Raw genomic sequence first — 115,343 nt, 5'->3', positions numbered from 1 at the left:
CGACCGGCGTTCATCGCCTGTAGGGTGATCAGGTCGCTGGCCGCGACATCAAGGGTAATCAATGCGGTGTCGAAGCTGAATTCGGCGGCTTGTTTCTCGCCCATCAGCAACGCACGAAGATCTTCAGCAGAGGCGGTTTTCAGCTGTTCGGCAACGGAGTCATCGCTCAGAACGTGGGTCAGCTGACGCAGCAGCGCCAGATGCTCATCAGACTTCGCGGCAATGCCGATGGCGACATAGGCGGTCTGATCGTCACCCCAGGCAATGCCCTGCGGGAACTGAAACACCTGAACGCCGGTTTTCAGCACCAGATCGCGGGTGTCTGTGGTGCCATGAGGGATAGCGATGCCGTTACCGAGAAAGGTGGAGGTTTGCTGTTCGCGCGCCAGCATGCCGTTGACATACCCTTCAGTCACATTGCCCGCCGCGGTTAACGCGGCAGCGACCTGACGAATGGCCTCTTCTTTATTCTGGGCGCTGGCTCCGGTATGGATAGCCTGCAATTCGAGCTGGAACATAATTCTCCTCGCTTGCTGAGATTGAATCGTTTCAGCCGGTGGGGAGATTTTTGCGTCGCACTGTCAGGGACAGGTTGCCGGACCACCGCTGAAACGTTTCAGGGATTGTGGTACAGCGCGATTCTGCAGGCAAGAAAATGCGCAAACGGCGTAGCAGATTTTTGATGTTACGCACATTTCATGACGGTTGTGAGGCAGAAAGGCCGATCCGGCTGAAGCTGTTGCTGTAAGGCAACCACGCCGTCAGAAAAACGTCAGCTGCGTCAGCGCCTCAGGGGGCCGTATCCGCTTCCAGCTGCAGCAACCAGGTCATCGCCTGCTCGCGCGAGTCGCCGCACATGCTCGCTTGCGGCTGCAGCCCGGAACAGACGGCGGGACGCAGGGGCGAACCAAAGAGTTTGCAGCGCAGCAGCGCATCAAGCTGAATGCAGGGGGTATTGGCGGGCTTGCCGTCGGGCATACCGGGGATGGGGGATGAGATAGAGGGTGCCGTGCAACAGGCACCGCACTGGCTACGGCATTGCATGCTGAGCTCCGGCAAAGAAAGTCGCGGCGACAATAGCAGTCCGGCGCGACAATTACCATGAATGCGGCGGCCTGACGCAAAATTTCGCACCCGCGATATTGCCAGTTTTCACCGGCGCGAGTAACGTTGCGCGCACTTCACTCTCAAGATAGCGAGAACAGCAATGCCAAAAGCCAACGAAATCAAAAAAGGGATGGCCGTCACGCACAACGGTAAACTGCTGCTGGTTAAGGACATTGATGTCCAGAGCCCCAGCGCACGCGGTGCCGCCACCCTCTATAAGATGCGCTTTACCGATGTCCGCACCGGTTTAAAAGTTGAAGAGCGCTTTAAGGGCGACGAGATTATTGATGCGATTTCGCTCAGCCGTCGCAGCGTGACCTTCTCTTATATAGATGGTGACGAATATATCTTTATGGATGACGAAGACTACACCCCCTACACCTTCAAACGCGATCAGATCGAAGAAGAGCTGCTGTTTATTCCGGAAGGAGGCATTCCGGGTATCCATGTGCTGACGATGGAAGGCCAGGTGCTGGCACTGGAACTGCCCCAGACGGTCGATATGGAGATCGTTGAAACCTCGCCGGGTATCAAAGGTGCTTCTGCCAGCGCCCGCACCAAACCCGCCGGAATGAGCACCGGCCTCTCGATTCAGGTGCCGGAATATCTGAGCAACGGTGACCGCATCCGCATCCATATTGCCGAACGTCGCTATATGGGGCGCGCTGAGTAAGCGAGGGCGGGAAACCGAACGTGATAATGTTATAGTATTACATTATCACGCTATCCCGGCAGGAGCCTTTCCCATGACGCGCGTTAATCTCATCACCGGTTTTTTAGGCAGCGGAAAAACCACCCTGCTCTGCCATCTGCTGGCCGCCAGGCCCGCAGGCGAACAGTGGGCCGTGCTGGTCAATGAATTTGGCGAAATCGGCATCGATGGCGCGCTGCTGGCGGATCGCGGCGCGACGCTGAAAGAGATCCCTGGCGGCTGTCTCTGCTGCGTCAATGGCCTGCCCATGCAGGTCGGGCTGAATATGCTGCTGAAGAGCAGGCCCGATCGTTTGCTGATAGAGCCGACCGGCCTGGGGCATCCGCGCCAGGTGCTGGAGATGCTCAGCGCACCGGTCTATCAGTCGTGGCTGCAACTCAATGCCACCCTGACGCTACTCGATGCGCGCCAGCTTGCCGACCCGCGCGTGGTCGCCGATGAGAACTTCCGCGACCAGCTGGCCGCCGCCGACATCATTATCGCCAACAAGCGCGACTGCTGGGAGGACGAAGATCGTCAGCGTATGACTGACTGGCAGCAGCAGATGCAGCCGCCACGTCCGGTGATAGCGACCGAGTTTGGCCGGATTCCCTCCGGCCTGCTTGATACGCCGCGCCAGCCACGTGAACTCCCCCTGCCACACCACCATCACCCTCACACGACGAAACCGGCGAGCGGACTGGCCGCCTTACAGCTGGAAGGAGCGGCGCGCTGGCGGCGGGCGCTGAACCACGGACAGGGCTATAGCGCCTGCGGCTGGCTGTTTGATGGTGACACGTTATTTGACGCCGCTGCGCTGCTGGAGTGGGTCCGGCAGGCGCCGGTGGATCGGATCAAAGGCGTGATGCGCATCCGCGAAGGCACAATGCGTATTAACCGTCAGGCAAAAGAGTTGCAGAGTGAGACACTCGCCGCCGCGCCATCTGACAGCCGCATCGAGATTATTCATTCTGAGCAGGCTGACTGGAATCGGCTACAATCGGCGTTGTTGAAGTGCCGTTTACGCTAACAGAGGTATTGTCGGCGGTTATTTTTTTAATTGAGCTTACTTATGCGCGCAATTCGTCTTATTACTATCCTGCTGCTGAATGCCCTGGGCGTCGTGCTCTTTCTTTCGTGGTATCTGCCGCCTCAGCATGGTTTCTGGTTCGGCATCGATAAATCCATTTTTTATGGCTTCAATAATCAGATGGTGACCCATCCACTGTTTGCGCTGATCGTCGCCATCACCAACTTCCGTGGCTTTGATGTGGTGTCACTGCTGGCGATGGGCCTGCTGTATCTGTCGATCTGGCGACATGAAGCGCCTCAGGCACGTCGCCGGATGCTGGCTATCGGTATCACCATGCTGCTGACTGCCGTGGTGCTGAATCAGTTGGGGCATCTGCTGCCGGTGAAACATTCCAGCCCGACCCTCTTCTTCGAAAACGTGCATCGCGTCAGTGAGCTGACCGGCATTCCCGCTAAAGATGCGTCGAAAGACAGCTTCCCTGGCGACCACGGCATGATGCTGATTATTTTCGCCTGCTTTATCTGGCGTTATTTTGGTTTGAGCCGTTTTTTAATCGCGCTGGCAATTGTGGTGCTATTTTCTCTGCCGCGCGTCATGGCCGGGGCGCACTGGTTTACCGATATTGCCGTGGGATCGCTGTCCGTGGTTCTGGTGGGTCTGAGCTGGTGGCTTTTAACCCCTGCCAGTGACGCGCTGGTTAACTGGTTTTATCGCAAATTACCGGGAAAATATAAGCCCGTGAGGTAAATGTTAAGCGCGGTCGGTTTATTTGACAGGATGTTAACTGCCCGCGCTAATAAAAAACAGCTCATCATTATTAGTCTGCTAATTAAAATAGCGAGAGGAAAAGGTTATGACCCCGCCAGGTGGTTAAATAGTCGTCACCCGCCGCTGTCAATAAAGAAAATTCCAGAATCCGTTTCTATGCGCCGAATTGGCGCCCCTTTTACCGCTTGTTATCGCCATCATTTCCCCATAATTGTTGCTAAATTAGTCAGCGTGTTACGGTTTGATTTCACATCAAAAAAACCTATATAAAATTGATTAAAAGCACTCGCCACGGCGTGTGTAATCAGTTAACCTCAGTCCCTGTGAGGCATTAGCGGCAGAAAATTCGGATTTTTACCGTGAAAAAATGTGTCCATTAACACATTTTAGTCATTAAGGATTTGTCTTAGTCTGTCTCGCTTATTAATCTCCCTGTTTTGTTATCTGGCTGGCGACAATTCTGTCGTAAGGACATCGAAGGAAAACCCGAATAATGGTCAAGTCTCAACCAATACTGAGATATATTTTGCGGATTGTGCCCGCACTGGCGCTGGCAACCCTCCTCTCAGCTTGTAGCAGTACCCATAGCAATCAGAACGCGAATAACGAGAATCATGAAGTTAACAACCAGAATGGTTTTTTACTTCAGGCGTCTCAGGATGAGTTTGAAGAAATGGTGCGTAATGTCGACGTTAAGTCGCGCATCATGGAACAATACGCCGTCTGGAAAGGTGTGCGCTATCGTCTCGGTGGCGATACCAAACGCGGAATCGACTGTTCCGCCTTTGTACAACGTACCTTCCGCGATCAGTTTGGCTTAGAATTACCCCGCTCCACCTCTGAGCAGCAGGACACCGGCAGAGAGATTACCCGCAGTAAACTGCGTCCGGGCGATCTGGTGATGTTCCGCGCAGGTTCAACCGGTCGTCATGTCGGGATCTATCTGGGCAACGATAACTTCGTTCATGCCTCAACCAGCAGTGGCGTCATGATCTCCAGTCTGAATGATGACTACTGGAAAAAGCGTTACCGTGAAGGGCGCCGGGTACTGAGTCGTAACCCGTCCTGATCCTCAGATTCGATTTTCTCTCAGCCAGAGAACATGAAACGCTGCTTACGCAGCGTTTTTTTTCGTCTTTTATTTTATCCGCCTTCGCCATAGCAGATAAAAGCATTGTATTTCAGATTAATAACGAGACATCTCCGGCATTCTCGTTATATTCTCGGTCGCTTAAACCGAAGCAGTCGTGTGCATTAACATAATAATAATTTGATCAGGGGAAGCTCCTCATGCCACTGTCGGGGGCGCTACAGCGCCATGCCACCTATCCTCACCGAATCGCATGGCGTAGCGCGATGGTCGGCGGCCTATTCTTTCTCCTGTTCACGCTGCTGGCGATTCATCACACCTGGCATAAGCGCGAGCGGCAACATCAGCGCCTGCTGGAGCACAGCCGGTCGGCACTACAGCAAACGCTCGCCAGCCTGTATAACAGCACCCTCAGTCCCCTGCTCCCGTTTACCCATAATGCCTGCCACACCATCAATCGTGAACTGACCTCACGCGCCGCCTTTGCCGGGAATCTTCGTGCCATCCTGCTGGTGAATAATGGCAATGCCTTTTGCTCCTCAGCCACCGGCAGTTTCAGTCTGCCGATCAATGTGATTTCGCCCCAGAGTGATATCTCGCGCGATACCGATCTGCAGCTGATGCCGGGCACGCCGTTGCAGCCGGATAAACCGGCCCTGGCCCTGTGGGTGAAGAATCCCGGCAATCTGCAGACCGGCGTTTTCGCGACACTCAACATCAGCCTGGCCCCCTATCAGCTGATGGCCTCCTGGCATCCGGAGATTACCGGTATGGCTCTGGTGGCACAGCACAGTGCCCTGACCAGCTGGCAGCATGGCGTAACGGAGAATGAGAACCTGCCGACACCGCTGCTTCAGCGGTCGCTGGAAGGCTATCCGCTGCAGTTTGTTCTCTACGGTTCCACCCTCGCCTTCAGCGATTATCAGAACATTCTGCTGAGTGGTCTGCTGCTGTCACTGCTGGTTTCAGGTGGCTGCTGGCTGCTGCTCGCCCACTATCAGCGTCCGGGCAGAGAGCTGATTCGGGGCATGAAGCGGGGCGAGTTTCACGTGGAGTATCAGCCGCTGGTTACCTCTCACGATAGTCAGCCTTATGGCATGGAGGCACTGCTGCGCTGGACGCACCCGACGGAAGGCCCGATTCCGCCCGATGTCTTTATTCAGTATGCCGAGTCGCAAAACCTGATTGTTCCACTGACCCGCCATCTGTTTCAGCTGGTTTCCCGCGATGCGCACCTGCTCTGTCACACCGTTCCCCGTTATGCCAGTCTCAGCCTCAACATTTCGCCTCTGCACCTGGCCGACCGCAGCTTCCGTCAGGATGTCCTGAACTGGCTTGAGAGCATGCCGGCCGGCCACTTTAATTATGTGTTCGAGATTACCGAACGCGTCATGGTGCGCGACGAAAATGTCGGCGAGCTGTTTGACTGGCTGCATCAGCAGCAGATCCGCATCGCCATTGATGACTTCGGCACCGGACACAGCGCACTGATCTATCTGGAGCGCTACGCCTTTGATTACCTGAAAATCGATCGCGGCTTTGTGCAGAGTATCGGCACCGAGACGCTGACCTCGCCGGTGCTGGATACCGTGCTGCAGCTGGCAAAAAAGCTGAACCTGAAAAGCGTGGCCGAGGGCGTGGAAACGGGCGAACAGGCGGCGTGGCTGATCAATCGCGGCGTGACTCACCTGCAGGGTTATATCTTTAGTCGCCCGCTGCGGCCGGAAACGCTGATAGACTATTTTCAGCGTCATCGCGCCTGACCGGTCTGGCCCGGCCGGAGCCGAACACTTACTGGAGAGGGCATTCGCTATGCTGCTTCGCGCTGGACTTCTGCTGACAGGTGCCCTACTCAGCGCCCCGCTGCTGGCCGCCTCCGTTCTGCAAAGTTACGCTTTTACTCAGGCCGGGGAAGCGAAATATCCGCCCGGCTTCAGCCACTATGAGTATGCCGATCCCGATGCGCCCAAAGGCGGCAGCATCACCCTGGCGGTTATTGGCACCTACGACAACTTCAACCGCTACGCCTCGCGCGGCAATCCGGGTATCAATACCGGTGCGCTTTATGATGGGCTCTACACCAGTTCAGACGACGAGCCGGGTAGCTACTACCCGCTGATCGCCCTGTCGGCGCGCTACGCCAGCGATTTTTCGTGGACTGAGATTCACCTGAATCCCCGCGCCCGCTTTCACGATGGCTCACCGATTACGGCCCGCGATGTGGCTTTCAGCTTTCAGAAGTTTATGACCGAAGGCGTGCCTCAGTTCCGTGTGGCCTATCGCGGCGTGACGGTGACCGCGCTGAACGATCTTACGGTGCGCATCGACGCCACCAAACCGGACAGAGATCTGTTGATGGGCTTGCTGACGCTGCCGGTCATCCCGGCGTCATTCTGGAAAGATAAGCAGTTTAATGAGCCGCTGAGCGCCCCGCCGCTCTCCAGCGGGCCCTATCGCATCAGCCGCTGGAAGCTGGGTCAGTTTATTGAGTTCAGCCGGGTCAAAGATTACTGGGCCGCCGATCTGCCGGTGAATCGCGGGCGCTTCAATTTTGATCGGATGCGCTACGACTACTATCTGGATGACAACGTGGCGTTCGAAGCCTTTAAAGCGGGGGCTTACGACTGGCGTGAGGAGGTCTCAGCGAAGAAATGGGCCACCCAGTATCGCGGCCGCGCCTTCGACGAGGGCGATATAGTGAAGCAGACCACGCCCAACGAGGCCGCTACTGATACCCGCTGGCTGGCGTTTAACAATGAGAAACCGCTGTTCCATGACCGTCGCGTGCGCCAGGCTTTTTCACTGATGTTCGATTTTAACTGGATGAATAAGGCGCTCTATTACGGTGCCTGGCAGCGCGCCAGCAGCTACTTCCAGAACACAGAGTATGCTGCTCAGGGTGCGCCTGATGCGGAACAGCGGGCCCTGCTGGCACCGTGGCGCGCGCAGTTGCCCGCCGGACTGTTCACTCAGCCTTACCAGCCTCCGGTGAGCGATGGCAGTGGCTACGACCGCGCCAGCCTGTTAAAAGCATACGCGCTGCTGAAAGAGGCGGGCTGGCAGATTAAGGATCAGCGTCTGGTCAATGACAAAACCGGTCAGCCGTTCACCGTTGAGCTGCTGCTGCGCGGCGGCACCAGCACGGAGTGGGCACTGCCGTTCCAGCACGCGCTCTCGCGGCTCGGCATCACCCTGAACCTGCGGCAGATCGACAGCTCGCAATATCTGCGGCGCTGGCGTGAAGGCGACTATGACATGATCGCCACCCTCTATCAGGCGATGCCGATCCCCACCTCCAGCCTGCAGATCCTGTGGCAGTCGGACTACATCAGCTCCTCCTGGAATACCGCGCGGGTGAAAGATCCTGTGGTTGACCACTTCGTGCAGCAGATCGTGGCGCACCAGGGCGATCCCGCTGCGCTGCGACCGCTGGCGCAGTCACTGGATCGGGTACTGCTGTGGAATGCGTATATGATCCCGATGTGGTACAACGCAGAGCAGCGGCTGGCTTACTGGGATAAGTTTTCCCATCCCGCCCGCAAGCCTGCCTACAGTACCGGTCTGGATAGCTGGTGGTACGACGCACACAAAGCCGGACGCCTGCCGGCCAGTAAACGCTAAGGAGACACCGTTGGCCGCTTACTTTCTGCGCAGACTCCTGCTGATCGTTCCGACGCTGTGGGCGATCATCACGCTGAACTTCTTTATCGTGCAAATCGCCCCCGGCGGACCGGTCGATCAGGCGCTGGCTAATATTGAGTTTGGTCAGACAACCGGCCTGCCCGGCAGCGGCGCCGACAGCGCCGGTTCACATGCCACGCGCAGTCATCTCAACCCTGCCGACAATCAGTACCGGGGCGCACGCGGGCTGGACCCGGAGGTAATTGCAGAGATCAAACAGCGCTATGGATTCGATAAACCCCTGTGGCAGCGCTACGGCGAGATGCTGTGGAACTATCTGCGCTTCGATTTTGGCGACAGCCTGTTTCGCAGCGCCTCGGTAGTGGGGCTGATCAAAGAGAGCCTGCCGGTTTCCATCAGCCTGGGGTTATGGAGCACCCTGATTATCTATCTGGTCTCGATCCCGCTGGGTATCCGCAAAGCGGTGCGCAACGGCTCTGCGTTTGATATCTGGAGCAGTGCCCTGATTATTGTGGGCTACTCCGTTCCGGCTTTCCTGTTCGGCATCATGCTGATCGTGCTGTTTGCCGGGGGCAGCTATCTGGACTGGTTTCCGCTGCGCGGGCTCACCTCTGCGCAGCATGATACGCTGCCCTGGTATGGTCAGGTGCTGGATTACTTCTGGCACATCGCACTGCCGGTGCTGGCAACGGTGATCGGCGGCTTCGCCACGCTGACGATGCTGACGAAAAACGCGTTTCTGGATGAGATCCGCAAACTCTATGTGGTGACCGCGCGCGCCAAAGGGGTGCCGGAGCGGCGTATTCTCTATCATCATGTGTTTCGCAACGCGATGCTGCTGGTCATCGCCAGCTTTCCTGCCACCTTTATCAGCATGTTCTTTACCAGTTCCGTGCTGATCGAGGTAATGTTTTCCCTGAACGGGCTGGGGCTGCTCGGCTATGACGCCACCCTGCAACGCGACTATCCGGTCATGTTTGGCACGCTCTATATTTTTACCCTGATCGGGTTACTGATGAACATTCTCAGCGATCTGACCTATACGCTGGTCGATCCGCGCATCGATTTCAGGAGCCATTGATGCCGCTTTCTCCCCTCACTCAGCAGCGCTGGCAGCGCTTTCGCCATAACCGGCGCGGCTACTGGTCGCTGTGGATCTTTCTGGTCCTTTTTCTGCTGTCGCTGGGTGCCGAGCTGATTGCCAATGAAAAGCCGCTGCTGGTGCATTACCAGCAGCGCTGGATGCTGCCACTGCTGTTTGACTACAGCGAAACGGACTATGGCGGCGTGCTGCCGACCGCCGCCGATTATCAGGACCCGTGGCTGCAGCAGCGCATTGCCCGGCAGGGCTGGGCCCTGTGGGCGCCGATTCGCTTCAGCGACAGCACCCTCAATTTTGCGACCCAGGTGCCCTTCCCCTCCCCGCCGTCGGCGCAGAACTGGCTTGGCACCGACGCCAACGGGGGCGACGTGCTGGCGCGGCTGCTTTACGGCACGCGTATCTCGCTGCTGTTCGGTCTGCTGCTGACGCTCTTCTCCAGCGTAATTGGCATTGTGGTCGGCGCGGTGCAGGGCTATTTCGGCGGCAGAATCGATCTGATCGGGCAGCGGCTGGTTGAAGTCTGGTCCGGCATGCCCGCGCTGTTTCTGCTGATTTTACTCTCCAGCGTGATCCAGCCCGGCTTCTGGTGGCTGCTGCTGGTCACCGTCGCCTTCGGCTGGATGAGTCTGGTCAGCGTGGTACGTGCCGAGTTTCTGCGCACCCGTAACTTCGATTACATTCGCGCGGCGCAGGCCCTTGGCGTCAGCGACGGCCGGATTATGCTGCGCCATATGCTGCCTAACGCCATGGTGGCGACCCTGACCTTTCTGCCGTTTATTTTGTGTGGGTCGATCACCACGCTCACCTCACTCGACTTTCTCGGCTTTGGCCTGCCGCTGGGCTCGCCTTCGCTGGGGGAGCTGCTGCTGCAGGGCAAAAACAACCTGCAGGCGCCATGGTTAGGGCTGGCAGGCTTTTTCACGCTCGCGATCCTGCTTTCGCTGCTGATTTTTATTGGCGAAGCGGTGCGCGATGCCTTCGATCCAGGCAAAGGAGCCTGAATGACGACACCCTTACTGGCCATCAACGATCTTTCGATTGCCTTTCGTCAGGGCGATGCGCTTCGCCCGGTGGTGGAGGATCTCTCCCTGCGCATCGATGCAGGCGAAACCCTGGCGCTGGTGGGCGAGTCAGGCTCCGGCAAGAGCGTGACGGCGCTGTCGGTGATGCGACTGCTGCATGAGGCGTCGGTGGTTTATCCCCGGGGCGAGATCCTGTTTCAGGGTGAAGATCTGCTGCGTGCCCCGGAGGCGCGGCTGCGTGCCCTTCGCGGCAATCAGATGGCGATGATTTTTCAGGAGCCGATGGTGTCGCTCAACCCGCTGCACACCGTGGAGAAGCAGCTGTATGAAGTGCTCTCGCTGCATCGCGGACTGCGTCGTCCGGCGGCCCGCGGAGAGATACTCAGCGTGCTCGATCGGGTCGGCATCCGGCAGCCTGCCGCCCGGCTCAACGATTTCCCGCACCAGCTCTCCGGTGGCGAACGCCAGCGCGTGATGATCGCCATGGCCCTGCTGACCGAACCCCAGCTGCTGATCGCCGATGAGCCGACCACCGCGCTGGATGTGACGGTGCAGGCGCAGATCCTGAAGCTGCTCCGCGAACTGCAGCGGGAGATGAACATGGGCATGCTGTTTATCACCCATAACCTGAATATTGTGCGCCAGCTGGCGGATAGCGTCAGCGTGATGCGTCAGGGTCGCATCGTGGAACAGAACCGCGGTCAGGTTCTGCTGGACCAGCCGCAGCATCCCTACAGCCAGCAGTTACTGGCCGCGGAACCGGAAGGAACCGCGCTGCCGCTGCCTGCGGACGCCGCGGTGATACTTCGGGTCGAACAGCTTCAGGTCAGTTTTCCGCTGCGGCGCGGACTGTTCCGGCGGCAGGCGACCGAAAAGCTCATACTCGCCGGGCTGAGTTTTACCCTGCGGCGCGGCGAAAGCCTGGGCCTGGTCGGCGAGTCCGGTTCGGGCAAAAGCACCACCGGGCTGGCGCTGCTGCGGCTGATTCGCTCGCGCGGGCAAGTCTGGTTTGATGGTCAGCCGCTGCATCAGCTGACGCGCCGGCAACTGCTGCCGCTGCGCCAGCGCATTCAGGTGGTGTTTCAGGACCCCAACTCCTCCCTGAATCCGCGGATGACGGTGCAGCAGATTATTGCCGAAGGCGTGGCGGTACATCTGCCCGCTATCGGCCGGGCAGAACAGGAGCAGCGCGTCATCGCGGTGATGGAAGAAGTGGGACTCGATCCGGAAAGCCGTCACCGCTATCCGGCCGAATTTTCGGGGGGGCAGCGACAGCGTATCGCCATCGCGCGGGCGCTGATTCTGGAACCGGAGCTGCTGGTGCTGGACGAACCGACCTCCTCGCTGGACCGCACGGTGCAGAAACAGATCCTGACGCTGCTACGTCGTCTGCAGCAGCAGCGCCAGCTCAGCTATTTGTTTATCAGTCACGATCTCGATGTGGTTCGATCCCTGTGTCACCAGCTTATCGTGCTGCGTCAGGGGGAAGTGGCAGAACAGGGAGAGTGTGAAAAGTTGTTTGCTTCACCTGAGAACGACTACACCCGCGAGCTGCTGCAGTCGTCCCGGCTCAGCCTGCGTTAAAGGTTTCGGCAATCGCCACGCCCTGATTTTTCAGGCAGCAGTTAGTGGCACTCTCGTCACGGCGCTGTATGAACAGGCAGGGCTGCCCTTCACATTCGGCCACTTTACAGTCGACCTGAATCTCTGCCAGCACCTCTTTTAACTGCTGCAGGATTTCCCACGCCGGAATGCCATCGTGGCTGATCAGACGCAGCGCCACGAACTCCTGGTCATCCAGGGCTTCATCAGGCTCAATAGCACTGTGGCGATCGCTGGCCCAGCGGAAACGCTGCGGCAGGCGATGCACAATTGAAAGTTGCAGCATCGTTTACTCTCCCCGAATGAGTTTATGTCGCAACACACAGCAACCGACGCTAAAAGCTGACCGACAACCGCTGAGTCCGGACGAGTCTTAATCGTCTGCCCGCGCGCATTTTTTGCGACTCGCATCGCACTTCTGGCTATATGTACCGCGTTCACACGCCGTTAACAATCATTTTAGACGCAATGTGATTACTTTTTTAGCTAAAGATTTTCACAATAAAGAAACATAACCAGAAAGGCCGCCAATAGAGCCAGCGGTAACGGGGAAAAACTCCTGCGCCCGGCTAGCGGGACGCAGTATGGGGACGTGACGCGTAGAAAAAGAGCAGCAGGGAAATCGTCGCGCACAGCGCGATGGTGCCCACCATCGGCCAGGCGCTGTTGAAACTCATCAGCGACAGCAGCGCCCCCACAAAAGCCCCGACGCCAAAACGCAGGGTGCCCGCCAGTGAGGAAGCCGTGCCCGCCATATGCGGGAACGCATCCAGGATCACCGCCATCGCATTGGATGAGACGATCGACACACAGCCGATAAACAGTGCGACACCCAGCACCAGCGGCAAAAAGCCCAGGTCAAAGGCGCTGACCAGCAGCAGCCAGATCCCCATAGAGAACTGGATCAGCAACCCCAGCCGGAACATCGCGACCGGGCCAAAGCGACGCACGGCCCTGCTGTTAATCAGGGTCAGCACGAAGAGAAACACCACGTTAAGGCCAAAGTAGTAGCCGAAGTTTTGCGGCGAAACGTGATTCAGTTCGATATAAACAAAGGGACCGGCGTTAAGAAAGGTGAAGAGTCCGGCAAAGGAGAAGCCGCTCGCCAGCATATAACTGAAGGCCCGTTTGTGACGAAACAGCGTGACGAAATTACCCAGCGTGGTGCGCAGATGGAACCGCTGGCGCTGCTCCGGCTTCAGGGTTTCACGGATCTGCGTGGTCACCAGCAGTGTGGTGACTAATGCCGCGCCCGACAGCGCCCAGAAGATGGCGTGCCAGCTCCAGAGCACCAGCAGCCAGCCGCCGATAATCGGCGCCAGCAGCGGCGCAATGGTGGTGATCAGCATCACGAAGGACATCATGCGCGAAAAGTCCTCTTTCGAGTAACTGTCGCGCATCAGGGCGTTGATCACCACGCTGGCGGCCGCAGCCGACAGCCCATGCAGAAAGCGCATGGTAATCAACTGATCAATGCTTTGTGACAACGCACAGGCCGCGGCGGCGCAGGCAAAGATCAGCGTGCCAAGTGCAATCACCGGCTTGCGGCCGTAGCTGTCCGCCAGCGGCCCATAGATGAGCTGCCCGATCGCGAACCCCAGAATGTAGAGATTCAGCGACATCTGCACGCTACCCGCCGACACGCCAAACTCACGCGCAATCTGCGGCATGGCAGGCAGATACATGTCAATCGACAACGGCATCAGCATGGCTAACAGACCGAGGATGACGACCAGACCTGTTGGCGAATTCTTTTCCTTACGCACACCTTCTCCTGCCCTGTGGGACTGGCACGGGCTGCTGGCAGCCCGTCCGCTTATTTAGCCTGTAACTCTTTTGGCAGACCAATACTGGCGATCTCTTCTTCCGTCAGCGGCCGGTATTCGCCCGGTTCCAGATCGGCGTCCAGCACGATGTCGCCTATGCGCTCACGATGCAGCTCCACCACCCGATTGCCCACCGCCGCAAACATCCGTTTCACCTGGTGATAACGCCCTTCGCTCAGGGTCAGCAGCACTTCGGTCGGCGTGATCACCTCCAGCTGTGCCGGTTTGGTCAGGCTCTTCTCATTGTGCAGCTGTACGCCCGCCGTAAACTGCGCGGCCGTATCGTCACTGACCGGCGATTCCAGTGTGACGCGATAGGTTTTCTCGCAGTGATGACGCGGCGAGGTAATCCGGTGTGACCACTGACCATCATCCGTCATCAGCACCAGTCCGGTCGTGTCGATATCGAGACGCCCTGCTGCGTGCAGTTTGAAAGACATCGGCTCTTCGAGGAAATAGAGGATGGTGGGATGATCGGGATCGTCGGTTGAGCAGACGTAACCCTGTGGTTTGTTCAGCATAAAGTAGCGTGGACCGGTGAGCATCTGCAGCACGTTGCCGTCATAGGCGACTTCGTGGTCGGGCAGCAGTTTGAACGCGGTATCGCGCACGATCTCCCCGTTCACGGTGACACGCTGGCCGCGGATTTCGCGATGGGCGATGGCGCGGCTGATTTCCAGTTGCTGAGAGATGAATTTGTCGAGTCGCATGAATTCGTTTTGCCTGTTACTGCGGAGGGAATCTGAAACGGCCTGGTTAACCGTTGAAAATGTGCGGGAAGTATAACGTGATCTGCGTCCGCCTGACAGCGCGTTTACCGGACTTTCATGGCATAATTGCCGCCAGTTTTGCAAAAGTGAGCGCCATGTCTTTTACCTTACGCCCCTATCAGCAGGATGCGGTGAATGCCACCGTTGCGCATTTCCGTCGTCATCAGGAACCTGCAGTGATCGTACTGCCCACCGGCGCCGGGAAGAGCCTGGTGATCGCCGAGCTGGCACGGCTGGCACGTGGCCGGGTGCTGGTGCTGGCGCACGTCAAAGAGCTGGTGGCACAGAACCACAGCAAATATGAAGCGTACGGGCTGGAGGCGGATATCTTTGCCGCCGGACTGCAGCGTAAAGAGAGCCAGCGCAAAGTGGTGTTTGGCAGCGTGCAGTCCATCGCGCGTAACCTCGAACAGTTCGACAGCGCCTTTTCACTGGTGATTGTCGACGAGTGCCATCGCATCGGCGATGACAAAGAGAGCCAGTATCAGCAGATCTTCAGTCATCTGCGCCAGCACAATCCTCAGCTCCGTTTACTTGGCCTGACTGCCACGCCGTTCCGGCTGGGCAAAGGCTGGATCTATCAGTTTCACTATCACGGCATGGTGCGGGGCGACGAGAAATCGCTGTTCCGCGACTGCATCTATGAACTGCCGCTGCGTTACATGATCAAGCATCAGTTCCTGGTGCCGCCGGAGCGGCTGGATATGCCGGTGGTACAATATGACTTCAGTCGTCTCACGGCGCAGTCGAACGGCCTGTTCAGCGAAGCCGATCTGAATCGCGAACTGAAACAGCAGCAGCGCGTAACGCCCCATATCATTCGTCAGATTGTGGAGTTCGCTGAGGATCGGCTGGGGGTGATGATTTTCGCTTCCACCGTGGATCATGCGCGTGAAATCCTGCAGCTGCTGCCCGAAAACAGCGCGCTGGTCTCCGCCGAAACGCCCGCCCGCGAGCGTGATGCCCTGATCCTGGCGTTTAAAGCGCAGCAGCTGAAATTCCTGGTGAACGTAGCGGTACTGACTACCGGCTTTGATGCGCCGCACGTTGACCTGATTGCGATACTGCGCCCGACCGAGTCGGTCAGCCTCTATCAGCAAATCGTCGGCCGCGGCCTGCGGCTCTCGCCCGGTAAGCGCGACTGCCTGATCCTGGATTATGCCGGTAATCCCCACGACCTCTTCACGCCGGAAGTCGGCGCGCCGAAAGGGGCCAGCGACAATCAGCCGGTGCAGGTTTTCTGCCCCGCCTGCGGCTTTGCTAACACCTTCTGGGGCAAGGCGACCGAAGATGGCATGGTCATCGAACATTTTGGCCGGCGCTGCCAGGGGGTGCTGGAAGATGATGAGGGAGAACGCGAACAGTGCGACTATCGTTTCCGCTTTAAAAGCTGTCCCGACTGCGGCGCGGAAAATGATATCGCCGCCCGACGCTGTCACGAGTGCGATAAAGTGCTGGTCGATCCCGACGATATGCTCAAAGCGGCGCTGAAACTCAAGGATGCACTGGTGCTGCGCTGTGGCGGCATGACGCTGGAACAGGGATCGGATGCCAAAGGTGAGTGGCTCAAAGCGACCTACCATGATGAGGATGGCACCAGCGTCAGCGAACGTTTCCGGCTGCAGACGCCCGCGCAGCGGAAAGCGTTTGAGCAGCTCTTTATGCGTCCGCATCAGCGCGCACCCGGCGTACCGCTTGGCTGGCAGACCGCCGCCGACGTGCTGGCGCTGCAGCCGCTGTTGCGCCATCCCGATTTTGTGGTGGCCAGGGCCAAAGGCCAGTTCTGGCAGATCCGTGAAAAGATGTTTGATTATCAGGGCCGCTACCGCCGCGCGAATGAGCTGCGCTGACGCGGATGCGCCGCTGGCAGGCGGCTATATCGTTTGCTCCCGGCAGGGATAACCGCTATACTGCCGCCCGCTTTTGCATGTGCATCAGCGGAATTGAATAACCTGCCTGTTACTGGGTCGCCTGTAGCAGGAATTAAATAAAGAGACGTATTAATGTTCACTATCAATGCAGTAGAACGTAAAGAGCAGGGTAAGGGTGCGAGCCGCCGCCTGCGTACAGCAAACCGTTTCCCGGCCATCATCTACGGTGGTTCTGAAGCGGCTGTTGCCATCGACCTGGATCACGACTCCGTAATGAACCTGCAGGTAAAACCAGGTTTCTACGAAGAAGTGCTGACCCTGGTTGTTGACGGTAAAGAAACCAAAGTGAAAGTTCAGGCTGTTCAGCGTCACCCGTTCAAGCCAAAACTGTTTCACATCGACTTCGTTCGCGCGTAATCGCGAGCCTTGTTGAACGTAGAAGGGCCGGTTGCGAAACCGGCCCTTTTATTTTGTCTGTCGCTGCCAAAGGTTATCACCGCGCAGCGTCAAAAAAGCCGGGCTGAGCCCGGCTTTTTTATTTGCTGCTGGTGCGGCGCTGTAGCTGGTCACGCAGATTGGGTGGCGTGCCTTTGATTGTCAGGGTGTCCGTTGCCGGGTCCCAGAAAATACGCTCGCCCAGTAACATGGCGTCGAAGTTCAGGGTCAGTCCCCCGCCGCTGCCGGCAAACTTCGTCAGCTGGCGCAGCGTGCTGCGATCTGCCGGGAAGCTCTCCTCAAGTTCGTAGCCCTGCTCCTGGGTAAAGGCCTGAAAGGTTTTTTCACCCACCGGTGGCAGTTCGCCTGACAGATCTTCCAGCGCAATCTCTTCGCCCGCCTGCAGCTGCTCGTTGCAGTAGCTGTAGACCTGCTGGCGATAGTTCTGCCGCTCCTGCTTATCCAGCCCGGATTCGTTGCAGTAGTCATCCACCGCCTGCAACAGTCCCCGGTTCTGCGCCTTGGTGTCTAATCCCACTTCGGCACCGAGGAAGTCCATGAAGAAGTCAGCCACTTTACGTCCGACGCGGCCGCGCAGGAAGGTCAGATAGCGGGTCGATTCCGGGTTGGTTTCCCATTCGGTTAAATCGATGCGCGCGACGATATCCGCATGGTTGATGTCGAGATAGTGGGTGCTGCTGATATCCATCTGCTCGTTGACGCGCATGCTGGACTGGCTGTTCAGCACGGCGATCAGCAGATAGTCTACGGCCAGATAGCGGTAGTGAATAAACAGCACCACGCCGCTTTCGGCGAACGGATATTTCGCCAGTTCGTCACGCAGACGGCCGGTGGCGGCACGGCTAAAGGCGAGAAAATCATCGTTGCCCTTACGACAATTACGCAGCGCTTCTGCCAGTTCACTTTCTGCATTAAACAGGCCGTAGGCTTTGCTTTTTGCGCTGTAAACCCGGTGTAACTCCTCCACCATCGCGTTAACCGTGTTGGTGGCAGGCAGCAGCGAATCGCGCAGCGCCAGCTCAAGCTGGTTTTCATCGCGTTTGATCAACTGATGCAGGGCAATCTGGTCGATATCCAGACTCATGGTAGACTCTCCTTTTAGCTCAGGCGCGTATTCAAACACCGCCGGCATCGGCTTTCAACTCCATACGTAAAGCGGACGCGGTACTTTCGATAAAATTGCGGAAAAAATTACGCTGTTCCGGTACTATATCGCCTTTTGAAATGAGCTCAGACGACCTTATGCCACAATCATCCCGTTACAGCGACGAACGCGTGGAACAACTCCTCGCGGAAATGGCCCAAATCCTGCAGAAGGATAAGGCCCCCACCGACCTCTCCCTGATGGTCCTGGGCAATATGGTGACCAACCTGATTAACAGCGATGTTGCCCCGGCGCAGCGTCGCTCTCTGGCCCGATCTTTCGCCGATGCCCTGCAGGCGTCAGTGCGTGACGACAACGCTCACTAATTGGCTGATTTGATTTCATAATATGGTAACCAACCGGCAGCGCTACCGCGAAAAAGTCTCCCAGATGATTAGCTGGGGGCACTGGTTTGCTCTGTTTAATATCTTATTCGCGCTGATTTTAGGCAGTCGCTACCTGTTGGTCGCCGACTGGCCTTCTTCACTGGCGGGGCGTATCTACGCCTATACCAGCTGGGTTGGCCACTTCAGTTTTATCGTTTTTGCCGCCTATCTGCTGATCATCTTCCCGCTGACGTTTGTGGTGATGTCGCAACGGCTGATGCGGGTAGTGTCCGCGGTGGTCGCCACCGCAGGTCTGACGCTGGTCATGGTCGACAGCGCGGTGTTCAGCCGCTTCCACCTTCACCTGAACCCGGTGGTGTGGGAGCTGGTGATTAACCCCGATCAGAGCGAGATGGCGCGCGACTGGCAGCTGATGTTTATCAGCGTGCCGCTGATTTTTCTGGTCGAGATGCTCTTTGCGACCTGGAGCTGGCAGAAACTGCGCAGTTTGAATCGCCGTTCATTTGGTAAGCCGCTCGCGGCCCTGTTTATCAGCGCCTTCTTTGCCAGCCACCTGATGTATATCTGGGCTGATGCCAACTTCTATCGCCCGATAACTATGCAGCGCGCTAACCTGCCGCTCTCCTATCCGATGACCGCCCGCCGTTTCCTGGAGCGTCACGGTCTGCTGGATGCGCAGGAGTATCAGCGTCGCCTGGTTCAGCAGGGCGACCCGGAAGCGCTGGCGGTGGAATATCCGCTGAGCGACATTACCTTCCGCGATGGCGGTACACGCAATAACCTGCTGGTGCTGACCGTGGATGGCCTGAATAACGCCACCATGGCCAGTGCGCTGCCGCAACTCAATCAGTTTGCCAGCGAAAACGTGCGTTTTACGCAGCACTACAGCGCCGGAGATACCCCGGAGAAAGGGTTGTTTGGCCTCTTCTACGGCATCTCCTCCAGCTACATGAACGGTATTCTGGCATCCCGTACGCCGTCTGCCCTGCTGGGCGCGCTGAGCACGCAGGGTTATCAGTTTGGCCTGTTCTCCTCTGAGGGCTTTAATCCGCCGCTCTACCGACAGGCGCTGCTGACCGACTATTCACTGCCGGCGATGACCAGCCAGCCGAACGCCAGCACCGTGGCGCAATGGCAGAACTGGCTGGAGAAGCAGACAGGTTCCCAGGCGCCCTGGTTCTCCTGGATCGCGCTGAACGGCCCTGACGTCACCGGCGACAGCGCCAAAGCCCGTCAGCGCAGTTATCTGCGTCAGGCACCCGCCGTCGATCAGCAGATTCATGCCGTTCTGAGCAGCCTGCAGGCGCGTGATTTGCTGAAGAATACAGTGGTGGTGATCACCGCGCAGCGCGGTCTGGCGCTGGAGGGTAACCCTGACAGCGCAGGCAATCGCCAGACATTGCAGGTGCCATTAGTGATTCACTGGCCTGATACGCCCGCGCAGATCGTTGATCGTCTCTCTGATCATCAGGATGTGATGACGACGCTGATGCAGCGCCTGCTGCATGTGCGAACCAATCCGGTGAACTATTCGCAGGGTGAAGATCTGTTTGCCGCACGTCGTCGCCATGACTGGGTCGCCAGCAGCGAAGAGAACAAACTGGTGATCACTACGCCGCAGGTGACGCTGGTGCTCAACAACAACGGCAGCTATCGCGCTTATGATGCCGCGGGCAATGCGCTGAAAGATCACAAGCCGGAACTGACGTTGCTGTTGCAGGTATTAACTGAGGAGAAGCGATTTATCGCTAACTGATTAATTATCAGGCAAATAGTCAGCTGGTGTCTTGCATTCATGCCGATAACCAGTAGACTAATCCTCCAGTGTTCGGCACGTAGCGCAGCCTGGTAGCGCACGGTCATGGGGTGTCCGGGGTCGGAGGTTCAAATCCTCTCGTGCCGACCAAATACATATTCTGTCAGTATCAGTTACTGACGGAAACCCGATAAAAAACCCGCATTCTCTCTGAGTTTGCGGGTTTTTTATTGTCTGTAGTTAGCAGAATTGAACAATTAAAGATAAGACACAAGTAAACGTACAATTTTAAGGTTTAAAAATTGTCCCGAATTCCGGTTTATAACCATTAATTCCCCAATAAGGCGCGAGGGAATCCGGAGATACCTGACAGCGAATCACGCCGCAAGGATAATCAGCCGGAATGCTGATATGCACTGAATCCGGCCGCCGGTCATCTGAGGCAGTCAGGATAAAAGAAACGCAGCAATGCTTTATCAGTTCTGACTCAATAGCCCGTTTTGTCTCATTCAACACATACTGAACCGGACTGAAAACTGCATCACACCCCGCCCTGAAATAATAAATTCATCGTTCCTGTCATGAACCTCCCCCGTCTGCCTCCGCCGACTTCTTGATTAAGATCAGCACGCCGCTGCGTCAGATCGCCTAGTTAATCAGGCGTGAAAATATTTTTTTCACGTTCATCATTCCGCCTGGATTGGCTGCGGCATGAAACGGAAAACCACTCCGGCTTATAAAAGGATTTTAAAATGACGCTTCAGTTTACCAACGAACTTACTCCGGCCCTTCTGGCCGCAATGGATCAGTCCCCCTTTACGGCAGAGCAGCTGGCTGAGATGAGCAGTGAAGCACGGGCGCTGGTGGCTGAGCAGGCAGCTTTTTGTCGTCAGCATCCGGTTAACGCCATTTACCGGCTGGCGGTGGCGGGCTGTCTGACCCGGCGCGGTGGTACAGGCGTTGAGTTTAATGCTGCCCCTAATCAGGGATACAAGTATCGCCTCAGTAATGGCCAGCGGGTCAGCGTACTGACTGAAGGCTGTACGGTAAGCTATCCGGACGGGAATACAGCACGGATTATCAGCAGTGCCGGGAGCAGGCATACTTATAAAGAACGGGGGGTTGCGCTGGTTGGCAGTGAGCTGGATAACGGTGACGTCATCATCAGTACGCCGCAGTCAGAGGGAATGCTGGTGGGCCGCAAAGGTGTACCGGTGCCCGAAGACTTTCTGACAGCCGGTCAGAAATAAAGATGGGTGGCTACCGGACTGACTGTTACGGGCGCGGGCTGGCACTCCACGGCGACAGAACAACAACGGGCGCAACCATTTTATCCACCCTGCCGAACTGTACTGAGCACGGTCGCGCCGTTGTCCGGGTGGGCGACCCGACGACGGCCTGTCCGAAGTGCGGTGAACATGGGGTAATTGTTGACGGTGAATCGCACTCTGTCTGGCACGGCGTCGCGGCGGCGGTTGATCGCTCTGTCGTGCGGTGTGGCTGCCCGCCAGGCAGTAACCGGATTATTGCCCCGAAAGATCAATGGCTGGGTTCCGGCCCCTCTCCTGAGCAGATAGCACAGGAAAAACATGTGGCGATGCTGGCTGCTCTGAAGGCTGAGCAGGAAGCCGCAGCGCAGCGACGGGCAGATGAGCGGGAGCGTAACCGGGTATTTGCGAAATCCTGCCTCCGGGGTGACGGCTGCAACGATGCCGGAGAGCAGAGCGAACCCCACACCAACTTTACTGACATGTGCTTTTTCCGGGCGCTGCCACCGGCGGAAACTGATGCTCCGCAGCACGCCCAGACGGCGAAGAAGAAGCCCGCAGGACCACAGGATATCCCGAAGCCGAAAAAGCGCAGCGCACTCTGGAAGTGGTGGAACGGCAATTACGAAGAAATGGACTATCAGGCGGCGGTAGCGACGGCCGCCGCCGCATCGCGGGCACAGGCAGCGACAGCCGGAGCGGGTGTGCTGGAGCAGCTTGCCGGGCGTTCCCTGACTTACGGAACCTGGGCCATTCGCGGCGCTGAGATTGCCACCGCCGGTGCCGGTGCCTCAGTCGCCGGGGTATTGCTGGGGATGATGCCCGGAAGGCTCAACGACGGTGAGCAGGATTACCTTGACCGGCGGAGAATGGAATCGCTGAGCGAAGCCCCGAGCCGCGTGCGTTATACCTGGGAAAATGACAGCAGTGGCAACCCGGTGCCGCACGGCTGGCACACGCCACCGGGCAGGGATAAAGTGCGGGTGCGCAAAATGTCGTGGGACAGCCGCTATCAGGCTTACTCGTTCACGACCACGGAAGAGCCGCGAATCACCATCATCTGGACGCCGGATAATGCCGGTGTAAACACGCCGTCACACACCGGCAACCAGAAGCGGCCGGTGCTGCCGAACCCGGTAATCGTTGACCCGCTGCCGGAGAGTACCGGCATTACGTCCACCACGTCACCGGCCCCGGAAAAGAAGAGCTTCGCGGATTACATCCTTATCCTTCCGCATCCGGATATTCCGCCGATTTATATCTATCTGAGTAAACCACCGGTAGAATTTCTGGAGGTTGAGCTATACAGTGATTTTACACGGCGGTCACGGCAGGGGAAATATGAGGCAGACCATATGCCATCGGCGGCAGCAGTTCGTGAGTATCTAAAGGCTAATGCGCCTGAAATGCTACCAGACGATATTGATGTGGCTGTTCAAAATGTGGCTGCAATTATTATTCCCAAAGATATTCATCAGAAACTTAGTGAAACTTATGGTGGACGTAACACACGTAACGATGCGGCGCAGATTAAAAGGGATGTTTTAGATTTGCGGGCAGCAGTGGATCGTAATCTGGAAGCCATTAAACCCGCGTTAATAAATCAGGGTGCTACCGAGGCTCAGATAGAGACTGCAAGAACAAAAATACACAAGTTAAACAGCGATATGGGATTGTACAAATGACTGTGAACGTAGAAGCGTTGATACATAGCCTTGGAAAATCATATAATGATTTGCTTGCCGCAAATCTTGTTCCCTATAAAACCCCGCCGACTGGCTTTTCAGGTGACTCCGAAATCAGTTTAGATATGGCTAAAGAGGGAGTTTATTTATCTTTCAAGCGAGATGGGCGGATTTTACAGACCGTTGTCTTAAGGATTCAGCATGACAAAGTAAGTAATTGGGTTTTCCCAAATGAACTGCCGTCACCATTACAGAAAAACATGTCCCGGCAGTGGGTGCATGAAAATCTTGGCGTTCCATTAAGAAGCGCACCACCAAAAGTCATTATGAAAAGAGCCTTTGGATGGACTGATCTTTACGAAGGAGAAGGATATACTTTACCCATCAGTATGCAGATCAGCTATGATGTTATGGATAACGTCAGATCTGTCGCCTTCATTCCAACGTCAGAGCTACGCTGGTAAATTATAAAACTACAATTAACTGCCAAAAACATGTGATAAGCGGCGGTTTTTTTTTCAAATAATCAGGTTCACTTTCTGAACTGAAAAGTGCAACTTTATATTGGCTGATTACATAGGCCAGCAGGAAAAAAAAGGACCATTTACAGCCAATTAATATGCGAGAGTAAAAAGAAAAGCGTGGAACTTGATAAATTATTGCGATAAACCAAGCACAGTTACTTTAGTGAACATCATCAGGCGCATTTACGAGCATACCTGATGATAAATCCTGAGTAGAAAAAAATCATTGCCATTTATTAATATCCTATCAATGATGGTTTTTGCATCATCAGTACGAATATATGGCTCATCCATATTTTTACCTGATAGAAACTACTCACTGATTTCATAGCTGGAAAAATTTTTCATTCTGATAACTTAATCCGGCAGATTTCCGGAGGAAAAATATGAACAAGCTGAACCCTGGTCCACCAGCTTACTTATGCTGGTCGATCAGGATATTTGGGTATGACTCCAGAAGGTATAGAGGCAGCATAGTTACAATGCTGATTTAAACCCTCCCGTGGCAAGACTGGCCCTTTTTCTTTATGGCCCTTACTGTGCAAGTCCAATTGATACCCCTCCTCTCTGAATCATGCGCCACATTCTTACTCGTCTAAGCGAACAATTGCACCTCCTCTGCCTCCCACTGCGATACACTTACCGCGGGACATATCTATGTAATATCTCACTGGATTAGGCATATTTTCCATCATTCAGGGAAGTTCTTCAGAATATGTTAAGTCTGAGGTGGAAACAACGCAGACAGATTGACCGTCTAAAAAAGCGTTTTCAACCTCGTGAAAACGGTCATCCCATCCGGAGCCTGTTTCCAGCGCATATTCTTTCGCTATTTCAATTGCCTGATTTTCCGTTAGCATTTCTGAGCTCCATACCAGACGTTATACATTACTCCTTCCACAACAACCGGGCCTGGCCTGAGAGGAAACCTGCCGCTTCATGCCGCCGACTTGATCAAATCCCCCTTTCCTCGCGTCCCCGCCAATCCGATCTATACTTAACAGCCTGTGGGTAACAAGAGGAGAGTTTATGACCTTTATTGAAAAAGACGATCCAACAGAAGCACCTGAGTCAGGCGATAAGCAACCTTCCCCGCCAGACCAGAAGTAACCCACCAGGGCCGCGCGTGACGCGGCCTTTTTCTGACAGCGTAGTTCCTGTTCGTATATTCAGATTAATCCTGCCAGCCGTTAACATTATCTCTGCAATCAGTCAGTTATGGCTCGTAGCAGAGGTGGATCCGCTTCACAGAAATCACCTCCCGCTACGCTTTTTCATCAAACTGAAACAAAAATGTCACAGAAACGCCTTACCCTGAATTTCCCTGAAACTGACGGATAATGTGTATGGCGATTAAAGCAAAGAGCCTGAAAGATGCAGAAACGTTATTGCACTCAGGCATCAGCAAAGTGGAACTGGCGTATGACATCGACAGCGACGATTTCTTTCGCCTGGCAAGCCACTGGTGCGACCGCGGCGCGCGTATCAGCAAAGGTCATCACCATTTTGTTGTTTCTCTGAAGAGTTTTGCCATCCCGCCCAACGACTGATCCCGGCAGGCTGCTTGCCCTGTTTGCATGCACCTGATTTAATGCCGTTTTGGCATCCATCATGGTTCCGCATGCGCTATCCCGACCTGCCGCTGCCGCCTGTTGCAGGCGGCTTTATTCTCTCCTCGCACCTGAGCCACAGCGATCCGCTGCTGGCGGTGAGTCACTTTAATCCGCACGCTTACGATGAGGCACTGGCTGCTGCCTGGGGCATCACGCTGCCTGCCCGCCTGCAACAGGCCGTCAGCAAACGTCGTGCCGAATACCTGGCCAGCCGGATGCTGGTAAGGTCGGTCATGGCAGAACTGGGCATCCCTGATTTTATCCTGAACAATGCCCCCGATCGCTCTCCCTGCTGGCCAGCGGGTATCCAGGCGTCGCTGTCACACAGCGCGGGTGTTGTGGTCGTCGCGGCAACGCGTCAGTCCTGCGCTGTCGGGGTCGATGTTGAACAGATCATGCCGGAGATGACGGCGAACGACATGGCCGGGCTGCTGATGAATGCGGGGGAGCAGCAACTGCTGCGGTCGCTGCCGGTCAGCTTCAGTGCCGCCGCGACCCTGCTGTTCTCCCTGAAAGAGAGTGTTTACAAGGCACTCTGGCCCCAACTGCATCAGCCGATGGACTTTCTTCAGGCGGCGCTAATGTCGGTGGATTGTGCCCGACAGCGCGCCACGCTGCGGCTGACTCAGCACTTCAGCGAGCAATTTCCGGCGAGCACATTATTACAGGCGACATTTTTGTGGCGAGAGAATCTGGTGATAACGCAGGTGGTGCATCCGGTTTAAAAAACCGGCTAAACAACGCAGCTTAGCCGGGGGTAAACACAGACGAAAGAAGAAGTTTCAGGATCGCAGAAACCGCTGTTTCTGCTGTCCGCTACAGTAACCGCTTTCAGGCGCGGCCTGCCAATACGCTTTTTTGCTAAGTTTTGCCATCTGCCGCTAAAGGCCGGTGTCGGTGCGTTTTACCGAGTCGAGCGTGGCGAGGTCGCGCTCATTACCGGTCAGCTCCGTTAACTGCCCTTCGCGCATCTCCAGCAGCCGGTCAGCGTGAATGAAATAGTGATCGTCATGGCTGATAGCAAATACCGTTTTGCCCGCCTCCTGCAGCCACGGCAGCAGCTCACGATAAAAGATGCGACGGAAATGGGGGTCCTGATCGGCCGCCCACTCATCCAGCAGCAGCACATCCCGCTCCTCTGCCACCGCCAGCAGCAGTGCCAGGCGCTTGCTCTGTCCTTTGGACAGCCGGAGGTTCAGCACCTTATTGCCGGCAAGTTTCAGCTTATCCTGCATTTTCAGCCTCTCCAGCCACTGCTGAACCAGCGCCGGATTGGCCGGAACCCCTTCCCGCCCGATGAGCCGATCAAACAGGTGCAGATCGGTAAAGACCGCCGAGAACTGACTGCGCCAGCGATCAAGTTCATCTGCCGTGATCGGCTGGCCATCCAGCAGCAGCGTGCCGGACTGTGGCTGATAAAGCCCGGTCAGCAGCATCGCCAGCGTCGATTTCCCGCTGCCGTTACCGCCAATCAGAAAGACCAGCTCTCCCCGGCGCAGCGTCAGGTTGATCGGCCCGACCTTAAAGCCGTTGTCACCGTAGTGGAAGGAGACATCACGTAACTCCAGCGTCTGCCACGCCGCGGTAGCGGCTGGCGCGTGGAAGCCGGCCTGATAGGGAGCGAGATCGAAAGCGTTAAGCTTACGGAACGCCACCTGCGCGCTGAGCAGCGTAGGCAGCGCGCCGACCGCCGAGAGCAGCGGCGTGCGCAGAAACAGCAGCGTCAGAGAGAAGGTCGCGGCGACGGCCGTGTCAGCCCAGCCCAGGCTGTTGGCCATAAAAAAGACGATGCCGATAGCGCCTAAGGTCATGATGTTCGACCAGTTAACCGCACTGAGATGATAGGTGTCGGCCCGCACAATATGATGACGCCAGGCGCGGGCATCTTCCTGATAAACCGTGTCGTAGACCTGCTGAGCGCGCGACCGGTTAAGCTGCAGCTCTTTACGCCCCTCTATTACCGTCTGGTAATCGCGATAGAGGCTATCTTCGATGTCCCGCAGCTTCGCCATATGCTGATAGACCCGCGAGACCAGCAGCCAGCCGCCCACCAGCGTGACGGCCATCCAGAGACTGGTCACCAGTAACATCTCCGGAGAGAGCCAGGCGAGATAGATCGCCGAACCGAGAGTAATGATGACGCCCTGAAACAGCTCCGGCAGCCGCACAAAGGCCAGCGTAATGGCGCGCACATCGCTGGTCAGCCCGGCCAGCAGCTGGGCACTGCCGAGTTGCTCAATGCGCTCGACCCGGGTGTCGAGAATACGTTTGATAAATTCACCGCGCAGCCGCCAGACAAACTGATGGCCGAGCGTCGTCAGCGCCAGCTGCGAGGCGAGCGTGACCGCCATCAGCACCACCAGCTGCAACAGGAACTGCGGCAGTACCGCAAAAGAGGTGTTAATGGCGACAATCATTTCGCGGTTGATGAAGGCGATCATCCCGATGCCCAGCACTGCGCTTAACAGCGTCAGGGCAATCACCCCAATGAAAGGCCAGCGGAACTGGCGAAAAACAACGTGTAGCAACGTCATGCAGGCAATCCAGCAGTCAAAAAACAGCCTGCAGTGTAATGGGATGCGGAATGATAGCAATAGTTATTCTCACCACGCCGTCCCGCGCTCTAGGGCTCAGAAGGCGCGGCGGAACGTGAGGTTATAACGCCAGGCGCCCACCAGCGGATGCACGCCGGGCTTGAGCGGCAGGATACCGTGATAACGCAGGCGTGACGGCCCGCCCCACACCACAATGTCGCCATGTTCCAGCAGCACCCGCTGAGTAGCGTCGCCCCGCTCAAAGCCGCCAAACTGAAACACGGCCGGTAGCCCCAGCGACACGGAGACAATGGGCTGGCGCATATCTTTTTCATCTTTGTCCTGATGCAGCGTCAGCTTTGCGCCCGGTTCATAGCGATTAAGTAAACAGGCATCCGGATTGAAGCCGGGAAAGCCCGCTTCAAGGGCGGCCTGTTGCGCCAGGGTGCGAAACAGGGGCGGCATCGGGGGCCAGCGGCGGCCATTAAGATTGTCCTGCTGCTCATACTGATAGCCGCGCGAATCCACCGACCAGCCAAAGTCGCCGCAGTTGGTCATCGCGACCGACATGCGGTGCCCGCCGGGCGTAATGCGATGGGCAAACGGATTCTGTTCTGCAATCGCCATCACCTGCTGATAGAGCGTTTCCGCATCCTCACGCGCGCGGCGGCGCAGGATCACGGCGCCTTCTGCCAGCGGCTCCTGCCAGGGTTGCTCTTCACTAAAGAGATCTAACATCAGGGTTCTCCGGTCGTTTCAGCGGGGATCAGGAAAGCAGCAAACTGCGGCGACATCCAGCTGACAAATTTATCGCCCTGTTTGCTGATCAGATAGACCGCCAGATGCTGTTCGAGTGCCAGCGCTTTGGCTTTCTCCGTGCCGAGTACCATCAGGCCCGTATCCCAGCCATCCGCTTCCAGCGCCGTAGTGGCAATCACCGTGGCGGAAACCAGCTTATGCTCAATAGGCCGTCCGGTAACGGGATCGATGACATGAGAAATCCGTTTGCCGTCCAGTTCATAATAGTTGCGATAGCTGCCGGAGGTGCTGATGCCGTGCCCCTGCAGATCAACGCGCGCCTGAACGGCATTCTCGCGGTCGGTAGGTTTCTGGATCGCCACCCGCCAGGGCTGCTGCTGCGCATTCAGCCCGCGGCTCAGCACCGCGCCGCCCACCGACACCAGATAGTTGTTGATGCCGAGCTGCTCCATCAGTCGCGCCAGATGATCGGTCGCAAAGCCCTCGCCGACGGTTGAGAGGTCAACATAGAGCCCCGGCAGATCTTTCTGCAGCCACTGTCCCCCGGCGCCCTGCACCACCCGCAGATGCTGCAGACCGGTCTCCGCCCGGGCGGCCACGATCTGTGCAGCATCGGGCGTGTGGACGGGCTGTTTCGTCGGGCCGAAGCCCCACAGATTGACCAGCGGGCCGACGGTGATATCCATCGCGCCACCGGTTTTACGGCCAATCCGCAGTGCGGTGGTGACAATATCTGCCATGTTTTCACTCACCGGCTGCGGTGTGAGATCGCGGCTTTGGTTAAAGCGTGACAGCGCGGAGTCCGGCTTCCACGTCGAGAGTTCCGCATCGTCAGCATCCAGCCGCTGCTGAATACGCTGCTGCAGTTCCGCCTTGCGCGCCTGATCGACACCCGCAAGGCTCACCCGCCAGACGGTTCCCATCGTTTTCCCTTCCAGCACCAGCGCCGGTTCAGCCGCAGGTTTATCGCAGGCCACTAATGACAGTGCCAGCACTGCTGTAAGCAGCAGATTAGTCTGATAACGCATCCTTCCTCACTTGTAACACTTTATTCCGACCTGCTACAAAGCATAAACTTCTGGTAAAGACGCTTAAAGAGAGTTGAATCTCTCTGTTAAGCCCCTCAAACTTGACCCGTCATCTACCCTCTGCCCGCCTTTAATCAGGCGATCGACATTCATTTAATAAAGGAGCAGCAGATGATCTATCTGATTCTCGCCATTGCCCTGGGGCTGTTTGTTTTCAGCACCTATAAAGTTCTGCATCAGCGTCGTCATCGTCACATGCTCCCTTCCCGGCCGCGCCATTAACAGGCTGCACTGCACCGGCGTGGGGCAACCTGCTCCCGTCGGGCGCAGCAAGTGTATCAAAGCAGGCGTAAAGTCTGTGGCTGTGAGAGCGGTTAAGCTGGCATGAATTCTGCACTGTTGAAACAGTGTTTATCTCTGATGAGAGGTGCAGAATGAAAAATTCCGGATGGCAGGCAGCCTGGCAGCACTGGCTGAGCTTTTCAGCTTTCACCCTGGCGGGTGTAGCCTTTGAAGGTGCGCGATTTGGCAGCGTGGTATCGCCAGAAACCACGGTGGCGGAATCGGCAAAATGGCGCAAGGCTAACGCGGTCAGCCCGCAGGGTCACGCAGGAGCGCAGCGGTAACTGCGCTCCCTGTTGACTCAGAACTGGTAAACCAGACCCAGTGCCACCACGTCGTCGGTGTTGATACCGGCTGCGTCGGTGAAGTCGTTGTCGTCCAGCAGGTTGATCTGGTAATCAACGTAAGTGGACATGTTTTTGTTGAAGTAGTACGTCGCACCGACATCAACATATTTTTTCAGGTTCTGTTTGCCCCAGTTCTGCACATCGGTGCCGCGTGAGGTCACGTAGGCCAGAGAAGGACGCAGGCCAAAGTCGAACTGATACTGGGCAACCAGCTCCCAGTTGTCCGCTTTATCGGCATAACCGTAGGCTGAAGAGCTGTTACTGCTGTCGCCGAAGCGGGTGGCGTTGTAAGAGCGTGAGTACATGGCCGCCAGGTAGACGTTGTTGGCATCATATTTCAGACCACCGGTGTAAACTTCCGCCTTATCACCCCGTCCCAGGATACCCTCTGATCCGCCATTCTGGCGGTTCGTGCGATCGGACTGGAATGCGGCTGCACCGATACCGAAACCTGAGCCCAGATCATAGGTGGTGCTCAGACCCCAGCCGTCACCATTCTCACCCAGCACGTCGCGGCCACCAGCCGACTCGGTGTTGTTATCATTTTTGCCCTGATACTGAACCGCAAAGTTCCAGCCATCCACCAGACCAAAGAAGTTATTGTTACGGTAGGTCGCCATGCCATTGCCGCGCTGGAACATGAAGTTATCAGCGCCATAGGTATCCCCGCCGAACTCTGGCAGCACGTCGGTCCATGCGCCGATATCGTAGGCGACACCGTAGTTACGGCCGTAGTCGAATGAACCGGCATCACCGAACTTCAGTCCGGCAAAGCCCACGCGGGTATAGCTGTCGGCGGTGCCTTCATCCTCGGAGTTGTTCAGCGCAGCCTGATATTCCCACTGACCATAACCGGTCAGCTCGTTGCTGATCTCCGTTTCACCTTTGAAGCCAAAACGAACGTATGACTTGTCACCGTCAGAGCCGTCGTTGTCAGAGAAGTAGTGCAGACCGTCAACCTTACCGAACAGATCCAGTTTGTTGCCGTCTTTGTTATAAATTTCAGCTGCGTTTGCTGATCCTGCTGCTGCCAGCAATGCAGGGATCACCAGGGAGAGAACGCGACGTTTCATTTTATTACCCTCTGTTATGTGCCTTTATAATTTGCCACTGCTAACTGAATGTTTAAAATTCAGCCGGCAGGCCATTGTTCTTTTATAACGGGTAATAATCCACCTGGAAAATGCTACTAAATTTCCAAAAGTGTTACACAAGTCGAAACAGTTATTTCATAATGTAAATTTCGGGGAACTAATAACCAGCACAGATCGATAAAAATTGCCGCACGAATCGCTAAACCCATTCAGATTCATTGTTTATCAATAAGTTATTTCAGATCATTCCGAAGCACTGAATGATAAAACTTATGACTCATCTGGGAATAGAATAGTCCCCGCTATCATCATTTATTCCATTATTACCTTCATTCTCCCCGAATGAGATGTACAACTTATTATTTCCCGCCGGACAATTTGTCCGGCTTTTTTTTGCCTGCGATTTACCGTTTCGCTATATCTGCGTAAACTTTCTTAAGTGGGTTAAATTAACATCCGGCGGTTACCGCACAGAGTGGTAAATTTCGCCCCCTTTTCCCGCCTGAATGCTGAAATAACCGCCATGTTAATTTATCACCGTAATTAAGCAGGCGGTCAGAGTGGCTTCAGAAAAGTCTCAGCGCTCCCGCAGCGATTCTTTGACTTTATTCAGGGGCTTAATCAGATAATCCATCACCGATTTCTGACCGGTTTTGATCTCCACGTTGGCCACCATACCGGGCACAATCGGGAATTTTCGCCCGGCCCTGTTGGTCAGCTCCGCTTTCCGGGTGCGCACGTAGACCCGGTAGTAATATTGATCGCGTTTTACCTCATCCTGCAGGGTGTCCGGTGAGACCGTCTCGACTTCACCCGGCAGGTCGCCATAGATAGAGGAGTCGTAGGCTGTCACCTTGACGATGGCTGCCAGGCCAGGCCGGATCCAGGCGATATCGCGCGGGTTGATGCGCGTTTCAATCAGCAGCTGATCCTCCAGCGGAACGATCTCCATCAGTTTGCCACCCGGCTCCAGTACGCCCCCCACCGTCGTAACCTGAATATCTTTGACGATGCCGCGCACCGGCGAGTAGAGCGTGGCGCGGGTCAGCTGATCCTCTTTGCCAGCGGCCACCTGCAGTTGCGCATCCAGTTCCGCATTGTTTTTCACCTGCTCTTCGTGCGCACGAACCAGATAGTCATTGCGCGCCTCATCGATTTTGCCGCGCAGATCGCTGACCTGACGGCGCAGACGAATCACCTCCACCTGGCCGGCCGCGCCTTTGGCTACCAGCGGCTCCGTCAGCCGCAGCTCATCCTGCACCAGCCGCAGCGACTGCTGCAGATTGCTGATCGTTTCGGTGAGGTTGCGACGTCGCGACTCATAGAGCTGACGTTCCCGCGTCACCAGCTGCGGCTCTTTAAGGGTCTCTGCGCTGAAGGTCAGCGGCGTGCCGGAGAGCTCCGCCTCCAGCCGCTCGGCAGAGGCGCGCAGCGTGCGCACCTTCGCCTGCGCCTCGCCGAAGTTCGACTGAAAGCGCGTAGGATCGAGCGTTGCCAGCACCTGCCCTTTCTCAACGATGTCACCCTCATGAACGTTAAGCTGCTTGACGATGCCCCCATCCAGGCTGTCGATCACCTGTGCGCGGCTGGAGGGGGTGACTTTGCCGGTGCCGACCGTGACCTCATCCAGAATGGCGAAGTGCGCCCAGATGAGAAAAAGGGCCAGCGCGGCGGTGCAGAGCCAGATAATCGCCGATGTGCGGCGCTCATGGCGGGCAAGATCTTTATCAACAATCACCAGACTCATGCGGCACCTCCTTTACCGGGCGACGGCGGCGTCGCGCGGCGCAGAATGTCGTCGCGCGGGCCATCGGCCACAATCCGGCCGTTATCCATAACGACAATACGATCGACCATTTTCAGCAGCGCCGGACGGTGAGTCACCAGCACCAGCGTTCGCCCGCTGATCCAGCCCTGCAGCTGCCGGATCACCTGCTCCTCCAGCTGTTCATCCATCGCCGCGGTGGGCTCATCCAGCAACACCACCTGCGGCTGACGCAGGATCATCCGGCTCAGCATCACCATCTGTCTCTGTCCGCCCGACAGTCCGCGTCCCCCCTCATTGATAATGCGATCCAGGCTGGCGGCATCCTGCTGCACCAGCGACAGCGCGCCGCTGATGCGCAGCGCCTGCAGCATCTCCTGCTCACTGGCGTGGGGATTGCCCAGCATCAGGTTCTGCCGCAGCGTGCCAAAGAAGAGGCGGGAGTCGTGTGACAGCCAGCCGAGCTGACGGCGCAGGTCGACGGGATCGATGCGTTCGATGTCGACGCCATCGACAATCACCTTGCCCTGGGTCGCCAGTGCCTGACCCGCCAGGATCTTCAGCAGCGTCGACTTTCCGGCCCCCACCTTGCCGAGGATCGCCACCTTCTCGCCCGGCTTGATCTGCAGCTGCTGCACGCTGAGCACCGTTTTTTCATTCTCTTCGTCATAGCTGTAGTGCACGTTGCGCAGATCGTAATGGCCGGTCAGCGTCGGACAGTGCGCCAGCGTGCTGGCTTCCGGTTGATCCAGCGGCTTCTTCAGCAGCTCATCCAGCCCTTTCATCGCCATTTTGGCGTGCTGCCAGCGTGAGAAGACCATCGTCAGCTGCATCAGCGGGGCGATGGTCCGTGAGGAGAGCAGACTACAGGCGACCAGGGTCCCGGTGGTAATTTGCGAATCGAGCACCAGGTAGACGCCAAAGACCAGCATGCCCGCGTAGGTGAGCTGCTGCACGGTCGCCGCCCAGCCGGTCAGACGCGCGCCCCAGAGGCGCTGCTGATTGCTGATTGAAGCGCTGACTTCATGCGTCTGTTCCCACTGGCGCTGAAAATAGGGCTCGGCCTGCAGAGCCTTGATATCCTCAATGCCTTCGATGGTCTCCACCAGCACCGCATTGCGCAGCGCCCCCTCACGCAGCCCCTCTTTCGCCAGCCGCGCCATCGGGATCTGCACCAGCAGACCGGGGATCACGATCAGCGGAATGGCCGCTAGCGGAATCAGAACCAGCCAGCCGCCGACAAACGACATGATAAACAGGAAGAGAATAACAAAGGGGAGATCGGCAGCCGCCCCCACGGTGGTGGAGGTCAGCAGCTCGCGCACCTGGTCAATCTCACGCAGCTGCGAGATAAACGAGCCGGTCGATTTTGGCCGCGCCTCATTGCGGATGCTCATCGCCCGGGCAAACAGCATGGCGGAGACTTTCAGGTCGATCCGTTTGCCCATCAGGTCCGACACCTGGGTGCGCATCAGCCGGATCAGATACTCGATAGCCGCCGCAATCAGCACGCCGACAAACAGCACCCAGAGCGTCGACTGCGACTGCGCCGGGATCACCCGATCGTAGACCTGCATCGAAAAGAGGATGCCGGCCAGCGCCAGAACATTGCTGACCACCGAGGCCAGCGAGATCTCCGTGATGCGGCGTCCCATGCCACGAAAATTTTTCCAGAACCAGTGCGACTCATAGGGCTGGATAAACTCATCTATGCGTGCATCCCGGCCCCGCGCCGCGACGCCCGTGACCCCCACATCCCCCTGCGCACGCGCCAGCAGTTCAGTTAACGGGCTTTCCCGCACCACGTCGCCGCCTTCACTCAGCCAGTAGCGCGCGCTGCCCTCTTTATCGATGCTCTCCAGCACCGCCACGCTGGCATTTTCCAGCACCAGCACCACAGGGGTGATCTCCTGACGCCAGCGCAGTTTATTCTGGGGCACCATTGTCAGATGAAGTCCCAGCAGACCGGAAAGCCGCTCCAGCTGCTGGGACACCGGCAGATGTTCAAACCAGCGCATCTGCTGTCGCAGGGTTTTGCCATCGGCCGGTTTACCGAATCGCGCGGCCACGCGCAGCATGGCGGCAATCCAGTTTTCAGTGTTCAGGGTGGCTGTACTCATTATTACTGCCTTATCGCTATTGCAGCGAAGGAAGAAGATCGCCGCTGCTCTGCTGGCGATCGATACCCATGATATCCAGCAGATTGTCGACTGCGGCGGCGTAGCGGACGGTGGCATCCCAGCCATCATAAAGCGCGGTGATCCGCGAACTGTCGGCCTGGAATACATCCTGCTCCACACTCAGGAGATCGTTCAGGCTGCGCTTGCTGAGGCGATATTCGTCGGCGTAGACGGCGCGGGTATGATCGGCACTGGCCAGCTGTACTTCTCCGGCAGCCTGCCGCTGCTGCGCGCCGATCATATCCGCATAGGCCGTTGAGGCGTTCTGATTGATGGCGAGTTTGGCCTGCTGCACGGCCGCCTGCGCCGCCTCACGATCGCCCTCGGCTGAGGCCGTTTTCGCATTCACCATGCCCCCCTGGTAGAGGGGCGCTTCCACCTGAAGCTGCACTTCGTCATCCCAGTACGACTGGCGATCGTTTTCATAACGGGTCCGGCCCGCCTGCACTTTGATCGTCGGCCAGTGACCCGACTGCGCCTGACGCACCCGTTCACGGGCTGCTTCCTGTTTAGACTGGGCGCTGCGAACCGCAGCGCTGCTTTCATAGGCGATTTTGTCGAGGGTGATCTGCTGTTTCAGCAGCGCCTGCGGCAGCTCCGGCAGCGTGGCGGGCACCACGCCGGTCAGCACGGTCAGCTGGGCCGTGGCAGAGCGCAGCTGGGCGCGATACTGCTCCAGCGTGGCCTGCATGGCGGCGATGCGGGTTTCCGCCTGCAGCACATCGGATCGGGAGTTGAGTCCGGCGTCGGCGCGCAGTCCGGCAATATCCCGCACCCGCTGCAGTGAGGCGATATTGGTGTGCGCCGTTTCAGCCAGCGCCTGATAGCGTTTGACTTCGAGGTAGGCCTGCAGCGTATCTTCCGCCACGGTGGTCATTGCGTCGAACAGGCCGTAACGATAGGCATCTGACAGGGCATGCTGCTCGTCGATGGCACTGCCGGTACGACCAAAGTCGTAGAGCAGCTGACTGAGCGTGACGCCGCCGGAGCCATTATTGTTCAGGCTGCCTGCGGAGTCGGTCTGATGCGAACGCCCCGCCGCGCCCTGCAGTGAGATTTGCGGATACCAGGCACTGCGGGCGGCGTCGAGATCGCCCTCACCGACATGGATTTGTGCCGCGGCTTCCGAGATTTTTGGATTACGGGCGAAGGCCCGGAGGATGGCGTCGCGCAGCGTTAAGCTGGCAATCTGCTCTTCGCTGGGCGCGGCACGCCAGTTAAACTCAGCCTTCGGTAACGGTGCGGCCCAGGCCGCCGGGAGTGCCACGCCACTCAGGGCGCATATCAGAAAAGTTAATCGTGCTTTGTTCATTATCCATACCAACAGGCGTTCTTATGATCATGGTTTTTTTCCTGGTGAACAAAGCAGACAGAAAAGGCGTTACGGCGCACTTAAAGGTTTTATTGCGTTATTTTATTTATGTTTTACAAGCCAGAGTCTGAATAACCCTTAACATTATTAGATCATATTCTGCACCGAGTCCTGTTAAAAACTGATGAAATCTTTCATCTTTCTGCCGATTGCATAAAAAAACGCCATCTTAACAGCCTGAGCCACTCCAGACAGACTGAACAGACCTGTCCGGAAGGCCCTGCCTTTTTTAATGTTTCCGCATCAGGCCAGGGGATGCGCTGCCGGATGCTGTAACAGGTGATCGGCCAGGGTATAGGGCATGCCAGAGACGATCACCCCTTCGGACGCGGACGACACCTGCGCCTCCAGCGCGTGCTCCGCCGTCACGCTGAAACTGTCGAGCAGCCGATCCACCGTCTGCGCAGGCAATGTGCCGGCGCTTTCCGTATGGGAGGCCACGCGCACGCTCTGACTGGCCGTGGCCAGATTCCCGGCGCTGTCCTGGCCGCTGACCGTCATCGTGTAGTCACCCTCCTCCAGCGGAGCCAGCTGTCCGGCCAGAATGGTCAGCGCCCAGCCGCCATCGGCCTTCACACTGGCGCTGTAGTGCTGGTCACCGAGCGTCAGCTGTACCAGGCTGCCCGGCTGCAGATGGCTGGAACTGCCCTGAATCAGATGCCAGCTGTTCACATCGGCGGCATCAATGACGTTATCGCCAAAGGCGGTCTCCAGCGTCAGCGTCGGCCGCTGATGCACAGCGACGGTAAAGAGCGCATCCTGGGTCTGGCTGTCGCTGTTGCCATACTGATCCCAGCGATGAAACGTGGCGGCAACCGGGCCATCCGCCAGCGCCATCAGCTCGGCGGAAGTCAGCGTCACCATTCCCCCGCTATCGGGCTGGTAAGTTATGCCGTTGATCTCAACGGTGTTGCATCCCTCAACGTAGAAGCTCAGATCGTGCTGCGCCTCCTGATAGTTAAGCGTCATGTCACCGCCGATATTCATCTCGGTGTAAACCGGAATAAACCCGGTGTGGATATTCAGCACATGCGTGACGTCGGTGTAGTTGCTGGCCCCGTCGACCGACCAGGCGCGGATCTCACCCACGTTGATGAAAGCGTTCACTTCTGCTGCCGGGATCACCACCTGCCAGTGCCCGCTTTCGTCCAGTGTGGCAGCGTAATCTTTCTGATTCGCACCGGTGATCACCAGCCGATGACCCGGCATAACCGTCGAGAGGGTGCCGCTGAGCAGCAGGTCCTGCTGGGTTTCCGCCAGATTGATCACATCATCCGGCGTCACGTTGTCGAACGTAATGAGTGGCAGGCTGCTCAGGTGCGTGATCAGCGTCAGATCGTGATAGTCGGTTGCGGTTTTCCCGTTGGGATCGGTCGCGGTCACTTTCAGGCTGTAGACGCCATCCTGCAGCGCCTGCATATCGCTTTCAGAAAATGTGCCAGACCACCTGCCATCCCTTCCCATGGTGGCGGTGGTCGTTTGCGTGCCCAGGGTTAATTTGAGCACGGACCCCACCGGCAGGTGGGTTGCGCTGCCGCTGATCTCAACACCGTAGATGCTTTCAGCGATATTCACCGCATTGTCACCGCTGACCGTGTCGATGGTCAGGGTCGGACTGAGGGTGCGGTCAGTATAGAGACCAAACCCCACCTCAGTCGTGGTGCTGTGGCCTGCTTTATTGGTCAGGGTCAGCGTCAGCGTGTGATTGCCATCCGGCACCCCTTTCAGCGCCTCCGCCGGCATTGAGGCGTTCCAGTAGCCCCACTTGTTGACGGTGCTGTACCAGCTCTGGTCGTTGAAGGTGAGTGTGACGGTCGAACCCGCTTCGCCTTCAGCCCGGCCGCGCAGATGCACCCGCTTTTGCGCTTCCCAGCCAGCGATCACGCCATCGGCAGCGACAGGTTCGTAGGGCCGAAGGGCTGCGGGTGGCGCACTCTCAACCGCACTGACGGTGCGGGCGCTGTCGGCGGTCGCCAGGGTAGGGGCTGTTTCGGCGGGCAGCGGGTTTATGGGCAGGTTCAGGCGCGGCGTGGCCACGGACGGCACAGCGGGCACGGCGCTGTCGGCGACGGCAAAGTCGCTGACTGCCGCCTGGAAAATGGCGTCGAGCCGGGTGGTACGAAACGTATCGCGTGTTGACATCGGTCACCTCAGTTCATAACAGATCAGAAACGCAGAGCAAAACCGTCGGATAGCCCGAGAGTTGACTCTGACAACGTGGTAGTGAGTCAGCCGAAGCTGCCCGTTTCCGCTGGTCTGAACCGGTTACCCGCAGGTAACAGGGCGTGATGAACAGGACGCGAATAACGCGTCAAATAAGATCAGAAGCGTGATTGACGGCGTGGCGCCGTTTGCTGCGCCTACCCTAAGCTTTCATTCCGCTAATGAATAGTGGCGAAAATCTGGAAAGTGAAATTATCACGGGGCTGACGCAAAAAAAGCGGGTGCTTTCGCACCCGCGCCTCATAACCGCCGGACAGACAACGTCGTGGCTACATCACATGGACCTGCAGGTTCTGCTGTACCAGCACATCCCCCAGGGTGTTATCACTGGTCAGCGCCGAGTTGTGGTAGATCTCAAAGACTCTGCCATCCACCGTCCGTTCGCCGGTCACTTCCCAGATACCGCCATTGCTGTTAGCCAGAGTCACCTGACTGCCGTCCGCGCCTTTGATCAGCAAATCGTCACTCTGTTTATCCGTCAGATTGAGTGCCTCATTGAGATCGAGTTTCACCGAGTTGGTGCCGGTTTTACCCAAATCGAGCACTTCAATGTGTTCGACTTTCAGGCCCAGCGCGGTGAGATCCAGAGTGAGGTTCTCACCGTTCAGCACCAGGGTATCGGTGCCTGCGCCGCCATCAATATGGGTAAAGCTGAGGTCACTGACCGTCACGGTATCCGCGCCGCTGCTGCCGGTAACCGAGGCTCCCTGCGCCGTGCTGCCATCCGCCAGCGTAATGACTACCCCGCCAATGGTGTAACCCGCCTCTTCAGCCGGGGCAGATGCCACCGCGGTGTCACTGACCACGGCACTCTGGCTGCTGGTGACCGGCGTCGCAACATCCGCGTCGGTCACCAGCGTAGAGGCCACGGCCACATGGGCGCTGCCGTCATCGCTGCTGGTGCTGCTGTTGTGCTGCGTCTCCGTGCTGGCCACCGTGGCGCTGTCATCCACCACCGAGAACAGGGCCACGGACTCGGTAGCGGCCAGGGTGACCGGCAGGACAGAACCCAGCAGCAGGGTGTTGGTGGTGGTGTAGCTGTTACCCGCCACGTCGGTGATCGACACTTTTGCCAGCGTGTTGAGCGACAGCAGCAGGCCACCCACCGACAGCAGTGACGGTGAGAAGTTGACGGCATAACGCCCCAGCGCGTCGGTGGTGGTATTCAGCGTTGGGCCGTTGCTGCCGTTGGCGAGGAGCAGCGTCACGCTGACTCTTGATCCCTGCGCCGCATTGAGCGATCCGCCCTGCACCACCAGACCGGTGAGCAGCGAACCGACGAGGCTGAGCACCGGATCGACCCCCACGACCGGCTGATTATGCGACAGCGCGATAAAGCTGCTGGTGCTGGTGGCGGTGTTACCGCCAATATCCGTCACCGTCACCGTCAGAGGACGGCTGCCATCGGGGATGCTTTGCAGCGTCGCTGACGGCACGCTGACGCTCCATGCGCCATTGGCACCAATGGTGGTCGTGAGAATGTTACCCGCCACGTTTACCGTCACCGTGCCGCCCGCCGCGTTGGTGCTGGTGCCTCTGATGGTTTCCGCCGCACTGGCTTCCGCGATATTGAGGTAGCCATCGCCGCCAAAGAAGCTGCTTACGCTGACCGTTGGCGTGGTGTGGCTGACGACACCCAGCGACGCGGAGATGGTGCCGCTGCTGCCCGCGCCGTTGGTGACGCTGGCCGTCACGGTCTGCAGACCATCCGCGATGGCGGCGAGGCTGGCCGCCGGAACCGACAGGCTCCAGTTACCGTTGCTGCTCACCGTGGTGCTGTAGGTCTGGCCGCCCAGCGTGACCCGCACCACCGATCCCTCGGCGTTACTCGCGGTGCCACTGATGGTCTGTGCCGTTTTCACATCCGCCGCGCTGAGCGCGCCGTCGCCAAACAGCGAGGTAATCGCCACCACCGGCGTCGACTGGCTGATGACGTTCAGCGAGCCGCTGGCGTTCGCCACGTTGCCGTAGGCATCCGTACCGGTTACCGTCACGGTTTTGCTGCCGTCCGTCAGCGCAGCCAGATCCGCTTTCGGCACGCTGATGCTCCAGTTACCGCCGCTGGCCACCTTGGTGGTGTAGGTAATGCCATTCAGCGTGGCGCTGACGGTTGACCCCGCAGAGAGGCTGGAACTGCCGCTCAGCGTCTGGTTTGAGGCCAGATCGGCCGCGCTCAGCACGCCATCGCCGAATACCGTGTTAACCGAGAGGGTCGGCTGAACCAGTCCCAGCGAAACGCCTGCACTGGTGCTGCTGACGTTGCCGACCAAATCGGTGACCGAGGCGCTGACGGTGAAGTTACCGTTCAGCAGCGTCGAGAGCACGGCCGGTGAGACGGTGGTTGAGAAGGTGCCGTCGGCGTTGACCAGCGCGGTCGCGGTGGTGTTACCAATCGCCAGCCTGACGCTGCTGCCCGCGGCCACGCCGGAGACGGTGCCGCTGATGGTCTGCGTGACCAGCGACTCGGCCAGGTTAAGCACCCCGTCACCAAACAGCGGATTGAGCGTCACTTTCGGCACGTTGTGAATGCCGACCAGTGCCGCCGCCGTGGCGCTGCTGGTGTTACCGGCGCTGTCGGTGACGCTCACGCCCACCGTGAGATTGCCGTCCGCAATGCCCTGCAGCAGCGTCGGCGTCAGCGAGACGTTAAAATTACCGTTCGCATCGGTCGCCGTCACAAACTGCTGGGCGCCTACGGAGACCACCACGCGCGAGCCCGCTTCCGCGCCGCCCACCACGCCGCCGATCACCTGGGTGACCAGCGCATCCGCCACGTTCAGCAGACCGTCACCAAACAGCGGATTGACGGTGATGGTCGGCAGCAGCGTGTCGACGCGGATGCCGGCGCTGGTGCTGGCGGTGTTACCCGCCGCATCGGTCACCGATGCCCCTACCGTCAGGTTCCCCTGCGCCAGGGTGCCCAGGATATCCGGTGTGACCGTGGCGCTGAAGGCCCCGCCCGCGCCGACGGTAGCCGTCAGCTGGCTGTTCCCCACCGAGAGTGTGACGACACTGCCCTGGGCGACGTTATTTACCACCCCGCTGATCACCTGCCCGGTCGCGATATCCGCCAGATTGAGCACCCCATCCCCGAACAGCGAAGTCAGCGAGATGGATGGCGTCTGGGTGAAGATGCCGACCGAGGCACTGCTGGAAGCGACGTTACCCGCCACATCCCGGACGCTGACGCCCAGCGTCAGGTTGCCATCCAGCAGCGAGGTGAGATCGCTGGCCGGCAGGTTAACGCTCCAGGTACCGCCCGCCTGCACGGTAGTGCTGTAACTTCTGCTGCCCAGGGTCACGGTGACCTGTGAACCCACCGCGGCATTTTCGATGACGCCACCCACCACCTGTCCGGCAGCGGCTTCCGCGATGTTCAGCAGGTTATCACCGCCAAACAGTCCGGTGAGCGCGCCGACGACCGGCACCGCATCAACAATCGCGGTGACGGTTTCACCCACGGTACGGGTGTTGCCTGCCGCATCCGTCAGCGTGACGTCAACGTCCAGCTGACCATCGCTTAACAGACCCAGCACCGACGGCGGCACCACGATAGCCCATTTACCATCCTGCCCCACGGCGGCCGAGAGCGTCGTACCGCCCAGCACCACGGAGACCGTCGCACCGACGCCCGCCGAGGTCGCCACCCCGGAGATGGTCTGCGCCACCGTGGTATCCAGCGCGCTGAGTGTGCCGTCGCCGAAGACCGAATCGACGACCAGCGTCAGCGCACTGTTGACCACTTTGTTAACCGTCAGCGTGGCATCCGTCTGGTTCCCTGCGGTGTCACTGACCCGCACGCCAAAGACCAGCGCGCCCTCAGCGAGGTTCGTCAGCACCTCCGGCGTCAGATCGATACTCCAGCGGCCGTCGGCTCCGACAATGGCGGTGGCAATCGGCGCGCCATCGCCCAGGTAGAGGCCGATGGTCTGGCCTTCTGCACCCTGCGCACTGCCGGTGAGCACCTGCGTGCTCACCAGGTCCGTGGCATTGAGGACGTTATCGCCCGCCAGGGCATCCACCTGCAACAGAGGTGCCCCGGTATCCACGGTGACCGTCTGTGTCGCCGTAGTCACGTTGCCCGCCACATCCGCCAGCTGCGCGGTGATCTGCAGCGAACTGCCACTGGTGAGCGCCTGCATATCGCTGGCGGGCACCGTAGCCGACCAGCTGCCATCCCCCTGCACCACCGCGTTGTAGGTTTTGTTGTTAAAGGTCACCAGCACCGTGCGACCGGCTTCGCTGACATCGGCGGTGCCGCTGATGGTCTGACTGGTGGCACTTTCACTGCCGTTGACCTGATTGTCGCCTGCAAAATTATCCAGGTTCAGCGTCGGTGGCGTCAGGTCAATCGCGATGTTATTGCTGACGCTGACGGTATCCGTGCCGTTCGTCGCATTCACCGTGACGGTCGCGCTGCCATCTGTTTCGCCAAACGCGCTGACCGGCAGGGTCGCCGTTGACCAGTTGCCTGACGCATCCAGCGTGGTGGGGTAGCTCGTGCCATTGATCACCACCGTCACCGTGCCACCGGTGCCGAGATTGGCCGAGGTGCCACTCACCACCACGCCCCCCGCGACATCCTGGGTGCTGATGATGTTATCGCCCGACACGGTGCCCAGTGTCACCAGCGGGCCTGGCGGTGGGGTCAGATCGACCGTCAGCGGAACGGAGCCGGTGGCGAGGTTGCCTGCCAGATCGGTCACCGCCAAGGCCAGCGTGGTGGAAGGCCCGAAGGTGGCCATCTGCTCTGGCGTCAGCGTCAGACTCCAGTTGCCGTTGGCCGCCACTATCGCCGTGCCAAGCGGGGTATCATTCAGCGAGACGGTGACCACTGCGCCCGTCCCTGCTCCCGTTGCGGTGCCGCTGAGGGTCTGTGGCTGAATGCTCTCCGCGTAGTTCAGCACGTTGTCGCCGGTGAACTGCGAGGCAGTGAGCACGGGTGGGGTTTTGTCCAGCACAAAGGCGCTGTTAAGCGTCGTGCTGTTACCCGCCGCGTCCGTGGCCGTGATGAGGACCGGATAGGTGCCATCCGCCAGCGCGGAAAGCTGCGCCGTCGTCAGCGGCACCGACCAGTTGCCGTTCTCATCCGCAGTCGCGGTATAGACTGTGCCTGCCAGCGTGAGCTGCACCGTCTCATTGACACCCGTGGTGCCGCCCAGGGTAATGCCGCCTGCCACATCAGCCGCATTAACATAGCCCCCGAAGTAGTCCGGATTGAGCACAGGCTGAGGTGCGCTGAGATCGGCGGTGAACGGCAGCTGCGCCGAGGCGCTGTTACCTGCCGCATCCACCACGTTCACCGTCAGCGTCTGCGCGCCATCATCCAGGGCACTCAGCGCGTTAGCAGGGATCGTGACGCGCCAGTTCCCGTTACTGTCAACGACACCCGAATAACGGCTGCCATTGAAATCAACGGTAATGCTGGCCGCCTGGTTTGCCCCGACGCTGCCGGTGGTGCCGGTCAGGGTCACGCCAGCCGCCGCTTCACTGATGTTGAGCAGGCCGTCGCCGCCAAAGGCATCCGGGCTGAAGGTCGGCACCGGCACCGCCACTTCCGTTACCACACTCAGCGCCGTCGTGTCGCTGTTACCGGCGACATCGGTGGCGGTCACGGTGATGGTGTGCGCCCCGCTGGTGAAGGTGCTTAACTGCGCAGGCGACAGCGCCAGAGACCAGCTGCCATCGTCCTGCACTGTGGCCGTCAGCGGCGCATCGCCGTTAAAGCCTGAAATCAGTACCGAGACCGTCTGCCCGGCACCGGTAATGCCGGTGGTGCCACTGAGCGTCTGTTCACTGAGCGCTTCTTCAGCATTCAGCGCACCATCCCCGAACGGCAGGTTCAGCGTGACGTCCGGCAGCGCGTTAACGGCGACCAGCAGGCTGCCGCTGGTGCTGGCAATGTTGCCGACCTCATCGGTGACGGTCACCGTCACCGGCCAGCTGCCATCCGGCAGAGACTGCAACAGCGCCGGTGACAGCGCCAGCGACCAGCGCGTCCCATCCTCGCTGAGCTGGGCGGCGTAGACGGAGCCATTCACATTTACCGTCACCAACGCCGCGTTATCAATGCTGACCGCGCCGCTCAGTGAACCCCCTGCGGCCGCCTCATCCGCATTGAGCCTTCCATCGGTAAAGGGCGTGTCCAGCGTGGGCGCCGCAATCGGCGTAATCGCCGAGACAAATGTCTGGGTCGTGACGCTGGTATTGCCTGCCCGATCGGTGGTGGTGAGGGTCAGCGTCTGTTCACCCGCCCCCAGGCTGGCGATCACCTCTGGCGTCAGGCTGGCCGTCCAGTTGCCACTGGCATCCACCGTCACGGACAGCGGGATGTTCTGATCGCCCACCGTCACGCTCAGGGTCTGGCCCGGGAGAGGGTCAGATGTCCCGGTGACAAGCTGAACGACACCCGCTTCACTGATGTTAATGATGTTGTCGCCGAACAACGTGCTGTCAAAGGTGGCGTTATCCGGCGCAGCCTGCAGGATCTCAACCCCGGCGGTCACCTGGGCCGGATTGCCTGCTTCATCGGTGGCAGTCACCACCACGTCGGTCACGCCATCGTCCAGCCCTGACAGCGCGCCCGCGGCCAGATTCAGCGTCCAGTTGCCGCTGGCATTGGTCGTGGTGCTGAAGTCCAGCCCGCCAATGGTGATGCTAATCAGGCTGCCCTCCGGCAGATTGGTGCTGTCGCCGCTCAGCGTGAGCGCGCCCGCAGCGTCCGCAGCACTGACCAGCGCATCGCCAAACGGCGTATCCAGCGTCAGCGCAGGCAGCGTGTTAAACGCCACGTTTAGCGAGGTGGCGGTATCCGTGGTGGTATTGCCCGCCGCGTCGGTGACGGAAACCGCGATCGCGTTAGCACCATCTGCAAGCTGCTGCAGATCGGCTGACGGGATGGTGACGGACCAGTTACCGTCGGCATCGGCCGTGGTGGTGTAGCTGACATTATTCAGCGTCACCGTCACCGGCAGGGCCCCCGTGGTGGAACCGCTGACGCTGATATCCTCCAGCGACTCCGCAAAGTTCAGAGTGTCACCCGTACTGACGGTGATCGCCGTCAGTGCTGGCGGTGTGGTGCTGAACGTCACCGTCTGGCTGGCGGTGGCCGGATTCCCGGCAATGTCGCTGGCGGTCACGGTAAGGGTCTCCGTGCTGCCCGCCGTCACGCCGGCAAAGGCGGTGGAGGGAAGAGTCACCGTCCAGTTGCCGTCAGCGTCCAGCGTCGTCTCATAGTCCGTGCCGTTAAACGACACGGTCACCGGGGTGCCCGCGGCCAGCTGGGTGCTGCTACCGCTGACCACCACATCCGCGGCGGCCTCGCTGGCATTGATCACATCATCCCCAGCCACCACGTCCAGAGTCAGCGTCGGCTGCGCCTGGGCGCTGGCCAGCACCACCAGTGAGGCGCTGCTGCTGGCCGGGTTGCCGGCGGCATCCGCAGAGACCACCACCAGCAGCTGATCGCCATCCGGCAGCGCGCCCAGATCGGCGGCCGGCACGGTCACCGTCCAGCTGCCATCCTGTGTCACCGTGCCGCTGTACTGAACGTTGTTCAGCGTCACCGTGACCAGCTGGCCCTCGGCCAGATTGGTGCTGCTGCCGCTGATGCTCAGATCCTGCAGCGACTCAGCCTGATTCAGGAAATTGTCGCCGCTGATCGGCCCGATCGTCAGGGTCGGCAGGCCGGCACTGTCTGCATCACGCGTCAGGGTGGTGGTCGCGCTGCTGCTGTTGCCCGCCGCGTCCGTCAGCGTCACGCTGACCGGGTAGCCGCCATCGGTCAGCCCCTGCATCACACTGGCCGGCAGCGTCACCTGCCAGCTGCCATCAGAGAGCACCAGGGTGGTGTAATTACTGTTCTGGAAAGTGACGGTGACCGTCTGTCCGGCATCCTCCGCTGACGCACTGCCGCTGATGGTGACGGCTTCCAGCACTTCCAGAGCGTTAACAATATTATCGCCACTGATCGGGTCCAGGCTCAGCGCAGGCGGCGTCCGATCCACCGTGACCGCACTGGTCAGCGAACCGCTGTTTCCGGCCCCATCGCTGGCATTCACCACCAGGGTATTCACCCCTTCATCCAGCGTCTGCACCGCCTCCGGCGTCAGGGTCAGCGTCCAGTTGCCCTGTGCATCCACCGTGGCGTTGTAGTCTTCGCCACCCAGGGAGACGGTGACCGTCTGGCCCTCACCGGTGACGCCGGTGCTGCCACTCAGGGTCTGACTGACCCCGGTCTCACTCTGGTTCAGATAACCGTTGCCGAACGGGGTATCAATCGTCACCGACAGCGCGCCGGTCGCCAGCGTAATGTCGCGGGTTTCCGTAACCGGATTACCCGCCGCATCACTGACTGTTACCGTCAGGGTATAGGCCCCGGCCGGGATACCGGCCAGCGCACCGGCTGGCAGCGTCAGGCTCCAGTCGCCATCCTGAGTCACGGTGGTGGTATAGCGCTGGTTGTTGAGGGTGATGGAGACCGTCTGTCCGGCTTCGGCGCTGGTCGTCCCGCTGAGCACGATCGGTCCGGTGCTCTCTGCGATATTCACGATGTCATCATCCGCGACGGCCGCCAGCGTCAGCGTCGGTGGCGTCAGATCCACCGTGACGCTGCCCTGGGTGCTGCCTGTGTTACCGGCGGCATCCTGCACCGTGACGGTGTAGCTGAGAGTCTCTTCCGGCAGATCAGCCAGCGCCGTCGCGGGAACGGTCACCAGCCAGTTGCCATTGCCGTCGACGGTGCCGGTGTAGGTCACGCCATTCAGCAGCACGCTGACGCTCTGTCCGTCGCCCGTTACGCCGGTGGTGCCGCTCAGGCTCTGTGCCGCGGTAACGTCGCTGCTGTTAAGCGCACCATCACCAAACGCCGAGACGATGAGCGGTTCCGGCAGGCCGGTCGCCAGCACGCTGAGCGTGGCTTCGCTGCTGAGGGTTGCCCCGCCGCTGTCGGTCGCGGTAACCGTCAGCGTGTAAGGTCCATCGGCGAGCGCCGTCAGTGCCTCCGCCGGAACGATAACGCTCCAGCGCCCGCTGGCCGAAACCTGGGCGGTGTAAGCAGTGTCGTTGAACAGCAGCGTGACGGTACTGCCCTCCGGCACGTTTACCGCGGTGCCGGTGACAATCAGCGGCTGACTCAGCTCCTGGGCATTGAGGTAGTTATCTTCGCTGATGGCATCCAGCGCCAGACCAGACGCGTTGCTGTTGACGTCAAAAGCGAGGTTGCTGGTGGTGGTGTTACCCGCCACGTCGCTGACCGCCACGGTAAATGTGGCGCTGCCATCGGCAAGCGCAGCCAGCGCGCCGGCTGGCACAATCAGACTCCAGGCCCCGCTGGCCTGTACGGCGGCGCTGTAGACCGTTCCGTCAAGCGTGACGGTCACCAGCTGGCCCGCCTCGACATTGGTTGTCGTGCCGCTCAGCCGCTGATCGGTGAGGCGTTCCGCGCCATCGACCACATTGTTGCCGGCAAAGGCATCCAGGGTCAGCGTCGGCAGCGTGCCCGCCTCCACTTTCAGCGCCAGATCGCGGCTGGTGGTGGTGGCGTTGCCGGCCGCATCGCTGGCGGTAACCGTCAGTGGATAGCTGCCGTTAACCAGCCCGCTATAGACGGTGGCGGGCAGCGTCAGCGACCAGTTGCCGCTGGCGTCAGCGGTGGTGCTCAGGCTGGTGCCGTTGAAGCTGGCCACAATCAGGGCATTGGCTTCGCTGCTGCCGTTCAGCGTCAGCGGCTGCTGACTTTCAGCGGCGTTGATGATGCCGTCGGACGGCGTGACAACGGTCAGCACCGGCGGCAGCGTATCGACCCGCAGCGTGCCTGTCGCCTGGCTGCTGTTGCCCGCCACATCACTGACCACGACGTTGTATGCCGTGTCGCCCTGCGGCAGCGCAGCGAGTGCGCCAGCCGGAACCGTGACCTGCCAGTTACCCGCAGCATCGACCGTGCCGCTGTAGCTGACGCCATCCAGCGTAATGGTGACCGTCTGACCGTCACCCGTTACGCCGGTGTTACCGGTGATAGCCCCCCCGGTTGCGGCTTCGCCGCTATTCACAATGCCATCATCAAAGGCCACGCCCGGTGTCGCGACCGGCAGCGCGCTGGCCACGACCGTCAGGGTGGTGTCAGTGGTCGCCAGCGGCTGGCCGTTTGCATCGCTGACGGTGGCGGTCAGGGTCTGCGGCCCATCCGCCACGCCGCTGAAGGTGCCTGCCGGTAATGTCAGGCTCCAGCTGCCATCAGCGTTAAGCGTGGTGGTGAACGGCGTCCCGTTGGCGTCAACGGTGACCAGGCTTCCCGCAGGCAGACCGCTGCTGCTGCCGCTGACGACGACGGGGCCGTTCAGCTCGCCTGCATTCAGATAGTTATCGTCGCTGACGGGTGCCAGCGCAATGGCGGGCAGTGTGTTGTCCACACTGAAGTTAAGCGGCGCGCTGGCGCTGTTTCCGACGGCATTGTTCACGCTGACAATCAGCGTCTGACTGCCCTCGCCCAGATCCGCCAGCGCGCCCGCCGGCAGAATGATGCTCCAGTTGCCACTCGCCTCAACCACCCCGCTGTAATCGGTGCCGTTCAGTGAAACCGTGACCTGCTGACCCGGCTCGACGTTGAGGCTGCTGCCGCGCAGGGTAATCGGCTGTAACTGCTCCGCGGCGGTGACGATACCGTCACCGGCAAAGGTGCTGCTGTCGACGCTCAGTTGCGGCTGCACCGCTGGCGAGGTGGCTACATTGAGATCCACCACCTGGCTGCTCTGATTTCCGCTGGCGTCCGTTTCGGTCACCGTGACGGGATTCGGGCCGGACGGCAGCGCCGCCAGATCGCCAGACGCGATCTCCAGCGTCCACTGACCGTTCACCCCGACGGTGGTGCTGTAAGTCTGACCATTAAGCTGAACCGTCACGAGGTCGCCGTTCTGTCCGCTGCCGCTGACCACCAGCGGCTCTGCCAGTTCGCCGACGCTCAGCGCGTTATCCTCGCTGATTGGCGCAACCACCAGCGGAGGCGGCGTCGTGTCGACGGTCAGCGAACTGTTCTGGCTGCTGCTGTTACCGGCTGCATCGGTCACCGTCACCGCAACCGGATAGCTGCTGCCGTTGGCCAGACCGGCCAGTGCCGCAGGCGGCACGGCCAGAGTCCAGAGACCGTCTGCGCCGACGGTGCCGGTGTAGGTCACGCCATTCAGGGTCAGGCTGACCTGGTCGCCCTCACTGCCTGCACCACTGAAACTGAACCCGGCCGCCTGTTCAGCAAGGTTCAGCACACCATCACCCGCTGGCGGATTGATGCTGAAGTCCGGCACGCTGGTGTCGACGGTAACCGGCACTGGCGTGGTGGCGACGTTGCCGCCCACGGTAGTTACGGTGACGCTGAGATCGTAACGGCCATCCGCCAGCTGACTCAGATCGTCGGTGGGCAGCGTTGCACTCCAGCTGCCATCGGCGGCCACGACGGCGTTATAGGTTTCGCCGCCCAGCAGAAGGCTGACGCTGCTGCCCGGCGCAGCGGTACCGCTGACGATCAGGTCGATGGAGGCTTCCGCCGCGTTAATGACGCCATCGGTGGCAATCGGGTTCACGGTCAGCGCCGGTGTGCCGGTATCCACCGTCAGCGGTTCACTGATGCTGGTGCTGTTACCCGCGCTATCGCTCACCGTTACGGTAATCGGGTTGCTGCCCTGAGCAAGGGCCTGCAGCGCTTCCGGCGGCAGCGTGACGCTCCAGGTGTTATCCGCCGCGACCGTTGCCGGATAGCTGACGCCGCCCAGAGTGACGCTGACGGCCTGGCCTTCCGTGACGGAACCGGTCAGGGTCTGCGGCGCGGTGACCTCGTTATTGCTGAGGATGCCGTCAGTGAAGGGGGTATCAATCTGCGGGGCTGCCAGCGGTGTGGTTGCCAACAGCAGCGTCTGGCTGCTCTGCACGTCGCCGGAATTAACGGTCACCGTGGTGTCACCCTGCGACAGGTTCGCCAGATCGGCGGCGGGCACGGTAACCGTCCAGTTACCGTCCGGATCGATGGTGGTGCTGTAAACGGTCCCGCCCGGCACCAGCGTCACGCTGACCGGGCTGCCTTCAGGCAGGCTGGCGGAACTGCCGCTGAGGATCAGATCGCTCTGCGCTTCCAGTGCATTCAGCGCGTTATCTTCACTTATCGGCGCAATCGACAGCAGCGGCGTGTCGCTGGTGACCACGGTGATCAGCCCCTGCGCGGGCTGCGCCGGGTTGCCAGCCACATCGGTGATCGCCACGGTAAAGGGCTTGTCGCCCGCGCCTCCCAGCGATCCGGCAGGCAGCGTCACGCTCCAGCTTCCGTTTGCCTGCACCACGCCCTCATAAGACTGGTTGTTGATGGTTACCACAACCGGCTGGCCTGCCGGTACGCCGGTCACACTGCCGGTAATGAGTGTGTCAACGCGCTGTTCCGCGCTGTCGATCTGGTTGTCGCCGGTCACAGGATCCAGGGTCAGCACCGGCGATGCGGCCGCCAGTACCGTCACGCTGGAGGCGACGCTGCTGCTGTTGCCATACGCGTCGCTGAGCACCACCTCCACCGGATAGCGGGCATCGCCCAGCTGGCTGACGACCGCCGCAGGCACCGTAACCTGCCACGCGCCGCTGGTATCCACGGTGGCAGTGTAGGTTTCGCCATTGAAACTCACCGAAACCGTGTCGCCCTGCACGCCTCCGCGCCCGTCAATCGTCAGATCCTGGCTATGTTCCGCGATATTGATGTAACCATCACTGCCCGGTGTGGAGACGGTCAGCTGCGGCGGCGTGGTCGCAAAGATTGGGGCACTGTTGATCAACGTGGTATTCCCGTCACCATCCGTCGCCACCACTGCCAGCGGCTGTGTTCCGTCAGGAACAGCGGCCAGGTCGGATGCCGGAATGGTGACGCTCCAGCGGCCCCCCTCCACCACGACGACGGTGTAGGTCTGGTTATTCAGCGTCACGCTGATCGTATCGCCCGCGTCGCCGCTTCCGCTGACGATCAGCGGCTGCTGTGCATCGATGACGTTGATGACGCCATCGTCGCTGATCGCATCCAGCGTCAGCGCAGGCACTGCGGTGGCAACCCGCAGTGACGTGTTCTCTACGCTGCTGTTGCCCGCCGGATCGGTCACGGTGACCGTCACCGGATAGGTCTGACTGGTCAGCGTGCCCAGATCGGCCACCGGCACCTGCGCACTCCAGTTGCCATTTTCGTCAACCAGCGCGCTGTAGGTTTTGTCGTTTAACTCAACCGTGACCTGATCGCCCGGGGTGCCGGTTCCACTGATCAGCAGCGGCTGGGTCAGTTCATTACTGGTCAGCACACCGTCACCGCCCGGCGCGTTAACTGAGACATCCGGCGACAGGGTGCTGACGGCCAGCGTATGCGACTGGCTGACCGTATTGCCGCTGGCATCCGTCAGGGTGACCACCAGCGTATAACTGCTGCCCTCAGCCAGCGCCTGCAGATCCTCCGCGGGCAGATCCACCGTCCAGTTGCCCTGTGCATCTGCCGTGGCGCTGTAGATCAGGTTATTCAGCGTGACCGAGACGACATCGCCCGGCGCGGCACCCGAACCGCTGACCGGCACGCCCGCCGCCACTTCAGCGCCGTTAAGAATGCCATCTCCGCCTGCCACCGCCGCCACAATCAGATTCGGTGGCAGGGTATCGACGCTGAAGTCCAGCGTCTGGTCGACACGGTTACCCGCCTCATCAATCGCGGTCAGTGTCAGCGTGTTAGCGCCCTGCGGCAGTAAGGCGAGATCGGCGGCGGGCAGCGTCAGGTTCCAGCTGCCGTCCTCATTCACCGTGGTGCTGTAGGTTTTCCCGTTGAGTTCCAGGGTGACCTGCTGGCCCGGCACGGCTTTACCGGTGTTTCCGCCGATCGTCAGGTCGCTGCCCGCTTCCGCCTGATTCAGAATGCCATCGCTGATCGCACTCTCATCCAGGGTGATTTGCGGCAGCGTGTTCACCACCACATTGAGCTGGGCGGCGTCGGTCAGCAGCGCTCCGCTGGCATCGGTGGCCGTCGCGGAGATCAGTTTTGTCCCGTCGGTGATGCCGGTGAGATCGCTGGTCGGAACGGTGACGCTCCAGAAGCCGTTGCTGTTTACCACCGCGCTGTAGGTGTTGTCGTTGAAGGCCACCAGCACCGTCTGGCCGGGGTTAACGCCCACAGCCGAGCCGCTGATGATCAGATCGCTGGCGGCCTCCTGCTGGTTAAGGAAACCGTCGAGACTGAGTGGCTCAGCGATGGTGAGCACGCCCGGTTCGCCTGCGGCAGGGGCGACGTTGATATCCCGGCTGCCGCTGGCTGAAACGCCCGCCGCCGTGGTTACGCTGGCGACCAGGGTTGTGGTGCCCGCCGCCAGTGCGCTCAGCGCAGCGGACGGGATCGGCAGACTCCAGCTGCCATCCGCCTGAACGGTGGTGCTGTAGGTCTGCCCGTTCAGCGTGAGGGTGACCGTCTGGCCCGCCTCTACGTTGCTGGTGCTGCCTGACAGCGTCTGATCCAGCGCTTTTTCGCTGTTGTCGAGCAGGTCGTCGCCGGCAAAAACAGCGATCGTCAGCGTTGGTGCGCCCGGCTCCGGTGAGGCTTCCACCACAATGACCCGATCTTCACTGGCGACCACACCCGCCTGGGTGGTTACGCTGGCGCTGAAGGTCGCGTTGCCCGCCGCCAGGGCGGCCAGGGCGCTGGAGGGGATGGTCAGGCTCCAGCTGCCATCGGCCCCGACGGTGGCGCTGTAACTCTGGTCGCCCAGCGTCACCGTCACCACCTGACCCGCCTCGACATTGCTGGTGCTGCCGCTCAGCAGCTGGTCGCTGGCTTTCTCGTCGTTGCTCAGCACATCATCACCGGCGAACTGATTGAGTGTGATGACCGGCTGGCCCGGTTCGGTCACCGGGGCTTCAACGACGATACCCAGCGTGTCGCTGACAGAGGTACCGGCCGCATTACTGACCGTCACCACCAGTGAGGCCGGGCCTGCTGCCAGTGCGCCCAGCGCATCGGCCGGAATCGCAATATTCCAGCTGCCGTCAGCGCTGACCGTTCCGCTGTAACTCTGTCCACCCAGCGTAACCGTCACAATCTGGCCCGCCTCGACGTTGGTGGTGCTGCCGGAGATGGCCTGCGCCTCCAGCTTCTCCTCGTTGCTTAACACGTTGTCTTCCGCAAAGGCATTCAGGGTCAGTGTCGGGTTGCCTGGTGCGGTGCCCGCTGACTCTACCAGGAAGTCACGCGTTTCGCTGACCGGGTTCCCCGCCTGATCCGTTACCGTGGCGCTCAGGGTGGCGCTGCCTGCCGCCAGTGCTGCCAGCGAACTGGCCGGCACCGTGAGGCTCCAGCTGCCATCCGCGCCGACCGTGACGGTAAAGGTTTCCCCGTTCAGGGTGACGGTAACCTGCTGGCCCTCTGCGATATTAGTGGTCGTACCGGTCAGCAGCTGGTCGCTGGCTTTTTCGCTGTTGCTGAGGATGTCATCCCCGGCAAAGGCGTCGAGGGTCAGTGTGGCGGCTCCCGGCTGCGTCGCCGGGGCGTCTACCGTGATCGGCTGCGTTGCGGTCACGCTGTCACCCGCCGCATTGCTGACGGCAACCGTCAGCGTGGTTGTGCCCGCTGCCAGCGCGGAGAGCGCCGTGGCGGGCACCGTGACGCTCCAGCTGCCATCCGCCTGCACGGTGGTGCTGTAGGTCTGGCCGCCCAGTGTGACCGTGACCACCTGCCCGGCTTCGATATTGGTGGTGGTACCACTGACCGCCTGATCGACCGTCTTCTCGTCGTTGCTCAGCAGGTTATCGCCGGCAAAATCATTCAGGATCAGCCCCGGCACGCCAGGTTCAGTAGCGGGCGCTTCCACCGCAATATCGCGGGTTTCACTGCCGGTTGCCCCCGCGAGGTTGCTGACCGTAACGCTGATGGCATTGCTGCCCGCAGGCAGGCTGCTCAGGGCAGCGGCCGGGATAATCACACTCCAGTTTCCGCTGCCATCCACGGTGCCGAGGTAAGTCTGTCCCCCCAGGGTAACGGTTACCGTCTGCCCCGCTTCGACATTGGTGGTGCTGCCTGAGAGAGTCTGCGCCGTGCCTTTTTCGTCGTTGCTCAGGATGTCATCCCCGGCGAACTGATCGATAGTCAGGGTAACGTCGCCCGGCTGTGTCACCGGGGCCTCTACCGTAATCGGCAGGCTACTGGTCACGGTGTTACCGGCTGCATCGCTGACTGACACCGTCAGCGTGGTTTCACCAGCCGCCAGGGCGCTCAGGGCCGCCTGGGGCAGCGTGACACTCCAGTTGCCCTGCGCATCCACGCTGCCGCTGTAGGTCTGACCGCCCAGCGTGACGGTAACAATCTGTCCGGCTTCAATATTGCTGGTGCTGCCGGTCACGGTCTGATCGCTGGTTTTTTCTGCGTTAGTCAGCTGATTGTCGCCGGTAAAATCATCCAGCGTGAGGGCGGGCGCGCCCGGGACGGCGGGCGTATCGACGCTGATCGCGCGGTTTTCACTGGCCTCAACGCCCGCCTGGGTGGTGACTACTGCGGAGATCGTGACCGTTCCGGCGGCCAGGGCATTCAGCGCGGCGGGCGGCAGCGTAATGCTCCAGTTGCCCTGGGCATCGACCACAGCGCTGTAGGTCTGGTCACCCAGCGTCAGCGTGACAACCTGTCCCGCTTCCACATTGGTGGTGGAACCGCTCAGCGTCTGGGCGCTGTTTTTCTCCGGATTACTGAGAATGTCATCGCCGGCAAACTGATCGATGGTAATGACCGGCGTCCCCGGCTGGGTCAGAGGGGCTGCAACACTGACGCTCAGGCTGCCGCTGGCGGAGGCACCCGCCTGATTCGCGACCGTGGCCGTCACCGTGGTGGTGCCTGATGCCAGCGCTGCGAGCGCATCAGCAGGCACGGTCACGCTCCAGCTGCCATCACCGGCAACGGTGCCGCTGTAGGTCTGACCGCCGAGCGTGACGGTAACAATCTGTCCGGCTTCGACATTGCTGGTGCTGCCGGATAAGGCCTGCGGCGTGGTTTTTTCCGTGTTATCCAGCACGTTATCGCCGGCGAAAGGATTCAGGCTGATGGCGGGCGTCGCAGGGGTGCCCGGATCGGCAGCAGCCACGGTAATGGGCAGCGACCCGCTGGCGGCGGTGCCTGCTGCGTTTGTCACGCTGACCGCGATCGTGGCAGAGCCGGCGGCCAGGGCCGCCAGCGCGGCAGCAGGCACGGTCACGCTCCAGCTGCCGTCAGCGCCCACCGTCGTGTTGTAGGTCTGGCCGCCCAGGGTCACTGTGACAACCTGTCCCGCTTCGACATTGCTGGTGGAACCGCTCAGCAGCTGATCGGTGGTTTTTTCGGCATTATCCAGCACATTATCGCCGGCAAAGGTGTTGAGCGTGATGGCGGGGCTGCCTGGCGTACCTGGCGTGCCGGGGTCAGTGCCAGGGTCGGTACCGGGATCCGTGCCGGGATTCGTACCGGGATCGCTGCCGCCGTCATTTCCGCCGCCACCGCCTCCGCCGCCACCCCCCAGACCCACGGCCAGCCCGGCTAAGCCAAGTACGCCGAGACCGCCCGCGGTGATCACACCCATCGAGGCGTTGGTGTTATCGGCCAGCAGCAGTGGCTCGACGCTCTCCAGTGATTCGTAGGTTGGTGTGACGGAACCGGAGGCCAGTTCAGTGCCTTCTGCGGTCTGCGGGAACAGGGCATGTTCCGGTGGATTGACCCCATCATCGAACACCAGCTCACTGTGATTACCCTCGGCATCATCAACAAAAAATCTCTGATAGCGGACGGTGCTGCCGTCACGCATGTGCAGAACCAGATCATTTCCCTGGCGCTCATATTGCGTGACCAGTTCGCGGGTGCCATTGATGCGCACGACGCTGGGCTCGGTGAGGTTAATGGATTGTGATGAACCGGGAGTGGCCTGCGAGATGAGCGTGCCGTTTTCGCGCGAGATGATGTCTACACGGCCTTGCGTGAGTTCTGCCATTTGTAACCTCTACTCCACCAGATTAGCTAATATACTGAATCCGTAAACATAAATTTATTTTACGTTTACGATATTCACACTTAGTTCCACCCACTGAAAAACAGCGGGCGCGTTAACCTGGTGTATGTAGTAAGGGCAAAGCCAAGCGGCGCCGCAGATCCTGGTCCGGGCAGAAAACAACGCTTTTATTGTTAGATTAAGTTGTACAGACGGACGCGAAACGCAGCGGTTCTGACAAAATAACTTTTATCCTAAACGTGCTGAAAATCAACACCAATGTACAGATTTAATTATGATTTAATCTTTATTACATAAGTCAGTCTTGCTATAAAACGTTCATGAAATAACGCTTTGCCCTTGATTTTTCATGTCAATTTGTGGCGGGATGTTTCCATAAATGTCACAAAACGGCTAAAATATCGCCATTCTGAGAACTTCAGGGCGCTGAAAATATTTTTTTAGTTATGCGATTCAGCCAGCATTTCCCACCGAGACGACAGCTTCGTTTAAGCAGACAACCCGTTGAAAACGGCACTGAAATTTGAGTTAAGTCGACCTGCGCGGCGTCCCGTCCTGCCAGGAAAGTTCTGGAAAAAATCCGCAGCGCATTAAAAATCGGTAAACTCCCGGTTTTGTCATATTGATGAGGGTGCTGCACCCCTGCTGATAAGAGGCGCGACGGCCACAGATTGCCGGCCGGTGCTACACTTTTTCGCTTTATCACTGATGAATCTGACCTATGACCGCACTGGACGCTGCACAACAACATCAACAGCAGAGCCGCCTGAACTGGGGCACCCGCACCATCTTTCTGATCAACGGGTTAGGCATGTCAGCCTGGGCACCGCTGGTGCCGTTTGCCCGTGATCGTCTGCAGCTGAGCGGCGCCTCACTGGGTGCGTTGCTGCTCTGTCTCGGCATCGGTTCACTGGCGGCGATGCCGGTCACCGGCACGCTGGTTGCGCGGTTTGGCTGCCGTCGGGTGATGTGCTTCTCCACTCTGTTAGTGCTGGTCATGATGCCGCTGCTGGCCACGGCGGACTCGCATCTGCTGATGGCGGCCGCGCTGATGCTGTTTGGTGCCGGGCTGGGCATGCTGGATGTCGCCATGAATTATCAGGCGGTTCAGGTTGAACAGGCGGCGGGTAAACCGATGATGTCCGGCTTTCATGGCTTCTTCAGCCTTGGCGGCATTCTGGGTGCGGGGACGGTCAGCCTGCTGCTGAGCCAGTCATTCTCTCCGCTGTCCGCCACGCTGGTGGTGATGGCCGTGATGCTGCTGCTGTTGTTATGGCGCATCCCGGTATTAATGAATGAGCGTCTCCATCAGCCCGACCAGCCCTGGCTGGTGATCCCCCGTGGCTGGGTCGCGTTTCTCGGCCTGCTCTGCTTTATTCTCTTTCTGGCAGAGGGTGCGGTGCTCGACTGGGGCGCGCTGCTGCTGCTGCAGAACCCGGCGATGTCAACGGCCTATGCCGGCCTCGGCTATGCCACCTTCTCCGTGGCAATGACGCTGGGGCGGTTCAGTGGCGATAAAATCATTCAGCGCTTTGGTCGCTATCCGGTGATGATAACCGGGGCGCTGACCGCCGCAGCGGGCATGACGCTGGCGGTGTGGCTGCCGTGGCCGGAGATCGCCCTGCTGGCTTTCCTGCTGGTCGGCTTTGGTTTATCCAATACGGTGCCGATGTTGTTCAATGCTGCCGGGAATCAACAGGATATGCCCGCGAACCTGGCGATTTCTGCCATGACAACGCTGGGATATGCGGGTATTCTCTCAGGTCCGGCTTTAATCGGATTCATTTCGCAATGGATCAGCCTCAGCGGCGCGTTTTTAGTGATCGCCCTGCTGCTGTTAGTGGTAGCCGCCAGTGCGCGAAGAGTTGCGCGATAATTCAGGTACCTGACACGCTATGTTGTATAAGTTTCCACTGACATCCGGCAATGTCACCCGCTTTTTTGTGGTTTTCAATCTGGTGCTGCTGCTGGCGCTGGGCTTTATGGTGCAGAACTCCGTGAATGCCTGGCTCACCGGAAAACGCTATGCCATGGACGATCTGGCCCGCGACGTTCAGAAGCGTATCGACGCCTATCGATTTGCCACCTGGCAGATCTATGAAAACCTCTCCACCAGTGCGGCAGGAACGCCTCCGGGCAGCAGCCTGCAGGAGACGCGCCTGCGTCCTGACGTCTACTATCTGGAAAAAACCCGCCGCAAGACCGAAGCGCTGATCTTCGGATCGCATGACAGCAGCACGCTGGATATGACCATGCGGATGTCCAACTATCTGGATACGCTCTGGGGCGCGGAAAACCCGACCTGGTCGATGTACTTTTTAAATGGTCAGGACAATAGCCTGATCATGATCTCCACGCTGCCGCTGAAGGATATGGCGACGCGCTACAAAGAGAGCGCCATCAGTTCAATGGTGGATAGCCGTCGCGCAGAAATGCTGCAGCAGGCGAACGCGCTGGACGAGCGTGAGAGCTTCTCGCCCCTGCGTCACCTCGCCTTCCAGAACGATCACTACTTCACGCTGCGCACCACCTTTAATCAGCCGGGCCACCTGGCCACCGTGGTCGCCTTTGATCTGCCGGTGAACGATCTGGTGCCGCAGAATATGCCGCTGGAGAATTTCCAGCTGCGCCAGGACAGCTCACTGCCCTCTGCCAGCAGTGAACAGCAGGAGGTGGAAAATACGCACATCTCGCTGGTTAACCCGAACGTCGAGATTGCTGCCACGCTGCCCAGCACCCCGCTGCAGCTGGTCTATCAGGTGCCGATTACCCGCCTGATCGTCGACACGCTGCACAACCTGCTCTGGCCGCTGCTGATCAACCTGCTGCTGTTCCTGCTGTCGCTGGGCGGTGTGATGCTGCTGCGTCAGCAGTCCCTGCGCCCCAGTGAGAACCAGAGCGCGGAACTCGACTCGCTTCGGGTACTGAATGAAGAGATTGTGGGCAGCCTACCGGTGGGCCTGCTGGTCTATGACTTTGCCAGCAACCGCACCCTGCTGAGCAACAAAATTGCAGAGCATCTTCTGCCGCACCTCAATCTGCAGAAGATTATTAATATGTCCGACCAGCATCAGGGCGTTCTGCAGGCTACCATCAATAACGAAGTGTATGAGATCCGCCACGCCCGCAGCGTGCTCTCACCCCATACCCAGCTGTTTATGATGCGTGACCAGGATCGCGAACTGCTGGTGAACAAGAAGTTGCAGAAAGCGCAGCAGGTTCTGGATCGCAACCATCAGATGCGGCAGCAGCTGCTGCACAATCTTGGCCATGCGCTGAATCAGCCGCTGGAGAAGATCGTGGCGCAGCTGGTGCAGCTCAGCCAGCGGGATGCCGATGAATCCGTGCTCGACCTGCTTGATGAGAGCCAGGGGCTGGCGCGGCTGGTGGATGATATTGTGCTGCTGAACCGGCTGGAGGCGCACGACTGGTCACCGGATGCCACCATCTTCAACCTGCAGGAACTGCTGGATGAGATCGCACTGGAAAGCCTGCCGCTGATGCGTCGCAAAGGGTTGTCACTGGTGGTCAATAACCATCTGCCCAATGATGAGATGCGCTTTGGCGACCGTCGCGCCCTGCGTAAGGTGCTGACCACCCTGATGCACTATGCGCTGACCACCACCCGCTGGGGAAAAATTACCCTGGAAGTTAAGGTTGCGAATAAACAGGCCGATAGACTCATCATCGAACTGGTTGATACCGGCGCGGGCCTGACCGTGGATGAGCTGGCGAATGTCGATTTCCCGTTCCTGGGCGACACCAGCCAGGATCGATACGGTCAGGCGTCAGGCATGGCCTTCTTCCTCTGTAAACAGCTCTGCAAGCAAATGGGGGGCAGTCTGGATATCGTCGCGAAAGCGGATATCGGCACCCGCTATAATATGCAGCTGCCGATGGCACTGGAGCAGAAGCAGGAAGAAGAAGAGGAAAAAATTCTGGATGGGGTCACCGCCCTGGTGGAGATCACCGTGGAGGATGTCCATAAAATCGTCTGCCGCCATCTGGAAAACTGGGGAGCGCGCTGTCTCACCCCGGACGAGCGTATTTCCGGACAGGATCACGACGTGCTGGTAACCGACGATCCGTCGAAGCTGAGCGGCTGGGCACTGCTGCTGGCGGAAGATGAGCTCGGTCATCATGCACTGAACGACCAGCAGTATCGGGTCAATTTCAATCTTAGTAATGCGCTGCTGGATGCATTGCTGGCCCTGATTGAGAAGCAACTGTCGCATGATGTGATGGATAATGACAGGGAAGACGACACAGCCACGCCACTGATGAGCGGCGGCTATTTCCAGCTGTTTACCGAGACAGTACCGGTTGATGTGAAGAGACTGTATACTGAGTCAGCAGAAAAGGACTACGACTCGCTTGCTCAGACAGCGCATCGCCTGAAGGGCGTGTTTGCCATGCTCAACCTGTCTCCCGGCAAACAGCTTTGTGAAGAGTTAGAACACCACATTAAAGCGTGTGACGATTCAAACATTACAAATACCACCAGTGATATTGACGCTTACGTCAATCAACTGCTGCAGCAAGGTAACCAATAAGATGAATAACTTAAATGTAATTATTGCCGATGACCATCCAATTGTCCTTTTCGGTATCCGAAAGTCTCTGGAACAAATTGAATGGGTCAACGTTGTAGGTGAGTTCGAAGACTCAACAGCACTGATCAACAATCTGTCCAAGCTGGATGCTAACGTCCTGATCACCGACCTCTCTATGCCTGGTGAAAAGTATGGCGACGGCATCACGCTGATTAAATACATCAAACGCCACTATCCGGATCTCTCCATTATTGTTCTGACGATGAACAATAACCCGGCGATCCTGAGCTCTGTGCTTGATCTCGACATCGAAGGCATCGTGCTGAAACAGGGCGCGCCAACCGACCTGCCAAAAGCGCTGGCAGCCCTGCAGAAAGGCAAGAAATATACGCCGGAAAGCGTGGCGAAACTGCTGGAGAAAATCAGCGCGGGCGGTTACGGCGACAAGCGCCTGTCACCGAAAGAGAGCGAAGTGCTGCGTCTGTTCGCAGAAGGTTTCCTGGTGACAGAAATTGCCAAGAAACTGAACCGTAGTATTAAAACCATCAGCAGCCAGAAGAAATCAGCGATGATGAAACTGGGCGTGGATAACGATATTGCCCTGCTGAACTACCTCTCCTCTGTCAGCCAGACCCAGGTCGAAAGAGACTAATCGATCGCTGAGGCGGTGCAGCCTGCACCGCCTCCCCTCTGCCCTACTTCATGCGCGTTTTACGCACCCGCTCAGCATAGATTGCCAGCGTGCTTTTCAGCACATCTAACGTCACCGGTTTAGACAGGCAGTTATCCATGCCCGCGTCCATACAACGCTGCTTCTCTTCGGCCAGCGCATTTGCCGTGACGCCGATGACCGGGAAGAGATGCCCCAGCTGACGCAACCGCTGCGTCAGGCGATACCCATCCATGTTCGGCATGTTCACGTCGGTCAGTACGATGTCGATCTCATTGCGGCTCAGCACGTTAAGCGCATCGACGCCATCCTGGGCGGTTTTCACCTGATACCCCAGCGTACCGAGCTGTTCTGAAAGCAGCATACGGTTAATCGGATGGTCATCGACGATCAGAACCATGATGTCATCATTATGAATCTTCTCTTCCACCGGGCCAGCCAGCAGCAGCGCATCCGCCGCGTCGTGGCCGAGCGAGATGCGATAGATACGCGCCAGCAGCGCCGGCACCTCATGCAGTGTGGCAGTCGAGTGAACCCAGCGTCCTGGCTGACGTTCACGCGGCATATCCACATGTGATCCATCAAATGTGACCAGCGCCCGCAGCGGTAGATCGATCTCCAGCTCGTAATCGGTCATCACCACATCGTCGGGGCCCGGTCTGCCGTTATAATCCGCAACCTGAATCCCCTGCTGCTGCATCTGACGCGTGATAAACGCCGCCAGGTAATCATTGCGCATCGCCAGCCAGATTTTCTTCTCCTGCAAATCCTCCAGCAGCATCAGCGACGGCTTCTGCCCTTTGTAGACGGGAATACGCACAATGAACTGACTGCCCATGCCCGGCTCTGAGTCGACCTCAATGTCGCCGTCCATCATATTGATCAGCTTTTCACAGATCGCCAGTCCCAGCCCGGTGCCCTGGAAATTACGCTGCACGCCATTCCCGACCTGGAAGAAGGGATCAAACAGGCGCGGCAGCTCTTTCGCCGGAATCCCGACCCCGGTATCGCGCACCCGGAAGGCCAGATAGCCCTGCGAGACGTAGGCGTGCAGGATAATACAGCCGGTGTGGGTGAACTTAATGGCGTTGTTCAGCAGGTTGGAGATCACCTGTTGCAGACGCAGCGGATCGCCATCCAGCACCTGCGGAACGTCATGTTCGATAAAGCAGTAGAGCGTCAGTCGCTTCTTCACCACCAGCGACAGATAGTTGCCGACGATGTGGGTCACGATTTCACGCGGTGCAAACGGACGCGGCTCGATCTTCAGCTGCTCTGACTCGATTTTAGAGAAGTCGAGGATATCGCTGATGATTTTCAGCAGCAGGCTGGAGGAGTTGTTCATCGCCGTCACCAGCGAGTCGATCCCGCTGGGCAGTTGTCGGGTCTGCAGCAGATCGAGGTTACCGATAATCCCATAGAGCGGCGTGCGCAGCTCATGGCTGACGGTGGCAAGGAACATCGACTTCGACTGGCTCGCCTGCTCTGCCGCATGGGCCATCTCCTGCAGCGACTGCTCCATGCGAACACGGGCCGACACGTCCACCAGTACACAAATCGCCACGTTTTCATTGCGATAGCGCGAATGGACAAAGCTGATTTGCAGGTTGGTGTTGCTGCCGGTGAGCACATCGACGAAATTAACCTGCTGGCCGCCGATAATCTCATTCAGCCGCAGGCGATCTTCCTGGGTCAGCAGGGTCAGGTAATTGTGCGCCAGCTCGTTACTCAGAATATTGGTGCCGTCGCTGGTGCGTAAAATACAGATCCCCACCGGCGCCGAGGCCACAATCTTACGGTTGAACTGCTCATGCTCCTCCAGCCGGTGCGCATTCTCCTCGGCGGGCAGGAACATCCGGCGCTCAAACAGCCAGGCGAGCGTAAACAGAATAATGGCGCTGAACACATTGAGCAGCAGCGCATTAATGATCATCAGCTTCAGCTGATCCATCATCACGTCGGTGGGTATCGACCACACCACGTTGAGATCGGAAGGCGGCAGCGGTTTTTTCAGCACCAGCTGACGGTAACCATTCAGATAACCGAACCAGGTTTTGTCATCGGGCAGACTGTCGAGCGAGAAGCCCAGCCCGCCACGGCGCGAATTGAGCAGTGGACGATAATTTTCGTCGGTAATCGAGGCGATGATTGGCAGACTGCCCGGCTGAATAAATTCATCCAGGCGAATATTCTGTTCGACGCCCAACAGCGCCTGCAACTTATTGGCCACGTAGACCGGCACCACCATATAGAAGGTGCCGACACCCGGCTGAGCACTGCTGTTGATCCAGTACATCGGGTTGCGGCGCTCTTCTTCGTTGCTGTTACGGTAGCGCAGCACATTCTCACGCAGCGATTTCAGGCTGCGCTCCCGATCGGCGGTGCTGCTGCCAATCGTAAAGTCAGCCAGACACTGGCTTTCCCCTCCGATAAAGAACACCCGGTTCAGCTCATACGAGGAGGCGAAGTTACTTTTCCAGTAGTTGATGTAATAACTGAGGGAGTCGAGCGAGTTGCGCCAGGTGTTGCTCATGGCGGTGCAGTCGCCATCTGAAAATAGCGGCGTAAACTGCGGCTGGGTCGTTTTACCCGGGATCATGCCGGTCAGCGCATCCATGCCGTTGCTGGCATTCGTCAGCCGGTTCTCCGTGATATATTTCAGCTCCCGCATCATGTCGGCGGAGTGCCGCACATACCACTGTATCGTGCCGTAATTGCTGGCAAACTCCTGACGAACCTGCGTCTCTTTATTGTGCAGCACGCTGATGATGTAAAACGCGGTAAGAACAGCGCCCAGCGTCCAGATTAGCAGCGCCAGCGCGCGGAAAAGATAGCGCGAGATGCGAAGCGTAGTGCGGAAAGAGACAGGATATTTCAAAGGGAACTCGCAGTTGGCAAGGTTAGTCGCATCATCAATTTTTATTGCCCATACACTAGCTTCATCGGGCGAAAAAAGCCAGCCAGCGGAAGGCCCGGCAGGCAGTTTGGGACGCTTTTCGGATAGCTTTTGCCGTCACGCCTGACGTCCCCCATCCCCCGCCTGAAGCGAAACCGTTTTCCAGCCAGAAAGAGCTGAAGCGACACCACATCCCGGCGAGAAAAAGCTGAAGCAACACCCTATCCCGGCGAGAAAGACCTTTCGATCGCAGCGGCCTCACCGCCACACCCACAAGAATCCGCATCCTCCAGTCCGCGCACTCACCCGCCTGAAGCGACACCTTATCCCGGCGAGAAAGGCCTGCCATGCCCGAAGAGCAAAGCGTCCACGCCAGGGATGGCGTGGCCGATCCGCAGGGATGCGGTAATCCTTTGCGGTCGGGCGTGGCGGGCCTTTCGATTGCAACGGCCTGAAGCGACACCACACCCCGCCGAGAAAAGCCTTTCGATCGCAGCGGCCTCTCCGCCACACCCACAAGAATCCGCATCCTCCCGCCCGCGCACTCACCCGCCTGAAGCGACACCCTATCCCGGCGAGAAAGGCTAGCCATGCCCGAAGATCAAAGCGTCCACGCCAGGGATAGCGTGGCCGATCCGCAGGGATGCGGGAATCCTTTGCGGTCGGGCATGGCGGGCCTTTCGATCGCAGCGGTCTCGCCGCCACACCCACAAGAATCCGCATCCTCCCGCCCGCGCACTCACCCGCCTGAAGCGACACCCTATCCGGCGAGAAAGGCCTGCCATGCCCGAAGAGCAAAGCGTCCACGCCAGGGATGGCGTGGCCGATCCGCAGGGATGCGGGAATCCTTTGCGGTCGGGCATGGCGGGTCTTTCGATCGCAGCGGCCTCACCGCCACACCCATCTGCGGCCGAACGCCCCTGCAAAAAAAACGGCAGGCCGGGTTTCCCCTGACCTGCCGTTTCTGCAACGAACCTCAGCTTATGCCAGACAACTTACTCGTCGTCTTCAGCCGCGTCGTCTTCGTCTTCCGCTTCCGGTGCAATCTCTTCATCGTCAGAATCCGCTTCAGGCGCGATATCATCCTCGCCTTCCGCCACGCTGCCGTCGATTGAATCCAGCTCTTCCTCTTCAACCGGCTCGGCGACACGCTGCAATCCGACCACATTCTCATCCTCTGCGGTGCGGATCAGAATCACACCCTGGGTGTTACGACCCACGACGCTGACTTCTGAAACGCGGGTACGCACCAGCGTACCGGCATCGGTGATCATCATAATCTGATCGCTATCCACCACCTGAACAGCGCCAATCACCGGACCGTTACGATCGGTCACCTTGATTGAAATCACACCCTGCGTCGCACGCGACTTGGTCGGGTATTCGCTGTTGGCGGTACGCTTGCCGTAACCATTCTGCGTCACGGTAAGAATCGCACCCTCTTCACGCGGCACAATCAGAGAAACCACGCGATCGCCTTCGGCCAGCTTGATACCGCGCACACCTGACGCGGTGCGGCCCATAGCACGTACAGCGCTCTCGGCGAAGCGCACCACTTTACCGGCGGCGGAGAACAGCATCGCTTCGTCATTACCGTTGGTCAGCGCCACACCGATCAGCTCATCGTCGTCACGCAGATTCACGGCAATAATGCCGGCGCTGCGCGGACGGCTGAACTCTTTCAGCGCGGTCTTCTTCACGGTGCCCAGCGCGGTCGCCATAAAGATATTGAAGCCTTCGGTATACTCGCGAACCGGCAGAATCGCCGTAATACGCTCGTTCGCTTCCAGCGGCAGCAGGTTGACGATTGGACGTCCACGCGCACCACGGCTCGCTTCCGGCAGCTGATAAACCTTCATCCAGTAGAGACGGCCACGGCTGGAGAAGCAGAGAATCGTATCGTGGGTATTGGCAACCAGCAGACGATCAATGAAGTCCTCTTCCTTGATGCGTGCCGCTGACTTGCCTTTACCACCACGACGCTGCGCTTCGTAGTCACTCAGCGGCTGATACTTCACATAGCCCTGATGCGACAACGTCACCACCACGTCTTCCTGATTGATCAGGTCTTCGATGTTGATGTCCGCGCTGTTCGCGGTAATCTCGGTGCGACGATCGTCACCAAACTGATCGCGCATCAGCTCCAGCTCTTCGCGGATCACTTCCATCAGACGCTCAGCGCTCGACAGAATCAGCAGCAACCCGGCGATCTGATCCAGCAGCGCTTTATACTCATCCAGCAGCTTCTCGTGCTCAAGGCCGGTCAGTTTCTGCAGACGCAGATCCAGAATCGCCTGAGCCTGCTGCTCGGTCAGGTAGTACTGACCGTCGCGGATGCCAAACTGCGGCTCCAGCCACTCCGGACGGGCGGCGTCATCACCGGCACGCTCCAGCATCGCTGACACGTTACCGAGATCCCACGCCTGCGAAATCAGACCCGCTTTTGCTTCTGCCGGCGTTGGCGCACGGCGGATCAGCTCGATGATCGGATCGATATTCGCCAGCGCAATCGCCAGACCTTCAAGGATATGCGCACGGTCACGTGCTTTACGCAGTTCAAAAATGGTACGGCGCGTCACCACTTCACGACGATGGCGAACAAAGGCTTCCAGAATCTCCTTCAGCGCCATAATCTTCGGCTGACCCTGATGCAGGGCAACCATGTTGATACCAAACGAAGTCTGCAGCTGAGTCAGTGAATAGAGATTATTCAGCACCACTTCGCCGACCGCATCACGCTTAATCTCGATCACGATGCGCATGCCATCTTTGTCAGACTCATCGCGCAGCGCGCTGATGCCTTCGACACGCTTCTCTTTCACCAGCTCTGCAATCTTCTCGATCAGGCGGGCTTTGTTGACCTGATAAGGCAGCTCGTGAATGACGATGGTCTCGCGGCCCGTTTTGGCATCCGCTTCCACTTCGCCACGCGCACGAATATAAATCTTACCGCGTCCGGTGCGGTACGCTTCTTCAATGCCACGGCGGCCGTTGATGATGGCGGCGGTCGGGAAGTCAGGTCCCGGAATGTGCTCCATCAGCCCTTCAATGCTGATGTTCTCATCTTCAATGTAGGCCAGGCAGCCGTTAATCACTTCGCGCAGGTTATGCGGCGGAATATTGGTTGCCATCCCCACGGCGATACCGGAGGAACCGTTAACCAGCAGGTTAGGGATTTTGGTCGGCAGAACTTCAGGGATCTGCTCTGTGCCGTCATAGTTCGGCACAAAATCGACGGTCTCTTTTTCCAGGTCAGCTAACAGATCGTGGGCGATTTTTGACATGCGGACTTCGGTATAACGCATCGCCGCGGCAGAGTCGCCATCGATGGAGCCGAAGTTGCCTTGTCCGTCCACCAGCATGTAACGCAGGGAGAAAGGCTGGGCCATACGTACAATGGTGTCGTAAACGGCGGAATCACCATGCGGGTGATATTTACCGATAACGTCACCGACGACGCGGGCAGATTTTTTATAGGGTTTGTTCCAGTCGTTACCCAGTTCGCTCATCGCAAAGAGTACGCGACGATGCACCGGCTTCAGGCCGTCACGCACATCGGGTAAAGCTCGGCCAACGATGACCGACATGGCGTAATCGAGGTAAGAAGTCTTTAATTCTTCTTCGATATTGACCGGTGTAATTTCTCTCGCAAGGTCGCTCATGGAGCCGCTATCCCTCTACTTAATCCCGGATTTTAAAGGTGCGAAAGTATATCACACTGCAATGCTCTGGTGAACGTTAACCACCGATTTCACCCGCTTTTCCTTGTGCCTGAAAGGTGTGCCATCGGCGGTTAAGCGTTTATACTGTGGGGACATTTTGTCAGGAGTTACGATTCAATGAATGCACAACCGCAGAATCATCAGCAGAACGTCGATGCACAGGAAATTGCCAAGTTTGAGGCCGTTGCCTCGCGCTGGTGGGATCTGGAGGGTGAATTTAAACCGTTGCACCGCATTAACCCGCTTCGCCTGGGCTATATCGCGGAGCACAGCAACGGTTTGTTTGGTAAAACCGTGCTCGACGTCGGCTGCGGCGGCGGCATTTTAGCCGAGAGCATGGCGCGCGAAGGTGCGGTAGTGACCGGACTGGACATGGGAGCGGAACCTCTGGCGGTCGCACGTCTGCATGCCCTTGAGAGCGGCGTCACGCTGGACTACGTGCAGCAGACCGTAGAAGCGCATGCGGAAGAGAACGCCGGAAAATATGATGTGGTGACCTGTATGGAGATGCTGGAGCACGTTCCGGACCCGCGCTCGGTGGTGCACGCCTGTGCGCAGCTGGTTAAGCCGGGCGGCGAGGTCTTCTTCTCCACGCTGAATCGCAATCCCAAAGCCTGGCTGCTGGCGGTGTTCGGCGCAGAATATGTGCTGCGCATGGTGCCACGCGGCACCCATGACGTGAAAAAGTTTATCCGTCCCTCTGAGCTGCTCGGCTGGGTCGATGAGACCACCCTGCGTGAACGTCACATCATTGGCCTGCACTACAACCCGGTGACCAACCGCTTCAAACTGGCACCCGGCACCGACGTCAATTATATGGTGCACACGCACCGCGCCCGCTAAGTCTCTGGCCCGCCTCTTTTTCCGGCGGGCCTTCTCCCCGCTCAGACCGCCCCGCCATTCTCATATCTGCCAGTCACTTAGCTCAGGCTGGCCCTGACAGATTTCACCTGCCCGCCCGCCTTTACTGCCAGCGCCGCTGAGCGCTAGCGGCTTTTGCGCAATTTTCATCCCTTTTTCTGCGCACATCTGAGGATTGAATAAGAAATACGCGTCCGATCAAATTAACAAAAAAAAGTGTGATCGGGTTGACAGGGTGTCAGGCCTTATAAGGCGTGGGCTAAGAATTTTCGCCAGAATTACAACCCCTCCCGTCATCATTTTTTGCTCTTGTTAACCCGCCGCAAAATACTAAAATATGCCTCCATGTAGTTGCAGGTTTTCCCATCACCCCCTAGATGTTGTGTTTATCCACATATTATTCACAATGAATATGCTGTGTATAAACCGGGATTTCTTTTAATTTTTGGATACTCACGCAAAGGTAAAAACGCGACATGAACCAGAGTCTGCTCGTTACTAAACGCGATGGCCGCCAGGAGCGCATTGATCTCGACAAAATTCACCGTGTGCTGGACTGGGCAGCTGAAGGGCTGAACAACGTCTCAGTGTCACAGGTGGAGCTGCGTTCCCATATTCAGTTCTATGATGGCATCAGGACCTCTGACATTCATGAGACCATCATCAAGGCCGCAGCAGACCTCATCTCTCGCGATGCCCCTGACTATCAGTACCTGGCTGCCCGCCTGGCAATCTTCCACCTGCGCAAAAAGGCGTATGGTCAGTTTGAGCCACCGAAGCTCTATGACCAGGTCGTAAAAATGGTGGACCTCGGCAAATATGACCGCCACCTGCTGGAAGATTACAGCCCGGAAGAGTTTGCACAGATGGACGAGTTCCTCGACCACTGGCGCGACATGAACTTCTCCTATGCTGCCGTGAAGCAGCTGGAAGGCAAATATCTGGTGCAGAACCGCGTCTCCGGTGAAATCTACGAGAGCGCGCAGTTCCTCTACATCCTGGTCGCCGCCTGCCTCTTCTCTGGCTATCCGCGCGACACCCGCATGGATTACATCAGACGTTTCTATGATGCGGTTTCGACCTTTAAAATCTCCCTGCCGACACCCATCATGTCGGGCGTGCGTACCCCGACGCGTCAGTTCAGCTCCTGTGTCCTGATCGAGTGCGGCGACAGCCTGGACTCAATCAACGCCACCTCCAGCGCGATCGTGAAATATGTCTCTCAGCGTGCCGGTATCGGCATCAACGCCGGTCGCATCCGTGCGCTGGGCAGCCCGATCCGCGGCGGTGAAGCGTTCCACACCGGCTGTATCCCGTTCTACAAACATTTCCAGACTGCGGTGAAGTCCTGTTCTCAGGGCGGCGTTCGCGGCGGTGCCGCCACGCTGTTCTACCCGATGTGGCATCTGGAAATCGAAAGTCTGCTGGTGCTGAAAAACAACCGTGGTGTTGAAGGCAACCGCGTGCGCCACATGGACTATGGCGTGCAGCTCAACAAACTGATGTACCAGCGCCTGCTGAAAGGGGAAGAGATTACCCTGTTCAGCCCGTCTGATGTCCCGGGTCTGTATGACGCCTTCTTCGCCGATCAGGATGAGTTTGAGCGCCTTTACACCAAATATGAGCAGGATCAGAGCATCCGCAAACAGCGTGTCAAAGCGGTCGATCTCTTCTCTCTGATGATGCAGGAACGCGCATCAACCGGCCGTATCTACATTCAGAACGTCGATCACTGCAACACGCACAGCCCGTTTGATGCCAGCATCGCGCCGGTTCGCCAGTCTAACCTCTGCCTGGAGATCGCGCTGCCGACCAAGCCGCTGGAAGATGTGAACGACGAAAACGGTGAGATCGCCCTGTGTACGCTCTCTGCGTTCAACCTGGGTGCCATTGACAGCCTCGACGATCTGGAAGAGCTCGCGACCCTGGCGGTGCGTGCGCTTGACGCCCTGCTCGACTATCAGGATTACCCCATCCCGGCGGCGAAGCGTGGCGCGATGGGTCGTCGTACCCTGGGTATCGGCGTGATCAACTACGCTTACTACCTGGCGAAGCACGGTGTGCGCTACTCCGACGGCAGCGCCAATGGCCTGACGCACAAGACCTTTGAAGCCATTCAGTATTACCTGCTGAAAGCCTCAAACGCGCTGGCGAAAGAGCAAGGTGCGTGCCCGTGGTTCAACGAAACCACCTATGCGCAGGGCATCCTGCCTATCGACACCTACAAGAAAGATCTGGACGCGATCAGCAACGAACCGCTGCATCTCGACTGGGAAAGCCTGCGTGAAGAGATCAAAACTCACGGCCTGCGCAACTCGACGCTGTCAGCGCTGATGCCGTCTGAGACATCGTCGCAGATCTCCAATGCCACCAACGGCATTGAGCCGCCACGCGGTCACATCAGCATCAAAGCGTCGAAAGATGGCATCCTGCGTCAGGTGGTGCCGGAGTATGAGCGCCTGAAAGATCAGTATGAGCTGCTGTGGGAAATGCCGAACAACGATGGCTATCTGCAGCTGGTGGGTCTGATGCAGAAATTCATCGACCAGGCGATTTCGTCTAACACCAACTACGATCCATCCCGCTTTGCCAACGGTAAGGTGCCGATGAAGCAACTGCTGAAAGATCTGCTGACGGCGTACAAGTTCGGCGTGAAAACGCTCTACTATCAGAACACCCGTGACGGTGCGGAAGATGCTCAGGATGACCTGGCACCTTCTATCCAGGATGATGGCTGCGAGAGCGGCGCCTGTAAAATCTAATGGCCAGGCGGGAGATTCTCCCGCCTCATTCATTTCACGAGGCCACTTCGCTTCCTCTTTTTTTGGACAACTTTTATGGCTTACTCCACCTTCTCACAGAACAAAAATGATCAGCTGAAAGAGCCGATGTTTTTCGGTCAGTCGGTCAACGTGGCGCGCTTCGACCAGCAGAAATATGACATTTTTGAAAAGCTGATCGAAAAGCAGCTCTCTTTCTTCTGGCGTCCGGAAGAGGTCGACGTGTCCCGCGACCGTATCGACTATCAGGCGCTGCCGGAACATGAAAAGCATATCTTCATCAGCAACCTGAAGTATCAGACGCTGCTGGATTCGATTCAGGGCCGCAGCCCGAACGTCGCGCTGCTGCCACTGATCTCGATCCCTGAGCTGGAAACCTGGATCGAAACCTGGGCCTTCTCCGAGACGATTCACTCCCGTTCTTACACCCACATTATCCGTAATATCGTGAACGATCCGGCGCTGGTGTTTGACGATATCGTCACCAACGAGCAGATTCTGGCGCGCGCTCAGGATATCTCACGCTATTACGACGACCTGATTGAGATGACCAACTACTGGCATCAGCTGGGCGAAGGCACGCATCAGGTCAACGGCAAAACAGTTGTCGTCAGCCTGCGCGCCCTGAAGAAGCAGCTTTATATCTGTCTGATGAGCGTCAATGCGCTGGAAGCCATCCGCTTCTATGTCAGCTTCGCCTGTTCATTCGCCTTCGCAGAGCGTGAACTGATGGAAGGCAACGCCAAAATCATCAAGCTGATCGCCCGCGATGAAGCGCTGCACCTGACCGGCACCCAGCATATGCTGAACCTGCTGCGCAGCGGTGAAGACGATCCGGAGATGAAAGAGATTGCGGCAGAGTGCCGTGATGAGTGTTTCGAGCTGTTTAAGAAAGCCGCCGAGCAGGAGAAAGAGTGGGCAGACTATCTGTTCAGCGGTGGCTCAATGATCGGCCTGAACAAAGATATTCTCTGCCAGTACATTGAGTACATCACCAATATCCGTATGCAGGCGGTGGGCCTTGATTTGCCGTTCCAGACGCGGTCAAACCCGATTCCGTGGATCAACTCCTGGCTGGTGTCTGACAACGTTCAGGTTGCGCCGCAGGAAGTGGAAGTGAGCTCCTATCTGGTGGGTCAGATTGACTCTGAAGTGGGCGCTAACGACTTCGACGACTTCCAGCTGTAATCATGAGCCGCGACGTTGTTATTCTGCGCAGTTCCGGCACCCGGCTGGAATGCACGGACGAGCACACGAATCTGCTGACGCTGCTGGAAGCCAATAATCTCTGCGTGGAGTTTCAGTGCCGCGAAGGTTACTGCGGCTCCTGCCGGATGCGGCTGCTAAAGGGTGAAGTGCACTACCCGCAGAAGCCGCTGGCCTTTGTGCAGCAGGATGAGATCCTGCCCTGCTGCTGTAAAGCCAAAGGCGAGATTGAGCTTGAATTGTAACTGAGGTAGCTATCTCTCTGACTGCGACGCTGCCTGAATGCGGGTGAAACTCACCGCAATGGCTAAGTAAAAGCGCAGGGAACCCGGTCAGAAAAGGAAAGCGTCCCGCGCCATGGACGGCGCGGGCCGAGCTGTCAGGGATGACGCTGTTTGCGTCTTTCCGATCTGACCGGGTTCCCTGCGCAGGCTCGATCTGGCAGCCATCAGGGCTAATCTGGCCAGCAGTCAGAATAAAACGGGCGCCTCAGGCGCCCGTTTTATTTTCCCTGTTCTCACTGTCTGATAGTTTCAACCACATCAATCCAGCCGTGACCGGTGCTGACTTCGCTGCCGTGCAACCAGCGGCGCAGCATGTTCATCGCCATCATTGCCACCACCTTCTGCCGCGTCTCCAGGTTATGACGGCCGGTGCTGAATTTCACCCGCTGTCCGACACTGCCTTCCGGAGTATGCAGGGCAATCGCTATCTCTTCCTGATCCAGACTGCCGACAGAGAGCGCCAGCGCCGCCTGCTGCTGCGCGGCGAGCTGGCCGGTGCGGGTAACCTGCTGCTCAAGCGTCTCAGGGCAGGAAGGCAGAATGTCTGCACCGCGCAACGGCACACTGGCAGCAGCCAGTTGCCAGTAAAGCAGCCCGGCGGTGTACTGCTCACTGATCGCCAGCGCTGCACCGCGCTGCGTCAGTTCACGGGCCAGCAGCGCCGGTAACCCTTCGGTGCCTTCAAAAATGGTGCATTCCGCCAGCAGCAGCCGAACCTGCTGCCACGCCTGCTCCATCGCCACACGCTGACTTGCCGGGCCGGTGAGTTTGATCTCGATAATCGGCATGGAGGAGCGATAACCCATCACCACACCCTCGGGCAGCGGCAGCGACTCCAGTTCGGCGGCGATATCACTTTCGCCGCGACCAAAGGTTGTAAGTCGCAGACAGACCGGCGGCTCGGGCGGCGTAAACTTCGCCTTCAGGCGCGGAATGATCTGCTGCTCCACCATGACTTTAAACTCAGAGGGAACGCCGGGCGTGAAAAACATCCAGCAGCGATTGAGCTGCAGGGCAAAGCCACAGGCGGTGCCGACCGGATTATCAATCAGTTCTGCATTGGCCGGGATCTCGGCCTGCTTGCGATTACTCGCCGCCATCACCCGTCCCCGGCTGGCAAACCAGGCTTCCATCTGCTCCAGCCACCCCTGCTGCATCTCCAGTTCCACGCCACAGGCCTGAGCCGCCGCCAGCGCACTGAGATCGTCACTGGTCGGCCCCAGCCCGCCATTCACGATCAGCACATCCGCCTCGTGACTGCGCGCCTGCAGCGTCGCGATCAGCGAATCGAGAGAATCCCCGACCGTGGTGCGGCTGGTCATCGGCAGGCCGTGCTGAAATAGCACATCCGCCAGCCAGGCCGCGTTGGTATCGACGATTTGGCCATGCAGCACCTCATCCCCGGTTGACAGCATCTCTACTCTGATCACGTCGCATTCTCCTTTTTAACGTTTGCTTTACTTTAGAAACTCCATCGGAGAAACACAATGCGCATTCCCCCACTGAGAGCACAGGGCGCTTCAGGCCGAAAAGAGAAAAATGAGGGTTTGCGGAGGCGGGCCGTGCGTTCAGGAAAAACAAAAACGGCGGGTGAGACCCGCCGTTTGATGACTGTCAGGACGTCGCGATTAACGACGCGCCAGCAGCAGCCCCAGGATCAGACCGGCGGTAGCGCCGATGCCAACACCCTGCCAGGGTTTTTCGTGCACGTAATCGTCGGCACGGTAAGCGGCCTGTTTTGCACGATAGTAGTAGCTATCGGACGCCTGGCTGACACGGGATTTCACATCGTGCAGCGCCTGTTCGGCTTTGCTTTTAAGCTCAATGTACTTCTGGTCAGCCGGATCACCGGATGCCTTCAGTACTTCTTCCAGCGTTTCCGTCAGTAACGCAATATCGTCATCGAGGCCCGTTTCGAATTGATTTGTCTGGTTTACCATCGTTTCCTCCGTGTGAATTGCAAAGCAGTCCATTAACTATAGCCACAATCTGACGCTCTGCCGATTTCCTGCGCCAGGAATCACCTGATTTTTCATTTGTTAACCGGGGCAGCGTCAGGCAGCGCGCCCTTCCCTGTGCAAAGATGCGTAAGACGCAGCGGCAGAGACGCAATTTCGCTTCGCTTCTTTGATTAATCTGATAAATTTTAACGGAACTGAATTTTCCAGTTACCCTGCTGTCGTACCCCTCTGTTGCCTGTGATTATCGGGCCATGAAAGTGCATTTTGCACGACAGTCACGACACCCTCGAACAGCTAAGGAATGATCTCTGGCATGAATCGAAGAATGTTTATGAAAGCGTCAATGGCCTTCTCCGCCGTCAGCGGCATGACCGGCCTGTCAACGCTGTTTGCGCAATCCGCCTGGGCAGAAGATGGCATTGCTGACGGAACCGCAGTACGCTTCGATTTCGACGTATTGAAGAAAAAAGCGGCCGCGCTGGCGAAGCAACCCTGGGGCGGCGCGCCAGGCGCACTGCCGGAGACACTGGCAACGCTGACGCCGCAGGCATACAACGAAATTCAGTATGACGCGAACCACTCGCTCTGGAACAACCTGCCCGACCGTCAGCTGGACGTACAGTTCTTCCACGTCGGCATGGGCTTCAAGCGCCGCATCCGCATGTTCTCGGTTGACAGTGCCAGCCGCGAGGCGCGCGAAATTCACTTCCGTCCTGAACTGTTTAACTATAACGATGCGAAGGTCGATACAAAGCAGCTGGAGGGTAAAACCGACCTGGGCTTTGCCGGTTTCCGCGCCTTTAAGAAACCGGAACTGGCTCGCCGGGATATCGTCTCCTTCCTCGGCGCAAGCTACTTCCGTGCGGTTGACGATACCTACCAGTACGGCCTCTCGGCACGTGGCGTCGCGATCAACACCTTCAGCAACGGTCAGGAAGAGTTCCCCGATTTCACGGCCTTCTGGTTTGAAACGCCAAAAGCGGAAGATACCACCTTTACCTGCTATGCCCTGCTGGATGGCGCGAGCGTCACCGGTGCCTACAAGTTCATCATCCATTGCGAAGAGAAACGCGTGGTGATGGAGGTGGAAAACCACCTGTTTGCCCGCAAAGAGATCCGCCAGATTGGCATCTCGCCCATGACCAGCATGTTCAGCTGCGGCACGAATGAACGCCGCATGTGCAACACCTACCATCCGCAAATCCATGACTCCGATCGCCTGGCGATGTGGACCGGTAAAGGGGAATGGATTGCCCGTCCGCTGAACAATCCGCAGCGACTGCAGTTCAACGCCTATGAAGATGAGAATCCGCGTGGCTTTGGCCTGCTCCAGCTTAATCACGACTTTAAAGATTATCAGGATGTGATTGGCTGGTATGACAAGCGTCCGAGCCTGTGGGTGGAGCCGGTCGGCAAATGGGGCAAAGGTGCGATTAACCTGATGGAGATCCCGACGACCGGCGAAACGCTGGATAACGTGGTCTGCTTCTGGCAACCCGCAGAACCGGTCAAAGCGGGTAGTGAGCTGAACTTCTCCTACAAACTCTACTGGAGTGGTCTGCCGCCGGTGCGCAGCGGTCTGGCGCGCGTTGACGCCACCCGCACCGGTATCGGCGGTTTCCCGGAAGGCTGGGCGCCTGGCGAACACTTCCCGGAAACCTGGTGCCGCCGCTTCGCCATTGATTTCATCGGGGGTGATTTGCAGGCTGCCGCGCCGAAAGGCATCGAGCCGGTCATTACCGTGTCATCCGGTAGCGTGAAACAGGTCGAGATTCTGTATGTCGATCCGCTGAAGGGTTATCGCATTCTGTTTGACTGGTATCCGAACAGCGACTCGACCGCGCCGGTCGAGATGCGCCTCTTCCTGCGCACCAAAGAGGAGACGCTGAGCGAAACCTGGCTCTATCAATACTTCCCGCCTGCGCCGGATCAGCGGAAATATGTCGATGACCGTCAGATGACGGTCGGCTGATGTCAACAGGCGAGGCTCCGGCCTCGCCTTTTTTATGGCGCGACCTTCAGCATATCGACGTGGGGGATCCCATCTTCCAGATAGACCTCCCCTGTGGCCACAAAACCATGCTGCCCGTAGAAGTTCTCCAGATGGGCCTGCGCAGAGAGAAACAGGTCGCGGCCCGGCCAGTGCTGCTGACAACGGCTGACCGCCTGCTCCATCAGACGACGTCCCAGCTGCGCACCGCGCACCCGATCGGACACGATCACCCGACCGATTTTTACCGGGCCAGAGGCCTCCTCCGGAGACAGCAGGCGCGCATAGGCCACCAGCTGGTCACCGGCCATCCCCAGCAGATGGCGGTTTTCTGCCTGTAAATCTCTGCCATCCACATCCAGATAGGCGCACTGCTGCTCCACCACAAAGATCTGACTGCGCAGCGCCAGCAGCGCATAGAGTTCGGCGGGCGTGAGTTCACGATGGTGTTTATCGAGCCAGCAAATATCCATGATTTCTCCTGAGAAGGCCGGATGGGTTATAGCGACGAGGTCATAACGTCGCGGTTTACAGATGACAGGTCAATGGCAGACAAAAAAAATCAGGCCCGGAGGCCTGATTCGTCAGAGTGTCAATCCGCTTACATCAGCGGCTGAGCCATCATCACCAGTCTGATCAGGGGCTGCGGGTAAACCCCTAACAGCAGCACCAGAATGGCGGAGATCAGCACGACTACACCACCGGCGGTAAACGCCCAGTTAGCTGGCGTATCACGGGTGTGCAGCTCCGGCGGGCTGAGGTAAAGACTGACCGTGACGCGCAGATAGTAGTAAAGACCAATCGCACTGCCCGCCACCACGGCACCGCTCAGCCACCACAGGTGGGCACTGACGCCGGAAGCGATGACGTAGAATTTACCGATAAAGCCCAGCGTCATCGGGATACCCGCCAGCGACAGCATCATCACCGTCATGACCGCAGAGAGAATCGGACGATGCCAGAACAGGCCACGGTAGGAGTAGAGCGAGTCCGCATCCGGGCCACGATATGGGCTGGACATCAGACTGACCACACCAAACGCGCCCAGGCTGCTGAACAGGTAACCGGCCAGATAAACCCCGGACGTTTCCATCGACAGCTCATGATCTTTCACCGCAATCAGCGCCACCAGCAGATAACCCAGGTGGGCGATGGAAGAGTAACCCAGCAGACGCTTGATGTTGCTCTGCGAAATCGCCATCAGGTTACCGAACAGGATCGATACGAAGGCGATCAGACCCAGTACCGTGCGAACGGCCTCGCTGTCGGTCACCGGCGCATACATGAAGAGACGCATGATGACACCGAAGATGGCGATCTTGCTGGCGGTCGCCAGGAAGGTCGACACCGGCGCCGGCGCACCCTGATAGACATCAGGCGTCCAGAGGTGGAACGGAACCAGCGAAAGTTTGAAGCCCAGACCGATGATCATCATGCCCAGCCCAACAAGCAGCAGGGGCTCCTGAATCATGCTATCGGTCAGACTCTGACCCAGCGCAACGAAGCTCAGGTTGCCAGAGTCGGCGTAGATCAGCGCGATACCAAACAGCAGGAACGAGGAGGCCGCCGCGGAAAGAATGGTATATTTCAGCGCTGCTTCCAGCGAACGTTTCTGGCGGAACGCATAGCCGATCAGACCAAACAGCGGCAGCGACAGCAGCTCAATCCCGATGAACAGCGCCGCCAGATGGTTGGCACTGGCCAGCACGATGCCACCCAGGGCCGCAATCAGCACCAGCAGGTAGAACTCATCTTTGTTGTCCGGGAAACCGGCCAGCCACGGATAGGCAAAGGTGCAGGTCGCCAGACTCGCCAGCATCACCAGCGCGGTGTAGAACATCGAATAGCCATCGACACGCAGCAGCGGCGTGACATCCATTGCGCCGACCTGACCGACAAAATAGAGCGACAGCAGCGCCAGGTTCAGGCCAACGACCGTTAGCGTGGCGTTAACGAAGTGGTTGCGTCGCCAGGCAATGGACAGCATCACAACCACCACCGTCAATCCGACGATTAACAGCGGCAGCAACGCAATCAATTGGTGAGGAGTTATTGTCATGGCGAATTACGGCCTTGTAGTTGAAATTGAAGCGGTAAACCACTGCTGAATATTGCTCATGGCAGCGTGCGAAGTATCCAGAATCGGCTGTGGATAGACGCCCAGCAGCACCAGCAGGACCACCAGAACCCCGATGGTCATGAACTCACGCGGTGACATGCCTGGCAGCGGATCTTTTGATTTCGCTTCGCCGTAGTAGGCGCGCTGCATCATGACCAGCGAGTAAACGGAGGCGAACACCAGACCAAAGGTGGAGATGATGATAATCGTCGGCACCACCTGGAAACTGCCCGTCAGGATCATGAATTCGCCGACGAAGTTACCGGTACCCGGCATCCCCAGGTTGGCGACAGCAAAGAACAGCGACAGGCCCGGAATCCATTTGATGCGTGACCAGAGTCCGCCCATCTGGCGCATATCACGGGTATGCAGACGCTCATACAGCTGACCACACAGGATGAAGAGCGCGGCAGCCGAGAGACCGTGTGCAATCATCTGGATCACCGCACCCTGCAGCGCCAGCTGGCTGCCGGTGTAGATAGCAATCAGCACAAAGCCCATGTGCGAAATAGAGGTGTAGGCAATCAGACGCTTGATATCGGTCTGCGAAAACGCCATCCAGGCACCGTAGAAGATCCCGATGATACCCAGCCACATGGCAACAGGCGCAAACTCCGCCGAGGCGTTCGGGAACAGCGGCAGGCTGAAACGCAGTAAGCCATACGCTGCGGTTTTCAGCAGGATACCCGCCAGGTCAACAGAACCCGCCGTCGGCGCCTGACTGTGTGCGTCCGGCAGCCAGCCGTGCAGCGGCACCACCGGCATTTTCACCGCGAAAGCGATAAAGAAGCCCAGCATCAGCAGATATTCAACACCGTGTGTCATCGGCGTCTGCAGCAGCTGCTCATAGTTGAACGTCCAGACGCCGGTTGCGTTGAAGTGGACAAACACCAGTCCCAGAATCGCAATCAGCATCACCAGACCTGACGCCTGGGTATAGATGAAGAACTTGGTTGCAGCGGTAATACGGGTTTTGCCGTCGGAGGCTTTATGACCCCAGAGCGCGATGAGGAAGTACATCGGCACCAGCATCATTTCCCAGAAGAAGAAGAACAGGAACATATCGATGGAGAGGAACACACCGATGACGCCGCCCAGGATCCACATCAGGTTGAGGTGGAAGAAGCCCTGATACTTTTCAATCTCATTCCAGGAACAGAGCACCGCCATCAGACCGAGCAGGCCGGTCAGCACCACCATCAGCAGCGACAGACCGTCGATAGCTAAATGGAAGCTGATGCCGAAGCGTGGGATCCACGGAACGGAGAAACTTGACTGCCACTGCGGAATGCCCGCTGCCTGCGTCAGTGAATAGCCTCCCTGCAACCAGAGTTGCAGTGAAAGCGCCAACGTCAGCCCCATGGTGATCAGCGCGATCCAGCGTGGCACCTTCGCGCCGAGGCGCTCGGTCAGCCAGCAGATCAGACCGCCGACGAAGGGTATGATAATTAGCCAAGGTAATAACACGGCACACTTCCCTTTTCTTTGTCTTAGTTCGGGCTATCTTACTGGCCACTTTGCTTCCCGGCAGTGCTCGCAATCCTCACATACTTCAGTATGCTGCGGTTGCTGCGCGCTGGCGGAAACCAAACTGGCTGTGACGATAACGCCCTTGCTCAGGACAATTTTTGACATTCTCAATGGGCAGATTAACTAACCTGCCCCGCTCATCAATCTTTACATCACCAGCAGCAGAGCCAGCACCAGCACGGCACCCACGCTCATTGACGCAACGTACCAGCGCAGGTAGCCATTCTCACTGACGACCAGGCCTTTGTTGGCAATACGTGACAGCAGTGCAGGCAGGTTCATCAGGCCATTCAGTGGGTCGCGCTTCAGCAGCCACGCAATACCCAGGTAAGGTTTGACGAACACTTTATCGTAGAGCCAGTCGAAGCCCCAGGCGGCAAACCACCAGGAGCCGAAGAAACGGCCAGGTGCACTGTTTGCAATCCGGGTGACCAGTTCACGTTTGCCCAGCCACAGCGCGGCAGCGATCAGAATGCCGACAATCGCGACAACGCCTGAGGTGATTTCCAGTCCCACTTTGCCCGCTTCGCCGAACTCACTGGCTGGCAGGACACCCGCCAGCGGTGGCGTGATCAGCGCACCAATAAAGGTGGAGAGCAGCAGCAGCACAATCAGCGGCAGATGATGGGTAATCCCCTTACCGGCATGCGCATGAATTTTCTCTTCGCCGTGGAACACGATAAAGATCATGCGGAAGGTATAGATTGAGGTCAGGAATGCCCCGACCAGTCCGGCCACCATCAGATTGATGTGACCGTTAGCCAGTGCGCCAAACAGGATCTCATCTTTACTGTAGAAGCCCGCGGTGACCAGCGGCAGGGCCGCCAGGGCCGCGCCACCCACCAGGAAGCAGGTGTAGACCAGCGGAATACTTTTACGCAGGCCGCCCATTTTGAAGATGTTCTGCTCATGATGGCAGGCCAGAATGACCGAACCAGAGGAGAGGAACAGTAACGCTTTAAAGAAGGCGTGCGTCATCAGATGGAAAATCGCCGCATCCCACGCCTGAACACCGAGTGCCAGGAACATGTAGCCAATCTGGCTCATGGTGGAGTAAGCGAGCACGCGTTTGATATCGGTCTGTACCAGCGCAGCAAAGCCCGCCAGCACCAGGGTTATCGCCCCGACAATGCCCACCAGATGCAGCACTTCCGGCGTCAGCAGGAAAAGACCGTGGCTACGGGCAATCAGGTAGACGCCCGCGGTGACCATGGTCGCGGCGTGGATCAGTGCTGAAACCGGTGTCGGACCGGCCATGGCGTCTGCCAGCCAGGTCTGCAACGGCAGCTGAGCCGATTTACCGACCGCGCCACCCAGCAGCATCAGCGTTGCCCACTGCAGCATATGGTTGTCTGCGGCAAAGTGCGCCGGTGCCAGCGCCATCATCTCACGGAAGTTCAGCGTGCCCAGCTCGTTGTAGAGAATGAACAGACCGAATGCCAGGAAGACGTCGCCCACGCGGGTGATGATGAACGCTTTCATCGCCGCTTTGCCATTTTCCGGATTGCTGTAGTAGAAACCGATCAGCAGATAGGAGCAGAGCCCTACCCCTTCCCAGCCCAGATACATCAGCATCAGGTTATCGGCCAGCACCAGAACCACCATGCTGGCGATAAACAGGTTGGTGTAGGCGAAGAAGCGGGAGTAGCCCTCTTCACCCCGCATGTACCAGGAGGCGAACATGTGAATGAAGAAACCCACACCGGTTACTACAGACAGCATCGTCAGCGACAGGCCATCCAGCGCCAGGTTCACCTTCATGTCGAAGTTGCCGACATGCATCCAGGTCCAGAGCGACTGGGTATAAGCCTGCTGACCGTTGGCGAAGAAGTCGAAACCGATCATCGCTGTGGTCAGGGCCGCCAGGCCTACCGATCCCATACCAATCGTGGCCGACAGGTTCTCTGACCAGCGACCGCGGGAAAACGCTAACAGCAGAAAGCCGATTAGCGGAAACAAGACAGTTAAATAGAGAAGATTCATCCGCGCATCTCGCTCACAGTATCAATGTTCAGCGTCTGACGACGACGATAGAGCTGAAGCAGCAGCGCCAGACCAATACTGGCTTCCGCTGCCGCCAGGCTGATGGCCAGGATATACATCACCTGTCCGTCGGCCTGACCCCAATAGCTCCCGGCAACCACCAGGGCTAACGCGGCGGCGTTGATCATGATTTCCAGGCCGATCAGCATAAACAGCAGATTGCGGCGGATAACCAGCGACGTGAGTCCAAGGACAAACAGCACGGCAGCCAGAATCAATCCATGTTGTAACGGGATCATGCGCTCTCCTTTTTCGCCTGTGCGGCGTCAGCAGGACGGTTGCTCAGGACTTCACCCTGGCGCTCTTCACGACCGATATGGAAGGCCACGACCAGACCGGCCAGCAGCAGCATCGACGCCAGCTCTACCGCGAGGACGTACGGACCAAACAGGCTGATACCGACCGCTTTAGCGTCGATGATCGTGCCGTCAATACCCTGGTCATTGGCGGTCAGGATGGCGTAGACCATCACCACCAGCAGCAGCAGCGACACCAGGCCCGGACCGATCCAGAGTGAGGGGCTGAGCCACTCGCGCTCCTGTTTCTGCGTCTGTTTGCCCAGGTTCAGCATCATCACGACGAAGACGAACAGCACCATGATCGCGCCGGCATAGACGATGATCTCCAGCGCACCCGCAAAATAGGCTCCCATTGAGAAGAAGACGCCGGCGATCGATAACAGCGAAACGATCAGGTACAGCAACGCATGTACCGGATTGGTGTGGGTAATGACGCGCAACGTCGTCAGCACCGCCACCAGTCCGCAAAGATAAAACGCAAATTCCATGCCTTGCTCCTTAAGGTAATAAGCCTTTGACGTCGATTGGCTTCGCTTCGTTTTCCGCTTCGCCTTTATCTTTACCGTCAATCGCCATACCTGCCATGCGGTAGAAGTTGTACTCCGGATATTTACCCGGTCCCGAAATCAGCAGATCGTCCTTCTCATACACCAGATCCTGACGCTTAAACTCGCCCAGTTCAAAATCGGGCGTCAGCTGAATCGCGGTAGTCGGACAGGCTTCTTCACACATGCCGCAGAAGATGCAGCGTGAGAAGTTGATGCGGAAGAACTCCGGATACCAGCGGCCATCTTTGGTTTCCGCTTTCTGCAGCGAAATACAGCCCACCGGACAGGCAACCGCACACAGGTTACAGGCCACGCAACGCTCTGCCCCATCCGGATCGCGCGTTAACACGATACGGCCGCGATAGCGAGGTGGCAGATAAACCGGCTCTTCCGGGTACATCTGCGTTTCACGTTTGGCAAAGGCGTGCAGCCCTATCAGCCAGATACTGCGAACTGTCGTGCCAAAACCGACGACAATATCTTTCAAAGTCATTTGTTAACCCCTTACGACGCTGTGTAGAGAATCACTGCGGCAGTCGCCAGCAGGTTCAGCAGCGTCAACGGCAGACACACTTTCCAGCCGAATGACAGCACCTGGTCGTAGCGTGGACGCGGAAGCGCGGCGCGGATCAGGATGAACATCATCATAAAGAACGCCGTTTTCAGGGCGAACCAGATGAACGGCGGCAGGAAGGGTCCATGCCAGCCACCAAAGAACAGCGTAACGATCAGGGCGGAGACCGTGGTAATCGCCACATATTCGCCGACGAAGAACAGGCCGAACTTCATCCCGGCGTATTCAATGTGATAACCGTCAGCCAGTTCCTGTTCCGCTTCTGGCTGGTCAAAGGGATGACGGTGACACACCGCCACACCTGCAATACAGAAGGTCACAAAACCGAAGAACTGCGGGATGATATTCCAGAGATGCGTCTGGCTGTTGACGATGTCGTTCATATTGAACGAGCCCGCCTGCGCCACTACGCCCATCAGCGACAGCCCCAGAAACACTTCATAGCTCAGGGTCTGCGCCGAGGCGCGCATCGCACCCAGCAGCGAGTATTTGTTGTTACTCGACCAGCCGGCAAACAGCACCGCATAGACCGCCAGACCTGCCATCATCAGGAAGAAGAGCAGACCGATGTTCAGGTCGGTCACCATCCAGGTCGGTGAAACCGGCACGATAGCAAAGGCCAGCAGCAGCGAAACAAAGGCGATAACCGGTGCCAGAGTAAAGATAAAGCGGTCGGTAAACGGCGGGACCCAGTCCTCTTTAAAGAACATTTTGATCATGTCCGCTACCAGCTGCAGTGACCCGCCCCAGCCTACGCGGTTCGGTCCGTAACGGTTCTGGAACAGGCCGAGCAGACGACGCTCGGCGAAGCTCATGAACGCGCCGCAGGCCACGACCACCAGCAGAATGACGATGGCTTTAACAATGGCCAGCAGAATGTCGATAACGTCCGGTGTTAACCAGCTCATTGCGCCGCCTCCTGCAGAGTGTCGATTTTACCGTTCGCCAGGAATGGCGGAACGCCTGGCATGCCCAGCGGCAGACCAATCTGTCCCGCCTGCAGTGACGCCGAGAAACGCACCGGCAGACGCACGGTCTCACCGGCACAGCTGAACTCGACGGCTGCGCCATCGTTGACGCCCAGCTTCGCCGCATCGTCCGGGTTGATCACCAGAGCAGGCTGCGCCATACGCTGCTGGAAAACCGGGGAACGCTGCGACATCTCCTCACTACCAAACAGCTGGTAGCACGGCGCCACCCGCCACTGCCCTTCACTGACAAAGGCCTGAGGGACACGGGTAAACCAGGGTAACTGACCGGCGCTGGCTTCAAACAGGCGCACGCCCGGATCGCCATGACGCAGTTTGCCGCCCACTTCGGCCTGGAATTTGTTCCACGCCTGAGGGGAGTTCCAGCCCGGTGCCCAGGCAAACGGGATCTGAGAACGCGGTGCCGACGGCTGGTTGTTCCCTTCCATCGAGAAGGCAAACATCGTGTCCTGATCCTGCGGCTGACGCGGTTCGTGGACGCTGATGTTGGCGCGTGCGGCGGTACGACCACTCGCACGGATCGGCGAACGTGACAGTTTCTGGCCCCGGATACGGAAGCTGGCGTCAGGCGCCGCCTCTTTGATGCCGGCCAGCTGCGGCAGACGGGTAACCACGGCATCGATAACATGATCGAGCTGGGTCCAGTCCACGTGACGGCTTTCCAGGGTGCTGTGCAGCGAGTGCAGCCAGCGCCAGCTCTCCAGCATCACGACGCTGTTGTCGTAATAAGCGGGATCGTAAACCTGGAAGAAACGCTGCGCGCGGCCTTCATGGTTAACAGAGGTGCCATCGCTTTCGGCGAAGCTCGCGGTCGATAAGACCAGACCCGCCTTCTCCACGGTCGCGGTGCGCTGATGATCCACCACGATCACGTTCGTGGTCTGAGCCAGCGCCGCATCCACCAGCGCTTTTGGCGCATGGCGATAGAGATCGTTTTCCAGCACCACCAGCGCGTCGGCTTCACCGCCTGACAGCTGCTCCAGCGCGTGCTCCAGTGGATTACCGCCGATCAGGCCAAGCCCGACACTGTTGGCGTGGCCGGCCAGCAAGGTAATGCCGACATCGGCGCCACGTGCCTTCAGGGCTTTGGCGACGTTTGCGGCGGCTTCAATCATGGCGCTGCTGCCGGAATGGGTACCGGAGATGATTAATGGCTTTTTCGCACCCGCCAGTGCCTGAACCACCACATCCATTCTGGCGCTGAGTGCGCTGTCAAAATCGGTCACCGCAGGCGCGGATTCATCCAGCGCACTGGCGATGGCGAAACCGAGACGCGCCTGATCGTCAACCGGCGCACGATAGCTCCATGCGGCGATATCATCCAGACGGGTTTCATCAACGTGGGTGACAAACAGCGGATGTTTCGCATGCTGACCGATGTTCAGGATCGCGGCGATCTGCCAGTCTGCCACCTTCTGTGCCGCGGCCATATCACGCGCTTTGCCTTTCACCGCCTGACGGACGGAGAGCGCCACACGTGCGCCGACCTGGGTCAGATCTTCACCCAGCACCAGCACCGCATCGTAGCTTTCAATCTCACGCAGCGAAGGGGTGTAAATCCCCCCCTCACGCAGCACTTTCAGCATCAGTTCAAGGCGGGCCTGCTCAGCTGCCGGTATACCGGTTGAGAAGTTCTCCGCCCCGACCAGTTCACGCAGGGCAAAGTTACTTTCAACGCTGGCGCGCGGTGAGCCGATACCGATCACTTTCTTCGCCTGGCGCAGCAAATCAGCCCCGGCGTTGACCGCCTGCTCGGCGTTCAGCGTCACCCAGTCGTTGCCACGCAGCAGCATCGGCTGACGCGGACGATCTTTACGGTTCACATAGCCATAGCCAAAGCGGCCACGGTCACAGAGGAAGTAGTGGTTAACGGTGCCGTTGTAACGGTTTTCGATACGGCGCAACTCACCATAACGTTCACCCGGGCTGGTGTTACAGCCCACGCTGCACTGCTGGCAGATGCTCGGCGCGAACTGCATATCCCATTTACGGTTATAGCGTTCGGAGTGTGTTTTGTCGGTGAACACGCCGGTCGGGCAGATTTCGACCAGGTTACCGGAGAATTCGCTTTCCAGCGTGCCATCTTCCGGGCGACCGAAGTAGACGTTGTCATGTGCGCCGTAGACGCCCAGATCTTTGCCATCGGCATAATCTTTGTAGTAACGCACGCAGCGATAGCAGGCGATACAGCGGTTCATCTCGTGGGAGATGAAGGGGCCGAGATCCTGATTACGGTGGGTGCGCTTGGTGAAGCGATAGCGGCGGAAGCTGTGGCCGGTCATCACTGTCATATCCTGCAGGTGACAGTTACCGCCCTCTTCACACACCGGACAGTCGTGTGGGTGGTTGGTCATCAGCCACTCCACCACGCTTTCGCGGAACTCTTTCGCTTCGCCATCGTCGATGGAGATAAATGTGCCGTCAGAGGCCGGCGTCATGCAGGACATGACGAGACGACCACGGGTATCTTCGGCATTCTGGAATTGCTTTACCGCACACTGGCGGCAGGCCCCGACGCTTCCCAGCGCCGGATGCCAGCAAAAGTAAGGAATATCAAGGCCCAGAGAGAGACACGCCTGTAGCAGGTTGTCCGCTCCGTTCACATCATACTCTTTACCGTCTACATGAATTGTAGCCATAGTGACATGCTTCCGTAAGGCTCGTCAGAGACGAGCGTTAATCATATTCTTGCCCCGACGCACGACATTGTCGGGGCGGCGGCACCAGGCCTGTTCCGTGTGCGGCGGCGAATTACCAGCGCGCTTTCAGCAGGTTTGGCTGGATCCCGCCAATAGAGCGGGTATTGCCAAAGACCTGCGGCGCCATGCCGGCTTCAAACTCTTCACGGAAATATTTAATCGCACTCTGCAGCGGCTCGACCGCGCCCGGGGCATGCGCACAGAAGGTTTTACCCGGACCGAGCTGACGGCAGAGTTGCAGCAGGGTTTCGATATCCCCTGGCTGCCCCTGCTTCTGCTCCAGCGCGCGCAGAATTTTTACGCTCCACGGCAGACCGTCACGGCACGGCGTACACCAGCCGCACGACTCACGGGCAAAGAACTCTTCCAGGTTACGAACCAGCGAGACCATATTGATTTCGTGGTCGACGGCCATCGCCAGGGCGGTGCCCAGTCGGCTGCCTGCTTTACCGATGCTGGCAAATTCCATCGGCAGATCCAGATGCTGGTCTGTCAGGAAGTCGGTGCCTGCGCCACCGGGCTGCCAGGCTTTGAACTTCAGTCCGTCGCGCATGCCGCCCGCGTAATCTTCAAGGATTTCACGCGCGGTAATGCCAAATGGCAGTTCCCAGACGCCAGGATTTTTAACCCGCCCGGAGAAGCCCATCATTTTGGTACCGGCATCTTCACTTTTTGAGATGTTCTTGTACCACTCCACGCCGTTGGCCAGGATCGCCGGGACGTTAGAGAGGGTTTCCACGTTGTTCACGCAGGTCGGCTTGCCCCACGCACCGGCACTCGCCGGGAAGGGCGGTTTGGAACGCGGGTTAGCACGGCGACCTTCCAGGGAGTTAATCAGCGCCGTCTCTTCGCCGCAGATATAACGTCCTGCGCCGGTGTGGACGATCAACTCAAAGTCGAAGCCGGTGCCAAGAATATTTTTGCCGAGAAAGCCCGCTTCGGTCGCTTCGGCAATCGCGCGGCGCAGATGCACCGCTGCTTCAATATATTCACCACGCAGGAAGATATAGCCACGGTAAGCCTTGAGAGCGAAGGCGCTGATCAGCATCCCCTCGACCAGCTGGTGCGGCATCTGCTCCATCAGCAGGCGGTCTTTATAGGTGCCCGGCTCCATCTCATCGGCGTTACACAGCAGGTAACGGATGTTCATCGACTCATCTTTCGGCATCAGGCTCCACTTCAGCCCGGTCGAGAAGCCTGCACCGCCGCGCCCTTTCAGGCCGGAATCTTTGACTGCCGCGACGATCTCATCCTGCGACATGGTTTTCAGCGCTTTTTCCGCACCGGCATAGCCGTTTTTACTGCGGTATTCGTCCAGCCAGACCGGCTGCTTGTCGTCGCGCATCCGCCAGGTCAGCGGGTGAGTTTCAGCAGTACGAATGATCTGTTTGATTGTCATTGATACTGCTCCAGCAAAGAGGGAATGCCTTCCGGCGTCAGATGAACATGGGTATCTTCATCCACCATCATGGTCGGCCCTTTATCGCAGTTCCCCAGGCAGCAGGTCGGCAGCAGCGTAAAGCGGCCATCAGCCGTGGTCTGGCCCGGTTTGATATTCAGCTGCTGCTCCAGTGCGGCCTGGATGCCCTGATAGCCGGTGATGTGACAGACCACGCTGTCGCAGTAACGGATCACATGACGCCCCACCGGCTGACGGAAGATCTGGCTGTAGAATGTCGCCACACCCTCAACATCACTCGCCGGAATCCCGAGGACGTCGGCGATCGCGTTGATGGCACCATCCGGTACCCAGCCACGCTGTTTCTGCACGATCTTCAGCGCTTCAATGGAGGCTGCACGCGCATCTTCATAGTGGTGTTTTTCGTGCTCAATGGCGTGATGCTCTTCCGCGCTCAGCACGAAGACCTCATCAGGGTCGATCGTTTTAATGGCAATGTGTTGATCGTGCATAATTAGCGGTCCACGTCTGACATAACAAAATCGATACTGCCCAGGTAAACGATCAGGTCGGATACCAGGCTGCCACGGATTACCGAAGGAATCTGCTGCAGATGCGGGAAGCTCGGCGTACGCACACGGGTGCGGTAGCTCATGGTGCTGCCGTCGCTGGTCAGGTAGTAGCTGTTGATCCCTTTCGTCGCTTCAATCATCTGGAAAGATTCATTGGCTGGCATCACCGGCCCCCACGACACCTGCAGGAAGTGTGTGATCAGCGTTTCGATGTGCTGCAGCGTGCGCTCTTTCGGTGGCGGCGTGGTCAGCGGGTGATCCGCTTTGAACGGTCCCTCTGGCATGTTGTTGAGGCACTGCTCAAGGATGCGCAGCGACTGCCACATCTCTTCCATCTTCAGCTGGACACGGCTGTAAGCATCGCTGACGCCGGAGCCGACCGGGATCTCAAAATCGAAGTTTTCGTAGCCAGAGTAAGGACGCCATTTGCGCACATCAAAGTCGAGACCGGTGGCACGCAGACCGGCACCGGTGGTGCCCCACGCCAGCGCCTCTTCCATGTTGTAAGCGGCCACGCCTTTGGAACGGCCAACCAGCACGCTGTTGCGCAGTGCGGCTTTGTCATACTCCTTCAGGCGCTTCGGCATCCAGTCCAGGAAGTCACGCAGCAGACGTTCCCAGCCGCGCGGCAGATCGTGGGCAACCCCGCCGATGCGGAACCAGGCCGGGTGCATACGGAAGCCGGTAATGGCTTCAACCACGTCATAAATTTTCTGGCGATCGGTAAAGGCGAAGAACACCGGTGTCATTGCACCGACGTCCTGAATAAAGGTCGAGATATAGAGAAGATGACTGTTGATGCGGAACAGCTCAGAGAGCATCACGCGGATCACGTTTACGCGATCGGGCACCACGATCCCGGCCAGTTTCTCAACGGCCAGCACATACGGCATTTCATTGACGCAGCCGCCCAGGTATTCGATACGGTCAGTGTAGGGAATGTAGCTGTGCCAGGACTGACGCTCGCCCATCTTTTCGGCACCACGATGGTGATAGCCGATGTCCGGTACGCAGTCGACAATCTCCTCGCCATCCAGCTGCAGGATGATGCGGAACGCACCGTGCGCTGACGGGTGGTTAGGCCCGAGGTTGAGGAACATAAAATCTTCGTTGGTGGTGCTGCGCTTCATGCCCCAGTCTTCAGGCTTAAAGGTCAGCGCCTCCATCTCTAAATCTTCTTTCTGCTTCGTCAGCGTGAAAGGATCGAACTCCGTGGCACGCGCCGGATAATCTTTGCGCAGCGGATGGCCTTCCCACGTGGGTGGCATCATGATGCGCGTCAGATGCGGGTGCCCATCAAAGGTGACGCCAAACATCTCCCAGGTTTCACGCTCATACCAGTTGGCATTCGGGAAAAGCCGGGTAAGCGTCGGCAGATGCATATCGTTTTCAGATAAGGCCACCTTGAGCATGATGTCACGATTGCGTTCAATCGACAGCAGGTGGTAGAAAACGGAGAAATCCGCAGCAGGCAGGCCTGCACGGTGGGTACGTAAACGCTCATCCACACCATGCAGGTCATACAGCATGACGTAAGGCTTCGGCAATTTACGCAGGAACTCGGTAATTTCCAGTATCTGTTCACGCTTTACCCAGACAACCGGAATACCGGTACGGGTAGGCTGAACAGTGAAGGCGTCCGGCCCAAAACGGTTACGCAACTCGCCGATCACCGGATCGTCCAGGTGATCACGGGTTTGCCATAGCGGCTGAGCGAGATCTTGCGTGGTCAAATCTGTCATACGTTACTCACCATTCCGGCCTGATCTCAGGCACTCAAATGAAGGCGTCAGGATGGGGCCATGCATTAAATTGTGATGTTCTGCTGCAGGCGCGATTTTCCATCCGTACGGTTTTAGACTTCGTCCGGGCTGCGCAGGTTAGTGACGGCGATGCGCTCGCCGCGCTTTCTTTCCCGCTCGGATTGCATGTTGGCGCGATAAACGCCCTGATCGCCGACAACCCATGAGAGAGGACGGCGCTCTTTACCGATCGACTCCTGCAACAGCAGCAGTGCCTGCATATAGGCTTCAGGACGAGGCGGGCAGCCAGGAATGTACACATCAACCGGCAGGAACTTATCCACGCCCTGCACGACGGAATAGATGTCATACATGCCGCCGGAGTTGGCGCAGGCACCCATCGAAATGACCCATTTTGGCTCCAGCATTTGATCGTACAAACGCTGAATGACCGGGGCCATTTTGGTGAAGGGGGTACCGGCAATGACCATAAAGTCAGCCTGACGTGGCGAGGCACGCATAACCTCCGCGCCGAAACGGGCCACGTCGTGCACGGCCGTGAACGACGTTGTCATCTCTACATAACAGCAGGAGAGACCAAAGTTGTAGGGCCAGAGGGAGTTTTTACGTCCCCAGTTCACCATGTCATGCAGGGCATTTTCGAGTTTGCCCATGTAGACGCTGCGATGAACGTGCTGCTCCAGCGGATCGCTGACGATTTCCTGCTTTTGCAGAGGATAACGGTCGTTCTCACCACCGTTCGGGTCTATGCGGGTGAGCGTATAGTCCATCTTATTGCCTCTCTTTTACTGCTTGTGAGGTTTGGTGTGGCTGACCGTAGTGGTTTTCACCACTACGCGACGGCGGGCAGGCGCCCAGTCCAGCGCGCCGATGCGCACCAGATAGACCAGCCCCGCCAGGAGCACCAAAATGAAAATTGCGGCTTCCGCAAAGCCGATCCATCCGCTTTCACGGATTGAGGTCGCCCATGCGTATAAAAAGAGGGCTTCGACGTCGAAAATGACGAAAAACATCGCAACCAGATAAAATTTCGCCGAGAGGCGGATATGGGTATCACCAACGGATTCGATGCCCGATTCGAATGGCGTGTCTTTGTAGCGGGCGCGTGCTTTGCCGCCGAGCAGCCATCCTCCGGTCAGCATGAAAGCACACAGGCCAAAGGCAATAACGATAAATACGATAAACGCCCAGTGCTGAGCGATGATTTCGGTGGTAGTTGACATACTCATTGCTTACTCATCAAAAGTGGCGCTGGCATCCTGCACGCGTTTCCCGCAGCAAACTGACCACATCGATTCAAGGGAAGGGTAAAAACCTTTCAAACGTCGCTGTTATTTGTCAATAAGCAGCAATTTTATGGGGTTTTTTACTCCTTTCTATAACCTTTTGTCAACTTTGACAAAAGTATCCAAACATTATTTCACACCTGCATCATATTATTAACAAATGATGCCCCGCTTTCCAGCTAAATCGCTTCAGTCTGTAGGGTTAATTTTAGTGTAGCGGGTATTCACACGCATGGATCGTGCATTTAACAATCATATTTTGACAGGTCTCACGCTGTTTTCCTTCCCCTTACCAGGGGTATTTTCTTGATCAGGAACACAGTTTTGCCCTTTTTGCCGCAATTTTATCCACCTCAAATGAGACATCATGGAACAAAATAGCGGGTTTATGACTGGCAGGTTTCAGTAGAGAGCGGTGTGAGGCCGAAAAGGACGTGAATCAGCGGGACAGGACGTGTGCTGAGAGGCGTCTGAGGTGCATCAGACAAAAAAAAGCCTCTCGTCCGGTCAGGAAATCGAGAGGCGATTTATAAGCGTTTATTAAGACAGTCACGCTGGTATGGAGTGCAATACGTAAGCGAAACTACTCTTCGTCATCCAGCAACAATGCACCGTCGGGATTATTGCTCAGATTGTAGGGATCGTTGGTGGACTGCATGGCATTGAAGATCGCCAGTGCCAGTTCGTTATCGCTATCCGGATTGCGGCACAGCAGGTATTGCGTATCCGGCAGCACCGGCAGCCCTTCCGCCGCACCCATCACGCGCAGTTCCGGGCTCATCATTTCAACCGGACGGGCTGTCACACCCAGACCCGCTTTTACCGCGGCGCGTACGGCAGCCAGGGTTGAAGCGACGTAGGAGATCCGCCACGGAATACCGGCTTCGTTAAGATGGTCGATGGCCATATCACGATAAGGACTTGGCTCATCCAGCAGCACCAGTGGAATGGCTTCACCACGCTGGAAGATATAATCCGCAGCGCAGTACCATAAAGTCGGTGATGTCCGCAGCACCTGATAGGTGAAATTACCCGGGCTGGAGGTCGTCACAACCAGGTCCACTTCACCCTGGTTGAGCATTTCCATCATGAAAGGATTACGTTTAACCCGCACATCGATAGCCAGCTTCGGATACACCGAGGTCACACGGTTCAGCAGGAATGGCAGGATCGTGTCTGAGGTGTCATCAGAGGCACCGATAGTCAGTACGCCCTGAATGTTGCTATACATCAGTGAGGTGCAGGCTTCGTCATTAAAACGCAGAATTTTTCTGGCATAGCCCAGAAGCTGAATTCCATGCTCTGTTAACAGTTTGTTACGTCCATGTCTGGCAAACAGCTCTTTACCTACCAATTGTTCCAGACGTTGCATCTGCTGACTGACTGCTGACTGGGTTCTGCAGACCGCTGCAGCGGCGGCTGCAAAGGTATTCAAATCCGCAACGGCAACGAAAGTTCTCAGCAGATCGAGGTCGAGATTCAGTATCGGACGATTTGCATTAGTCATGTTTTTTTCTTCACTTATAAGATTTTACGAACTACTACCCTGGTGTTATTACAAGCTTATCAAAGTGATAAGCAGTAATGGTGCTTAATGACAGTCCTGTGTGAAGACTGGCACAAAAAATCTCTTGTGCGGATTCCGCACGGCTCACTCACCTGATGGGTCATACGCTGTCGTGAAAAAGACCACGTCTGAACCGAAAGCGCGGGGGGCGCGAATGCAGGAAGCTGCGTCATAATCGTGATCCTGCCGAAAAGAACCGGACAGGACGAAATTCACACTTTACGGGCTGGCGGGACAAAGCGGTAAAGTGCATTAAATAATAAATTATACTTAATCATTTTTGACTTCAAAATGGAAATGATTTTGTGAAAAGCGCTGTAAATTTTGCGGCAAAGGCATTTCCAGACCCTTATGCCACATTATTGATCACTTTTTAAGCCTTCATCGCTCTGAAATTTAGTGAGAAACTGTTAACTGCTGCCCACAATAGTTCAATCTGATGCCTCTTTTACCCTCTGCTTTTGGACCTTTTCCGGCGATCACAACACCTTAAACCGGATACTCTTAAGCAGCGTTAAGGCGTAAGTATTAACGAGGCCGCAAAATCGTCCACAAAATGAGCATTCATAAAATATCCTTTAACTATTTCTCCTGGGATATATTTCCGCGGCGGAAAAATGACCGCTTCAGATTATTTACGGTCCGCTTTGAGAAAACGCGCACCGCAGCCCCGCCCCTGCCACGCTATTCATCAGATTAAAAACCTGACCTTAACCTTATTTATGGTTTTATTGACCAGCTAAAGCCGTGGTAAATAATTTTTACGCTATGCGCCGGGCAAAAAGGTGTTGAACCCGCCAAAACCGGACGGCACCCTTCTTTTGTTATCCTGAGGAGAGTACATTGTGCTGGTTTGATTTCTGTGGCAGCCAAAAGGATTCTGCCCATTAAGGCGGTAACAATGACTTTTCAAATTGATAAATCCGGGAAACTCGACAATGTCTGTTACGACATCCGTGGCCCGGTACTGAAAGAGGCAAAACGCCTCGAAGAAGAAGGCAACAAAGTTCTTAAGCTGAACATCGGCAACCCGGCGCCTTTCGGCTTTGAAGCGCCGGACGAGATTCTGGTCGATGTGATTCGTAATCTTCCCAGCGCCCAGGGCTATTGCGACTCCAAGGGCCTCTACTCTGCCCGTAAAGCGATCATGCAGCACTACCAGGCGCGCGACATGCGCGACGTCACGGTAGAAGATATCTACATTGGCAACGGTGTGTCAGAACTGATCGTGCAGGCGATGCAGGCGTTACTGAACAGCGGTGACGAAATGCTGGTTCCGGCTCCCGACTATCCGTTATGGACGGCGGCCGTCTCCCTCTCCAGCGGGAAAGCGGTGCACTATCTTTGTGATGAGTCCGCAGGCTGGTTCCCCGACCTGGATGACATCCGCAGCAAGATTACGCCCCGCACCCGCGGCATCGTCATTATCAACCCGAATAACCCGACCGGCGCGGTCTACAGCAAAGAGCTGCTGCTGGAAGTGGTTGAGATTGCCCGTCAGCATAACCTGATCGTTTTTGCCGACGAGATCTACGACAAGATCCTCTATGATGAGGCACAGCATCACAGCATCGCCGCGCTGGCACCGGATCTGCTGACCGTGACCTTTAACGGCCTCTCTAAAACCTATCGCGTGGCCGGTTTCCGTCAGGGCTGGATGGTGCTGAACGGGCCGAAGAAACATGCTAAAGGCTACATCGAAGGGCTGGAGATGCTCGCGTCTATGCGTCTCTGTGCCAACGTGCCGGCCCAGCATGCGATTCAGACGGCACTGGGCGGTTACCAGAGCATCAGCGAATTTATCATGCCTGGCGGACGTCTCTACGAGCAGCGTCAGCGCGCCTGGGAACTGATTAACGATATTCCGGGCGTCAGCTGTGTGAAGCCACAGGGCGCGCTCTATATGTTTCCGAAAATCGATGCTAAAAAATTCAACATCTTCGACGATCAGAAGATGGTGCTGGATTTCCTGCTGCAGGAGAAAGTCCTGCTGGTTCAGGGCAGCGCATTTAACTGGCCCTCGCCCGATCACCTGCGCATCGTCACGCTGCCGCGCGTGGACGATCTGGAAATGGCCATCAATAAATTTGGCCGTTTCCTGCAAGGCTATCGTCAGTAATCCCGCCCGCGTATACTGAAGCTATTTGGGGAGAGCCTGTCTCTCCCCTGCCGGCTAACAGGAACGCGCATGACTCAAAGTCACTTCTTCGCCCATCTCTCCCGTCTCAAGCTGATCAACCGCTGGCCGCTGATGCGCAACGTGCGCACCGAAAACGTGTCTGAACACAGCCTGCAGGTTGCCATGGTGGCGCACGCCCTGGCCGTGATCAAAAACCTTAAGTTCGGCGGATCGCTGAATGCCGATCGCATCGCCATGCTGGCGCTCTATCACGATGCCAGCGAAGTGCTGACCGGCGACCTGCCCACACCGGTCAAGTATTACAACGCGCAGATCGCGCATGAATATAAAAAAATCGAGAAAATTGCGCAGCAGAAGCTGATTGAGATGTTGCCGGAAGAGTTTCAGGCGATCTATCGCCCGTTAATCGATGAGCACCTGCACAGTGAAGAGGAGCAGGCCGTCGTCAAGCAGGCCGATGCGCTCTGCGCCTATGTTAAGTGTCTTGAGGAACTCTCTGCCGGGAACAATGAGTTTTTACTGGCGAAAGCGCGACTGGAGACAACGCTGGCGCAACGGCGTTCGCCTGAGATGGATTATTTCGTTGAGGTCTTTATTCCGAGCTTCAGCCTGTCGCTGGATGAAATCTCGCAGGATACGCCACTCTGAGTCCGGCGGCGTGACCGCCGGCTCCTTCCTTACGCCTGCTGGCTAAAGGTAAAACTGCCGTCAGCTTCCCGGGTCACGACCAGTGATGCCAGTGAGCTAAGGCGAAGCGCCACCTCATCCAGCCGGGGGGTGTCCGCCGGAGCATTGATGGCGATCACCGCGCAGCCTGCGTTCAGTCCGGATACGATGCCGGCGGGGGCATCCTCTGCCACCACACAGGCTGCGGCGTCTAAACCCAGTTTCTCCGCCCCGAGCAGATAGGGATCGGGTTCCGGTTTACCTTTTGCCACCTGCTCCGCAGTAATAAACACCGCAGGTTTCGGCAAGCCTGCGGCTTTATGTCGGGCATGCGCAACCGGCACCGAACCGGAGGTGACAATGGCCCAGGGGATCTGCAGCGCGTTCAGCCTTTCCAGCAGCGCTCTGGCACCCGGCAGCGCCTGCACACCGTCGGTGTCCGCCGCTTCCGCCTGCTCCAGCGCCACAAACTCCGCCTGAATCGCCTCTTCCGGCTGGCCTGCCATAAAATGACGCAGAGAAGTAATGGCCTGCTTGCCATGAATGAAATCGAGGATCTCATCGGCGGCAATACCATGACGCGCACCCCACTGGCTCCAGGCGCGTTCTACGGCGGGCAGCGAATCGACCAGCGTGCCGTCCAAATCAAAAAGAAAACCTCTGTAGGTCACGCGCTTCTCCTCATCATGCATTAATAACCTGTGCAATCTCGTTGGCACTCAAATGGTACTGGCGCGGACAAGTCTGCCATAAAGCCAGCATGCGTTGATACTTTTCCCACATCGGGGTCTGCGCGTTAAAGCCATGGGTGCCGGAATCGAAGTGGGTGTAGCGCCCTTCCGTGTTGACCATGAAGCGCACATATCCCAGCAGGCGGGCTTCTGTCGCGGCATCAAAACCGAGAAAAGCGAGACGGCGCTCATCCGTCTGATTTTTCTCTTTCAGGTTTGACCAGGAGACGTGCAGCGCGTGATGCATTTCCATAATGTCGATCACCGTCCGGCAGGTTGCTTCGCTGAGTTCGCCGAACTCTTTATCCAGCTCCCGCATCTGCAGTGCATAACCGCGCTCAACGATGGTCTGGTAACGGCGAAAACGTTCAGCATTTTCCGGCTCCAGCATCGCCATGATTTTGTACTGGTTGGTAAGAATTAAACGCTGTGCATGGGTCATTTCCATCATTCGCTCCCGGTCGGCGACCGCTCAGTTAATCGACAAGGAGGAAATGATTACATAGCGTTAGCGATACGGAAATCGCCGTATCGCCTTTCTTTGATTTGGTTGCGGGTTAGCGGTAATTAAATTACCGCCCGCCTGAAGAGGATCAGAGATCGTCGAGGAACGTGCGGTCAAGCTGTTTAAACGCGCGTTTCAGCAGGTCGGCCAGCGCCTGATAGGTCGGTTTGCCTTCTACCGGCGCGATAGCCTGCCCCGCCTCTTCCAGGCGGGCGCGAACTTCATGAAACCAGCTCAGCAGCGTCGGCGGCAGCGGCGTAACAGAACGCTTACCGAGCCACCATAACCCCTGCATCGGCAGGCTGCAGGCAAACAGCGCCGTCGCCACGGCCGGGCCAAGCTGGCCACCCATCGCGATCTGCCAGGTCAGGGTAAAAATCGCCAGGGGAGGCATAAAGCGAATGGCAAAGCGCGTCACGGATGAAACACGGTTTTCCGGAAACACGGGGGCCAGGCGCTTATCAGCAGGCCAGGTCTTCATGTAGTGCTGACCGCGCTGAAACATCTGAAACCAATTGGTACTGCCAGATTCATTCGCCATGGCTCACCTCAACTAATCCTGCAAGCATTAAAAAAAAGTTATAACCACACAACTTTACGTGACATCCTTCAATTTTTTTTGTCTTTAAAGATGACTCCAGCTATTCTGACGCCGTTTCAACACCTTTCCGGGCGCGGGATGCCGTTGGGAAGAGGCTTGAGCCATGTTTCGACAAGGCGATCTTCAAATTTTTGCGTAAGATTACCGAAATTTTTTGCGGAAATGCAGATTTCTATCTACCGCATGATGTTTGTCATTAATCTACCAGCTTTCATGGGCTACGCTGTTAGTCTGATTGCGTTTTATTTAGCCACTCTCAAAAAATAGGTACTTCCATGTCGAGTAAGTTAGTTCTGGTTCTGAACTGTGGCAGCTCTTCCCTTAAGTTTGCCATCCTCAACCCTGCCAGCGGCGAAGAGTTCCTGTCGGGCCTGGCAGAATGTTTCCACCTTCCAGAAGCACGCATTAAATGGAAACTGGACGGCGAAAAACAGGAAGCGCCTCTCGGTGCCGGTGCAGCGCATAGCGAAGCGCTGAACTTCATCGTTAAATCCATTCTGGCACAAAAACCAGAGCTTTCGGCACAAATTGCTGCAATCGGTCATCGTATTGTTCATGGCGGCGAAAAGCTGACTCAGTCCGTTATCATCTCTGAAGAAGTGATTCAGGGCATCAAAGACGCCTCCTCCTTTGCCCCGCTGCATAACCCGGCTCATCTGATCGGGATTGATGAAGCGATGAAGAACTTCCCGCACCTGTCAGATAAGAATGTCGCAGTATTCGACACCGCTTTCCATCAGACAATGCCGGAAGAGTCTTACCTCTACGCCCTGCCCTACAAATTGTATAAAGAGCACGGCGTGCGTCGCTACGGCGCGCATGGCACCAGCCACTTCTATGTGACACACGAAGCGGCCAGAATGCTCAATAAACCGCTTGAATCACTGAACATCATCACCTGCCATCTTGGTAACGGCGGTTCTGTCTCTGCCATCCGTAATGGCGAGTGCGTCGATACCTCCATGGGGCTGACGCCACTGGAAGGGCTGGTGATGGGCACCCGCAGTGGCGACATCGACCCGGCGATTGTTTTCTTCCTGCACGACACCCTGGGCATGAGCGTTGACGCCATCAATAAACTGCTGACCAAAGAGTCAGGCCTGTTAGGTCTGACCGAAGTCACCAGCGACTGCCGCTACGTGGAAGATAACTACGCGACGAAAGAAGATGCGAAACGTGCGATGGATGTGTTCTGCCACCGCCTGGCGAAATATATCGGCAGCTACACGGCGCTGATGGACGGTCGTCTTGATGCCGTGGTCTTTACTGGCGGCATCGGTGAGAACGCGGCGATGGTGCGTGAACTTTCACTGAAAAAACTGGCGCTGCTGGGCTTTGAGGTTGATCATGATCGCAACCTTGCAGCGCGCTTCGGTAAATCTGGCTACATCAATAAAGAAGGCACCCGTCCGGCCCTGGTGATTCCGACCAACGAAGAGCTGGTCATCGCCCAGGACGCCGCGCGTCTGACTGCATAACCCCTTCTCTCCGTCAGCTCAGGCTGACGGAGTTGTTTTTGACACCCTGCCATTACTGAGAGGTTCAAACGTGTCACGTACAATTATGCTCATTCCGACCGGCACCAGCGTCGGCCTGACCAGCGTCAGCCTCGGCGTTATCCGCGCCATGGAGCGCAAAGGCGTCCGCCTCAGCGTCTTTAAGCCGATTGCGCAGCCGCGTGCCGGTGGCGATACCCCGGATCAAACCACCACCATCATTCGCAAGAACTCCTCGATTCCTGCGGCCGAACCGCTGCAGATGTCACGTGTGGAATCACTGCTGGGATCGAACCAGCAGGATGTGCTGATGGAGGAGATCATTTCCCGCTATCACGCCAACACGCAGGATGCGGAAGTGGTGCTGGTTGAAGGTCTGGTGCCGACCCGTAAGCATCAGTTCGCCAACGCACTGAACTATGAAATTGCCAAAACGCTGAATGCCGAGATCGTCTTTGTGATGGCGCTGGGTAATGACTCACCGGCCCAGCTGAAAGAGCGCATTGAGCTGACACAGAGCAGCTTCGGCGGTCAGAAGAATAAAAACATCACGGGCGTGATCATCAATAAACTGAACGCGCCGGTTGACGATCAGGGACGTACCCGCCCTGACCTGTCAGAGATCTTCGATGATTCGTCGAAAGCCAGCATCGCCAATATCGATCCTAAGCAGCTCTTCTCAGACAGCCCGCTGCCGGTTCTGGGCTGCGTGCCGTGGAGCTTTGATCTGATTGCGACCCGCGCGATCGACATGTGCCGCCACCTGGGTGCGCGCATCATCAACGAAGGTGAGATTCAGACCCGCCGGGTGAAATCGGTAACCTTCTGCGCCCGCAGTATCCCGCACATGCTGGAACATTTCCGTCCTGGCTCTCTGCTGGTCACCTCCGCAGACCGCCCGGATGTGCTGGTCGCCGCCTGCCTGGCCGCCATGAACGGCATCGAAATCGGCGCTATCCTGCTGACCGGAAACTACGAGATTGACGATCGCATCGCCCGTCTTTGCGACCGCGCCTTCCAGACCGGCCTGCCGGTATTTATGGTGAAAACCAACACCTGGCAGACCTCCCTGAGCCTGCAGAGCTTCAACCTTGAAGTCCCGGCTGACGACACCCAGCGCATTGAGAAAGTGCAGGAGTATGTTGCCAGCTACATCAACGCTGACTGGATTGAGTCGCTGACCGCCACGTCAGAACGCAGCCGTCGCCTGTCGCCACCGGCCTTCCGCTATCAGCTGACCGAGCTGGCGCGTAAAGCGGGCAAACGCGTCGTTCTGCCAGAGGGCGATGAGCCGCGCACCGTTAAAGCGGCCGCTATCTGTGCTGAACGCGGTATCGCCACCTGCGTGCTGTTAGGCAACCCGGATGAGATCCAGCGTGTTGCGGCGGCTCAGGGGGTTGAGCTGGGCAAAGGGGTTGAGATCGTTGACCCGGAACAGGTTCGTGAAAACTATGTGCCGCGCCTGGTTGAGCTGCGCAAGAATAAAGGTATGACCGAAGTTGTCGCGCAGGAGCAGCTGGAAGATAACGTGGTGCTGGGCACCATGATGCTGGAGAGCGGTGAAGTGGATGGTCTGGTATCCGGTGCGGTTCATACCACCGCCAACACCATTCGTCCGCCACTGCAGCTGATCAAAACCGCGCCGAACAGCTCACTGGTTTCATCGGTGTTCTTTATGCTGCTGCCTGAGCAGGTGCTGGTTTACGGTGACTGCGCGATTAACCCGGACCCTACCGCTGAGCAGCTGGCCGAAATCGCGATTCAGTCCGCTGATTCTGCCAAAGCCTTTGGTATCGACCCGCGTGTGGCGATGATCTCCTACTCCACCGGCACCTCCGGTGCAGGTAGCGACGTGGAAAAAGTGCGTGAAGCCACACGGATTGCGCAGGAAAAACGTCCTGATCTGGTGATCGATGGTCCGCTGCAGTATGACGCCGCCATCATGGAAGATGTGGCAAAATCAAAAGCGCCCAACTCACAGGTTGCGGGTCGCGCCACCGTGTTTATCTTCCCGGATCTCAACACCGGTAACACCACCTACAAAGCGGTTCAGCGTTCCGCCGATCTGATCTCGATCGGGCCGATGCTGCAGGGGATGCGTAAGCCGGTCAATGACCTGTCGCGCGGCGCGCTGGTCGACGACATCGTCTACACCATCGCGCTGACCGCCATTCAGTCGCAGCAGGCTGAAGGCTAAGCGCCAGGTGAGAACAGAAAAGGCATGCCCCGGGGCATGCCTTTTTTTGATCTGCAAACGTAAGATTCGGCGCTGCCCGTTGAGGCAAGGCGCCGGAAGCGTCTCAGTCGCGGCTATCGCCGTTACGACTCATCCACAGCGACAGCGCTTTCAGCGAATCGTCAGTAAACTCATCGCAGCGGGCGGTGATCTCGTCGGGCGTCATCCAGAAAATCTCATCGACTTCGGACTCCTGCATCGCGAAAGGCCCGTGGGACACGCAACTGAACAGGCCACCCCAGACGCGGCAGTGCTGATCTTCAAAGTAGAATTTGCCATGCTCAGCAAAAGGCACGGCGGCAATGCCCAGTTCCTCTTCAGCTTCACGACGCGCAGACTCCAGCATATCCTCACCGCTCTGTACCACGCCACCCGCCGTTGCGTCGAGTTTGCCCGGCATGAAATCTTTTGTTTCCGTGCGACGCTGAACCAGAATCTTGCCCATACCGTCATGAACCACGATATAGGTGGCGCGGTGACGCAGGCACTGAGCGCGCATCTGCGCACGTGTCGCCTGAGCAACGACTTCATTCTCTTCGCTTACAATATCGACCCACTCGATGCCGTCACCCGCAGTTTGATCCACCATCCGTAACCCTTTCCTGTTTGGCGTGCCCAGATGCACGCAGTTTGCCACTTGTTATTTTAATGTGGCGTAAGGTAATCACTTCCGTCAGCCTGAGCAAGCCCTGACAGTTATCGATTTTTACCACTTTCTGCTAACCACAGCTGGACTGAGGCTCGCTGCCATTGAAATTCAGCATAGTGCTGCAAACGTGTCGGTAAGGGATCGCCATGCAATACCAGCCGGTTGAGCATCACCGCCAGATCGGTATCCGCAATGGACCATTCGCCAAACAGGTTCTGCTGCCCTTCCGGCAGCAGACGCTCGACGGCTGCAATCAGTTTAGTGACCGCCTGCTGTGCTGACGCCGTCAGTGGCGCAAAACGTTCACCGGCAAACAGCACTTCCGTCGGGCGCTCCTGGCGGATCCACATAAAGTCACTGCGCAGCCAGGCCTGAAGCTCTCTGGCGCGGGCGCGCTTCTCGCGGTCATGGGGATAGAGCCGCTCAAATTCAGGCGCCGGAAAACGCTCTTCCAGATATTCGCTGATGGCGGAAGACTCGCTCAGCAGAAAGCTGTCAATCTGCAGCGTTGGCACACGGCAGGTCAGTGACAGCGCCCGATAGGCCTCCGCATATTGCTGATTCTGCGATAAATCGACGCGTTTCAGCTGAAAAGGCACCCCTTTTTCGGTAAGAGCAACATAGGCAGACATGGCATAAGGACTGAAAAATGATGAATCTGACCACAGGACAATGGGCGGATAATTCATCGGTTACCTCGATTGGCTGTCAGGGTTGCATCATGTTTACCGACTTTTTTTTGGGAAGGCAACGCTGAGCTGCTCCGACCTCTCACGCCGGAATAACAAAGCGCGACGCGACGCACTTCAGAGTGGCTCCGCTCTTCTATGCTGAAAGGAGCAGATAACAAAAACACAAAGGGAGCCGCAACATGCACATTCTTATTACCGGTGGCACGGGACTGATTGGGCGTCATCTGATTCCACGGCTGCAACAGCTGGGGCATCAGATCAGTGTCGTGACGCGGGATATCGTCAGCGCGCGCGAAAAACTGGGCGAGAGCGTGGCGCTCTGGTCAGGTCTGGCGCAGCAGACAAACCTCAATAACATTGATGCCGTGATTAACCTGGCGGGCGAACCCATTGCCGATAAACGCTGGACAGAGCCCCATAAACAGCAGCTCTGCGAAAGCCGCTGGCAGATCACCGAGCAGATTGCCTCACTGATTAATGCCAGCGCAACACCACCCGCCGTCCTGATTTCCGGTTCGGCAACCGGCTTCTATGGCAATACCGGCGATCTGGTGCTGACTGAAGAGGATGAGGGCCATGATGAGTTTACCCATCAGCTCTGCGCCCGCTGGGAGCAGCTGGCGCTCAGCGCCGCGAGTGAACGTACCCGCGTCTGCCTGATACGCACCGGCGTGGTGCTGGCTCGTGAAGGCGGCGCACTCAGTAAAATGAAACTGCCGTTTAAGTTTGGCGCGGGCGGGCCGATCGGCAGTGGCAAACAGTATATGCCGTGGATCCATATCGATGACATGGTCAACGCGATTCTCTGGCTGCTGGATCATGAGGATCTGCACGGCCCGTTCAACATGGTGGCTCCTTACGCGGTGCGCAATGAGCAGTTTGCTGCCACGCTGGGGCGGGTGATGCATCGTCCGGCCTTTATGCGTACGCCCGCCAGCGCCATTAAGCTAATGATGGGGGAGTCGTCGGTGCTGGTGCTGGGCGGTCAGCATGTGCTGCCGAAGCGGCTGGAAGCCTCTGGTTTCGGCTTCCGCTGGTACGATTTGCAGGAAGCCTTGCAGGATGTCGCAGGATAACCCTGCAGCGGCCCAGGGCCGCCGCAGGGGTAACTAGCTTCGCTGTCCGGCGACCCGCGACTGCATCGCCTTCTCTTCCCGCGTGTGCCCCGGTTGTGGCACGCGGATAATAAAGGTCAGCACGCCAGCGAACACATACAGCGCGGTGTAGGCCCATACCACTCCGACGATGTCGAAGAATGGCAGCATGACAGAGGCGATAGCCGGTGCCACAAAGTTACTGAGTCCCGCGGAGAGATTGTAAATCGAGACCGCTGCCCCTTTGTGATGCGGCTCCAGCGTCGGAAAGACGGCGGTCATCGGCACAAACGCGGCGACAAAGATCCCCAGCATGACCGCAGGAATTAATGCCACCCAGAAATTATGTCCTGCATACAGCGGCAGGTAATAGAAGGTCAGGCTGGAGATAGCCATTCCCAGGCAACCAAACCAGCGTACCTGACGGATCCAGCCCAGCTTCTCACCGGTGAGGCCCCAGAAGATGTTCGTAAAGATGGTGACAAAGAAGAACACCGCCCAGATTTGCAGCCATTCAGAGATGGTAAAGCCGAGACGGTCGACAAACAGCAGTGGCATGATAATGGCGAAACCAAACAGCGACAGCGTGTTGATGATGCGAATCAGACAGGCATAAAAGACATGCTGATTGGTGAACAGGATGGTCACGGCACGCGACATCTCTGTCATCTTGTCACGCATCGGCAGATTCACGCGGGATCGATCTACCGGCACGTTACGCAGGCTGAACCAGGCAAGAACCCCGCCACAGGCTACCCAGATAATGGCCAGCCACAGCGTTCCGGTCTCCCCCAGCATCGGAATGGTCAGACTGGGCAGATAGCTGCCCACCACGCCAATGCCGATTGAATACATCGCCCAGAACCAGCCGGTCGCCGCCGCCAGTTTCTCGCGCGGTAAGACCTGCACCAGCATCATCATGAAAGAGTAGATAAACAGCGGATAAGCCAGCCCGCGAATGCCGTAGAACAGTACCATGAGGGGATAGTTACGCAGCCCAAGCCCAAGCGACATAAACAGCGTATGCATGACAATCCACAGCACAAAGCCAATCATCATCGCGCGCTGCGGCGTGATCAGCTCCGCGACCACACCCGATGCCCAGGCTGCCAGCGCGGCTGCCAGGCCATAGAAGGTGAACACGACGGCAGACTGGGCGGGCGAAAAGCCCATGTCGGTGATATGACGCGACAGAAACGCCATTTCAAAGCCATCACCCGCCATAAAGATGGCGATAGCGAGAAATCCCCAGAACATCTTTTTCGGTAAGCCAAACCAGTATTCGTTCGATTGCATCACAATCACCTTCTGTTTGGTTAGTCGTTATGCAGGCAGCAGGTTACGCACCTGTTGCTGCTGGATGTAGAGTTCCCGGAACAGACGCAGCCGCTGTTGCAGTACGGCTCCGCGCGCCTCGTCCGGTTGGTAGCGCGCCTGGACTGGCGGCTTCAGACACACCTCATGCTCAGCACCGCCATCAGCCAGCCACGCCAGACGTGCCGCCCCCAGCGCGCCAGAGGCGCTGGCCGGGTGGGTAACAACCGGCAGTTGCAGCACATCGGCAATCAATTGCGCCCACAGCGTGCTGCGCGCGCCCCCACCCGTGAGGCTGTATTGCTGAATGGGGTGCCGGGCCTCGCCGAGCGCCTCTGCCCCATCAGCCAGTCCGAATGCCACGCCTTCAATCACCGCATAGCCCAGCAGGGCGCGCGGCGTTTCATGGCGCAGATTGAAGAAAGAACCGGAGGCGTCAGGATCGTTGTGAGGGGTGCGCTCCCCGGAGAGATAGGGCAGAAAAATCGGGGCACTGCGCAGCTGTTCATCACTGAGCTGAGCCATCTCCTCCATCAGCTGGCTTTCACTCACTGACAGCAGATTGCACAGCCAGCGCAGACAACTGGCGGCGCTGAGCATCACACTCATCTGATGCCAGCGGCCCGGCAGCGCATGGCAAAAGGCGTGCACCCCGGATTGCGGGTCCGCCTGCAAGCGGTCATTGACGACAAAAATCACACCGGACGTCCCCAGTGAGATAAAAGCATCCCCGGCGTTCACCGCGCCTACCCCGACGGCCGACGCGGCATTGTCCCCGCCGCCGCCTGCAATCGTGACAGAGGTGGATAAGCCCCACTCGCTCGCCAGTGTCGGCTGCAGATGTCCACTTACTGCACTGCCTTCCACCAGTTCAGGCATGGCGGCACGCGTCAGTCCGGTGATGGCCAGCAGTTCGTCCGACCAGTCACGCCGGGAGACGTCGAGCCACAGCGTTCCGGCAGCATCTGAAGGCTCAGTGACAAAGCGTCCGGTCAGACGCCAGCGCAGGTAATCTTTCGGCAGCAACACCTTATCGATACGGCTGAAGATCTCTGGCTCATGTTCCGCGACCCAGCAGAGCTTTGGTGCAGTGAAGCCAGGCATAATCATATTGCCGCTGATCGCTATCATCCGGGGATGCTGCTTCGCCAGCCTTTCACACTGTGGTGCGCTGCGCGTGTCGTTCCACAGGATACATGGACGCAGCACCCTGCCTCCGGCATCCAGCAGCACGGCCCCGTGCATCTGACCGGACAATCCTATCGCGCGAATCTCAGCCCATGCCTGAGGAGACTGATGACGCAATCCCGCCAGAACCTCACAGCAGGCTTGCCACCAGCGTTCAGGTTCCTGTTCTGCCCAGTGAGGATGCGGACGCTGCACGCTGAGCGTGGCGTGCTGAGACGCCACAATCTCACCCTGCGTGTTCACGATCAGCGCTTTAAGCTCTGAGGTACCGATATCAATACCGAGATACATGATTACACCGCCGCCAGTTCAGGCTGCTTCAGCCACTGCTGCAGATTCGCCACCTGGCGCGTCACCAGCTCATGAAACGCCTTATCGGACGCCAGTTCCGCAAACAGCGCGCGATCGCTCAGGAACGCACGGAGCGGATCGGCACTGGCGAACTGTTTACGCAGCGCTTCGGCCTGAAGCGCGCCATCCTGATAGGGATAGGGTAAGTCATCACTGGCCCAGCGCTGCATAAACAGGAAGAAGAGTGCCGGGATCACCGCCGTTGCGGTCGGCTGCACGCCGCGCTGGTAACACGCCTGCAGGGTTGGCGTCACCATGCCGGGAATTTTGGACAAGCCATCGGCACCGACGCGCTGATTGGTGTCCTGAATATAGGGATTACTGAAGCGGGCCAGCACCACATCGCGATAATCCGCCAGATCGAGCGGGCTGGGCGAAAGTGAGGGAATGACATCCTGGGTCACGTAGTCGTGCGCCAGTTGATAGATGGCCGGATGACGGGTGCTCTCATCGATATAGTTCAGCCCAATCAGCGTACCCGCCCAGGCAATCGCGGCATGGGTCGCATTAAGGATGCGAATTTTCGCCTCTTCCCACGGCAGCACCGATTCCACCAGCTCAACGCCCACCTTTTCCAGTGCCGGGCGCCCGGCAATAAAATCATCCTCAATGACCCACTGAATAAAAGATTCGGCCATCACTGCGGCACCCTCCTCCCTGCCGGTCGCCGCCTGCACGCGTTCGGCTACCTGCGGGGTGGGCCGCGGGGTTATGCGATCGACCATGGTATTCGGTGAGCGGGTCTGTGTACGCACCCAGTCGGCCAGCGCGGTATCGCCTTTGGCCGTCAGAAACGCCAGGAAGGCGTCACGAAAACGCTCGCCATTGTGGCGCAGATTGTCGCAGTTCAGCAGCGTGACCGGTGCCCCGCCCCCGGCAACCCGCTGTGTCAGAATGCGGCTGAGTGCGCCATAGAGGGTGCGGATATCGCCACCCAGATCGGCCTTCACGTCCGCCTGAGTGAGATCCAGCGTAAACGCGGGCGTCAGGTAGTAGCCCGCTTCAGTCACGGTGAAGCTAATCACACGTGTTTCCGCACAGGCGCCCTGCTCAATCAGCGCGCTGATGTCGCTTTCCCAGGGCAAAATTTTGCGCAGCGACGTGATGGTCTCATAGTCGCGCTCACCTTCGGGTGTCACGGTTTCCAGCACATATTCGCCCTGCTGCTGCGCGAGCTGATCAAGCAGCGGCGCGGCGTCCTGGCGGATATTGCCCAGCGCGATGCCCCAGCTTTCGTCGCCCTGCTTACGCAGCTGATGCAGATACCACGCCTGATGTGCCCGATGAAAAGATCCTGCGCCGATATGCATCCACACGGATTGATTGCTCATAATCGCCTCGATTAAACATTTGCCACGGTGAGGGGCATTTGCCCGATAGCCGTTAGCATAGTGTTCATTACGCGGATCCTTCTGCGAGCTCTGTCACAAATAATACTTTTGCTCTTTTATTGGGCTTTTGCCCGGTTAGCGATTTTTGCCCGGCTCGCGTTAAGATGTCTCTCTGAATTCGACGGAACAGCGTGATGAGCAGAGAAGAGAAAAAGCAGGAGCTGGCCGCGCGTGCCGCATGGATGTATTACGTTGCGGGCGTGACACAGCAGGAGATTGCGCAGGCACTGGGATTATCGCGCCAGGTGGCGCAGCGTCTGGTATCCAGTGCTCGTGAAATGGGCATGGTGAACGTAAAAATCGAACATCCCGTCACGCACTGTCTGCAGCTGGCGCGTGAGGTCCAGGAGAAGTTTGGCCTGGAACTCTGTCGCGTCGTGCCCTCGGCCAGTCTGAAGGAGGATGCCATTCAGCAAATGCTGGCCGTCGAAGGGGCGGCGGTAATGGCACAGTTCATCAGTGAGGAAGCGCCACAGGTCTTTGGCATTGGTTCCGGTAAAACCTTACGCTCGATCATCGACGCGTTGCCCTGGGTGGATCGCCCGCAGCATCATTGCGTTTCGATGATTGGCGCCATCGCGCGGGACGATTCCGGGACACGTTATGATGTCCCGCTGAAGATGGCTGAAAAGATGCAGGGTAAGTATTTCTTTATTCCGGCCCCCCTCTACGCCGACACGCCTGAAGATAAAGCGATGTGGGTGCAGCATAAGGTCTACCAGCGCGTCACCGAACGCGCCTTACGGGCAGACGTAGCCTTTGTCGGGATTGGCGAGGTAATGCCAGGCTGTCCGCTGAACGCCGAGGGATTTATTACCGATGCGCAGGTTGAGGCACTGAATGCGCGTGGCGTCGCAGGCGAGATGCTCGGTCACTTTTTCAATCAGCAGGGTGAACGCGTGTGGGGGGAAACGGATGAACTCCTGACCAGCGTGCATCTGGAAAGCCAGACACAGCGCAAAATCATTGGCTTTGCCGGTAGCGAACGCAAGTATCCGGCGATCCGGGCCGCCTTACAGGGCGGCTGGGTATCGGGTCTGGTGACCGACGAGGACACGGCGCTGAAGTTACTGCAGACGTGACGCAGCGGGCAGGCAGCGTACCGGCGCAGGGCACGTCACGCCGATGCCCTGCTTCCCGCACCTGTCCGCCCCGCTATCCGTTACTTCAGCGATCCCTTGAGGAACTGCTGCAGTCGCGGGCTTTTCGGGTTACCGAACAGCTCCGCAGGCGCTCCCTGCTCTTCGATTTTGCCCTGATGCAGGAATATGACGTGGCTGGAAACGTGGCGGGCGAACTCCATCTCATGGGTAACGACGACCATGGTTTTTCCCTCCTCAGCCAGCTTCTGCATGATGCGCAGCACTTCGCCTACCAGCTCCGGATCGAGCGCCGAGGTCGGCTCATCAAACAGTAATACTTCCGGCTCCATGGCCAGCGCACGCGCAATCGAGACACGCTGCTGCTGACCACCCGAGAGATGAACCGGATACTTCGCCTGTGCCCGTGCGTCAATGCCCACTTTATCGAGATAGCGGATCGCCCGTTCACGCGCTTCCGCCTTGCTCAGTCCCAGCACCTGAATCGGCGCTTCCATCACGTTTTCCAGCACCGTCATGTGGCTCCAGAGATTGAAGTGCTGGAACACCATGGTCAGGCTGGTGCGCAATGCGCGCAGCTGCTCTTTATCAGCCACTTTCAGCTGACCATCTTTGTCACGGACTAAGTTGATCTGCTGGTTGTTGACGACGATGCTGCCTTCACTCGGTTTTTCGAGAAAGTTGATGCAGCGTAAAAAGGTACTTTTCCCTGAACCGGACGATCCTATGATACTGATCACATCGCCCGCTTTAGCAGTTAACGAGACCCCTTTCAGCACTTCATGTTCACCGTAACGTTTATGCAATTCGGTGACGCTTAATTTATTGTCAGCCATAGTTCTACTCAATGCGATGAAGAGGGTTTCACGTGAGCCAGCCAGCGGCGTTCCGCCAGGCGGAACAGGCTGATCAACACGTAAGAGATAATCAGGTATAACACCGCCGCCAGGCCGAAGGCGGTGAACGGCTGATAGGTCGCGGAGTTAATATCCCGCGCGATTTTCAGCAGATCCGGCACCGTCGCGGTGAAGGCCAGCGCCGTGGAGTGCAGCATCAGAATCACTTCGTTGCTGTAGGCTGGCAGCGCCGTACGCAGCGCCGACGGCAGAATGATGCAGCGATAGAGTTTAAAGGTCGAGAAGCCATACGCCCGCGCCGCCTCAATCTCCCCGTGCGGCACCGAACGAATGGCCCCGGCAAAGATCTCCGTGGTGTAGGCGCAGGTGTTAAGCGTAAAGGCGAGTAACGTACAGTTCAGGCCACTGCGGAAAAAGGCATTCAGCAGCTCCGTGCCTTTCACAATCTCCAGCGTGTACATCCCGGAGTAAAACACCAGCAGCTGCACGTAGAGCGGCGTGCCACGGAACACGTAGGTAAAGAGCCAGACCGGAAAACTGATAAAGCGATTAGGGGAAACCCGCGCAATCGCCAGCAGAATTGCCAGGCATCCGCCAATGGCGACCGAGAGGATCAGCAGCCAGAGCGTGATCGCCACGCCGGTAAAGCGATAACCGTCTGTCCAGAGCAGCGATTTCCAGTATTCCTGAATAATATCAATCATAAGTCGCCCTCTTCACGCCTACCGTATAGCGCCGGTTCAGCCACCACAGCACGCCATTCGACAGCGTGGTGAACAGCAGGTAAATCACGCCCGCCACGATGGCGAAGTAGAACGGCTGCCAGGTGCTTTTTCCGGCCAGCTGCGTCGCCTTCACGACATCTTCCAGTCCGAGAAGCGAGACCAGCGCGGTGGCTTTCAGGATCACCTGCCAGTTGTTACCGATGCCGGGCAGCGCATAGCGCATCATGGCCGGGAACAGAATGCGGCGAAACACCTGCGCGCCGGTGAAACCAAACGCGGTGGCCGCTTCAATCTGCCCTTTCGGCACCGCCATAAAGGCACCCCGGAACGTTTCAGTAAAGTAGGCACCATAGATAAAGCCGAGCGTGATGATACCGGCGACCATCGGGTCGATATCAAACTGCGCCATGCCCAGCGCATCGGTGATCTGGTTGAGGACAATCTGCAGACCGTAGAAGATCAGCAGCATTAATACGAGGTCGGGCACGCCACGGATCAGCGTGGTGTAGCCTTCAAAAATCATCGCCAGAGGCCGGCTGCGCGACAGTTTCGCGCCTGCGCCGATCAGCCCCAGCAGCACTGCCAGCACCACGGAAGTGAGCGCCAGTTCCAGCGTCACCAGTGTGCCCCTGAGAATTACATCAGAATAGCCATACAGCATCGAAAGGGTCCTGTCGTGGGGTGAAAACAAAACGCTGCCCGCCAGACATCGACGGGCAGTTTAGCTTTATCACTCTGGCGTCTCTGCCATCCGCCCCCGGGGCACAGCGGCGTTAAGCCGTCCGTTCCGGCGGGCTTCAGCATCCAGAGGATAAAGCGACAGGATGGTTAGTCGCCGTACACATTGAAATCGAAGTATTTCTTCGCAATCTTGTCGTAGGTGCCATCTTTACGCATATCAGTAAAGGCTTTGTCGATAGCGGCCTTCAGCTCGCTGTCATCTTTACGCAGCCCCATGCCTGTTCCGACACCAAAGATTTTGTCATCTTTCACCGCCGGACCGGCAAACGCGTAGTTCTTGCCCACCGGCTGCTTCAGGAAGCCTTCGCTGGCCTGAACTTCATCCTGGAAAGCGGCATCAATACGGCCCGCATTCAGATCCTGATAGACCAGATCCTGGTTCGCATAAGGCGTAATCGTCACCCCTTTTGGCCGCCAGTTCTCATTGGCATAGGTTTCCTGCGTGGTGCCCTGCAGCAGACCGATGTTTTTGCCTTTCAGCGATTCAATCGTCGGCTCGATTTTTGATCCCTTCGGTGCCACTAAACGTGCGTTGGCGGCGTAGAGTTTTTCTGAGAAGGCGATCTCTTCCTGACGTTTTGCTGTGATGGAGAGTGAGGAGATGATGGCATCAATTTTCTTCGCTTTCAGTGAAGGGATCAGCGCATCGAAATCACTTTCGACATAGGTACATTGGGTATGGATACGTTTGCAGATTTCGTTAGCGAGGTCGATATCGAAGCCCACTAACTTGCCTTGCGCGTTTTTCGACTCAAACGGTGGGTAAGTTGGATCTGTACCGATGCGGATTGACCCCGGAACCGCCGCAAAGACGCTGGCAGCACTGGATAAGCCCAGCATCAGGGAAAGAGCCAGAACACGCTTTTTCATAGATTACCCTCAAGTGAAGTGCTTTTTGTTATGTGGTTCGTGATGTGAATGCGCTAATTAATCTGCATGTTTCATGCCAGATCTGCAAGTTATCCACGCAGTTAGCGTGACGCCAGTGCGGTGAAAACCGCCTGTTTATAGGGGGGAATATAGCAGTGAAGTAAAAGAGAAAAAGCGATGATGTTAACTTTTGGTGCGTCAGATGCACGAAGAGTGATCCGGGGCGCGCTTATGCACTAATTAAGTGCGCCCGCGGAACTTTATGCACCCTGCCAGCGCATAAACAGATCTTCCGGCAGGTCGATATCAAACTGATCGATAACGCGATTAACGGTCTGGTCGATGATCTGCCCGATGGTATCAGGACGGTGATAGAACGCCGGGACGGGCGGCATGATGATAGCCCCCAGTTCGGCCGCCGTGGTCATCATGCGCAGATGACCGACATGCAGCGGGGTCTCGCGCACGCACAACACCAGTTTACGCTGCTCTTTTAACACCACGTCCGCTGCCCGGGTCAGCAGGGAGTCACTGTAGCTGTGAACGATGCCTGACAGGGTTTTCATCGAGCAGGGTAAAATCGCCATGCCCAGCGTTTTAAACGACCCGGAGGAGATATTCGCGGCAATATCGCGCACGTCGTGCACCACATCGGCCAGCGCCTGTACGTCGCGAACCGAGTAGTCGCTCTCCAGCCCCAGCGTCTGTCGCGCCGC

At 57.9% G+C, this 115,343-nt stretch carries 82 protein-coding genes and 1 tRNA gene (2 of these 83 cut by a window edge); 35 read left to right on the top strand and 48 right to left on the bottom strand.

What is annotated here, in order from left to right:
- Positions 1 to 518, bottom strand: the beginning of a protein-coding gene (gene fruB / locus HFD92_RS08715; RefSeq protein WP_167428776.1) for a fused PTS fructose transporter subunit IIA/HPr protein. It extends 613 nt beyond the left edge of the window; the window shows 518 of its 1,131 coding nt (coding positions 1–518); the start codon lies at positions 516 to 518; its stop codon lies beyond the left edge, outside the window.
- Between the two features lie 271 nt (positions 519 to 789).
- Positions 790 to 1,044: a YkgJ family cysteine cluster protein gene (locus HFD92_RS08710; protein ID WP_009089140.1), complete on the bottom strand. Its 255-nt coding sequence runs from the start codon at positions 1,042 to 1,044 to the stop codon at positions 790 to 792.
- Between the two features lie 163 nt (positions 1,045 to 1,207).
- On the opposite strand from HFD92_RS08710, the gene yeiP reads away from it, so the two are divergent.
- The 9 genes from yeiP to yejF all read left to right on the top strand — a co-directional run bounded on the left by yeiP (position 1,208) and on the right by yejF (position 12,039).
- Entirely contained in the window at positions 1,208 to 1,780 is a 573-nt protein-coding gene (yeiP, locus tag HFD92_RS08705; protein WP_009089138.1) for an elongation factor P-like protein YeiP, read from the top strand.
- A gap of 73 nt (positions 1,781 to 1,853) precedes the next feature.
- Positions 1,854 to 2,828, top strand: coding sequence for a GTP-binding protein (locus tag HFD92_RS08700; RefSeq protein ID WP_167428775.1), 975 nt, complete (start codon positions 1,854 to 1,856; stop codon positions 2,826 to 2,828).
- Between the two features lie 42 nt (positions 2,829 to 2,870).
- Positions 2,871 to 3,578, top strand: a complete 708-nt coding sequence (locus tag HFD92_RS08695) for a phosphatase PAP2 family protein (protein ID WP_154927616.1) — start codon at positions 2,871 to 2,873, stop codon at positions 3,576 to 3,578.
- Between the two features lie 514 nt (positions 3,579 to 4,092).
- Positions 4,093 to 4,668: a bifunctional murein DD-endopeptidase/murein LD-carboxypeptidase gene (gene mepS / locus HFD92_RS08690; RefSeq protein ID WP_154927615.1), complete on the top strand. Its 576-nt coding sequence runs from the start codon at positions 4,093 to 4,095 to the stop codon at positions 4,666 to 4,668.
- A gap of 221 nt (positions 4,669 to 4,889) precedes the next feature.
- Complete coding sequence (locus HFD92_RS08685; RefSeq protein WP_111208545.1) at positions 4,890 to 6,452, top strand: cyclic di-GMP phosphodiesterase; 1,563 nt, start codon at positions 4,890 to 4,892, stop codon at positions 6,450 to 6,452.
- 49 nt (positions 6,453 to 6,501) lie between these two features.
- On the top strand, positions 6,502 to 8,310 hold the full coding sequence (locus HFD92_RS08680) for an extracellular solute-binding protein (RefSeq protein WP_167428774.1): 1,809 nt from the start codon (positions 6,502 to 6,504) through the stop codon (positions 8,308 to 8,310).
- 10 nt (positions 8,311 to 8,320) lie between these two features.
- Positions 8,321 to 9,412 (top strand): microcin C ABC transporter permease YejB, encoded by a 1,092-nt coding sequence (locus HFD92_RS08675; RefSeq protein ID WP_046102242.1) that lies wholly within the window; start codon positions 8,321 to 8,323, stop codon positions 9,410 to 9,412.
- Complete coding sequence (locus HFD92_RS08670; RefSeq protein ID WP_058956722.1) at positions 9,412 to 10,434, top strand: ABC transporter permease; 1,023 nt, start codon at positions 9,412 to 9,414, stop codon at positions 10,432 to 10,434. Before HFD92_RS08675 ends, HFD92_RS08670 begins: the two co-directional genes overlap by 1 nt.
- Positions 10,435 to 12,039: a microcin C ABC transporter ATP-binding protein YejF gene (gene yejF, locus HFD92_RS08665; RefSeq protein WP_167428773.1), complete on the top strand. Its 1,605-nt coding sequence runs from the start codon at positions 10,435 to 10,437 to the stop codon at positions 12,037 to 12,039.
- Here the strand turns inward: yejF and HFD92_RS08660 are convergent.
- The 3 genes from HFD92_RS08660 to rsuA form a co-directional block, all read right to left on the bottom strand.
- Positions 12,026 to 12,343, bottom strand: a complete 318-nt coding sequence (locus HFD92_RS08660; protein ID WP_009089120.1) for a hypothetical protein — start codon at positions 12,341 to 12,343, stop codon at positions 12,026 to 12,028. The genes yejF and HFD92_RS08660 overlap by 14 nt on opposite strands.
- A gap of 283 nt (positions 12,344 to 12,626) precedes the next feature.
- Entirely contained in the window at positions 12,627 to 13,823 is a 1,197-nt protein-coding gene (locus tag HFD92_RS08655; RefSeq protein WP_150028871.1) for a Bcr/CflA family multidrug efflux MFS transporter, read from the bottom strand.
- 50 nt (positions 13,824 to 13,873) lie between these two features.
- Entirely contained in the window at positions 13,874 to 14,593 is a 720-nt protein-coding gene (gene rsuA, locus HFD92_RS08650; RefSeq protein ID WP_058956725.1) for a 16S rRNA pseudouridine(516) synthase RsuA, read from the bottom strand.
- Positions 14,594 to 14,748: 155 nt separating this feature from the next.
- Between rsuA and HFD92_RS08645 the strand changes: the two genes are divergently transcribed.
- Together HFD92_RS08645 and rplY are read left to right on the top strand one after the other, a co-directional pair.
- On the top strand, positions 14,749 to 16,503 hold the full coding sequence (locus HFD92_RS08645) for a DEAD/DEAH box helicase (RefSeq protein ID WP_167428772.1): 1,755 nt from the start codon (positions 14,749 to 14,751) through the stop codon (positions 16,501 to 16,503).
- Between the two features lie 153 nt (positions 16,504 to 16,656).
- On the top strand, positions 16,657 to 16,941 hold the full coding sequence (rplY, locus tag HFD92_RS08640; protein ID WP_058956726.1) for a 50S ribosomal protein L25: 285 nt from the start codon (positions 16,657 to 16,659) through the stop codon (positions 16,939 to 16,941).
- 118 nt (positions 16,942 to 17,059) lie between these two features.
- Here the strand turns inward: rplY and yejK are convergent, their stop codons facing one another.
- Positions 17,060 to 18,064 carry a nucleoid-associated protein YejK gene (yejK, locus tag HFD92_RS08635; RefSeq protein WP_009089109.1) on the bottom strand — a complete coding sequence of 335 codons (1,005 nt, stop codon included), beginning with the start codon at positions 18,062 to 18,064 and terminating at the stop codon, positions 17,060 to 17,062.
- A 158-nt stretch (positions 18,065 to 18,222) separates the two neighbouring features.
- Here yejK and HFD92_RS08630 point away from each other — a divergent pair, with 158 nt between their 5' ends.
- The 6 genes from HFD92_RS08630 to HFD92_RS08605 all read left to right on the top strand — a co-directional run bounded on the left by HFD92_RS08630 (position 18,223) and on the right by HFD92_RS08605 (position 23,644).
- Entirely contained in the window at positions 18,223 to 18,450 is a 228-nt protein-coding gene (locus HFD92_RS08630) for a YejL family protein (RefSeq protein WP_009089108.1), read from the top strand.
- 22 nt (positions 18,451 to 18,472) lie between these two features.
- Complete coding sequence (gene yejM / locus HFD92_RS08625) at positions 18,473 to 20,227, top strand: LPS biosynthesis-modulating metalloenzyme YejM (protein ID WP_167428771.1); 1,755 nt, start codon at positions 18,473 to 18,475, stop codon at positions 20,225 to 20,227.
- Positions 20,228 to 20,300: 73 nt separating this feature from the next.
- Positions 20,301 to 20,377 (top strand) — tRNA-Pro (locus tag HFD92_RS08620).
- 602 nt (positions 20,378 to 20,979) lie between these two features.
- Positions 20,980 to 21,477 (top strand): hypothetical protein, encoded by a 498-nt coding sequence (locus HFD92_RS08615; protein ID WP_167428770.1) that lies wholly within the window; start codon positions 20,980 to 20,982, stop codon positions 21,475 to 21,477.
- Between the two features lie 2 nt (positions 21,478 to 21,479).
- Positions 21,480 to 23,180, top strand: a complete 1,701-nt coding sequence (locus HFD92_RS08610; protein ID WP_167428769.1) for an S-type pyocin domain-containing protein — start codon at positions 21,480 to 21,482, stop codon at positions 23,178 to 23,180.
- Positions 23,177 to 23,644: a DUF6392 family protein gene (locus HFD92_RS08605; protein ID WP_111208551.1), complete on the top strand. Its 468-nt coding sequence runs from the start codon at positions 23,177 to 23,179 to the stop codon at positions 23,642 to 23,644. Before HFD92_RS08610 ends, HFD92_RS08605 begins: the two co-directional genes overlap by 4 nt.
- 755 nt (positions 23,645 to 24,399) lie before the next feature.
- Here HFD92_RS08605 and HFD92_RS08600 read toward each other — a convergent pair.
- Positions 24,400 to 24,564 (bottom strand): hypothetical protein, encoded by a 165-nt coding sequence (locus tag HFD92_RS08600; protein ID WP_167428768.1) that lies wholly within the window; start codon positions 24,562 to 24,564, stop codon positions 24,400 to 24,402.
- Positions 24,565 to 25,050: 486 nt separating this feature from the next.
- Here HFD92_RS08600 and HFD92_RS08595 point away from each other — a divergent pair, with 486 nt between their 5' ends.
- Entirely contained in the window at positions 25,051 to 25,254 is a 204-nt protein-coding gene (locus HFD92_RS08595) for a hypothetical protein (RefSeq protein ID WP_167428767.1), read from the top strand.
- A 71-nt stretch (positions 25,255 to 25,325) separates the two neighbouring features.
- Positions 25,326 to 26,042, top strand: a complete 717-nt coding sequence (locus tag HFD92_RS08590) for a 4'-phosphopantetheinyl transferase (protein ID WP_167428766.1) — start codon at positions 25,326 to 25,328, stop codon at positions 26,040 to 26,042.
- A 156-nt stretch (positions 26,043 to 26,198) separates the two neighbouring features.
- Here HFD92_RS08590 and HFD92_RS08585 read toward each other — a convergent pair whose 3' ends face one another.
- The 3 genes from HFD92_RS08585 to apbE form a co-directional block, all read right to left on the bottom strand.
- Entirely contained in the window at positions 26,199 to 27,851 is a 1,653-nt protein-coding gene (locus HFD92_RS08585) for a multidrug ABC transporter permease/ATP-binding protein (protein WP_167428765.1), read from the bottom strand.
- Positions 27,852 to 27,947: 96 nt separating this feature from the next.
- Positions 27,948 to 28,589, bottom strand: coding sequence for a DNA oxidative demethylase AlkB (gene alkB / locus HFD92_RS08580; protein WP_009089090.1), 642 nt, complete (start codon positions 28,587 to 28,589; stop codon positions 27,948 to 27,950).
- The gene (apbE, locus tag HFD92_RS08575) at positions 28,589 to 29,638 is read right to left on the bottom strand and encodes an FAD:protein FMN transferase ApbE (RefSeq protein WP_111207485.1); all 1,050 of its coding nucleotides are present in this window, start codon (positions 29,636 to 29,638) and stop codon (positions 28,589 to 28,591) included. The genes alkB and apbE overlap by 1 nt, the downstream gene beginning before the upstream one ends.
- 171 nt (positions 29,639 to 29,809) lie before the next feature.
- On the opposite strand from apbE, the gene HFD92_RS21670 reads away from it, so the two are divergent.
- Both HFD92_RS21670 and HFD92_RS08570 read left to right on the top strand, forming a co-directional pair.
- Entirely contained in the window at positions 29,810 to 29,920 is a 111-nt protein-coding gene (locus tag HFD92_RS21670; protein ID WP_009089087.1) for a hypothetical protein, read from the top strand.
- A gap of 152 nt (positions 29,921 to 30,072) precedes the next feature.
- On the top strand, positions 30,073 to 30,264 hold the full coding sequence (locus HFD92_RS08570) for a hypothetical protein (RefSeq protein WP_167428764.1): 192 nt from the start codon (positions 30,073 to 30,075) through the stop codon (positions 30,262 to 30,264).
- A 17-nt stretch (positions 30,265 to 30,281) separates the two neighbouring features.
- Here the strand turns inward: HFD92_RS08570 and ompC are convergent, their stop codons facing one another.
- The 6 genes from ompC to HFD92_RS08540 form a co-directional block, all read right to left on the bottom strand.
- Positions 30,282 to 31,400, bottom strand: coding sequence for a porin OmpC (gene ompC, locus HFD92_RS08565; RefSeq protein ID WP_167428763.1), 1,119 nt, complete (start codon positions 31,398 to 31,400; stop codon positions 30,282 to 30,284).
- Between the two features lie 598 nt (positions 31,401 to 31,998).
- Positions 31,999 to 33,168, bottom strand: coding sequence for an HlyD family efflux transporter periplasmic adaptor subunit (locus HFD92_RS08560; RefSeq protein ID WP_046102252.1), 1,170 nt, complete (start codon positions 33,166 to 33,168; stop codon positions 31,999 to 32,001).
- Complete coding sequence (locus HFD92_RS08555; RefSeq protein WP_167428762.1) at positions 33,165 to 35,306, bottom strand: type I secretion system permease/ATPase; 2,142 nt, start codon at positions 35,304 to 35,306, stop codon at positions 33,165 to 33,167. The genes HFD92_RS08560 and HFD92_RS08555 overlap by 4 nt, the downstream gene beginning before the upstream one ends.
- A gap of 16 nt (positions 35,307 to 35,322) precedes the next feature.
- Positions 35,323 to 36,678, bottom strand: a complete 1,356-nt coding sequence (locus HFD92_RS08550) for a TolC family outer membrane protein (RefSeq protein WP_058957778.1) — start codon at positions 36,676 to 36,678, stop codon at positions 35,323 to 35,325.
- A 303-nt stretch (positions 36,679 to 36,981) separates the two neighbouring features.
- Complete coding sequence (locus HFD92_RS08545; protein ID WP_167428761.1) at positions 36,982 to 38,880, bottom strand: Ig-like domain-containing protein; 1,899 nt, start codon at positions 38,878 to 38,880, stop codon at positions 36,982 to 36,984.
- 350 nt (positions 38,881 to 39,230) lie between these two features.
- Positions 39,231 to 56,951 (bottom strand): Ig-like domain-containing protein, encoded by a 17,721-nt coding sequence (locus HFD92_RS08540; RefSeq protein WP_167428760.1) that lies wholly within the window; start codon positions 56,949 to 56,951, stop codon positions 39,231 to 39,233.
- Positions 56,952 to 57,690: 739 nt separating this feature from the next.
- Here HFD92_RS08540 and HFD92_RS08535 point away from each other — a divergent pair.
- The 3 genes from HFD92_RS08535 to rcsB are packed head-to-tail and all read left to right on the top strand — an operon-like array spanning position 57,691 to position 62,174.
- Positions 57,691 to 58,845, top strand: coding sequence for an MFS transporter (locus HFD92_RS08535; protein ID WP_167428759.1), 1,155 nt, complete (start codon positions 57,691 to 57,693; stop codon positions 58,843 to 58,845).
- A gap of 19 nt (positions 58,846 to 58,864) precedes the next feature.
- Complete coding sequence (rcsD, locus tag HFD92_RS08530; RefSeq protein ID WP_167428758.1) at positions 58,865 to 61,522, top strand: phosphotransferase RcsD; 2,658 nt, start codon at positions 58,865 to 58,867, stop codon at positions 61,520 to 61,522.
- A 1-nt stretch (position 61,523) separates the two neighbouring features.
- Positions 61,524 to 62,174: a response regulator transcription factor RcsB gene (rcsB, locus tag HFD92_RS08525; protein ID WP_009089068.1), complete on the top strand. Its 651-nt coding sequence runs from the start codon at positions 61,524 to 61,526 to the stop codon at positions 62,172 to 62,174.
- A gap of 43 nt (positions 62,175 to 62,217) precedes the next feature.
- Here rcsB and rcsC read toward each other — a convergent pair whose 3' ends face one another.
- Both rcsC and gyrA read right to left on the bottom strand, forming a co-directional pair.
- Positions 62,218 to 65,070 (bottom strand): two-component system sensor histidine kinase RcsC, encoded by a 2,853-nt coding sequence (gene rcsC, locus HFD92_RS08520; protein WP_058957783.1) that lies wholly within the window; start codon positions 65,068 to 65,070, stop codon positions 62,218 to 62,220.
- 1,013 nt (positions 65,071 to 66,083) lie between these two features.
- Positions 66,084 to 68,750, bottom strand: a complete 2,667-nt coding sequence (gene gyrA / locus HFD92_RS08515) for a DNA topoisomerase (ATP-hydrolyzing) subunit A (RefSeq protein WP_111207499.1) — start codon at positions 68,748 to 68,750, stop codon at positions 66,084 to 66,086.
- Positions 68,751 to 68,927: 177 nt separating this feature from the next.
- Here gyrA and ubiG point away from each other — a divergent pair, with 177 nt between their 5' ends.
- The 4 genes from ubiG (at position 68,928) to yfaE (ending at position 73,902) form a co-directional block, all read left to right on the top strand.
- Complete coding sequence (gene ubiG, locus HFD92_RS08510; RefSeq protein ID WP_009089062.1) at positions 68,928 to 69,653, top strand: bifunctional 2-polyprenyl-6-hydroxyphenol methylase/3-demethylubiquinol 3-O-methyltransferase UbiG; 726 nt, start codon at positions 68,928 to 68,930, stop codon at positions 69,651 to 69,653.
- A gap of 494 nt (positions 69,654 to 70,147) precedes the next feature.
- Positions 70,148 to 72,433, top strand: coding sequence for a class 1a ribonucleoside-diphosphate reductase subunit alpha (gene nrdA / locus HFD92_RS08505; protein WP_009089060.1), 2,286 nt, complete (start codon positions 70,148 to 70,150; stop codon positions 72,431 to 72,433).
- A gap of 75 nt (positions 72,434 to 72,508) precedes the next feature.
- The gene (gene nrdB / locus HFD92_RS08500; RefSeq protein WP_009089058.1) at positions 72,509 to 73,639 is read left to right on the top strand and encodes a class Ia ribonucleoside-diphosphate reductase subunit beta; all 1,131 of its coding nucleotides are present in this window, start codon (positions 72,509 to 72,511) and stop codon (positions 73,637 to 73,639) included.
- Between the two features lie 2 nt (positions 73,640 to 73,641).
- Positions 73,642 to 73,902, top strand: coding sequence for a class I ribonucleotide reductase maintenance protein YfaE (yfaE, locus tag HFD92_RS08495; RefSeq protein WP_009089055.1), 261 nt, complete (start codon positions 73,642 to 73,644; stop codon positions 73,900 to 73,902).
- Positions 73,903 to 74,174: 272 nt separating this feature from the next.
- Here yfaE and HFD92_RS08490 read toward each other — a convergent pair whose 3' ends face one another.
- Together HFD92_RS08490 and elaB are read right to left on the bottom strand one after the other, a co-directional pair.
- Positions 74,175 to 75,371 carry a nicotinamide mononucleotide deamidase-related protein YfaY gene (locus HFD92_RS08490; protein WP_167428757.1) on the bottom strand — a complete coding sequence of 399 codons (1,197 nt, stop codon included), beginning with the start codon at positions 75,369 to 75,371 and terminating at the stop codon, positions 74,175 to 74,177.
- 198 nt (positions 75,372 to 75,569) lie between these two features.
- On the bottom strand, positions 75,570 to 75,881 hold the full coding sequence (gene elaB / locus HFD92_RS08485) for a stress response protein ElaB (RefSeq protein ID WP_009089050.1): 312 nt from the start codon (positions 75,879 to 75,881) through the stop codon (positions 75,570 to 75,572).
- A gap of 334 nt (positions 75,882 to 76,215) precedes the next feature.
- On the opposite strand from elaB, the gene HFD92_RS08480 reads away from it, so the two are divergent.
- Positions 76,216 to 77,874, top strand: a complete 1,659-nt coding sequence (locus HFD92_RS08480; RefSeq protein ID WP_033736167.1) for a glucan biosynthesis protein D — start codon at positions 76,216 to 76,218, stop codon at positions 77,872 to 77,874.
- Positions 77,875 to 77,906: 32 nt separating this feature from the next.
- On the opposite strand, the gene HFD92_RS08475 is transcribed toward HFD92_RS08480, so the two are convergent.
- The 15 genes from HFD92_RS08475 to lrhA all read right to left on the bottom strand — a co-directional run bounded on the left by HFD92_RS08475 (position 77,907) and on the right by lrhA (position 95,220).
- Positions 77,907 to 78,365, bottom strand: a complete 459-nt coding sequence (locus tag HFD92_RS08475) for a GNAT family N-acetyltransferase (RefSeq protein ID WP_167428756.1) — start codon at positions 78,363 to 78,365, stop codon at positions 77,907 to 77,909.
- A 128-nt stretch (positions 78,366 to 78,493) separates the two neighbouring features.
- A complete protein-coding gene (gene nuoN / locus HFD92_RS08470; protein ID WP_167428755.1) occupies positions 78,494 to 79,951 on the bottom strand; it encodes an NADH-quinone oxidoreductase subunit NuoN in 1,458 nt (485 codons plus the stop codon).
- A gap of 6 nt (positions 79,952 to 79,957) precedes the next feature.
- Positions 79,958 to 81,478: an NADH-quinone oxidoreductase subunit M gene (gene nuoM, locus HFD92_RS08465; RefSeq protein WP_009089040.1), complete on the bottom strand. Its 1,521-nt coding sequence runs from the start codon at positions 81,476 to 81,478 to the stop codon at positions 79,958 to 79,960.
- A gap of 210 nt (positions 81,479 to 81,688) precedes the next feature.
- Positions 81,689 to 83,524 (bottom strand): NADH-quinone oxidoreductase subunit L, encoded by a 1,836-nt coding sequence (gene nuoL, locus HFD92_RS08460; RefSeq protein WP_167428754.1) that lies wholly within the window; start codon positions 83,522 to 83,524, stop codon positions 81,689 to 81,691.
- Positions 83,521 to 83,823 (bottom strand): NADH-quinone oxidoreductase subunit NuoK, encoded by a 303-nt coding sequence (gene nuoK, locus HFD92_RS08455; protein ID WP_003854236.1) that lies wholly within the window; start codon positions 83,821 to 83,823, stop codon positions 83,521 to 83,523. The genes nuoL and nuoK overlap by 4 nt, the downstream gene beginning before the upstream one ends.
- Positions 83,820 to 84,371 (bottom strand): NADH-quinone oxidoreductase subunit J, encoded by a 552-nt coding sequence (gene nuoJ, locus HFD92_RS08450; RefSeq protein ID WP_009089036.1) that lies wholly within the window; start codon positions 84,369 to 84,371, stop codon positions 83,820 to 83,822. Before nuoJ ends, nuoK begins: the two co-directional genes overlap by 4 nt.
- Positions 84,372 to 84,381: 10 nt before the next feature.
- Complete coding sequence (gene nuoI / locus HFD92_RS08445; protein WP_009089021.1) at positions 84,382 to 84,924, bottom strand: NADH-quinone oxidoreductase subunit NuoI; 543 nt, start codon at positions 84,922 to 84,924, stop codon at positions 84,382 to 84,384.
- Between the two features lie 11 nt (positions 84,925 to 84,935).
- The gene (gene nuoH / locus HFD92_RS08440) at positions 84,936 to 85,913 is read right to left on the bottom strand and encodes an NADH-quinone oxidoreductase subunit NuoH (protein WP_009089020.1); all 978 of its coding nucleotides are present in this window, start codon (positions 85,911 to 85,913) and stop codon (positions 84,936 to 84,938) included.
- Complete coding sequence (gene nuoG / locus HFD92_RS08435; protein ID WP_167428753.1) at positions 85,910 to 88,633, bottom strand: NADH-quinone oxidoreductase subunit NuoG; 2,724 nt, start codon at positions 88,631 to 88,633, stop codon at positions 85,910 to 85,912. Before nuoG ends, nuoH begins: the two co-directional genes overlap by 4 nt.
- Positions 88,634 to 88,745: 112 nt before the next feature.
- Positions 88,746 to 90,086, bottom strand: coding sequence for an NADH-quinone oxidoreductase subunit NuoF (gene nuoF, locus HFD92_RS08430; RefSeq protein WP_185185199.1), 1,341 nt, complete (start codon positions 90,084 to 90,086; stop codon positions 88,746 to 88,748).
- A gap of 2 nt (positions 90,087 to 90,088) precedes the next feature.
- Positions 90,089 to 90,604 carry an NADH-quinone oxidoreductase subunit NuoE gene (nuoE, locus tag HFD92_RS08425; RefSeq protein WP_009089015.1) on the bottom strand — a complete coding sequence of 172 codons (516 nt, stop codon included), beginning with the start codon at positions 90,602 to 90,604 and terminating at the stop codon, positions 90,089 to 90,091.
- Between the two features lie 2 nt (positions 90,605 to 90,606).
- The gene (gene nuoC, locus HFD92_RS08420; RefSeq protein WP_009089013.1) at positions 90,607 to 92,406 is read right to left on the bottom strand and encodes an NADH-quinone oxidoreductase subunit C/D; all 1,800 of its coding nucleotides are present in this window, start codon (positions 92,404 to 92,406) and stop codon (positions 90,607 to 90,609) included.
- Positions 92,407 to 92,519: 113 nt separating this feature from the next.
- Positions 92,520 to 93,197 (bottom strand): NADH-quinone oxidoreductase subunit B family protein, encoded by a 678-nt coding sequence (locus HFD92_RS08415; RefSeq protein WP_009089012.1) that lies wholly within the window; start codon positions 93,195 to 93,197, stop codon positions 92,520 to 92,522.
- Positions 93,198 to 93,212: 15 nt separating this feature from the next.
- The gene (locus HFD92_RS08410; RefSeq protein WP_071987796.1) at positions 93,213 to 93,656 is read right to left on the bottom strand and encodes an NADH-quinone oxidoreductase subunit A; all 444 of its coding nucleotides are present in this window, start codon (positions 93,654 to 93,656) and stop codon (positions 93,213 to 93,215) included.
- Between the two features lie 640 nt (positions 93,657 to 94,296).
- Positions 94,297 to 95,220: a transcriptional regulator LrhA gene (gene lrhA, locus HFD92_RS08405; protein WP_003854247.1), complete on the bottom strand. Its 924-nt coding sequence runs from the start codon at positions 95,218 to 95,220 to the stop codon at positions 94,297 to 94,299.
- Between the two features lie 961 nt (positions 95,221 to 96,181).
- On the opposite strand from lrhA, the gene HFD92_RS08400 reads away from it, so the two are divergent.
- Together HFD92_RS08400 and yfbR are read left to right on the top strand one after the other, a co-directional pair.
- A complete protein-coding gene (locus tag HFD92_RS08400) occupies positions 96,182 to 97,399 on the top strand; it encodes a pyridoxal phosphate-dependent aminotransferase (protein WP_167428751.1) in 1,218 nt (405 codons plus the stop codon).
- A 69-nt stretch (positions 97,400 to 97,468) separates the two neighbouring features.
- Complete coding sequence (gene yfbR, locus HFD92_RS08395; protein WP_009089008.1) at positions 97,469 to 98,068, top strand: 5'-deoxynucleotidase; 600 nt, start codon at positions 97,469 to 97,471, stop codon at positions 98,066 to 98,068.
- Positions 98,069 to 98,097: 29 nt separating this feature from the next.
- Here yfbR and HFD92_RS08390 read toward each other — a convergent pair whose 3' ends face one another.
- From HFD92_RS08390 to yfbV, 3 genes are all read right to left on the bottom strand, one after another.
- The gene (locus HFD92_RS08390; protein ID WP_058956893.1) at positions 98,098 to 98,757 is read right to left on the bottom strand and encodes a sugar phosphatase; all 660 of its coding nucleotides are present in this window, start codon (positions 98,755 to 98,757) and stop codon (positions 98,098 to 98,100) included.
- Positions 98,758 to 98,770: 13 nt separating this feature from the next.
- Entirely contained in the window at positions 98,771 to 99,265 is a 495-nt protein-coding gene (locus HFD92_RS08385; RefSeq protein ID WP_058956883.1) for a YfbU family protein, read from the bottom strand.
- A gap of 145 nt (positions 99,266 to 99,410) precedes the next feature.
- The gene (yfbV, locus tag HFD92_RS08380) at positions 99,411 to 99,863 is read right to left on the bottom strand and encodes a terminus macrodomain insulation protein YfbV (RefSeq protein WP_009089002.1); all 453 of its coding nucleotides are present in this window, start codon (positions 99,861 to 99,863) and stop codon (positions 99,411 to 99,413) included.
- Between the two features lie 335 nt (positions 99,864 to 100,198).
- Here yfbV and ackA point away from each other — a divergent pair, with 335 nt between their 5' ends.
- Positions 100,199 to 101,401, top strand: coding sequence for an acetate kinase (ackA, locus tag HFD92_RS08375; RefSeq protein WP_058956882.1), 1,203 nt, complete (start codon positions 100,199 to 100,201; stop codon positions 101,399 to 101,401).
- Between the two features lie 85 nt (positions 101,402 to 101,486).
- Positions 101,487 to 103,616, top strand: coding sequence for a phosphate acetyltransferase (gene pta, locus HFD92_RS08370; protein ID WP_033736164.1), 2,130 nt, complete (start codon positions 101,487 to 101,489; stop codon positions 103,614 to 103,616).
- A gap of 103 nt (positions 103,617 to 103,719) precedes the next feature.
- Here pta and yfcD read toward each other — a convergent pair whose 3' ends face one another.
- Both yfcD and yfcF read right to left on the bottom strand, forming a co-directional pair.
- Positions 103,720 to 104,244 (bottom strand): NUDIX hydrolase YfcD, encoded by a 525-nt coding sequence (gene yfcD, locus HFD92_RS08365; protein ID WP_009088996.1) that lies wholly within the window; start codon positions 104,242 to 104,244, stop codon positions 103,720 to 103,722.
- 107 nt (positions 104,245 to 104,351) lie between these two features.
- Complete coding sequence (yfcF, locus tag HFD92_RS08360) at positions 104,352 to 104,993, bottom strand: glutathione transferase (protein WP_009088994.1); 642 nt, start codon at positions 104,991 to 104,993, stop codon at positions 104,352 to 104,354.
- A 182-nt stretch (positions 104,994 to 105,175) separates the two neighbouring features.
- Between yfcF and HFD92_RS08355 the strand changes: the two genes are divergently transcribed.
- Entirely contained in the window at positions 105,176 to 106,072 is an 897-nt protein-coding gene (locus HFD92_RS08355; RefSeq protein WP_140029078.1) for a TIGR01777 family oxidoreductase, read from the top strand.
- Positions 106,073 to 106,105: 33 nt separating this feature from the next.
- On the opposite strand, the gene HFD92_RS08350 is transcribed toward HFD92_RS08355, so the two are convergent.
- Genes HFD92_RS08350 through dalD form a run of 3 tightly spaced genes read right to left on the bottom strand, consistent with a single transcriptional unit; the run spans position 106,106 to position 110,274 of the window.
- Complete coding sequence (locus tag HFD92_RS08350) at positions 106,106 to 107,386, bottom strand: MFS transporter (protein WP_167428750.1); 1,281 nt, start codon at positions 107,384 to 107,386, stop codon at positions 106,106 to 106,108.
- 27 nt (positions 107,387 to 107,413) lie between these two features.
- Positions 107,414 to 108,883, bottom strand: coding sequence for a xylulokinase (gene xylB / locus HFD92_RS08345; RefSeq protein ID WP_167428749.1), 1,470 nt, complete (start codon positions 108,881 to 108,883; stop codon positions 107,414 to 107,416).
- Between the two features lie 2 nt (positions 108,884 to 108,885).
- Positions 108,886 to 110,274, bottom strand: a complete 1,389-nt coding sequence (dalD, locus tag HFD92_RS08340; RefSeq protein WP_167428748.1) for a D-arabinitol 4-dehydrogenase — start codon at positions 110,272 to 110,274, stop codon at positions 108,886 to 108,888.
- A gap of 194 nt (positions 110,275 to 110,468) precedes the next feature.
- Between dalD and HFD92_RS08335 the strand changes: the two genes are divergently transcribed.
- A complete protein-coding gene (locus HFD92_RS08335; RefSeq protein ID WP_167428747.1) occupies positions 110,469 to 111,416 on the top strand; it encodes a sugar-binding transcriptional regulator in 948 nt (315 codons plus the stop codon).
- 80 nt (positions 111,417 to 111,496) lie between these two features.
- Here the strand turns inward: HFD92_RS08335 and hisP are convergent, their stop codons facing one another.
- The 5 genes from hisP to HFD92_RS08310 form a co-directional block, all read right to left on the bottom strand.
- Entirely contained in the window at positions 111,497 to 112,270 is a 774-nt protein-coding gene (hisP, locus tag HFD92_RS08330) for a histidine ABC transporter ATP-binding protein HisP (protein ID WP_009088986.1), read from the bottom strand.
- Between the two features lie 8 nt (positions 112,271 to 112,278).
- Positions 112,279 to 112,995 carry an ABC transporter permease gene (locus HFD92_RS08325; protein ID WP_009088985.1) on the bottom strand — a complete coding sequence of 239 codons (717 nt, stop codon included), beginning with the start codon at positions 112,993 to 112,995 and terminating at the stop codon, positions 112,279 to 112,281.
- Entirely contained in the window at positions 112,988 to 113,677 is a 690-nt protein-coding gene (locus tag HFD92_RS08320) for a histidine ABC transporter permease HisQ (protein WP_009088984.1), read from the bottom strand. Before HFD92_RS08320 ends, HFD92_RS08325 begins: the two co-directional genes overlap by 8 nt.
- 167 nt (positions 113,678 to 113,844) lie before the next feature.
- Positions 113,845 to 114,627 (bottom strand): lysine/arginine/ornithine ABC transporter substrate-binding protein ArgT, encoded by a 783-nt coding sequence (gene argT / locus HFD92_RS08315; RefSeq protein WP_009088983.1) that lies wholly within the window; start codon positions 114,625 to 114,627, stop codon positions 113,845 to 113,847.
- Between the two features lie 260 nt (positions 114,628 to 114,887).
- Positions 114,888 to 115,343, bottom strand: partial view of a UbiX family flavin prenyltransferase gene (locus HFD92_RS08310; RefSeq protein WP_009088982.1) — the 3' portion only. Its footprint extends 114 nt past the window's final position; only the last 456 of its 570 coding nucleotides appear in the window; its start codon lies off the right edge, out of view — the gene reads right to left on this strand; the stop codon is at positions 114,888 to 114,890.

Source organism: Pantoea sp. EKM101V (genome assembly GCF_011800325.1).
GTDB classification, from domain to species: Bacteria; Pseudomonadota; Gammaproteobacteria; order Enterobacterales; family Enterobacteriaceae; genus Pantoea; species Pantoea anthophila.
The sequence above is the reverse complement of the archived record's forward strand: the minus strand, read 5'-3'. Positions and strand labels throughout refer to the sequence as shown.

What these genes read in the sequence shown, in the direction of transcription:
- HFD92_RS08710 (WP_009089140.1), bottom strand. Translation starts at nt 1,044, where the DNA reads ATGCAATGCCGTAGCCAGTGCGGTGCCTGTTGCACGGCACCCTCTATC.
- yeiP (WP_009089138.1), top strand. Translation starts at nt 1,208, where the DNA reads ATGCCAAAAGCCAACGAAATCAAAAAAGGGATGGCCGTCACGCACAAC.
- HFD92_RS08700 (WP_167428775.1), top strand. Translation starts at nt 1,854, where the DNA reads ATGACGCGCGTTAATCTCATCACCGGTTTTTTAGGCAGCGGAAAAACC.
- HFD92_RS08695 (WP_154927616.1), top strand. Translation starts at nt 2,871, where the DNA reads ATGCGCGCAATTCGTCTTATTACTATCCTGCTGCTGAATGCCCTGGGC.
- mepS (WP_154927615.1), top strand. Translation starts at nt 4,093, where the DNA reads ATGGTCAAGTCTCAACCAATACTGAGATATATTTTGCGGATTGTGCCC.
- HFD92_RS08685 (WP_111208545.1), top strand. Translation starts at nt 4,890, where the DNA reads ATGCCACTGTCGGGGGCGCTACAGCGCCATGCCACCTATCCTCACCGA.
- HFD92_RS08680 (WP_167428774.1), top strand. Translation starts at nt 6,502, where the DNA reads ATGCTGCTTCGCGCTGGACTTCTGCTGACAGGTGCCCTACTCAGCGCC.
- HFD92_RS08670 (WP_058956722.1), top strand. Translation starts at nt 9,412, where the DNA reads ATGCCGCTTTCTCCCCTCACTCAGCAGCGCTGGCAGCGCTTTCGCCAT.
- yejF (WP_167428773.1), top strand. Translation starts at nt 10,435, where the DNA reads ATGACGACACCCTTACTGGCCATCAACGATCTTTCGATTGCCTTTCGT.
- HFD92_RS08660 (WP_009089120.1), bottom strand. Translation starts at nt 12,343, where the DNA reads ATGCTGCAACTTTCAATTGTGCATCGCCTGCCGCAGCGTTTCCGCTGG.
- rsuA (WP_058956725.1), bottom strand. Translation starts at nt 14,593, where the DNA reads ATGCGACTCGACAAATTCATCTCTCAGCAACTGGAAATCAGCCGCGCC.
- HFD92_RS08645 (WP_167428772.1), top strand. Translation starts at nt 14,749, where the DNA reads ATGTCTTTTACCTTACGCCCCTATCAGCAGGATGCGGTGAATGCCACC.
- rplY (WP_058956726.1), top strand. Translation starts at nt 16,657, where the DNA reads ATGTTCACTATCAATGCAGTAGAACGTAAAGAGCAGGGTAAGGGTGCG.
- yejK (WP_009089109.1), bottom strand. Translation starts at nt 18,064, where the DNA reads ATGAGTCTGGATATCGACCAGATTGCCCTGCATCAGTTGATCAAACGC.
- HFD92_RS08630 (WP_009089108.1), top strand. Translation starts at nt 18,223, where the DNA reads ATGCCACAATCATCCCGTTACAGCGACGAACGCGTGGAACAACTCCTC.
- yejM (WP_167428771.1), top strand. Translation starts at nt 18,473, where the DNA reads ATGGTAACCAACCGGCAGCGCTACCGCGAAAAAGTCTCCCAGATGATT.
- HFD92_RS08615 (WP_167428770.1), top strand. Translation starts at nt 20,980, where the DNA reads ATGACGCTTCAGTTTACCAACGAACTTACTCCGGCCCTTCTGGCCGCA.
- HFD92_RS08610 (WP_167428769.1), top strand. Translation starts at nt 21,480, where the DNA reads ATGGGTGGCTACCGGACTGACTGTTACGGGCGCGGGCTGGCACTCCAC.
- HFD92_RS08605 (WP_111208551.1), top strand. Translation starts at nt 23,177, where the DNA reads ATGACTGTGAACGTAGAAGCGTTGATACATAGCCTTGGAAAATCATAT.
- HFD92_RS08600 (WP_167428768.1), bottom strand. Translation starts at nt 24,564, where the DNA reads ATGCTAACGGAAAATCAGGCAATTGAAATAGCGAAAGAATATGCGCTG.
- HFD92_RS08595 (WP_167428767.1), top strand. Translation starts at nt 25,051, where the DNA reads ATGGCGATTAAAGCAAAGAGCCTGAAAGATGCAGAAACGTTATTGCAC.
- HFD92_RS08590 (WP_167428766.1), top strand. Translation starts at nt 25,326, where the DNA reads ATGCGCTATCCCGACCTGCCGCTGCCGCCTGTTGCAGGCGGCTTTATT.
- HFD92_RS08585 (WP_167428765.1), bottom strand. Translation starts at nt 27,851, where the DNA reads ATGACGTTGCTACACGTTGTTTTTCGCCAGTTCCGCTGGCCTTTCATT.
- alkB (WP_009089090.1), bottom strand. Translation starts at nt 28,589, where the DNA reads ATGTTAGATCTCTTTAGTGAAGAGCAACCCTGGCAGGAGCCGCTGGCA.
- apbE (WP_111207485.1), bottom strand. Translation starts at nt 29,638, where the DNA reads ATGCGTTATCAGACTAATCTGCTGCTTACAGCAGTGCTGGCACTGTCA.
- HFD92_RS21670 (WP_009089087.1), top strand. Translation starts at nt 29,810, where the DNA reads ATGATCTATCTGATTCTCGCCATTGCCCTGGGGCTGTTTGTTTTCAGC.
- HFD92_RS08570 (WP_167428764.1), top strand. Translation starts at nt 30,073, where the DNA reads ATGAAAAATTCCGGATGGCAGGCAGCCTGGCAGCACTGGCTGAGCTTT.
- ompC (WP_167428763.1), bottom strand. Translation starts at nt 31,400, where the DNA reads ATGAAACGTCGCGTTCTCTCCCTGGTGATCCCTGCATTGCTGGCAGCA.
- HFD92_RS08560 (WP_046102252.1), bottom strand. Translation starts at nt 33,168, where the DNA reads ATGAGTCTGGTGATTGTTGATAAAGATCTTGCCCGCCATGAGCGCCGC.
- HFD92_RS08555 (WP_167428762.1), bottom strand. Translation starts at nt 35,306, where the DNA reads ATGAGTACAGCCACCCTGAACACTGAAAACTGGATTGCCGCCATGCTG.
- HFD92_RS08550 (WP_058957778.1), bottom strand. Translation starts at nt 36,678, where the DNA reads ATGAACAAAGCACGATTAACTTTTCTGATATGCGCCCTGAGTGGCGTG.
- HFD92_RS08545 (WP_167428761.1), bottom strand. Translation starts at nt 38,880, where the DNA reads ATGTCAACACGCGATACGTTTCGTACCACCCGGCTCGACGCCATTTTC.
- HFD92_RS08540 (WP_167428760.1), bottom strand. Translation starts at nt 56,951, where the DNA reads ATGGCAGAACTCACGCAAGGCCGTGTAGACATCATCTCGCGCGAAAAC.
- HFD92_RS08535 (WP_167428759.1), top strand. Translation starts at nt 57,691, where the DNA reads ATGACCGCACTGGACGCTGCACAACAACATCAACAGCAGAGCCGCCTG.
- rcsD (WP_167428758.1), top strand. Translation starts at nt 58,865, where the DNA reads ATGTTGTATAAGTTTCCACTGACATCCGGCAATGTCACCCGCTTTTTT.
- rcsB (WP_009089068.1), top strand. Translation starts at nt 61,524, where the DNA reads ATGAATAACTTAAATGTAATTATTGCCGATGACCATCCAATTGTCCTT.
- gyrA (WP_111207499.1), bottom strand. Translation starts at nt 68,750, where the DNA reads ATGAGCGACCTTGCGAGAGAAATTACACCGGTCAATATCGAAGAAGAA.
- ubiG (WP_009089062.1), top strand. Translation starts at nt 68,928, where the DNA reads ATGAATGCACAACCGCAGAATCATCAGCAGAACGTCGATGCACAGGAA.
- nrdA (WP_009089060.1), top strand. Translation starts at nt 70,148, where the DNA reads ATGAACCAGAGTCTGCTCGTTACTAAACGCGATGGCCGCCAGGAGCGC.
- nrdB (WP_009089058.1), top strand. Translation starts at nt 72,509, where the DNA reads ATGGCTTACTCCACCTTCTCACAGAACAAAAATGATCAGCTGAAAGAG.
- yfaE (WP_009089055.1), top strand. Translation starts at nt 73,642, where the DNA reads ATGAGCCGCGACGTTGTTATTCTGCGCAGTTCCGGCACCCGGCTGGAA.
- elaB (WP_009089050.1), bottom strand. Translation starts at nt 75,881, where the DNA reads ATGGTAAACCAGACAAATCAATTCGAAACGGGCCTCGATGACGATATT.
- HFD92_RS08480 (WP_033736167.1), top strand. Translation starts at nt 76,216, where the DNA reads ATGAATCGAAGAATGTTTATGAAAGCGTCAATGGCCTTCTCCGCCGTC.
- HFD92_RS08475 (WP_167428756.1), bottom strand. Translation starts at nt 78,365, where the DNA reads ATGGATATTTGCTGGCTCGATAAACACCATCGTGAACTCACGCCCGCC.
- nuoN (WP_167428755.1), bottom strand. Translation starts at nt 79,951, where the DNA reads ATGACAATAACTCCTCACCAATTGATTGCGTTGCTGCCGCTGTTAATC.
- nuoL (WP_167428754.1), bottom strand. Translation starts at nt 83,524, where the DNA reads ATGAATCTTCTCTATTTAACTGTCTTGTTTCCGCTAATCGGCTTTCTG.
- nuoK (WP_003854236.1), bottom strand. Translation starts at nt 83,823, where the DNA reads ATGATCCCGTTACAACATGGATTGATTCTGGCTGCCGTGCTGTTTGTC.
- nuoJ (WP_009089036.1), bottom strand. Translation starts at nt 84,371, where the DNA reads ATGGAATTTGCGTTTTATCTTTGCGGACTGGTGGCGGTGCTGACGACG.
- nuoI (WP_009089021.1), bottom strand. Translation starts at nt 84,924, where the DNA reads ATGACTTTGAAAGATATTGTCGTCGGTTTTGGCACGACAGTTCGCAGT.
- nuoH (WP_009089020.1), bottom strand. Translation starts at nt 85,913, where the DNA reads ATGAGCTGGTTAACACCGGACGTTATCGACATTCTGCTGGCCATTGTT.
- nuoG (WP_167428753.1), bottom strand. Translation starts at nt 88,633, where the DNA reads ATGGCTACAATTCATGTAGACGGTAAAGAGTATGATGTGAACGGAGCG.
- nuoE (WP_009089015.1), bottom strand. Translation starts at nt 90,604, where the DNA reads ATGCACGATCAACACATTGCCATTAAAACGATCGACCCTGATGAGGTC.
- nuoC (WP_009089013.1), bottom strand. Translation starts at nt 92,406, where the DNA reads ATGACAGATTTGACCACGCAAGATCTCGCTCAGCCGCTATGGCAAACC.
- HFD92_RS08415 (WP_009089012.1), bottom strand. Translation starts at nt 93,197, where the DNA reads ATGGACTATACGCTCACCCGCATAGACCCGAACGGTGGTGAGAACGAC.
- HFD92_RS08410 (WP_071987796.1), bottom strand. Translation starts at nt 93,656, where the DNA reads ATGAGTATGTCAACTACCACCGAAATCATCGCTCAGCACTGGGCGTTT.
- lrhA (WP_003854247.1), bottom strand. Translation starts at nt 95,220, where the DNA reads ATGACTAATGCAAATCGTCCGATACTGAATCTCGACCTCGATCTGCTG.
- HFD92_RS08400 (WP_167428751.1), top strand. Translation starts at nt 96,182, where the DNA reads ATGACTTTTCAAATTGATAAATCCGGGAAACTCGACAATGTCTGTTAC.
- yfbR (WP_009089008.1), top strand. Translation starts at nt 97,469, where the DNA reads ATGACTCAAAGTCACTTCTTCGCCCATCTCTCCCGTCTCAAGCTGATC.
- HFD92_RS08385 (WP_058956883.1), bottom strand. Translation starts at nt 99,265, where the DNA reads ATGGAAATGACCCATGCACAGCGTTTAATTCTTACCAACCAGTACAAA.
- yfbV (WP_009089002.1), bottom strand. Translation starts at nt 99,863, where the DNA reads ATGGCGAATGAATCTGGCAGTACCAATTGGTTTCAGATGTTTCAGCGC.
- ackA (WP_058956882.1), top strand. Translation starts at nt 100,199, where the DNA reads ATGTCGAGTAAGTTAGTTCTGGTTCTGAACTGTGGCAGCTCTTCCCTT.
- pta (WP_033736164.1), top strand. Translation starts at nt 101,487, where the DNA reads ATGCTCATTCCGACCGGCACCAGCGTCGGCCTGACCAGCGTCAGCCTC.
- yfcD (WP_009088996.1), bottom strand. Translation starts at nt 104,244, where the DNA reads ATGGTGGATCAAACTGCGGGTGACGGCATCGAGTGGGTCGATATTGTA.
- yfcF (WP_009088994.1), bottom strand. Translation starts at nt 104,993, where the DNA reads ATGAATTATCCGCCCATTGTCCTGTGGTCAGATTCATCATTTTTCAGT.
- HFD92_RS08355 (WP_140029078.1), top strand. Translation starts at nt 105,176, where the DNA reads ATGCACATTCTTATTACCGGTGGCACGGGACTGATTGGGCGTCATCTG.
- HFD92_RS08350 (WP_167428750.1), bottom strand. Translation starts at nt 107,386, where the DNA reads ATGCAATCGAACGAATACTGGTTTGGCTTACCGAAAAAGATGTTCTGG.
- xylB (WP_167428749.1), bottom strand. Translation starts at nt 108,883, where the DNA reads ATGTATCTCGGTATTGATATCGGTACCTCAGAGCTTAAAGCGCTGATC.
- dalD (WP_167428748.1), bottom strand. Translation starts at nt 110,274, where the DNA reads ATGAGCAATCAATCCGTGTGGATGCATATCGGCGCAGGATCTTTTCAT.
- HFD92_RS08335 (WP_167428747.1), top strand. Translation starts at nt 110,469, where the DNA reads ATGAGCAGAGAAGAGAAAAAGCAGGAGCTGGCCGCGCGTGCCGCATGG.
- hisP (WP_009088986.1), bottom strand. Translation starts at nt 112,270, where the DNA reads ATGGCTGACAATAAATTAAGCGTCACCGAATTGCATAAACGTTACGGT.
- HFD92_RS08325 (WP_009088985.1), bottom strand. Translation starts at nt 112,995, where the DNA reads ATGATTGATATTATTCAGGAATACTGGAAATCGCTGCTCTGGACAGAC.
- HFD92_RS08320 (WP_009088984.1), bottom strand. Translation starts at nt 113,677, where the DNA reads ATGCTGTATGGCTATTCTGATGTAATTCTCAGGGGCACACTGGTGACG.
- argT (WP_009088983.1), bottom strand. Translation starts at nt 114,627, where the DNA reads ATGAAAAAGCGTGTTCTGGCTCTTTCCCTGATGCTGGGCTTATCCAGT.